The sequence below is a fragment of the Actinoplanes sp. NPDC000266 genome (assembly GCF_042899005.1).
Classification (GTDB): domain Bacteria; phylum Actinomycetota; class Actinomycetes; order Mycobacteriales; family Micromonosporaceae; genus Actinoplanes.
Genome location: NZ_JBIAZI010000001.1, coordinates 1,375,910 through 1,490,006, shown reverse-complemented (window position 1 = coordinate 1,490,006; position 114,097 = coordinate 1,375,910). Strand labels below are relative to the sequence as shown.

Sequence of the window (114,097 nt, the reverse complement as noted above, 5' to 3'; positions counted from 1 at the left end):
CCGGTCAGGCTCATGCGGAGACCTCGGCGGGTGCGGGAGCCGTCCGGCGCAGTCTCGGCAGGCGCGGCTCGGGCAGGAAGGCCTCGGCCCGCATGGCCGCGACCGCGATGCGCGGCAGGTCACGGGCCGTCGGGAAGCACAGGTAGCGCGGCACCCAGGACGGCAGATACTTGGCGTTGGAACGGTAGAGCGACTCGATCTGCCACAGCTTCGAGGCCGCGCGCAGCAGCCGGGCCCACAGGCGCAGCACCGGCCCGGCGCCGAGTTCCTCGGCCCTCGCGAAAACGGAGCGCAGCACCGCGAAGTTGAGCGACACCCGGCGTACGCCCAAGGAATTCGACGTTTCCAGCACCGAGGCGACCATGAACTCGGTCAGGCCGTTCTCGGCGGTGCGGTCGCCGCGCATCAGGTCGAGCGACAGGCCGTCGGCGCCCCACGGCACGAACTGCAAGAGCCCCCGCAGCCTGCTGTTCCCGTCGTGGCAGAGCACCAGCAGGTTGTCGCCGTCGCACGGATCGCCGAGGCGGGACAGGGCCATCGAGAAGCCGCGCTCGACCGGGCCGTCACGGAAGGCATCGGCGGCACGGATCGCGCCGGCCAGCTCGCTCTCGGAGAGGTCGCGCTGACGCACGACCCGGCACGTGTAACCGGCGCGCTGCACCCGGTTGACCGCCTGCCGCACACCGCGCATGGGCCGGCCGTTCAGCGAAAAGGTGGTGGTGTCGACAATCGCCTCGTCGCCCAGCTCGACGACATCGAGACCCGCCTTCTTGTACGCCTTTCCGGCCGCGTTCCCGCATCCGAGGACGGCCGGGGTCCAGCCGTGCTGCTGGGCGTCGGCCAGCCAGGCGCCGATCGCCTCGGGCCAGGCCGACTCGGGCCCGATCGGGTCGCCGGCGGCCAGGCTGACGCCGTTGACGACCCGGTACGCGATGACGGCGGCCTGGTTCTCCGACCACATCAGGGACTTGTCGTCGCGGGTCGCGAAGTAGCTGAGCGAGTCGGCCTTGCCGTACCGCTGAAGAAGCTCGCGCAGGCGCACCTCGCCCTCGTCCGTCCGTTCGGGCCGGCGGGAGCCGGGCCGCAGCAGCAGCACCAGGGCGACACCGACGGCCAGGAGGCCGCAGGCCCCGGTCGTGTAGGCGACGATGTCGCCGCCGAACCGGTGGCGGAACTCGAGCGGGCCGTGGACGCCGATGAGGCCCAGCGCCGCCTGCTCGGCCCACTGGGAGACGCCCGGGGTGCCGACGAGGTGGTTGACCCGGACCGCGATCTCGATGAAGCCGAGAACGAAACCGGCGGCGGCGAAACCGGCGAGGGCCTGGAGGGCACGCCAGCGGTTGGGCCGGTCGGCCAGGGCGGTGAACCGGTCCTGCGTGGCCAGCAGCATCACGAAGAGGATGGCGCTGACCCCGGCCGCGTAGTAGTCGAGGCCCTTGAGCAGATGCAGGGCGACCGCGAGCCCGGACAGGCCGACGGCGACCTGCCACGCGCGGCGCTTGCCACGGCGAAGACCGGCACCGAGGTAGATGAGCAGCAGACCCACGACGACGGTGGCCGCCCGGGCGGAGAAGACGCCGAAGGCGGGAACGAACTCCATCAGCAGCGAGTGATGGCCGCGCCGGTGCGGAGCGATGGTGGAGAGGACATCGAGAAGGCCGGTCACCTGGACCAGCCGGGCGATCGTCCGCCTGGAGAGCGGTGGACTCGCCAACCGGGTCTGCTTCATAGGGCCATCCTCTGTGCGGAGGCTGTGTGATGCCCGTGAAGTGGGCTGTGTGCTGCCTCAAGCGTGGCGACCAGCACAAACTCGTTTTGCCAAGTCACGGGCCGCACGGGCAGCGGTGACCGCCCGTACGGACATCGGCAAACCCCGCGGGCGCCGATCCGGTGTGAGTTACGACGCAGGGAAGTCGGTGGACCGGCTGACGTGCGCCCACTTCTCGGCCTCGGCGTTACGGGCCGCGCCGGCCTCGATGGCGGAGGCCACGGCCGCGGAACCGAGGGGCAGGCGGCGCGGCGGCTCCTCCTCGTCGACGATGCGGACGATCGCCGCGCCGGCCCGGTCGGGGTCGCCCGGCTGCTTGCCGTCGGACTGCTCGCGCAGCTCGTGGAAACGGCCCACGGACGCCTCATAGTCGGGGCCGACCTCGTGCCGGACCATCGAGGCGCCCTGCCAGTCGGTGCGGAAGGCGCCCGGCTCGACGATGACCACCTTGACGCCGAACGGGGCGGTCTCGGCCGCCAGCACCTCGGAGAAGCCCTCGACGGCGTACTTGGCGGTCTGGTAGGCGCCCATGCCCGGCGTGCCGCCGACCCGGCCGCCGATCGAGGACACCTGGACGAAGGTGCCGCCGCGCTGGGCCCGCATGACCGGCAGGGCGGCGCGGGTGACGTTCACGACGCCGAACAGGTTCGCCTCGATCTGGTCGCGGAAGTCGGCCGGGTCCATCTCCTCGATGGGGGCGCTGTTGGCGTACCCGGCGTTGTTGACCACGACGTCGAGGCGGCCGAACGCCTCCAGGGTGGCCGCGACGGCCGCCTCGGCGGCGGCCGGATCGGTGACGTCGAGCGCGACGGCCCGTACGGAATCAGGAAATTTGGCCACCAGATCGTCGAGCTGCTCCGGGCGGCGGGCGGTCGCCACCACCGAGGCGCCGTCGGCGGCGGCCGCCTCCGCGATCGACCGGCCCAGACCGCGCGAACTGCCGGTGACCAGCCAGACCTTGGGCTCAGACATGTCTCTCACCTCTCGTGTTGTTTCTTCAACAATTGCCGCCGAAAGGTGCGGGCGCGCCCGTATCTCCTACCGGTCATGCACCCCGGTGAGCGCGGTCACGCCGCGACGGTGAATCCCGAGGGCCGCCGGCCGTGGTTCAGGTAATGGCTCACCTCGTGGATTCTCTGATCGCCGTGGTCCTGTTCGCGCTGCTGCTGCCTCTGCTGGCCCTTCCGTGGATCCATCGGCAATACAGGCGCTACGGCCGGCTCACGGGATGGTCGGCGGTCCTCGCGGCGTCGGAGGTGCTCTATCTCTGCGGGCTGCTGGCCTTCACCCTCTTTCCGCTGCCGGACGAGACGGCCGCCTACTGCGCGAGCCGGACCACGGCCGACTTCCTCAACCTGAACCCGCTCGACGATCTGGTGGCGACCCGGGCCGGCGTCGCGCAGCTTCTGCTCAACGTGGCGCTGTTCGTGCCGTTCGGGTTCCTGGCCCGCTATCGCTTCCGGCGGTCGCTGCTCGTGGCCGGGCTCGCCGGCCTGGCCACCTCGCTGCTCATCGAGATCACGCAGGGCACGGCCGCGTTCGGGCTGTTCGCCTGCCCCTACCGGGTGGCCGACACCGGCGATCTCATCACCAACACCGGCGGCGCGGTGCTGGGCTGGCTGATCGCGGCCCTGGCCGGACGGCTCCTGCCCGATCCGCACCCGGCGCCCTCGCCCGACGTCGCGCAGCCGGGACTGCTGCGGCGAGGGCTGGCGGTCGGGGCCGACCTGCTGATCGGGTTCCTCGCGACCGCCACCGTGCTGGCCGTGCTGACGCTGACCGGCGCCGCCGATCCCGGGCCGGCGTGGGTGACGACGGTGGCGCTGATCTCGTACGCCGTCACGACCCTCCTGGTGCCGCTGCGGCGCCGGGACCACGCCACGCTGGGCCAGGCCACCCTCTTCCTGGCCCCGGACTCCGCGCGTGCGGTGTGGCCGCGCTTTCTCCTGTGGTGGCTGCCGGTGGCGCTCCTGCAGGCCGGCGGCCGCTTTCCGGTGGTTCTGTGGGCGATGCTGGTCATCGGCGTGCTGGCCCGGCTGCGCCGGGACCGGCGCAGCGTCCTCGAACTGGTGTCCCGGACCACGACCACGACCCGCAAGGTCAGGCGGTGACAGACCATACGCAGCAACAGGCACGGCGGCACGACCATAGAGATCAATCCCAGGTCGCACTGGTTGGGAGGATCGCAAGCGAAGCAGACGTGTTGGCTCAGCCGACGCTGACACATCAAATGATCGACTACAAGAGTGACGCCCTCATCTAGACATCCGGATCTGTCGATGACATTTTACCGAAGTAATCGTTTTGCATGCCCTTTGAAGGCGCCCGCCGATAAAGCGTCAGTGGCACGCTTCAGCCGACTGCGGAGATCGCCCCGGTCGCCATTCTGGTGTCGCTGATAATTTCGTGACGTCACTGCCGATACGTGTATTGCCGCAAATGGGCGCCGCCGGCCGGAGTCATGCGATCTCTTCATTCTCAGATGGCCCGGCCGGTGCCCACGCGCGGTGCGTGAGGATCCGCCCGGGTCGGTGGGCTCGGCCCGGGCGGTGACTTTCGCTTGATCCTCCGGCCGGTCCGGCGTCACCGCCTCAACCCGCTCCACCACCTCAGCCCGAACCGTCGATCCGGGCCGCGTTGCCGTCCCGGCCGCAACGGCCGACTCGGCCCGCGCATCCGCCTCGGCATGGACAGTCGGCTCGACCCACGCTGCCCGCTCGGCCCGGACTGCCCACTCAGCGTCGGCGGCCGACTCGACCCGGACTGCCTGCTCAGCCTCGATAGCCGATTCGTCCGGGGCTGCCTGCTCAGCTGGGGTGGCCGGTTCGGCCCGCACTACCGTGTCGGCCTCGGCCGGCCTCTCTGTACAACTGACCGGCACACCGTCGGGGACGAAAGCGGCCACCGCATGCTCAACGGGCCGACACGGGCGCCGCACCCAGCTGACCTCGTCATCCCAGATTAACGGCGGTATCCGCTCGGTCGAATCATGCAGACCCAACTCACCGCACAACCGCGAACACCCATGCAACCGGCACAGCTTCAACGCGTGGCGTCGTTGAAGACCCCATTTCCGCCGCTCGTCCTGACCACGCCGGAACTCCACCATCTCCGGCGAATGACTCGGCACGCCCGACCAATCCCGCATAGAAGCAATAACCGACCTGGAAAAGAACCCCAGCTGCGCCATGAACCATTATCCAGCACCCCGAAGATCGACAGCAACGAAACGATCACGCCAATCAAAATAGAGCGTTTCCAGCCACCGAGAAGCGCATTCTCATGCCGCTGAGTTTGCGCAGGACCGAAGTCAGCCGGCTCGATTTTGTATGCTCCGATTCCGGGACCATCAGAAGGTCGGCCGTGACGGGCGACACTCGGGGGCAGGCCAGGGGTTTTCCCTGGGTCGCCCGACGCCGGGGCGCGCCAGTCTCGGGAGCATGACCTCTGCACAGCTTCTCGAGAACAAAGTCGCGCTCATCACGGGGGCCGGGCGCGGCATCGGAGCGGCCGCCGGGCGGCTGTTCGCGCGGGAAGGGGCGCGCGTCGTGCTGGCCGCCCGCAGCGAACACGAGATCGCCACCGTCGCGCACAGCATCCGCGACGACGGGGGTGTCGCCGACTGGGTGGTCCTCGATCTGGCGGACGCGGACAGCGTGCGTACGGCCGTGAACCGTGTCGTTGAATTGCATGGGCGCCTGGATGTGGCCTTCAACAACGGCGCGGTGCCGGGACCGCACGGCTTCGTCGACCAGGTGCCGGACGAGGAGCTGGACCAGATCTACGCCGTGAACTTCAAGGGGCAGTGGGTCGCCATGGCGGCCGAGGCGGAGGCCATCCGGTCGACCGCCGGTCAAGGGGCGATCGTCAACACCTCCAGCCTGGGCAGCCGCCGGGCGAATCTCGACCACCCGGCGTACGGCGCGCTGAAGCGGGCCCTCAACAGCCTCACCGACTCGGCCGCGGTCACCTGGGGACCGGAGAACATCCGGGTCAACGCGATCGCGCCCGGCCCTACCCGCACCGAGATGATCGACGGCTACGTGACCAGCACGCCGGGCGCGCTCGAGCAGATGCAGGGCCAGGTCGCGCTCGGCCGGCTGGCCGCGCCGAGCGAGATCGCCGAGGCGGCGGCCTGGCTGCTGAGCGACCGCGCCTCGTACGTCACCGGTGCCCTGCTCGCGGTGGACGGCGGCGCCGGCGCCCAATAGAGCTCGGTCAGACGGCGAACAGGCTTGTGCGCGTGAACTCGACGGCGCCGAGGCGCTCGTAGAAACGCCGCGCCGAGTCGTTCCCGCTGATCACCGAGACCGTGCCGAAGCGCACGCCGCGCCGCCGCCAGTGCGCCCGGACCTCCCCGACCAGCGCCGTGCCGAGGCCGAGGCCGCGCGCTCGCTCGGCCACGGCCAGCGTTTCGAGGCGGCCGACGCGTTCGCCGAGGTCCCAGGCGCTGACCGACGGGGTGACGCGGGCGGCGGCATAGCCCTCGACCGCGCCCTCCCGGCCCGCGACGATCAGGAGCCAGCCTGCTTCGGCCGACCACGCCTCGTATTGCCGGCGCCGGCCCTGCCAGCTGGCCTCCACCCCGATGGGGCCGGCGCGTTCGCTGATCGCCGCGCCGGCCTCGTAGTGGTGCCGAGCCAGGGCTTTCCACAGTTCGGCGACTTCGTCGAGGCCCGCCGCCGCACGCACGATTGTCACGTCCCAAGTATTCACGGTGGCATCATCGGCTGATGACCGTGACGGGGCGGGTGGCCGATCGCGTTCTCGCGCTGGATCCGGGGCATCCGGTGCGGGTGGGGATCGACGGGCATTCGGCGGCCGGCAAGACGACCTTCGCCGACGAGCTGGCCACCGTCCTGCGCGGGCGGACCGGGCGGCCCGTGCTCCGGGTCATGCTCGACCGGTTCAAAAGACACGTCGATCTGCGTACGGGATATCCGGCCGGCTCGCCGGAGAGCTACTACCACGAGATGTTCGACGTGGAGGCCATCCGGGATCTCCTGCTGGCGCCGCTCGGGCCGGGCGGGGACCGGCGCTTCCGGACGGAGATCATGGACTTCCGGGGCCGTACGCCGGTCGACTCCGGAGTGCGGGTGGCCCCGGAGGACGCGATCCTGGTGGCGGATGGCGCCTTCCTGCAGAGATCGGCGCTGGCGCCGCACTGGGACCTTCGCGTCTACCTGCACGTCGATGTGGCCGACGTGATGCGCCGGGGGCCGGCCCGGGACGTGGCGTGGATGGACTCGATGGAGGCGGCGGTCGAGCGCTACCGGACCTATTACGTGCCGGGTGAGCAGCTCTATCTGGACGAGGTGCGGCCGGCCGAGCAGGCGGACATCGTCATCGACAACCGGGATTTCGCGGCGCGCTCGGTTCTCAGGGAGTCGCCCGCAGCGCCCGGAGGTAGCGACGACGATAGACCCGCTGGGCCACCAACAGGGCCGGGAACGCCCTCCCCCACCAACCGTCCGCGGGGCGGGTCAGCGATCGGAGAGTGAGCCACACCCGGCCGTCCGGCGTGCGGTGGGCGATGAACGCCTCCTCGCCGCTGACGGGATGGCCTTGCTGGGTGCCGTAGGCGAAGCCGCACCGTTCGGGGCGCTCGATGACGGCGACCACCCGCACCGGCTCACGCACGCGCAACGGGCCCACGCGGGCCAGCAGCTCGTAGTCGGCGCCGGACCGGGCCCGGACGTCGCCGCCGTCGGCCGGGGTGACGGTGAAACCGCTGCGGCGCTTGACCTGCCACGTCATCACGCCCTCGGACACCTCGTGCCAGCGGTCGGCGCCGCCGCCGAGGCCGACGGTCCGCTCGTAGGCGCGGTATCCGGGCGGGTGGGACGGCCAGTCGTCCGCGGTGGGACGGGTGCCACCGACGACGTCGTAGTTGAGCTGTGGCACCCGGCCATTCTGACAGCCGTGGGTCAGGAAGGGTGGAGTTCGACGACGACGCGGTAGGCGGCCGGCTCCGAGGTTATGTGCAGGGTGGGGTCGTCGAAGAGGCGCTTCAGGGCGGCTCGCCACTCGGGGTTGGCGGTGGCCCGGTCGAGGGCGGTTCCGGAGCTCCACTCGGCGATGTGGACGAAGCGGGTCTCGGGGGCGCCGGTGAGCGGGCGGTGCAGGCGGGAGCGGACGAAGCCGGGTTGAGCGGCCATGATGCGGGCGTTCTCCTGGTACGCGTCGGTGAAATGGCCGGCCTCGGCCGCCGGCACGGTGTAGGTCTTGATCACGGTGACGGGCGCGTCGAGGCCGGTGTTCGAGTCCAGGGCTTGGTTCATGACCGACAGACCGGGCGCATTCCCGGAATGTGACGGCTACTGCTGCATGGTGGTCTCGGTCGGAGAGACGGAAGGGCCGGGCCTGAGGGCGTACGCCAGGACGCCTGTCAGCAGCAGCAAGGTGGCCGTCGTGGCGGCGGTGCGGTCGGAAGGGTCCTGGACCAGCCAGAAGAGCGCCCGGTGCCAGGCGGCGCCGTCGGGGACGCCGAACAGGATCTGCACGGCGGTCCAGCCGATCGGCGGCGCCCAGGCCAGGCGGGTGCCGAGCAGGGCCACCGACAGGCCCATCAGGCCGGTGAGGCCGGCAGTGTCGCGGGCCAGCTGCCCGAAGGGGCCGAAAGTGGTGCTGGTGACGCCGAACAGGGCCAGGGCAGCCGTGACAAGGGCGCCGCACGCCAGCAGGTGCACGGCCCGGCGGGGTGGCCAGCGCAGGGCGGCGGTGGACTCCAGACTGTCGTCGTGGCCGGCCAAGGTGGGGATCACCGGGGCGAGAGCCAGGGCGACGGTGAGGACGGTCAGCCCGCGACCGACCTCGTGGTCGCGGGAGAAGGCGGCCCAGGCCGCCCAGACGACCAGCACCGCGCCGACTGACGCGGCCAGGGCCGCCGGGAGGCGCCGCGAGCGGAGGTAGAGGGGCAGCCAGCCGGTCATGGCCGGTCCTTTCCGGTCAGCAGCGGCAGCAGGCCGGTGCGGCAGGCGGCGGCCGCGTCACGCAGGGCGGTGACCCGCTGGGTCTGCTCGGGCGCGGGAAGGGCTTTCAGCTGCCGTACGGCGTCGCGAACCTGGTCGTGGAAGGCGGCGCCCTCCCACGAGGGGCCGGGGAGGTCGTCGGCGCCCAGCAGCCAGGCTCCGGCCGCGGCCTCGGCGACGCTGTCGGGCTCATCGCCGGCCAGGCAGCCGCGGTTGGCCGTGCCGGCGCCGCGCACGATGCTGTCGACCAGGTCGGTGTCGGGATCGAGGGTGAAGACCACGGCGCCGGCCGGGGCCGGAAGGCCGGCCGGTTCGGGTTCGCCGGGCACGGAGACGGTGGCGGCGCGCCACTCGACGGCCTGGGTCGGTGCCCCGGGCAGCTTGGCCAGCAGGGTCAGGGCCCGGCGCACCTGTGGGGTGACGTCGGCCAGTTCGCGGGAGTGGACGGCGGTCAGGCAGACCCGGGGCGTGCCGTCGGCGCAGACGAGGCGCTGGGCGTCGTGGTCGATGGTGTACCGGCCGGCCAGGCCCGTGTGGGGAATGAAGGCGGCGCCGGCGATCGCGGCGGTGAGGACTCCGGCCGCGGCGCCCCGCGAGCTCCAGGAGCGGGCGGCGGCAAGCAGAAACCCGGCCGCGGCCAGTCCCGCGCCGAGGACGAGGTGCCCGAGGAGGGCCCGGCCGTTGACGATTTCCCAGTCGTACGTCGGTGGCTGCACCGACAGCTCGAGGTTCATGACGCGGCCGGCCTCGCCGCCGGTCGTGACGAACGAGAGGCCGAGTTGCACGATCAGGCCGCCCGCGGCCAGCGCCGGCGGCAGCATCGGGGAGGGCCAGGCGCGGCCGGCCGCGTAGCCGAGCCAGGCGCCGCCGATCAGGATGGCCGAGTCGGTCAGCGGGACCAGGAAGGAGGACAGGATGGTGTACGCGCCGTGTCCGGCCACCAGCGCGCCGGCGGCCACGAAGACGAGCAGGTGCGCGACGGCCAGGGCGACCCCCACCGAGGCGATCGGCGGGACGATGCGCTGCCACTTCGGCCGCGGCGTGCTGGCCAGGACCTCGTCGGCGCGGGTACGGCGTTCGCGGCGGCCCAGCATCGCGCCGGCGGCCAGCGCGATGGGCAGCAGGATGAACAGGCCCACGGCCTGGTCGTAGGCGAGCCGCGTCCACTGCGTCTGCCAGTTGCCCGTGTCGGTGGCCAGGGCGGCCGCGGTGATCGCGACGATCAGGACGGCCCCGGCGAAGCCGCTTCCCCGCCGCAACTCGACGCCGAGCATGCGGATCATGAGGCGCTCCGGTGGCGGTTCAGCAGGGTGGTGTAACCGCGCTCGGCCGGGCTGTCGCCGACGCCGCCGGCCTCGTCGCCGAGACGGGTCAGGTCGGCCGGCAATCCCTGGAAGACCAGGCGGCCCTTGTCGATGAGCACAAGGTCGGTGCAGGCCGCGACGACGTCCTCGACCAGGTGGGTGGAGACGACGACGCAGCTGCCGGCGCCGAGGTCGCGCAGCAGGGTGCGGAACTCGACGCGCTGCTCGGGGTCGAGTCCGACGGTCGGCTCGTCGAGCAGCAGCAGGTCCGGGTCGTTGACGATGGCCTGGGCGATGCCGGCCCGGCGCAACATGCCGCCGGAGAGCGACTTGAGCTTGGAATCGGCCCGGTCGGCCAGCCCCACCCGCTCGATGGCGCGCTGCACCGAAGCGGCGACCGCCGACGACGGCATCTCGCGCAGCCAGGCCATGTACTCGACGTATTCACGCACGGTGAACTTCGGGTAGAAGCCGAAATGCTGGGGCAGATAGCCCAGGCGGCGGCGCAGGGCCCGCAGGCGGCGCCCGTCGGCGGCGTCGGCGCCGAGCAGCGCGAGCTTGCCCGCGGACGGCTTGACGACCGTCGACAGGGCCCGCATCAGGGTGGTCTTGCCGGCGCCGTTCGGGCCGAGCAGGCCATGGACGCCGGCGCCGAGGCGCAGATCGAGGCCGTCGACGGCCAGATGCCGGCCGGCCTTGAGCCGCAGTCCCTCGCTCTCGACGTCGAAGGCGTGCATGCGGGGCGCCATCTCGGCGCCGGTCACCGCTCGAATCATCGGTTCTTCCCTCAGTTCCAGTTGTCGGCGCGGCGGTGGTCACCGGCGCGCAGAGCGGCGAGAGCGAACAAAACCACCGCGGCCAGGGCCCAGGCGGGCCAGGCGGCCGGCTCGATCAGGACGGGCGGCCGGGCCGTGACGACGGCGGGCGCGGCCACCACGGCCAGCCAGGCCGAGGCGAGCAGGGCGGCGGCCCGGGGAATGCCGATCCGCCCGCCCAGCAACAGGTTGGCGGCGGTGAAGGTCAGGCACGGCAGCAGCCACAGGGCCGGCGACTCCCCCAGGAACCATCCGGTGACGGCCAGCGCGGGGATGACGGCGGCGAGGACCGCGATCGTACGGCGGAGGAGCAGCTCCGGCCCGCCCCGTGGCGTTCCGGCGATCAGCTCCCAGGCCGGGTCCGTACGGCGCGACCACGCCACCGCCAGCCCGCTCAGCGGGGCCACCGGGGCCAGCAGCAGCACCAGCGACGGCCGGTCCGGGAAGGTCCGGTCGAGCAGGAAGGCCGCGACGACCGCGGTGAGGGTCAGCATGGCCCACGGCACGAGGCCCCAGGCCGCCCATCGCTGGGCCCGGCGCCGCCACGAGCTGACGGGTACCGGCTGCGGGCCGTGCCGCGTCTCGGGGGCGAGCTGGAGGCGTACCCCGTCGAGCATCTGGGTGACGGAGAGCGGGACCGCACCGGCCAGGCTCTCCCGGCAGTCGGCGCAGCTCTCCAGATGGGCCTCGATCGCCCACACGGTGGCGTCGTCGAGCCCCGGATCGCCGGCGGCGTAAGCCGTCAGGGACGCCCGCGTTGCATGAGTGGTCACGACAATGCCTCCCGCATCGCGCTGCGGGCGCGCCGCGCCCGGCTCTTGACCGTGCCTTCGGGCAGCCCCAGCAGGACCGAGGTCTCACGGACGGTGAGCCCGTCGAGAACCATGGCCCGCAACACATCGCGCAGTTCGGGGGCGAGTTGCGAGAGGGCAGCGCCGACCTCGTCGCCGACCGTGGCGGCCAGGGCCTCGTCCTCGGCCGCGGGCGCGCTGCGGACGGGAAGCTCCTCGGAAGGCTCTTCGAGGTTGCGGGCCCGGCTGCGGAAGGCGTCGACGAGGCGACGGGCGGCGATCGTCCAGATCCAGCCGGCCGCGCTCCCCTCGGCCGTCCCGCCTCCGGCGAAGGAACCGGCCGCGCGCCACACCGCCACGTAGGTGTCCTGGAGCACCTCGGCCACGAGGTTGTCGTCGGCGCAGCGGCGGCGGAGACGAACGGCAAGCCATGGAGACGTACGCCGGTAGAGCTCCTCGAAGGCAGCTCGGTCGGCACGCGCGACGCGGCGCAGCAACTGCTCCTCGTCCAGCCTGGTCACTTTCACACCCAGTCAGACGAGGAGCAGTCGCGCCGCGGATCACGAGCGAGAGTGGCGCTCGTCACATGTTGCTGGTGAGGAAAGCAGCGATCTCGTCGACGGCCGGGGTGACGTACTCGGGCTTGTCGTAGAGGTCGACGTGGCTGGCGCCCTCGACCCAGAAGACGCGCTTGGGGCCGGTGTGGCGCTGGAAGGCCTCGATGCCCATCCAGGCGGTGACGGCGCGGCGGCCGATGACCGAGAGCAGGGGGCGGTCGCCGATCAGCGGGACCGCGGCCCAGGCGTCGAACAGGGCCAGGTGGTCGATGCTCTCCCACGGCAGGGCCTTGGTCGAGCGGGGGTGCTGGCCGCGCGGGGTGCAGTAATACTCGACGCCCTCGAAACCGTGCTCGCCGCCCAGTTCGCGGCCCTGCTCAGGGGTCGGCGGGAAGAGCGGGAACGTCGGCGTGCCCTCACCGCGGGCCACGGCGGTGCGGGCGGCCGCGGCGGCGTCCAGCATTCCCTGGAAGACGGCCGGGTCCTGGTCGCCGTCGGCGCCGAAGCGGAACTGGCGGGCGACGTCGACGCCGCTGACCGTGGCGATCGCCTTGATGCGGTGGTCGCTCGCGGCGGCGTTGAGGACGTAGCCGCCGGAGGCGCAGATGCCGACCACCCCGATGCGCTCGGCGTCGACCTCGGGGCGGGTGGTCAGATAGCTCACGGCCGCCTTGTGGTCCTCGATGCGGTGGGCCGGGTCCTCCAGGCCGCGCGGCAGGCCCTCGGACTCGCCCTGATAGGCGGCGTCGAAGGCGAGGGCCACGTAGCCGCGCTCGGCGAGCTCGCGGGCGTAGAGGCCGGCGGCCTGCTCCTTGACGCCGGTGCCGGGGTGGCCGACGACAACCGCGGGGAGGCCGGCGCCCTCGGGAATGTAGAGGTGGCCGGCGATCTGGAGACCCTGGCTGTCGAACTTGACGTCGATTTTTTGCATGGCGAAGCCGCCCTTTCTGGGTTGTGGTGCTGAGTACGGGGTTTTGCCTCAGGTCTGCGGGACGGTGGTCCAGGAGGCGAGGATGCGCAGGGCGTCGTGGGACGGGGTGCCCGGCTCGGCGGTGACGATCATCAACTCCTGACCGCTGCCGTCCGGGCTGGCCCAGACGTCGCAGTCGAGGGTCAGGTCGCCCACGACCGGGTGGTGGTAACGCTTGGTGCCGTAACTGGCGCCGTTGACGCGGTGCTCGGCCCACCACGTACGGAATTCGGGGTCGCGGACGGCGAGGTCGCCGACCAGCCGGGCCAGCTCCGGGTCGTCGGGGTCGGCCGCGGCCCGGGTGCGCAACGCGGCGACGGCGTCCCGGGCGTCGTGGTGCCAGTCCGCGTGCAGGGCCCGCATGGCGGGATCGGTGAAGAGCAAGCGGACGTAGTTCCGGTTCTTCTCGGGCACGGCGGCGAAGTCGGTGAACAGGGCCGAGGCGGCGCTGTTCCAGGCGAGCACGTCCATCCGCTTGCCCAGCACGATCGCCGGTGACTCGCCGAGCTGGTCGAGCAGCCGCCGCATGGCCGGGCGCAGCTTCTGCCCGGACCGGCGGCGCCGCGGGCGTGCGTCCGTCTTGCCCGCCACCTCGTACAGATAAGCCTCCTGGTCCTCGCCGAGCCGCAGCGCCCGGGCCAGCGTCGCCAGCACCGAGGCCGACGCCGCCACCCGGCCCTGCTCGAGGCGCGTGTAGTAGTCGACGCTGATCGCCGCCAGCGCCGCCACCTCCTCACGCCGCAGCCCCTTCACCCGGCGGCGGTCGTCGTACTCGGGCAGGCCCACCGCGCGCGGCGTCAGCTCGGTGCGCCGCGCCTTGAGGAAGTCGCCCAGTTCGGTGGAGGTCATGACCCAATACTGCGCGCCCCATGAGGGCCCCGGCAGGGCAGAATCCTTCCCCCTTCCAGACAAGCTCCGGCTGAACAAAACGTCTCGTCCCGCGTTGAGTTCTTTGCTCGTGTTGACCGATACATGCGGGAGAGGCCATGGCGAACGGCGGAGAGCTCGATCAGGATCGGGTGAACGAGTTTCTGGGACGGGTGGTCACCGACAACGCGGCGGCGTTCGCCGGGCTGTCGGTGTCGCTCGGAGCACGGCTGGGGCTGTACGAGGCCATGGCCGGCAGCGGGCCGGTCACCCCGGCTCAGCTGGCCGAGAAGGCCGGCATTGTCGAGCGGTACGCCGCCGAGTGGCTCTACGGGCAGGTGGCGGGCGCGTACGTGCTGTACGACGCCGCCGCCGGCACCTATGAGCTGCCCGACGAGCACGCGGCGGTGCTGGCCGATCCCGCCTCGCCGGTCAACGTCACCGGCGGCTTCACCATGCTGCAATCGCTCTACAAGACCGAGGACGCCATGGTCGAGGCGTTCCGCACCGGCGACGGGCCTGGCTGGCGGGAGCACTCGGCCGACCTGTTCTCCGGTGTGGCCGACTTCTTCCGGCCCGGCTACGACGCCTTCCTCGTTCAGGAATGGCTGCCCGCCCTGGACGGCGTGACCGGCAAGCTCGCCGGGGGCGCGCTGGTCGCCGACGTCGGCTGCGGGTTCGGATATTCCACTCTGCTCATGGCCGAGGCGTACCCCCGATCGCGCTTTCGCGGTTTCGACTTCCACGAGCCGTCCATCGAGGCCGCCCGGCGGATGGCGGCCGAGCGGGGGCTCTCCGGCCGGGTGAGCTTCGAGGTGGCCACCGCCGCCGAGTTCCCCGGCACCGGATACGACCTGGTCACCTTCTTCGACTGCCTGCACGATCTGGGCGACCCGGCGGCGGCGCTGCGGCACACCGAGCGGGCCCTGGCCGCCGACGGCAGCCTGCTCATCGTCGAGCCCAACACCTCGAGCAACCCGGCCGACAGCGTCAATCCGGTCGGCCGGTCCTTCGGCTCGACCTCCGTCGTGCTCTGCCTGCCGGCCGCGCTCGCCCAGAAGGGACCGTACGCCCTCGGCAACCACGCGGGTGAGGAAACCATGCGCGCCATCGCGGCCGAGTCCGGGCTGCGCACCTGGCGCACCGTCGTCGAGACCGTCACCAACCGCGTCCACGACGTCCGGCGCTGAAGCGACCGGGGTGGGCACCAGGTGACCCAGGTCGCCCACCACTGGTGGACAGCGCCGCCCACCAGTGGCAGGGCCAGGGGTCGTCACGGGCTCGCCCGGGTCGCCATCCCCGGAAGACTTCGTGCCGAGACAGATCACGAAGGGAACTCCCATGACCGAGACTTCCGGACCCACCCGGCGGACCGTGCTGCAGACCGGTGTCGCCGCCGGCATCGCCGTCGCCGCCACCGCCACCGGCGCGCTCGGCTCCTCGCCGGCCGGCGCCGCCGCGGCCACCACGAGCACCGCCGCCGGCGCGAACAAGATCCGGCCGTTCCGGGTCTCGTTCTCCAACAGCGAGCTCCTCGAGCTGCGCCACCGGGTCGGCTCGACCCGCTGGCCCAGCCGCGAGCTCGTCAAGGACCGTGAGCAGGGCGTGCAGCTGGCCGCGGCCCAGGCTCTGGCCAAGTACTGGAAGACCAGGTACAACTGGCGCCGGTTCGAGGCCAAGATCAACAAGCTGCCGCAGTTCACGACCGAGATCGACGGCGTCGACGTGCACTTCATCCACGTACGCTCGCCCCACAAGGACGCGCTGCCGCTGCTCGCCACGCACGGCTGGCCCGGCTCCATCGTCGAGTTCATCGACGCGGCCGGACCACTCACCAACCCGACCGCGCACGGCGGCAAGGCGTCGGACGCCTTCCACCTGGTCATCCCGTCGATCCCGGGCTACGGCTTCTCCAGCCAGCCGAAGGTGACCGGCTGGGACCAGAACCGCATCGCCAAGGCGTGGGCCGAGCTCATGACGCGCCTCGGCTACACCCGGTACGTGGCGCAGGGCGGCGACGCCGGAGCCGCGGTCACCGACGCCCTGGCCCGCCAGGCCCCGGCCGGTCTGGCCGGCGTCCACTTCAACCTGCTGCTGGCCGCGCTCGGCGGCGCCCCGGTGCCGGCCACCACGGCCGAGGAGCAGGCGGCCAAGGCCGCGCTCACCGTCTTCCAGACGACCGGCAGCGCCTATCTGACCGAGCAGTCGTTCCGGCCGGAGACCATCGGATACGCGCTGTCCGACTCGCCGGCCGCCCTCGCGGCCTGGATGCTCGACCACGACACCGACAGCTACAACAAGATCTCCAAGACGTTCCTGGGCGCCTCGCCGTCGGGCAACCTCACCCGCGACCACGTGCTGGACAACATCAGCCTGTACTGGCTGACCGGCACCGGCGTCTCGTCGGCCCGTCTCTACTGGGAGAGCGCCCACCCGCAGGGCGCCACCACGCCGGGCGCCATCAAGGTGCCGGTCGGCTTCAGCGCCTTCCCGGGCGAGATCTTCCAGGCGCCGCGCAGCTGGGTCGAGGCCTTCTACCCGACGCTGAACTACTACAACAAGCCCGCCAAGGGTGGTCACTTCGCCGCCTGGGAGGAGCCCCTGCTGTTCACGAACGAGGTGCGCGCCGCGTTCCGCGGTCTCCGCAAGTAAGCAGCCACACCGATGGGGCCGGCGCGACCAAGCGCCGGCCCCGTTCGGCGTGCTACAGGAACGACACCCCGGTCAGCTCCTCACTGAGGGTCCACAGTCGCCGGGCCTGGGCCGGATCGACCGCGTACGGCATGACGCCGCTGATGTCGTTGAAGGCGCCCAGATCCTGCACGTCGCCGCCCTCGCCGGTCGCGGCCGGCTCGGCGATGTCGCAGTTCTCGCAGTACACACCGCCCAGCCCGGCCAGTTGAGGGCTGGTGGCGCACCAGACCGGCGTGGCCGCGCCCTGCGCCGGGGTCTTGAGCTGCTTGGCCGGGTCGAGGATCGGGCTGCCATCCGGGTTCACCATGCCCGCCGCCGCGAGCTCCTCGGTGGTCAGATAGCGCTTGAGCCCGGTCGCGACGATGCTGCCCGGGTGAGCGGCGAACGCGCGTACACCGAAATCCTGGCCTCTCCGGTCGAGTTCGACGGCGAACAAGGACATCGCGGTCTTCGACTGCCCGTAGCCCAGCCACGGGTCGTACGACCGGCTCTGGAAGTTGGGGTCGTCGAAGTCGACAGCCGAATGCCGGTGCCCGAGCGAGGTCAGGGTGACGACCCGCGCTCCCCCGGCCGCGCGCAGAGCCGGCCAGAGCCGGGCCGCCAGCTGAAAGTGCCCGAGATAGTTGACGGAGAACTGGAGTTCGTTGCCGCGGGAGTCGCGGCCGAGCGGCGCGGCCATGATGCCGGCCGACTCGACCAGGATGTGCACGGCCGGGCCGATCCCCTCGGCCGCGGCGTCGATCGACGCCGGGTCGCTGAGGTCGAGGGTGACGAACTCGGCCGGGATCCCGGCCAGAGCATCGCGGGCGCCGGCGGTGTCGCGGTCGAGAACCACGATGCGCGCGCCGGCCTTTCCGAGCGCCAGCGCGGTCTGAAGCCCCAACCCGGAGTTGGCGCCGGTCACGACGGCCGTCCGGCCGGCCAGGTCGATGCCGGCCAGGACGTCCGTCGTGGTCGATCCGGCGCCGAAGCCCGAGTGGAGTGGGTGTTGCGGGGTTGCCATGGTGGTCCTTTCACCGGGGTACGTCCCGTCCGATGCTTCCGCTCCGGACGGGCCGTTCGCCCCAGTGGCACACCCTGGTCGCCTACTGGACGCCGCGGACGCGATGCCCGACGGCGACGGACTCGCCGGAGACGCCACCGGCGGCGGCCGAGCACAGGAACGTGACCACCGCGGCCACCTGCGCGGGGGTCGACTCGCCGGGGCTGCCGGGCGCTATCGCCGTCGACGGTGCGCCGGTGACGACGACACCGGGGTTGACGACGTTGACGGTGACGCCCGAGCCGGCGTACTCGTCGGCCAGCACCTTGGAGACGGTGATGACCGCCTGGTTGCGGACGGCGCCGGTGACCGAGAGGGTCACGTGTGCGCCCTGGCCGCTGATGTTGACGACCCGGCCGAAGCCGCGGTCCCGCATGCCGGGCAGGACCGCGTTCATGACGCGCAGATACCCCATGGCCTTGGCCTCGAACTCGGCCACAACCTGGCCGGGATCGCGGTCACGGGCCATGTTCAGGGTCTGTGCGCGCGGGGCGGCGGCGTTGACGAGGATGTCGATGTCGCCGATCTGCTCGACCGCGGCCCGGACCGAGCCCTCGTCGAGGGTGTCCAGGGTGCGGAAGCTGAGGCCCCGGGCCGCTTCGCTCAAACGCGACCGGTCCCGCGCGCCGAGCACCACGCGGGCCCCCTCCGACCGCAGGGCGGTGGCCACAGCCCGGCCCAGGAGGCCGCTGCCGCCGACGACGAAGGCGGTGCGGCCGGCGATTCCCAGTTCCACGCGTGACCTCCCTCAGCGGATCGTGTGGTTCATCCGGAACATGGTGTCCGGGTCGTAGCGGCGCTTGACCGCGCGCAGGCGGTCGTAAAGCTCGCGCCCGTACGCCTCGGACAGCTCCTGCGGGTCGAGCGCCTCCTCGGTCGAAAGGAAGTTGAGCATCCGGCGGTGCTTCGGGTCGGCCCACGGCCGCATCGCGGTGACCAGCCGCCGCAGGCGGCGGTGACCCTCGTCCAGGTCGTCGCCGCCGACGGCGAAGGCGAACAGCTGGAACGCCAGACCGCGGCTGGGCACCGAGTCGGGGGTGGCCGGCGGCCGGTCCATCGCGCCGCCGAGCGCGCGCACCTCGACGCTCGTCAACGGGATCGCGGTGCCGGGACCGGTCAGCTCGGCCAGCTTGTTCAGGGCCGCGTCGGGCAGGCCGCTCAGCCCGAGGCTGCGGTCCAGGTACGGCATCGCGTCGACCGGGTCGTTGTGCAGCGTCGCCGCCGTCTTGTACGGCACCTCGGCCACCGTGTCGATCAGCGCGGGCGTGGCCGCCCGCATCGGCGCCAGCAGCGCCTCGCCGGCCTCAGCCGCGCCCAGATAGGCGAAGCGGACGCTCAGCACATGGGCGCCACGCAGCGGCGGGGGCAGCTCCTCGACCGGAGGCAGCCGCTGGACGGCGACCGATGTCGTTGCCTGCTCGGGCAGCGTCGCCGCCCAGTCCCGCCACGCGCGCAGCACGTCGGCGGTCGCGCTGCCCGGGAAGTAGATGCTGCCGGCGAACACCGTGGCCACCGGGAACAGCTCGATCTCCATGGCGGTGACGACACCGAAGTTGCCCTTGCCGCCGCGCAGCGCCGCGAACAGCTCGTCGTCGCCGCTCACGGTGCGCAGCACCCCGTCCGCGGTGACGATGTCGAACGAGTTCACGTGGTCCGAGGCGTACCCGTGGGACCGGGCCAGGATCGGTCCCTGCCCACCACCGAGCACATAGCCGATCGCGCCGACCGTGACGGAGGATCCGGCCATCGGGGCCAGGCCTTCCTTGGCGGCCGCGTCGATGACCTCCTGCCAGCGCGCGCCGCCGGTCACCCGCGCGGTCCGCCGCTCGGCGTCGACCGTGACCCCGGCCATCCGGTCCAGGGTGACGAGCACGGCGCCGTCGGCCGTGTAGGGCTGCATGTGCCCACCGCCACGAACCGCGACCGCCAGCTTGTTGGCCGCGGCGTAGCGGACCGCCGCCTGCACATCGGCGACGTCGGCGGCCCCGACCACGACGGCCGGCCGCAACGGGGTCAGCAGGTTCTGAGTACGACATTCGGCGTCGTATCCGGGCTCACCCGGGCGCAGCACCGGCCCGGTCAGTTGCTGAAGTTCCGTCATGACCATGCCGACGCGGCGGATCCGCCCAAGTTCACGGGGAGTGGCGAGCGGTACTTCAGGACAGGCCGCCGGTACCTGAGAACGATGCGGTGGCCCTCCGGCCGGAGCGATCTTTACGGCATGGTGATCCTTCTCAGTGACCCGCGCGTGCTGGCTGTGCCGCTGCGGGACACCGGAACCCCGCTGGTGCGGCTCGGCGGCGAGTTCGGCCCGGCGCGGGCCTGGGTGCGCGCCGATCTCGGCGAACGGCTCGGCTGGGCTCAGGCCGCGCTGCCGCCCGGCGTCCGGCTGCGTGTCGTGGAGGGCCATCGCGACATCGAAAAACAACGGCAGATCATCGAGACGTACGCCCGTGAGGTGCGCGCCGCCCGTCCGGCCATCGACGAGGCCGGGCTGCACCATCTGGTGAGCCGCTTCGTGGCGCCGGTCGAGGTCGCCCCGCATGTGGCCGGCGCCGCGGTCGACCTGACGCTGACCGGTCCCGACGGCGACCTTGACATGGGCACCCCGATCGACGCGACACCGGAGCAGTCGGGCGGCGCCTGCTACTTCGCGGCCGACGGGATCAGCCCGCAGGCCCGGGCCAACCGGATGCTGCTGTCCCGGGTGCTCGGCGGGGCCGGCCTGGTGAACTATCCGACCGAGTGGTGGCACTGGAGTTACGGCGACCGCTACTGGGCGCTGATGACCGGGGCGCCGGCCGCTCTGCACGGCCCGGTTCCGGCCGGGATCCCGGCGTGAAAGTAGCCGTGGCGGGGGCTCAGGTCGTGGTGGATCTGGCGACGGTCGCGGGCAACACCCGCACGCTGGCCGCCCGCACCCGGGGCGAGCTGATGGCGGTGGTGAAGGCCGACGGCTTCGGGCACGGGGCCGCCGGTGTGGCGCGGGCCGCCCTCGGGGCGGGCGCGACCTGGCTGGGTGTCACCGGGCTCGGCGAGGCCCTCGGCCTGCGCGCGGCCGGATTGACCGCACCGATCCTGAGCTGGCTCAATCCGCTGGGGGCGGACTTCGGCCTGGCCGTACGCCATCAGGTCGACCTCGCCGTGCCGAGCGTGGCCCATCTGGCCGCGATGCCGCCCGGCGCCCGTGTGCACCTCCAGCTGGACACCGGGATGGCCCGTGACGGCGCCGCGCCCGCTGAGTGGGCCGCCCTGTTCCGTTCCGCGCGCGAGGCCGAGCAATGCGGCCGCGTCACGGTCACCGGCCTCATGAGCCACCTCGCCGGCCCCGGCACAGCGGTCGCCACCCAGCGTTTCCGGGACGCCATCACGGCCGCCTTCACGGCCGGCCTGCGCCCCCGGCTGTGCCACCTGGCCGCCACCGCCGCCACCCTGACCCGCCCCGAGACCCACTTCGACCTGGTCCGCGCCGGCGCCGGTCTGGTCGGCATCGATCCGAGCGGCGGCCGGGCCCTGCGCGGCGCCATGACGCTGACCGCGCCGGTCGTCGAGGTGCGCCGGGTCGCGGCGGGCACGCCGGTCGGCTACGACCACACCTGGCGGGCCGCCCGCGACACCCATCTCGCTCTGCTGCCCGTGGGCTACGCCGACGGGCTTCCGCGCGGGGCCGGGCCCCGCGCCGAGGTGCTCCTCGGCGGCCGTCGCTGCCGCGTCGCCGGCCGGATATCCATGGACCAGACCGTCGTCGAGACCGGCCCCGAGGTCCGGCCCGGCGACAGCGCGACCGTCTTCGGGCCGGGCGACGACGGCGAGCCGTCGGTCGCCGACTGGGCCGCCTGGGCCGGCACGCTCCCACACGAAATCGTCACCGGGCTCGGCGCCCGCCCACACCGTCACGTCATCGGGGGTTACTGACATGTCCCGCATCCGCGCCGCTGTCATCGGCGGCGGCCGCAACGGCGAACACCAGGTGTCGCTCGCCTCGGCCGCGGCGGTCGCCGCCGCACTCGACCCCGGGCGCTACGAGGTCGTCCGCCTGACGATCGCCCCCGATGGAACCTGGCACGGCGACGACCCGATCGGCCTGCCCGCGGCCATCGCCGTGCTCCAAGGCTGTGACGTGGCGCTGCCGATCGTGCACGGCCCGCGCGGCGAGGACGGCACCCTGGCCGCGCTGCTGGAGCTGGCCGGTGTCCCGTACATCGGCTCCGGGGTCCGCCCGGGAGCGCTCGCGATGGACAAATGGGTGACCAAACTGATCGCCGCGGAGCTCGGCATCGCGACCGCGCCGGGCCGGCTGCTCACCGCCCGCACCGCCGCCGGCTGCGCCTGGAACGGGCCGGTCGTGGTCAAGCCGGTGGCCGCCGGGTCGAGCCTCGGCGTCACGCTCGTGCGCGAGGAGGCTGCCCTCGCCGGCGCCCTGGCCGAGGCGCTGCGGCACGACGACCGGGTGCTGGTGGAGGAGGTCGTCGCGGGCCGGGAGGTCGACATCGCCGTGTTGGGCGGCTTCGTCACGCCCGCCCTCGAGGTGGTCGCCGACGGCTTCTTCGACTACGAGGCGAAATACGGTGGGAGCACGGTCTTCCGGGTTCCGGCCCCGATCGATCCCGCCGCCGCCAAGGCGCTGGAGGACGCCGCCGTCGCCCTCTACGACGCGCTCGGCTGCGGCGGTGTGGCCCGTGTCGACTTCTTCCTCACCGAGGCCGGTCCGGTGCTCAACGAGGTGAACACGATGCCCGGCTTCACCGCGCGGTCGCAGGTTCCGCGGATGTTCGCGGCCGCCGGATGGGATTACCCGGAGCTGCTCGACCGCCTGATCCACGACGCTCTCGCCTAACGTGGAGGACGTGCGGGATCGGGCGTGGTGGTGGCCGGACATCGGCGCGGCGACGGTCGTGCTGTTCCTCGGCGCGCTCGAATACACGTCGAACGACTGGCTCTCCTACTTCGGCCCCACCCGCAAGCTCCTGTTCTGGCTGGTGATCCTCGGCACCGCCCTGGCCGCCGGGCTGGTGCGCCGGGCGCCCGCCGTCGCGCTCGGGCTCGTCTGGGCGATCCCGTTGTGCCAGGCCGCGACCCAGAGCCCGTACGTCGTCACCCAGATCGCCGTCCTCTTCGTGGCCTTCGGCACGGCCCGCTGGGGCGGAACGGTGACGTTGCGGGCCAGCGCCTTGTCGATCCCGGCCGCCGCGGTCGCCGCTGTGCTCCTCGTCGAGGCCGGCGCGGTCAGAATCAACTTCCCCATTCCCTCGTACGGCCTGATCTCCGCGACCGTGGATCAGCTCGGCATCGGCTGGCGGATCGGCGTCGCGGTCGTCATGGCCGCCCTGATCGGCGTCCCGTGGCTGGCCGGGCTGGCGCTGCGCATCTCCGACCAGGCCCACCTCGACCTGGCCGAGGCGGCCCGGCAGCGGGCGAAAGCCGAGGAGACGGCCCGGATCCGGGACGCGCAGACCCGGCTCGCCCGCGACGTGCACGACGTGGTCGGGCACTCCCTCGCCGTGATCCTCACCCAGGCCGAGGCGGGGCAATATCTCCCGGACGACGATCCGGCCGCGCTCAAGTCGCTGCTGGGCGGGATCGCCACGTCGGCGCGGTCGTCGCTGCGCGATGTGCAGGAGGTGCTGTCGACGACCCGCGACACCACCGACGACATGGACCGGCTCATCGGCAATCTGCGCGACGGCGGCCGGGAGGTGGTCACCGGCGAGGACGGCACACCCCGGCCCCTCGACCAGGAGCAGCGGGTGACGGCCTACCGGGTGTTGCAGGAGATGCTCACGAACGCGATCCGGCACGGCCGGCACGACGGCGCGGTCGTCGTCCAGCGTTCCTGGAACCCCGACGGCCTGGTCATCGAGGTCCGCAACGCCACCGCCCCCGACTCCTCGCCCGGCTCCGGTTCCGGGCTGGACGGCATGCGCGACCGGCTCGCCGCCGTCGGCGGCTCACTGGAGACGGGCCGCCGCGAGGACGTTTTCGTTGCCACGGCACGGATCCCGGTCCCGCTCCGGTGAGCGACGAGATCGAGGTGCTCGTCGCCGACGACCAGGAGCTGTTCCGGGCCGGCGTGGTGGTCATCCTCAACGCGCAGCCCGGGATCCGGGTGGTCGGCGAAGCCGGTGACGGCCGTGACGCCGTACGGCTGACCGAGGAACTGCGGCCGGACGTGGTGCTGATGGACCTGCGGATGCCGGGCCTGGACGGCGTCGAGGCGACCCGGCTCATCTACGAGAAGCCCAGGACCGATCCCGTACGGGTCCTGGTGCTGACCACTTTCAACCTGGACGACCGCGCGGCCACGGCCATCCGCTACGGCGCCAGCGGTTTCCTGCTCAAGGACACCACGCCGGCCCAGCTGGCCGACGCCATCCGCAGCGTTCACGCGGGAAACGCCGTCCTGGCCCCCGGCGACCTCTCGGCCCTGCTGGAGGGCCGGTTCCCGGCCCGCTCCCCCGTCCCCGACGCCTACCTCGCGCTGACCGACAAGGAACGGGCCGTCTTCCGCGCCGTGGCCCGGGGCCTGTCCAACGCCGAGATCGCCGCCGAGATCTTCGCCGGCGAGTCCACCGTCAAGACCCACGTCGGCGCCATCCTGCGCAAGCTGGGCCTGCGCGACCGCGTCCAGATCGTCGTCTTCGCCCACGAACACGGCCTGCTCGGCTGACACCGCCCACCCGGGTGACCCTGGCCTCCCGGGGCCGAAGGCCAGGGTCGGACCCGGGCGCGAGCGCGGCGGCGAACGCCGAGAGTCAGTGGCATGTCTCCTCTGTTCCGCATTTATCTGATCCGCGGCCTCATCGCCATCGCCTGGTCGATCGCCTTCGCCACGGTCCAGCACGATCTGACCGCCGTCTCGGTCGCGTTGTTGGTCCTCTACCCGGTGATCGACGTGGTCGCGTCACTGGCCGACGTCCGCGAGAGCAGCGGCACCCCGGGCCGGCGGCTCCAGGTGTTCAACACGAGCCTGAGCGCGCTCACCGCCGCCGGCCTCGGGCTGGCGGCGATCAGCGGGATCGGCGCCGTCCTGTTCGTCTTCGGGCTGTGGGCCGTCGTGGCCGGCGCCGCGCAGGTCGTCGTCGCCCTCAGCCGCCGCCGCGTGCTGGGCTGGCAGTGGCCGTCGCTGCTGGCCGGCTCGTTCTCGGTGATCGCCGGCGCGACCTATCTGCCGGTGGCCCTGGGCGACGCGCCGACGCTCGACATGCTGGTCCTCTACACCGCGGCCGGCGGCACGTTCTTCGTCCTCCAGTCGCTCCTGCTGGCCTGGCGCGGGCGCCGCCGCCCGGTGGCGCCCCTCACAATTCGCCGGCCACTTTGACGAACAGCGTGGTTCTCCCGTCGTGAGTCATGGGCGGCTCGTCCGCCGAGACGTGCGAAAGGGACTGACATGACGGCGAAAGAGCTGGACTTCGAGACCGGCGTCTTCGACAAGGAGTACATCTCCCTCGCGGGCACGCGGGAGGGCATCGTCCGCGGTGGCCGGCATCTGTTCGACCGCCTGCCCCGCGCGTTCGAGGGTCTCAACCAGATCGCGGTGATCGGCTGGGGACCTCAGGGATCGGCGCAGGCGCAGAACCTCCGGGACTCCCTCGGCGGCCACCTCAAGGTCGTGGTCGGCCTGCGGGCGGGCTCGTCCTCGTTCGCAGCGGCCCGCGCGGCCGGCTTCTCCGAGACGGACGGGACGCTGGGCGAGATGTTCGAGGTGATCGCCGCCTCGGACATGGTCCTGCTGCTCATCTCGGACGCCGCGCTGGCCGACCTGCACGAGCGGATCTTCGCGGCACTGCGGCCCGGGGCCACCATCGGCCTGTCGCACGGGTTCCTCCTGGCCTACCTGGAGCAGCAGGGCGGCCGGTTCCCGGCGAACGCCGACGTGATCGCGGTCTGCCCCAAGGGGATGGGCGCCTCCGTGCGAGCGCTGTACCTGCAGGGCGCGGAGACCAATGGGGCCGGCATCAACGCCAGCTTCGCCGTCGAGCAGGACGCCAGCGGGCGGGCGACCGACCGGGCCCTGGGCTGGTCGGTCGGCCTCGGCGCCCCCTACACGTTCCAGACCACGCTGCGCTCGGAGTATCTGTCCGACCTGACCGGCGAGCGGGCCATCCTGCTCGGCGGTGTGCACGGCATCGTGGAGAGCCTCTACCGCCGGTTCCGCGATCACGGCTTGACCGAGACCGAGGCGTACCGTCACTCGGTCGACTGCGTCACCGGCCCGATCTCGCGGATCGTCTCCAAGGACGGGCTCATCGGCCTCTACCGGCGTCTCGACGACGCGGATCGCGCGGAGTTCGCCCGGGCGTACGCGGCGGCCTACCCGGTCGGATCCGAGATCACGCACGAGATCTACGACGAGGTGGCCTCGGGCAACGAGGTCCGCAGCGTCATCCTCGCGGGCCGGCGGCTCGCCCGCTTCCCGATGGGCCGGATCGACCAGGCCGGCATGTGGCGCGCGGGCGAGGTCGCGCGGCGCGACCGCGACGACGACGCGCTGCCGCTGGACGCGTTCACCGCCGGCGTCTTCTGCGGCGTCATGATGGCGCAGGTCGACGCCTTCATCGAGAGGGGCCACCCGTACTCGGAGATCGCCAACGAATCGGTCATCGAGGCCACCGACTCGCTCAACCCCTACATGCACGCACGCGGCGTCTCCTACATGGTGGACAACTGCTCGACCACGGCCCGCCTCGGCTCGCGCAAATGGGCGCCGCGCTTCGACTATCTGCTGACCCAGACGGCCTATCCCGCCGTCGACCACGGAACGAGTGACCTCGACCTCTCCCTGATCAAGGCGTTCGAGGAGCACCCGATCCACGAGGTTCTGCGGATCTGCGGCGAGATGCGGCCCTCGGTCGACATCTTCGTCCAGTGAGGGCCGGGAACGAGGCCCGCCTGGCCCGGCTGCTGGCCGGCAGCTATCTCAAGCTGACCGGCCGGCCCCTCGCGCCGGAGGACCTGGCGGGCGAGGATCTGGCCCGGTGGTTGTACGAGGCGCCCTTCGGGTTGCTCGTACACGACACCTCGCCGGATCCGTTGTTCGTCTACGCCAACCGCAAGGCCCAGGAGATCTTCGGCTACACCCGGGACGAGTTCACCGGACTTCCGTCGCGCCTGTCCGCGGGCGTTCAGGACCGCGAGTCACGCCGCCTGTTCATGGACGCGGTGCGGCGCGACGGGGTGGTCGACGGCTACCGCGGCCCCCGGGTCCGCAAGGACGGCCGGCAGTTCTGGCTCGAGGACGCGACCGTCTGGAACGTCCTCGACACGGACTCGTCCGTCGTCGGCCAGGCCGCCCTGATCCGGCGCTGGAGCGACCCCGGACAGTGACCTCACCCGTCCGACGGTGAGCGGCTGGACGACAGGACCGCCGCGGTACGCAGGGTGGTGGCGGCGGCCGGGTCGTCGGCCGCCACCGGTGGTTTGGCGCCGGTGGCGCGCAGGGAGACGAGGCGGGAGAGCAGGTCGAACCAGAACGGGGCGCCCAGCATCAGCAGCAGGGCGGTGACCAGCCATCCGGCGATGTGGGAGCTGGTCCAGGCCAGGCTGCTCCACTCGGTGCCGTGGTCCCAGCCGAACGGCAGGCCGATTCCGGCGAGGTCCTGCACGGTCTGGACGTTGGTGTCGACCAGGCCGTCGGCCGACGGCGCCTTCACCGCGGCCTGCTCGGCGGCGTTCAGGGCGGCCTCGCGCACGGCCGGCTGCCGCCACAGGGTCTGTGCCGTATGGAAGGCCGACACATTGCCGGCGACGGCGATGCCGAGGCCGACCACGAAGAGCACCGCGGTCACCCAGCGCTTGTAGGCGCCGCTGAGCCGGCCCATCGTCTCGTCGTACCAGCTCTCCACGGCCGCCTTGGCGTCGAGGCCGAGCTCGCGACCATCGGCCTTGACCCCGGCCAGCCAGGAGTTCAGGGGCTCGCGATCGGTCATCTCATCGACCGCGTTGGCGAACGAGCGGGCCGACAGATAGGCCGGCCCCAGCTCGGTGCGGAACCAGTGCCGGCCCCGGCCGGCCGCGACGTTCGCCGACTGGTAGACCGCCGTTCCCCGGAACATGTCGAGGGCGCGCCGGGCGGCCGCGTCGAACGACGGGCTGCCGCTGAGCATCTGCCCGATGGTCTCCTCGAGGTCCTTGGCCCTCTTGCGCAGCAACCGTGAGACGCCCTCCACAATGGCCGACGCGAGCGAGGCCAGCACGAAGAAGACCAGTGCCAGCCCGATCGCCGTCTCCAGCGCCTGGGACCCGAACATGGGCCGGAGCCTAGCCGAAGGTGAAGCTGTACGTCTCCACGCCCGCGTCGAGGAACGTGATCTCCACCGTGTGGTCGGTGATCGGGTCGGGCTGGCGCAGCAGTTGATAGAGGCGGCGGTCGCCGATGGTGCCGTAGCCGTCGGCGTCGACGTCCTGGCCCGCGGCGGCGGCCGGCGGCTCGCCGTCGATGAGGATCTGGAAGCGTGCGGGGGTGGTCGCGCCCGTGACGATGTTCAGGTCGCGGGCGTGGAAGCGGTACAGCAGGCGCGCACCGGCCGCGTTGGCCACGGTCGCCTGCTCGTTCATCGTCCAGTCGCCCTCCAGGGACCACTCGTTGAGGCCGAGCGTGTCCGGAAGCGTGTACTGGTGCGGCTTCCCGAGGACCAGGCCGTCGGGTGAGGCGAAGCGCTCGGTGCGGTCGTACCCGGTGTAGTTCTCCTGCGATTCCAGGGTCGACCAGTCGGCCGCCTCCTCGACCGGGCGCGGCTCGACCACGACCAGGTCGTGGCCGGGGTCGGCGCCGGCCTCGTGGAGCAGGCGCTGGATCGCTTTCTCCGTACGCTCGTACTCGCCCTCGCCGAAGTGGTGGTACCGCAGGTTCCCCTCGGCGTCGGCCAGGTACAGCGCCGGCCAGTAGTGGTTGTCGAAGGCTCGCCACACCCCGTACTCGTTGTCGATCGCCACCGGGTACTCGATCGTGTCGGCGCGCATCTCCCGGCGTACTTCCTCGAGGTTGTGCTCGAACCGGAACTCGGGCGTGTGCACACCGAGGACGACGAGACCCCGCGAGGCGTACTTCTCGTGCCAGGCCCGCACGTACGGAAGCTGCCGCAGCCAGTTGACGCAGGTGAAGGTCCAGAAGTTGACGAGAACGACCTTGCCCCGCAGCTCTTCCGGCCGCAGCGGCTCGGTGTTGAGCCAGCCGGTCGCCCCGTCGAGCAGCGGCAGGCGGCCTTCCTTCGGCAGATGGTGTGCCCCTGAGAACATGACTTCCCCCTTCGTGGTCTCTTCACCCTTGCGCGCTGGTACCCCGTCGCGCACCCGGGAGTTGCCCTGGTCCGTGTACCGGTCGCCCGCCGTGATCGGGAGCCGCGACGCGCGGCGTCCCTGAACAGGTACGTGGCGAGACAGCGCCCGAGTCCGTAGACAGGTGGATCGGCACCCTCGGGGAGGAAAAGGCAGTGATGTCCGAGCAGCACGATTCCGGTCAGCGGCGCAGCGCGCACGGCGGCTTCGTCGGCGCTTTCGTCCGTTCGGTCCGCAACGGTCCGCAACGCTCATCGGTCGGTCAGGTCGCGGCGGCAGCATTGATCATCGTCGTGCTGGCGGGCGTGGTGGTCGGCGCCAGCGTCCTGATGCGCCCCAAGGCCGCCGCCGAGACCCCCGTCGCCGCGACGACCTCCGTCCCGTCGAAGTCAACGGCCGTTTCCGGTACGCCGGTGAAGCCGGCCCCGGCGCAGGCGGGAGCACCGGGGGCGAAGGGCGCGCCGGGCGCGCCCGGCCCGCAGGGCGCACCCGGGCCGAACGGGATCACCGTGGCCGACCAGGCAGCCGCCCCGGCAACCGGCGCCACGACCCAGGCCACCACCGCACCCCGCCCGGCCTCGACGACCGGCCCGGCCGCCACCGCGGCAGCAGCACCCCCGGCGACCCAGGCCGCCGCCGCGCCGGCCACCGAGGCGAAGAAGGCCACCACCTACAGCGGCGTGGCCGGCCGCGGCTGCTCCAGCGCCGGCAGCGTCTACACCGAGCACGGCTGGTACACCTCCGGCAACGCCGGCTGGTGGACGCTGGCCAACGGCAGCTACACCGGCAACGGCTGCAACGGCCAGTTCACCGACATGCCGATGTCCGGCAGCGCGTCGAGCGACGACGCCGGCCAGGCCATCGTCTGGGGCTTCAGCGTCGGCGGCACCGCGCAGTCGTGCACGCTCTCGCTCTTTGTGCCGACCAGCGCCAGCGCCCGGGACGTGGCCGCCACGGCCGCCCACTTCGCCGTGGTGCACGGCAACACCATCGGCAACACGACGTACGTCAACCCGTCCGGCGACCACACGGTCAGCCAGCGCGACCACCACTCGAGCTGGGTCGGCCTGGGCACCTACCCGGTCCACAACGGCATGATCGGCGTGAAGCTGACGAACCGCGGGAACCCTTCCGGCTATCCCGTGACCTACCCGCACCTGGCCGGCGGCGCGGTGCGGGCGCAGTGCGTGGCCGAGTGACACCTCAGCCGAGGCCGTCCATCATGCGCCGGACCATCCCGTTCATGGCGTCGGTGCGCGCGCCGAGCAGCGCCGCTGTCCGGTCTTCGCAGTCGCGCACGGCGGCGAGGACCTGATCGGCCAGGCGCGCGGCGTCCCGGGGCTCCAGCGCCCGCGGCTCGATGGTGAGGCCCACCAGCCGGCCCGAGCGCATCGTGGCTCGCACGGCCCCGTCCGGCGAGCCACCGTGCACCTCGGTCGCCTCGAACTCGGTGTGAGCCTGCTGCATGCCCTTGGTGACCTGGGCGAGCTGTTCGGTGAGGTGGTTGAAATCGGGCATGGAGGGACTGGTCATCTCTCCGTTGTAGCCGCGGTGCCGGACGGATCACAGCTCCCGGTTCGGGGACGTGCCGAACCCGTCGCCGTCGCGCCCGTTGTGCCAGAGGTGAACAGCTCCGTACGCACGCTGGCGGTCGTCTCGGGCAACGCCATCATCCGGGGCGGCCTGGCCCGGGTTCTGGCCGCCGCACCCGGCATCGTCGTCAAGCACGAGGTGGACGGGATCACCGCCGCCGTGCTACGCGCCGATCCGGCCGATCTGATCGTCGCCGACCTGCACGAGCAGCGCGGGTCCCGGATGGGCCCGCGCTTCTGGACCCTGCTGCCGCCGGAGAGCCGGACGCTCGTGCTGGTGCGCCCCGAGGACCCACCGGGTCTGCTGGCCGCCCTGCAGGGCGGCATCCGCGGCCTGCTCACCAGGGACACCCCGGCCGACGAGGTGATGGCCGCGCTGGAGACCGTTCGCAACGGCGGTGTGTACGTCTGCGACCAACTCGTCGAACCGCTGCTCGCGCAGACCTCGTCGGAACGCGGGGCCCGCGAGCCGCGGCTGGCCAACCGTGAGATCGAGACCCTGCGCTGGGTGGCCGAGGGCCTGACGCACGAGCAGATCAGCCGCCGGATGGGACTGACCGAGGCCACCGTGAGCACGTATGTCAAGCGGATCCGGACCAAGCTGAACGCGGGCAACAAGGCCGAGCTCACCCGCCGGGCCATCGAACTGGGCTACGTGACCGCGCATTGATGGGGACGCCGGTAAGGGAACTGGTCCGGACACCGCCGTTCGCGATTGGCTCGAAGGCCCGTCCGGACAAAGGAGTGAACGATGACGATGCCGGGCTTTCAGCTCACCCCGGAACTGATCAAGAAAGCGTCGCTCGACAGCTACGCCACGGCCGACTCGGTCTGGCAGCACCTCGCCGAGCTCCGCAACTACGTGCTCGAGCTCGAGCAGACCTGGCAGGGCGTCGCCCAGAACACGTTCCAGCAACTCATGACCGACTTCGACATCTACGCCCGGATGATGAACGACGCGCTGCGCGACATCGGCCAGGGCCTGGACGGCAACTACGTCAACTACCTCGACACCGAGCAGCAGAACATCGCCAACCTGAAGCCGGTGTCCGGTCAGCTCATGCCGGGGCAGACCGGCTTCGACCTTCCCCCGTCGCGCTTCTGAAAGGGACACCCATGTCGATCGAGTCCAGTCATCTGCGTGTGCCCGTCGAGCTGGAGGACGCCGGCACCCGGCTGAACGCCAAGGCCCAGCAGATCGAGGACGAGCTGACCCGGCTGCGCAACGAGCTCCAGCCCATCCTGGACAGTTGGCAGGGGCAGACCCGCGAGTACTACGAGGGTCTGCAGAACGAGTGGAACATCGCCGCCGAGGGCCTGCTCGGCCAGGAGGGTGTGCTCGGGCAGATCGCCCAGGCCATGCGCATCACCTGGCAGAACTACACCGACTGCGAGTGGGCGAATGTCCAGACCTGGAAACACTGAGCCGGCCACCCGCACCCTGGTGACCGTGGTCGGCGCGCGGAGCCGCGCCGACCTCGCGGTGCCCTCGCAGGCGCCGATCGCCGAGTACAGCGACCGGCTGGCCGGGCTGCTGGGCGAGGATACGAGCGCCGCGCTGCCGCCGGCCTGGTCGCTCGCCCCGGCCGGGGCCGCTCCCCTCCCGATCGAATCGTCGCTGGCCGAGGCCGGCGTCGCCGACGGGACCGTGCTGTACCTGCGCGACGTGCTCGCCGGGGAGGGCGACGAGCCGGTCGTGCGCGGCGTCTGGGAGGTCGTCGAGGAGGTCGGCGACGCCGGGCTCGGTCCGCGTTGGGACGCCCGGGCCCGCGCCCGGGCGGCGGTGCTGCTGGGTGCGGTCTGGCTGCTGGCCACGCTGTCATATCTGGGTTTCAATGCTCACGGCCGGTCGGCGGCGGGCGCGGTGCTCGCGGTGGCCGGCATCGGTTTCGCGGTGACGGCCCGGATCGTGGGCGCGCATCCGCGGGTCCTGCCCGATCCGCTGCGGACGGCGCTGGGCTGCGCCGCCGTGCCCGCGATGACGGTGGTGGCGCTGCTGACGCTGGGCCCGGGCCTGCTGTACGCCGAGATCGGAGCGGTGGTCGGCCTGCTCATCGCCCTGTCGGCGGTGCCTGGTGTGCTGCTGGCCGCGGTGACGCTCGTGGCGGCGATCGCCGGGGTGATGACCACGGTGGTCCTCGCGCTGGGCGCCTCCACCACGGCGGCCGCGGCCACCGCGGTCGTGGCGGGCGTGCTGTTCGCCGGGGTCGCACCCCGGACGGCCGGAGCCCTCACCGCGGCGACCTGGCTACGCTTGTCGTCGCCGTCGATGGAGCCGTCGGCCGACCCGGACGAACTGGCCCGCCGGGTGACGCGGGCCCAGCACACGTTGGTGCTGCTGATGGCGATCGCCTCGGCCATCGTTGCCGTAGGCCTGATCGTCGTCACGCGCGATCCGGCGCCGTTCCCTCTGGCCCTGGCCGGTGTGGCCGTCGTGGCGCTGCTGGTGCGGGCGGGCACGTTCTCATTCGCCACCGAGGCGATCGGGCCGGTGCTGGCCGCGCTCGCCGGGGCGTTCGGGTTGTTCACAGCGCTGGGCCACTGGCCGGTCACCGAGCCACTGCGGCTGCCGCTGGCCGCGCTGGCCGGCGTGGCGGCGGTCGGCGTGGCCGTGCCGGTCCTGTTGTGGCGCTCGCCCGCCGCGGCGGCCGGGGCGCCGAAATGGCGGCCGCTGCTGACGGTGTGCCAACTCGCCCTGCCTCCGCTGCTGCTCGGCGTCTACGGCGTCTTCGGCCTGCTGTGGGGCCTCGGCCGCAACTTCTGATCCGATCCGCTCCTCCAAGAGGCCGCGCTCTGTACGGAGCGCGGCCTCTTCCGCTTACTGGTAGCCGCAGTTGACGAGCATCTCCTGCGCCAGCGCGAAACCAGCCGACAACTGCGGCTCCTGCCGCGCGAGGCGCGCCCAGCGCTCGATCCAGGCGACCCGCTGCCGCGGCGTCAGGGTCGAGATCGCCTGGGCGATATCGGCCCCGGCCCGCTCAGCCTGACCGGCGAAGACCCAGCTCTCGGCCACCACCAGCGGCTTCTCCGGCGCCGAGGGCACGATGTCGGTGTTGAGACGGGCCGCCACCGGGCCGAGCAGCTCGCGCAGCGCGCCCTCGAGGACCGGCGCCGTCCGGACCAGCTCGATCGCGGCATCCCGCAGCGGCTCGACGGCCAGAGCCCGCTGATCTTCGGGACCGAACAAGGCCCGCCTCAGTTCCCCGGGTGCCCGGCCCTGGAGATAGTGGGTGACGTAGGCCAGGTCGTCGGAGCCGTGTGCCGCCCGCGCGGCCCGTGCCGCGTTGAGAGTCATCTCGTCGGCGTTGACGTGGCCGTTCCAGCGGGACGGATGACTCACGAAAGGACGCCCGTAGGACCGCAGCTCGAGCGCCACCGTCGCCGGGAGCGGGTTGCCCCCTTCGACCCGGTAATTGAGCAGCGCACCGGAATCCGCCTCGCCGATGCCGAACGCTCCAGGCCGGATCCGTGGCCCCTCCGGCGACGGAGCCAGCACCTCATCGAACAGCTCCTTGACCGTGCCGATGAGCACCTTGGTGTGCTCGTCGCGCAACTCGATCTTCTGCAGATCGGCCGGCGACAGCCCGGCCACGAGCTCCTCATCGGCCGAGTCGAGGTTGTCGCCGAACGCCTCGCGCACCCGGTGCGGATACATCGACAGCGTCTGCCGGACGGCGGGGGACAACTCCTGCCCGAGTGTCCACAAGGGGTGGCGCGCCGCCACCACCATGAACCACTTCATGAACCGGCGGCGGGTCAGTGTGTGATTCAGGGCGCCCGCGGCCTGGATGAAGGCCAGGGCCATCACGCCCACGAGGGCCGCGATCTCCGGGTCGGCCACCAGCAGACGGACATCGGCGGCGCTGACCTGCCGGCTGGTGACCCGCTCCACGTGCATGGACGCCACCTCCCAGCCGAACTCGACCGCTTGCGCGAGGTACTCGAACTTCGCACCCTCGGTCCGGGTGTTGGCCATGATGTGTGCCAGGAAGCCGGGCAGGCCGGCCAACGGAACGTCCTCGGTGAACTGCGCGAAGAACGGCGCCTCCGTGCGGACGTCCGGCAGGTGGGTCACCCTCAAATTCCGGTGCTCCGCCGGCACGCGGTACTCGGGTCCCGGGAACAAGTCGGCCAGAGTGGTGGAGGATGCCTCGCGATAGGTACGCACCCTGACCGCCAGACGCAGCCGCTGCAGGACGTCGTCGCGCCACACCCGCACCCGCTCCGGATCGGCCGCGATCTCGCCGGCGAGCACCTTGACCGGCCGGGTCACCACTTCCGGGATCGAGACCTTCACCCAGCCACTGGCGCGGTCGCCGGAACCGCCGGCACTGGCCCGGGCTTCGACGCTGCCGTAGAAGACACCCTGCTCGTCGAAGTAGAGAACCTTGTTGTCCGCGACCACCCGCACCGAGCGATCGGCCGACTCCACCAGCAGCGTCTTCTCCGGCAGGCGTTGACCGAACTCGCCGATCACCACATTGTGGACCTCGACCTCCTCGGCGTGCGCGCCCACGGCCGCGGGCAGGTCGGCCACGTCCACCGGCCGCCCGACCGGGGGCACGTCGACCGGGCCGACCGGAACGAAGAAGACGCGGTACGGATCGCTGGGGAGCCGGGCCGCCTCGCCGCTCTGGCCGTCGATGAAGACCACGCCGTCGTCCTCGCGGACGGCGTTGAAGACGTGTCCCTGCTCGCCGTCCGGCCGTGACACGACGACGAAGCCGTGCGCACCCGGTCCGGCGGCGGTCAGCGCCCCGGCGATCTCGTCGTAGCTCTCGACCTCGGCCAGGGACCGGGCCGGCCCCGTCCAGCCGCCGTTGGCGTACGTCACCACGTCGGCCAGCGGCAGGCTCGCGTCGACCGGCGGCGCGATGAACACCTGCTCCGGCTCGACGACTGCCATGTGGGTGGCGATGGCGGTCAGCACACAGTTGACGAGCCAGCCGTCCTCGGTGCGGGAGCCCTCGTTGTTGGTGCGGCGCAGCCAGCCGAAGCGCCTCTGGAAGGCCTCGGAGCGGTCACCCTCCGGGTTCCAATGGGCCAGGCCGTCGCCGCCCGCGGGCCCTCTTTCGCCGAGGCGGCTCGGCAGGACCGGGGCGATCCAGACGTACGCGGCGCGGCGGCCGAACTCACCGGTGATCCCGGGCGCCCCGCTCCGAGCGCCGTCGCCGCGGTTGTGGGTGCGTACAGGAAGGTCCGGAAGATGGCGCCGGATCTCCTGGGCGATCGCCCCGGCGCGGGTCCCGCCGGTCTGCCTGGCCCGGGCCGCGCCGCCCAGGATGCTCCCGGTTCCCCCCGCCTCGATGGCGATCTCCAGCGGAACCAGCGCGGTCCGCCGGGTCGCCCGAACGCTGTGGGCGAAGCGGGCGATCGCCTCGCGATCGGCGGCGGACAGCTCCTGGGAACGCTGGGCGAAGTCAAGCTGCAGGACGTCCGGAAGCACCGGCCAGTCTTGGACGGCGCCGCCCGTCCCGAGGGCGGTGAGCTCCCGGACCAGGTCGGCGTGGGCGGCGCTCAGGCCGGGACGAGTCACGCCGGACGCCACCCGCGCGATCATCCCGACCACATGCTGATAGCGGTCGCGGCCGAGATGACCGGTCCGCAGGCGGTCGCCGAGCACCCGCATCGTGGTTTCCACGCCGGGCAGGGACATCAGCACCGGCAGATCGGCCGGCGGGCTCACGGGCTGCCCGGCGTGCGAATGGACGGCGCCGGCGACCTCCCGCCACAACGCGCGGGTGAATTGCCGTGACTCCGTATCGCCCAGCTCGAGCTGCCGATCACCCCGGAAGTACCGAAGTTCCACGAGCCTTCGCCGTACGCCGTGGAAGTCGTCGGCGTCGGGCAGATGCGACCGGTTGTAGAACGGGTCGAACCGGAGCGACGCGCCGGGCCGCAGGCCGGTCGCGAGGTACTCCCGCACCGTGCCGTAGACGCCGATCTCGGCGTCCAGCCAGTGATCGACCTCTTCCGCCGCCGGGTTGACCTGCGCCCGCCGCACGAGGAAGTCGGGCATCCTCTCGCGGAAGACCGACAGGAGCTGCTCCTGAATCAGTTCCGCGTCACGCTCCAGGAACTGCTGAACCCGAGGTGGCAGATCCTCCCGCAGGATCGACAGCGACACGCGCAGGAGCGCGGCCACCCGGTTCTTCGCCACCTGCGGATCGGGCAGCGCCATCTCCAGCATCGTGCCGACGACGTGGGTGTAGAGCACGGTGGCGTAGCCGGCCAGCGCCTCGGCCGCCGGGTCGGCCGCAGCCGCGAGGTCGGCCGACGACCGCGGCACGCCGGTGAACCGGGCGACCAGGTCCCCGGCGAAACGCAGGCCGTCGTCGATGGCCTCGCGCTGATGCCGCACGGGCGTACGCGCCGGGTCGGCCAGCCAGCTGTGCAGCGCCCACAACCGGTCGACCGGCACGCCCGTCGTGTACTGCAGATAGCGGCCGCGCGAACCGCCGCGGCCCTGGACGGCGCCGATCCGGGTGTTCGACACCTGCTCCGGCCTCCAGGGGTACCGGAAGCCCTGCGACGCCGGAAAGACCTGACCGAGCGGAACACTGACGCCGTCGGGCACGGCCCGCAGGCGCTGCCACACGTGATCGAGGTCGGCGAAGAAGGTGCTCTCCGGCGGGTAGTCTCCGCTCTCGCCGGGCGTGGCCGCCAACGGGCGGCTCACGATCTCCAGGATCTTCGGACGGGCCTCCCAGGCTCCCGCCACCCGCGTCTTGTGGTACCGCCCGTCGGGTGTCTGCCACATACGCCCGGTGTCGAACTTCATCTCGAGCGATCCGAACGTGATGACGGCCGGCTTCTCGGTCGGATATTGGTGTTCCTCGAAGTCGAGGAAGAAGTCGTACTCCTCCGACTCGAGCCCGACCGCACCGACCATCACCTCCCCGGCGGCGACGGGCTCACCGTCGATGACCGTCACCGGCACGTCGCCCACGGGCACGAACCGGAGCCGCCCGGCGCCGGGCGCGACGGTGGCCTGAAGCCCGGTCTGCCCGTCGAGGAAGACGACGCCGTCCACGTCGTTCACGGCGACGAAGGCGTGTGTGACCGACCCACCGGCGCCGACGGTGACGATGCCGCGCGCTCCGACGCCGGCACGGGTCAAAGACTCGACGATCGCGTCGAAGCTGGGGACGCGGTAGAGGTGGTCGGTGTCGGCGTAGGTGAGGATCTCCTGCTCGGTCGCGCCGTCGTGGTCACCGGCCTGGTGCGCGACCCCGTCGACCAGGGACATGTCGGTGGCCACGACCGTAAGGAAGCAGTTCACCAGGGCCGGGTCGGCGGTGCCGCGCGGGTTGACGTCGGTCAGCCACGGATACCGGCCGGCCACCTCGGCCGGCGACCGCCGCGGCGCCAGACCGATGTCGGCCTGCCCGTCCGGCGTGCTGTCGGCCGGCCCCGCCGGCTTGGGCTGGGCCGTCGGCTGGGGCTGGGCCGCCGGCTGGGACTGGGCCGCCGGCTGGGACTGGGCCGCCGGCTGGGAAGCGCGCGGTTTCGGCCGGCTTCCCAAGGGCCGGGCCGTCCGGGCCGGCGCCGGCGGGGCGGCCGGCTCGTCCCGCGTTGCCGGTGCGGCCGGCGCGGTGGGCACAGCGGGAAGCGAGCGGGCGGGCCGGGGCGCACGGGGGCCGAAGTCGGCCGGACGGAGCTGCGGTCCACTCCTCACCTGGCTGTCCTGCGCAGCGGTCCGGCCGCTCGACGCGGTCGAGGCGGGTGCGGTCGGCGCCGTCGGAGGGGTGGTGGCCTGGGCGGGCAGGGGAAGCTGGGCCACGCGGCCGCCGGCGTTGACGAGGAACACGCGTTCGGGGAACGGGCTGTCCTCCAGCGTGAACTCGGTGAACTGGCCGTGCGGGCCGGCTTCGGTGTCGACGCGCACGTAGCCGCCGTCCGGGCGGCGCTCGACCAGGACGATCCGGGGCAGCTCGCCCGCCACGTCGTAGCGGACCGCCGTCACCGCGCCGGGCCGCAGGAGGCGGAGCGCGTCCACGCCGGCCCCGGTGAACTCGCCGCCCAGACGCTCGTTGATGCCGTCTCCCGGGCCCGCGCCGAGAGACACGAGCATCTGCTCGGCACGCACGTGACGGTCGGCCGGATGCGCGTGCTCCGAATAGGCCGGAAGACCGGTGACCGCGGCTCGCGTCTCCGCCGACACCGGCACGTCGCCGGAGCCGAGCGGATGCGTGTCGCGCGGCCGGAGCCAGCTCTCCAACCGGGTTATCGCGTGGTGGCCCGGCCGGACCAGTGGCGCCGCATGCCCTTCGGGGTCGAACGCCGGCTGCAGCTCGTGACGTAGCCGAGCCAGTTCGCCCAGCGCGGCGTCGATGCGCTCCCGGCCGCGGCCGGTAGGTGCGCTCGCCGCGGCATGCGCCCCGGCCAGCATGACCGCCGCCGACTCCCAGCTCAGCAGGGGGTCCTCGCCGGGCATGCCGAGCCGGGCGCCGAGCTCGCGCACGGTCTGGAACAGCTCGTCGACCGGATTGCCGGCCGGAGCATCCCGCCACCATTGCCCGGCCTCCCGGACGATCGGCACCGGCGGCCGCCCGGCGTCCTCGCGGCGGCTCTCGAGGCGCCCGAGGTGGGTCAGCATCCAGCCGAGGAAGTCGTCGACAGTTTCACGCTCGAACAGGATCGGCCCGGCCGGTCCGCTCGGACCGGCCCCCTCGGTCTCGGTGGCCGGCGGCTCGGGCAGGTTGACCAGCCCGGGCAGACCACTGAGCTCGGACAGCACCGAGGCCGTGTCGTCCGCGTCGGACGGCCGGCCGCGGAAGGTGAACGAGTCCCCGTCCCGGGTCAGCGGGATCTCCGGCGTGATCAGGTGGACCTCTTCGCGGCCGGACCACGTCACGTCGTACGGACCCTCGAAAACCATCGTCGCGAAGCCCGGCCGCACCGGCTGCAGCTCGACCGATTCGTGCACCCGCACCGGGAAAGGCCGTTCGGCATAGCCCACCGGCACAACCGCGTAGTGCGTCCCCCAGGCCATCCGCGTCGACCCGTTGCGCCGGGCCGTCTCGCGCAGCCGTTCCCCCTCGGCTCGCGCCGCCACCTCTTCCGGTGGCCCGGCCGCCGGCGCCGACGGCCGCCCGTCGCCGAGATGACGACCGATTGCCCGTACGTAGTCAAGCTGGATCGCCTCGGCCGGATGCACCATCGACAGCCGGCGCACACGCCGCCGCACCCGCCGAACCAGTTCCCGGGCCGCGTCCACGACCGCTTCGTCGCCGCCAGTGTCCGCGCGGTGCGCCCCGACGAGGATCCGGGCCGCGTCGTTCCACGACAGCACCAGCGCGTCGGGTTGTTGCCGTTCCACGCTGAACGCCCAGGCGAACAGCGAGTCCATCGCCATTCCGACCGGCGACGTGGTGGTCTGCCACCAGGACAACGCCTGCGACAGCTCCTGCCGCGCGGCCATCGCCCCGAAGAACCCCATCCGTTCCCGGAGCCCGTGCCGCATCCGCTGGGCGATGTCGTTGCGGGTCGAGGGCAGGGGCCGGACGTCGCGGCCCGGCACCGCGGCGACGTTGCCGGGCGACGGCGCTCCGGGCCAGACAGCCTCCTCCATCCGCAGCGGCACGGTGTTCGCCTCATCGACCACCGCACTCGTCGCGGGTGGCCGTGCCGTCACGCCGGCGGCCGGCGGGCGCGCCCCGACCGCATCTCGCGGCGGGGCCGGGCGCACGGCCGGCGGGATCGGCGCGGCCGCTTCCCTACTGCTCGACGCCGGTCCCCGGAACGGCCGCTGGACGAGCCCGATCACGGCCGACAGCCGGAACCGGGACCTGCGGCCCCGCCCGAGCGGCGTTCCCGCCGCCTCCTCCCAGGGCGTGACGTCGACCCGATTCGGCGCGGTCGTGCCCGGCCGGTTGGGCTCCACCGTCTCCCACGGAGCGACGTCGGCCCGGTCAGGCGCGGCTCGGGTCGGGGCCGGCGTGGTCGTGTCCACGCTCTCCCACGGTGCCACAGCGGCCCGGCTCGGAGGTACCGGCGCGGGACGGGCCGGGCGCGGGCCCGTGGCCAGGGTCAGGGCCCGGAGGTCGTCGGGCAGGTCGGCGGCTTCGGCGCGGGCGGCCTCCAGAGCGCCGGTGAGGTGCGCCTCGGCCGCGCGCCGCGTCTGGTCCCGGTGAGACGGGACGCCGAGCCGGAGGTAGCCGGTCAGGACACGGTCGAGCGTTTCCGGCAGCGGACGCCCGGCCTCCACGGCGGCGGCCAGGCCCGCGGCGAGGGCGGCCACCGGCGGTGCGGTGTACAGCGGGCCCGGATCGCGGTGCGGGTGAAGGTCGAGCCGTTCGGCGTCGGGGCGGCGGGCGTTGGCGGTCTCGATGGCGTCGGCCACGGCGTTCAGGCCGTCGGCCTGCCAGTCGGGTGCGTTCTCGTCCCGGGCCAGATGCCTGAGGGTGCCGTGCAGGCCGGCGAGGCGGTCCTGGGGAGAGCGGTGCAGGCCGTCCGTCTCGGGCGAGACCGCGTACCGCAGAAGGTCGGCGAGCCGCTGGTCCAGAGCCGGCCGGGGAGCGCCCGGCCCGTAACCGATCGCCGAGAGAAGGTCGCGGACGACGGGTTCGTTCAGCGTCTCGGACAGCCAGCGCGGGTCTCCGGCGGCCGGCACGACGGGAGGCGCCGCGACCGGCATCTGGCCGAGCGGGCGGGACGCGCCCCGCACCACCCAGATGGTCGGCGGGAACACCGTGCGCGGTGGCGCCGCGAGGCCGTAGCCCTCCATCCCGAACTCGGTCAGCGCGCCGGTGAGCCCGATCCGCACGTACCGGCCATCGGGGTGTCGCTCCACGAGAACGATCTGCATGTCGTCCCGGCTGCCGATACCCACGGCCGTGACCGCGCCCGGCTCGAGCCGCCCGAGCACGCTCGACGGCATCGACCGGAACTGGTCGCCGCCCAGCAGACGCGCGACGGCGAAACGGTCGCCCAGGTCGGCCGGGACGTCCGCACCGCCCAGCCGTGCCAGCACTTCCCGCGCCTGTCCCGCGCCGTCGGCGCTCGGAGTGGCGCCGTCCAGCGCGGCCCGGATCCGCCATGAGACCCACGGCGTGCCCGCCGTCGGCAACGTCGCCCCGGCGGCGCGCGGCGCCCCGCCCAGCAGCCCTGGCGGTCGAGCGATCGAAGCCGCCGGCGCCAGCGGGACGACCGGCGCCGGTTCAGCCGCGGGCGGCGCCTCTGCCGTCGGAGCGGCAGGCGGAACTGGCTCGGGTACGGCGGGGACCCGGCCCACGACCAGGTGGCCGGTCCAGGGTGCGAAGCTCAGCTTCTGGCCGGCGTCGCCGGGACGGGTGGAGATGAGGAGCTCGCCGTTGTCGTCGCGCGACACCCGGACGTCGCCCTGAGGGCGGTACTCGTCGAGCCGGACCCGGCCGTTGCCTTCGACGCGCACGGTCCAGACCGGGTCCGTGCCGGTGCGCGGCTGCAGGATCGAGTCCTGGGCCGCCGGGGGGATCACCAAACCGGGCGACCCGCCGTCCGGAGTCGCATCGGGGGTCACGTGCGGGACGACCGACCATTGACCTGTCGCGTTGTCCCGCACCACGACCCCGGTCAGCGCCGGATCGGCCGGCGGGTCGCCGTCCGGGCGGAACTGCGGTTCGATCCGCGTGACGTGCTCGACGCTGATCGGGGTTCCGGCGTAGCCGCCGTCGTGCCAGAACGAGCCTTCCAGCTCGAAGTGCGCCGTGGATCCCTCGACCCGGTCCGGCCGTCCGTCGTACGTGACCAACTCGATCACGTCGTCGACCCGGCGCAACACCTGGAGTTGTTGCGGCGTAGCGGTTCCAGGCCCGGGCGCGCTCTCCGTCGTCGTGTGTGAACCGGCGGGCGCCGGCCGCGCCGCTGGACCGCCGCCCAGACCGGCGGCCGCCAGGCTGCCCTCGGCCGGGCGGCCCACGATCAGGTGCTCCGAGCCCGGATCGAAGCTCAGCGTCTGGCCGGCGGCGTCCGGCCCGGTCGACATGACCAGGTCGCCGCTGTCGTCACGCCACACCCGCGTCTCGCCCTGCGGCCGGTACTCGCCGAGCTGGACGTGACCGGATCCGTCGACCCGGACCGTCCACACCGGGTCGTTGGCGGGCCGCGGCTGCAGGATCGCGCCCTGCGGTGCCGGCGCGATGGCCGAGATCCCACCGGATTCCGTGGGTGGACCGGCTTCCGGTGACACGTGCGGAACGACCGACCATTGCCCGGTCGCGTTGTCCCGCACCACCATCCCGGTCGTCTCCGGAGCGGCGAGCGGATCCCCGTCGGACCGGAACGCCGGGTCGATCCGGGTCACCGGCTCGACGCTGATCGGCGTCCCGGCGTAACCCCCGTCGTGCCAGTGCGAGCCGTCGAGCTCGAAGTAGGTGCCGTCGCCCTCGACGTGGTCCGGCCGCCCCTCGTAGGTGACGAGCTCGACCACGTTGTCGTCGCCACGCCGCAGAACCTGGAACCGCTGCGCCGGCGGCGAAGCCGCAGCCGGCGGAGCAGTCTCGGTGACCACCGGCGGGACGGTTTCGGTGACGGCCGGCGTCTCGGGCGGGCGAACCGCTCCCTCGCCGGCCGGCGGCGGGTCGGCGAGATGCGAAGCCCCGGCCGGCGGCGGGTCGGCTAGATGCGTACCCCCGGCCGGCGGCGACTCGGTGAAGGTCAGTGTCCTGGTCGCGGTCTGCGTCTGGGAGCCGCTTCCCGGCGTACGCGTGGAAAAGCCGCCGCCACCACGACTGGCGGAACCGTCGGAGGGGTTCGCCGGCCCGCCGCCGGACGGGGACTCGGGCGGAGTCTCGCGATAGTCGAGGTGCCCGGAGCGGGGATCGTAGGAGAGTTCGCCGGGGCTGATCCGGCTCGGCACGTCCGGCCGCAGAACCCCGTCGGGCCCGATCGTCAGCCGCGGATTCTCTCCGCTGCCGGACACGTGGAACGTCGAGGCCTCGGCACCCTCCCGGCTGACCTTCACCACCGGCAGCGGCTCTGCTTCGGCCCGGACGGGCTTGAGGCCGTCGGTTCCCGGCTCGAAATACGTCGTGCCGGACGGCGCCGAGCTCGTCTGCGGCGAAGTGGGCCCGTCCCCCTCGCGGACGGGGGTCCACCGGCCGGTGCCGGGGTCACGGACGAGCAGCCCTTTGCCGCTGCCGGCCGGTTGACCGTCGAGCCGGTGCCCGTCGCCCGGGCCGGAGACCCTCTCCACCTTGGGCGAGCCGAGGAGGTTGTCGTGCTTCCAGCCGGTGCCGCCCTCGACCTCGTGGAAGGTGTAGCCGTCGGTCTTGCCGTCCGCGGCGCGGACCGGCGGACGGTCATAGGTCAGCAGGTCGACGTTTCCGTGCCCGTCCTTGCGCAGTACCTGGTAGATGCCGTCCGCCTTCGGGCCGGGCCTGGCCGGCACCGGTTCGGGGCGCGGCGGGACGGCCTGTACGTCGAATCGCCCAGCGCTCCAGTCGTACGTCAGCACCCGCTTGTCCTGACCGCTCACGGCGACCTTCTCGCCGTGCTTCCACCCGTGCGAGCCGCCCTCGAACCCGTCCGCCGGTTGCACCTTGACGATCTTCTCGCCGGGCCGCAGCTCGGTCGGCTTCGCCGCGCCCGTCTCCGGGTCGATCTCGTGGTACTGGTGGGTGTCGACCGCCTCGGTGGCCTTCGGTTTCCAGTACGGCACGTTGGTCGAGGTGCCGAGTTTGTTGCCCGGTCCGATGTCGACGGGCCGCTCAGTGGTGACGAGCTCGCGCCCGCCGGTCTTCGGGTCGGTGCGGAAGATCTGCCGGCCCGGATCGGTTTCCCGCACGTTCGGCTCGGGGTGGAGTTGTGTGCCCGGCTCAGCGCCCAGCCGGTGACCCTGACCGGGGAAGAGGGGGTCGTCGCCCTGGCTCTTCGCGATTTCGTCGAGCCGTTCCTTGCGCTCGCCCTTCCACGGCACGTCCGGGGCCTTGTCGGACGGGCCGGGCGCCGCGGGGCGGTCCGGGGGCGGGACTGCCTGCTTCTTGGCGATCTCGTCGAGCCGCGCCTTGCGGTCGGCCCGCCACTTCTCGTCCGGCGCCAGGTCCGCGTGGTCCTTGCTCCCCAGCTTGTGACCGGCGTCGGGCACCGGTCCCTGGTCGCGGATGGCTTGCGCCTTGGCAATCTCGTCGAGCCGCTCCTTGCGGTCGGCCTTCCACTTCTCCTGCGGCACCGGGTCGCCTTGGTCGCGGCCGCCCAGCCGGTGTGCGGTCTCGGGCCGGGGCGTGTTGTCGTGCAACGACTGCGTCTTGCCGATCTCGTCGAGCCGATCCTTGCGCACCACCCGCCAATCGCCGTTCTTGGGCGCCTCACCCCCGGCCGGCGGACGATTCGCGCCGGGGTGGGCGGCCGGCGGCGGGGAAACCACCGCGTCGGGTCCCACTGGGCGCGGTCCCTCGCCACCGGTCGGGGCCGGAGTCGGTGCCGGAGTCTGTGCCGTCGTCACGGGGTGGTCCGGCAACGGTCCCCCGCCGCCCATCCCCGAGCTGTCCGGGGTGACCGGCCGCGTCTCGTTCGGCGTGACCGGCGCCGGTGTCTCCGAGCCGCCCACATGTGTGGTCGCGGGCGCCGGGTCGGGCGTAGGTGCGGGCGCGGGCGCCTCGGCCGGCGTCCCCGGCCGGGTGCTCCCCGGGGTGACCGTCGTGGGCGTCGACGGCGTGACCGGCCCCTCCAGGTCGTGCAGGGTCGACCCACTCAGGTTCGTCTTGGGGGACGGCAACGGTCCCGGCGCCCCGGTTCCGGCGCCCTTGATGGTCACCGGGTTCAGATCCGGCGCGCCGCCCGCCCCCGAGGGCTTGGGCAGCGACGGTTTGAGACCGCCCAGCCCGAACGACTCCCCCGGCTTCTTGAGTCCCTTGAGGCCGAATCCGAGGCCGAACGCGGCTCCCACCCCGGCCGCCAGCCCCAGCGACTTCGGGGTCTCCTTGATCTCGTAGCCGGTGATATCCCCCGCGATCTTGTTGAACGCGACCTCGGAGATCACCCCGGCCAGGGCGCCGTCGGCCAGCAGGCCGCCGAACGTCACCGCCCGCGTCGTCCAGATGCCCGCCCGCAGCAGTTGCGCCACCCACACCAGCAGCCGGGTCACCAGCGTCAGCCACGCGCCCACGAAGGCCAGCGCCGGCACGAAGCTCAGGAAGGCGAACAGGAACATGAAGATGCCCATGAAGAAGTTCTTCACGGCTTCGGCCTTGGCCTTGGCCCGCTGTTCCTCGAGCTTGGCCGCATACCAGTTGATGGTCTCGCCGACGTTCCACAGCATCCGGCAGGCGCTCAGGACCGTCTGTCCGCTCGGGTCCTGCGCCGGGTCGGTCAGAATCTTCTTGAGCAACTCGGCGGCCTTGTCCGCCCGCGCCCGTCCCTCGCCTTCCCAGCTTCCCGCGTACGCGGCGTCGGCCAGCGCCATCACGTACTCGTACACCTGGTCGCCGAGCTGAATCCATTGCGCCGCATAGGCGTACATGCCCTCGAAGTCCGGCGGCACCCCGTCCGGCAGCTTGTCGGGGATGGTCGTGCCGCCGCCGTCGTGATTCGGCTGCGGGTTCGGCGCCGACGGATCCGGATTGTCGTGCGGCGTGGTGTCCGGCTCGTTGTTGGTGGGATCGATCGCCATGTCAGACCTCCGCCACCTGCATCAGAACCGGCGTCTTCCCTCGCCGCACCAGCACACCCCGGCCGGAGGGCAGAGTTCCCGGTCGTACGCCTCCGAGAAGCGCCCCCTCGCGGGCCTCGCCCGACATCAGAAGCCCGTCCGTGCCCATCTCCGCCACCTTCCCGGCCAACGTTCCCGACACGAGCGCCCGCGCGGCGCCCGAACTGCGATGCGCCGCGACGACGTGGAACCCGATGTCCCGCGCGTGCATCAGGTACGGCAGGAGCGGGGCCAGCACGTCGTTGGCGACCATGTCGAGGTCGTCCACCACGAGATACAGCTCGGGCCCGCTCCACCACGAGCGCGCCTGCAGCTCGGCCGGGGTCACCGTGCTCGGCGCCCGCCGTTCTTCGAGCCGTTCGGCGAGTTGGGCCGCGTAGGCCGCTGCGGCCACCGGATCCCCGGCGTACGCGCCGACGTAGCCCTCCGGGACGGCGCCGAGCAGGCTGCGCCGGTAGTCGACCACCATGAACCGGGCCTCGTCGTCCGTGGCGACCGCCATGACCGAGTGCATCCAGGCCCGCAGCAGCGACGACTTGCCGGAGCCGCTGTCCCCGAACGCCAGGAAGTGCTGCCCCGGCGGGAAGACCGGCGCCAGGTCGGCCTCGTCGAGCCCGACCGCACCGGCCGGCAGCGAGTCCAGCGCGACGTGCGACGGCAGCATCCGGACGGCCGGTGCGGCCGGCCCGTCCCAGGCCGTGGCCAGGTCGGCCACGACGTCCTCGACCGCCTGCGCCGTCTGGAAGAACACGCCGGGCGCCAGCACGCCCCGGCCCGGTGGCGCGCCGAGGAGCTGCCGCGAGAACGCCCGGCCGACCTCGGACTCGTACGGGTCGTTGAGTCGCAACTCGACCCTCCCGCCGATGCTGTCCCGCAGGTTGGCCCGGATCTCCACCCAGCGATTGGCGGACAGCACCAGGTGCACGCCCACGCCCAGGCCGCGGGCGGCCAGCTCGACCACGGTCCCCTCGAGGTCGGGCAGGTCCGACCGCACGGCCGACCAGTTGTCGATGACGAGGAACAGGTCCGCCGCGCGGGTCCCCGCGGGCAGGCCGGCCTGGCGGAACGCCGCCACCGAGTCGATTCCGTTGTCGCGGAACAGCTGCTCCCGCTCCACCACGAGCCGCAGCGCCTCCGCGACCAGCCGCCGCGCACGATCCGGCTCCAGCCGTGACGCCACACCGGTGACGTGCGGCGCTTTCGCCAGCGACAGCAACGATCCGCCGCCGTAGTCCACGATGGACATCTGGACCTCGTCCGGGGTGCCGGTCAGCATCATGGACAGGATCAGGGTGCGCAGCAGCACACTCTTGCCCGACTGCGGTGCACCGACCACGGCGACGTTGCCGTCCTTGCCCGACAGGTCGGCGACCATCGGGTCCTGCCGCTGCTCCGTCGGCAGATCGAGCCGTCCGAGCGGGACCATCAGGCCGCCCGCCGCCGGCCACTCCGCCGCGTGGAGGCCTCGTTCCCTGTCCCGCGAGAGCGGCCCGAGCAGGCTTCCCAGCGGGACCGAGTCGCCCAGCGGTGGCAGCCACACCTGATGCACGGCCCCGCCGGTCTCGCGCAGCCGCTCGACGGCGACCTGCAGCTCGGTGCGCCCGTCGAGGTCGATCGCCCGCTGGGGTTCCGCCTCGGCCGCGGCGACCGCCGACCTCAGGGTGAAGTGCACGAGGCTCACCGGCGGCTGGGCGCCGGGTTCCGCCTGCGAGTTCCCGCTGTACGCCCCGGAGACGTGCGCGACGCGGAAACGGTTGTAGATGCTCTCGTCCACCTTGAGGTAGGCCGAGCCGGGCACCGGTGGCAGGTGGTACGCGTCAGGCGTGCCGATGACCGCGCGGCTCTCAGCGGCCGAGAACGTTCGCAGGCAGAGCCGGTAGGACAGGTGTGATTGCAGGCCGCGCAACCGGCTCTCCTCCAGCCGCTGGGTGGCCAGCAGCAGATGCATGCCGAGGGAGCGGCCGACCCGGCCGATCTGCACGAACAGGTCGATGAAGTCGGGCCGCACCGACAGAAGCTCGCCGAACTCGTCCACCATGACGAGCAGGTACGGCAACGGCTCCAGCGGCTTGCCCTCGAGGTCGACGCCGCCCGCGGCCTGCCGGATCTGATATTCGCGGACCGAGTCGACGTTGCCGGCCTCGCGCAGCATGCGCTGCCGGCGCTGCTGCTCACCTTGCAGCGCGGCCCGCACCCGGTCGACCATCGCGAGGTCGTCGGCCAAGTTGGTGATCAGCCCGGAGACGTGCGGGAGCGCGGTCACCCCAGCGAAGGTGGCGCCGCCCTTGAAGTCGATGAGCACGAGGCTCAGATGCTCGGGCGCGTGTTTGGCGGCGAGGCCGGTCACGAGCGTACGCAGCAATTCGCTTTTGCCGGAGCCCGTCGCGCCGACGACCAAACCGTGCGGGCCCATGCCGTGCTGGGCCGACTCCTTGAGGTCGAGCAGCACCGGATCGCCGTTTCCGTCGAGGCCGAGCGGGACCCGCAGCATCTCGGGATCGGAAGGCTGGACGCGGTCGCGGCGAGGGTCGAGTCGGCCGATGTCGGGCACGCCCAGCATCTCCGGCAGCGTGGTGATGCGGCTCAGCACCGGTTCGCGCTCCTCACTGAGCCGCAGCGGGGCGAGCCGCCGCGCGATGGCCTCGCACAGTTCGCGGGTGCTCAGGTCGGGCCGGGCCGCTTCGATGGAGGCGTACCGCTCGGAAGGTGAGCCGCTGAGCCGCAGGGAACCGCCGGGACCGACAGTTGCGCGGGCGTCGACCCGGGTGGGTTCGGCCGCCTGCGTCGCGGCCAGGCAGACGACGGTGATGCCGAGCTCGGGCCCGGCGTCCGTCCACAATGATTCAAGGATGGGCGTACGCGTCCAGGGCAGCCCGGGCCGGTAGCCGTCGAGGACCAGCACGAGCCGGCGCATGGCCGGGGCCGGGCCGTAGGCGCGGCGGTTGCGAACCTCCTCGCGGCCCCGGTCGCGTTCGCGTTCCAGGAAGTCGGCGAGCAGGCCGAAGTCCGCGGCCACCAGCGACGACACCCCGGCCGCGGCGGCGGCTCCGGGCTCATGCGTGTGCGGCAGCCACTTCGCCCACTCCCAGCCGTCGGCGCCGCCGGTGTGCACGGCGATGATGACGTCCTCCGGCGCGTGCAGAGCGGCCACCTGCACGACCAGCGTGCGGGCCAGCGCGCGGGTGTCGTGCTCGTCGCCGACCAGGCTCACCACGCCGCACCGGGCAAGGTCGACCCAGGCCGGCTGCCCGCCGACGGTGCGATGGTCGGCGACCACGGCCTCGGCCTCGGCCAGCAGGCTCTGGTCGTACTCGGCCATGGGATCCATCCGGCCGCCGAGCTCGACACCGCCGCCGAGCGGGCCGCGGCCCTCGCCGAGACGTACGCGCAGGAAGTCGCCGTCGGAGGGACGGCGCTCCCACGTCCGGCGCCCGGCCGACACCAGGGCCAGCAGGCGGCGCGGGCTCGGCTGATGGACCGTCGAGTGGTGCCGGCTCACCGCGGCCGTCTCGCGGGCTTTCAGGCGTACGCCATGAAGAACGTCCAGGTAACGCTCGTGCCGGCGGCGCTGGTCGGCGTCCGCGTTGTGCCGGGTCTGCCAGCGCACGCCCAGCGTGGCCACGACCGAGAGCACGACGAAACCGACGCCCAGCATGATGAGCAGCGGGCGCCCGTACGAGATGAGGTAACCGGCCATCGCGACCGTGGACAGCAACGGCAGCACCATCGTGAGCCACGAGCTGGAGGCGGCTGCGCGGGTCAGGGGCGGCGGCGCGGGCACGGTGATGCGCCCGTCGGGGGTGTCGGGGCGGTCCGGCCGCGCGGGCCGGTGGAACGACTTCCGGGTCACGCTCAGACCTCGCTGATCGGGACGCTCTGCTCACCGTCGCCGCCGCCGGGCGTGTCACCCGGTGGCCGGCCGGCCAGCATGTCCTCGAGTTTGCTGATGTACGACTGCCACAGGTCGACGACCGACGACTCGGTGGTGCTCAGGTTGAGCGCGGCGCCCTGGATGCCGCCGGCGATGCGGCTGACGACGCCCTGCCCCGGGTTCTTCTTGGTGCCGAACAGCGACGTGACCGCCGCCTTCCAGCGGGTGTTGACGTCCTGGGCCGCCTTCTGGCTGTCACCGGCCCAGTTGAGCTCGACCGCGTCGAGGGCGTCGATGATGGCGCTGAGCGCGTCGGCGAGCTCGTCGACGTGGCCGGGGATCGTGGTCTTGCCGACGGTCCACAGATCGACCAGATGCATGAGGATGTCGGCGCTGGGATCGGTGTAGGTGTCGCCGGTGAGGTTCGGGCCCGGCATCAGCCCGCCGCCATCCGGTCGCGCAGCCCGGCGACCTTGCCGTCGCTGATCATCCCGGAGCGGAGGGTCGCCGTCGCCGTCGCCGTCGGTTCCGGTGCCGCCGTCTTGGTGGGGCCGCTCTCGTTGGCGTCGCTGTGCTGCAGGTTCCTGGTGTTCTGCAGCTCCACCTCGCGGTAGTTCTCGAACGACTGCCGCATCCGCGACAGGATCTCGCCGAGCAGCTCCTCCAGCGTCGCCGCGTCGGCGTCGAACTCCCGGGTCAGCTCGCCGAACGTCTGCGCCGCCGGCGACTTCCAGTCCTGCTCGGCGTCGCGGAAACCGGCCCGGATCCCGTCCAGCGCCGCCTCGACCCGGCGCCGCTGCGCCTCGACGACATTGATGGAACTGCCGAAGACATCCATCATGACCCTGAACTTCTCCGGCGACACGTTTCCCGCCACGGCCGTGCACCTCCCCGGCGACCTTTGAACCCGGGAAACTCTAGGTACGCCCCGGCGTGCCCGATCAGTCCCGTTCCGGGGACCCCGGCCCGGGGACTCGGCGACTACCCCGTCCGGAGGCGACACTGGCCGCGTGCCGATGTATCACTCGAAGTACGACACGAATCCTCTGCAGGACCCGGGCAACGGCGACAACGGCGGCCAGGGCCAGGACATCGACCTGTCCAAGCACCTCCAGGTGAACTGGCAGTCCCCGCAGCCGCTGCACACCTCCCCACCGCCCTCGGGTTCCTCCTCGCCGTCCTCGGGCTCGGCCGACTCGCCGCCGAAGAACGCCGACAATCAGCCCAACCAGCTCACGCCGAACATCCCCACCCCCGGCGACATGGAGCAGTGGAAGCTGGAGAACTTCGGTCCCGAGTGGGACCTGGTCCACGTACGGCCCGACGACCTGCTCGTGCACGAGCAGCACATCCTCGACGCGGCCCGGGGCCTGGCCGCCGCCTTCAACGCGCTGGCCGACACCTCCGAGGCCAGCCTGGAGGCGCCGTTCTGGGGTCTCGGCGAGGGCTACCTGTCGACCGCGAACCACGCCGGCCGCTCGGCCGACGGCTGGGAGCCGTACACCCAGTACTCCGACTCGGCCGTGGCCACCCGCGACTTCGTCCGCGCCCTGCGCGGCATGCAACGCGCTGCCCTGCAGCACGCCGCCGACTGCGTCACGGTCAGCGGCGGCTTCATCGAGCTGCTGAACGCCACCGCCGACGCGTACGCCCAGTCCGACCAGCACTCGGTCTTCCCCGACAAGTCGTCCCTCCCTCAGGACAACGGCTGACGCCCGCGGACGACGGCGGCCGGAGGGTCAGCACGTTCGCCATTGCCACCAGGAGGATTCCGGCCCACTGGTGGAGGACCAGGTCCTGGCCGAGCAGGGTCAGGCCGGCCAGCGCGGCCATCACCGGGTGCACGCTCATGAAGACGCCGAACAGGCGGGGCGGGACGAAGCGGAGCACGATCAGGTCGGCCGCGTAGGGCACGACGGAACTGAGAAGGCCGGCCGTCACGGCGTACGGCAAGCCCTCGAAGTTGATTGTCAGAAGGACCGGAAGGTAGGCCAGGGCGGAGACCGAGGTCGCGACCGCGGGGGCCTGAAGGCCGGTCAGGCGGCGCCCGGCGAGGCGGTTGAGCAGGATGTACGCGGCCCAGCAGGCGGCCGCCAGCAGGCCGAGCCCGACGCCGGTGAAGTCGCTGGCCGGTCCCGGGAGCACGAGGACGTAGACGCCGACGCCGGCGACGGCCGCGCACAGCAGATCGCGGCGGGTGCGTGAGCCGGCGAGGGCGACCGCGAGCGGGCCGAGGAACTCCAGGGTCACGGCCAGACCGAGCCCGATCCGGTCGATCGCGGTGTAGAGGCTGAGGTTCATGGTGGCGAAGACCAGGCCCAGCAGCAGTACGGGCCACCACTGCCCCCAGGTGAAGCGGCGCACGTCGGGGCGGGCGACCGGAAGCAGGACGGCCGCGGCGACGATCTGGCGCACGGCGACCACCCCGGCCGGTCCCATTGTGGGAAACGCGTGCGCACCGACGGCCGCCCCGGCCTGATTGCTGGCGGCGCTGGTGAGCATGGTGGCGATGCCCGCTGTGGTTCTGGCGTTCATGCTCGCCAGCTTCGGCGTCGCGGGGCGCGGTTGAGAAATGCGTTCGGGCGCAGGTCTATACGCTGAGCGCATGAATCTGCGGCAACTGGAGGCGCTGGTGGCGGTGGCCGACGCGGGCACGTTCACCGACGCCGCGGCCGAGCTCGGCCTGTCGCAGGCCTCGGTGTCGCGGGCCGTCGCGGCGCTGGAGGCGTCGCTCGGGGCCCGCCTGCTGCACCGCACGACCCGCCAGGTGTCGCTGACCGCGACCGGCGCCCGGGTGCTGCCGATCGCCCGGCGGGTGCTGTCGGAGGTCGCCCATCTCACCCTGACTGCCACCCGGTCTTTTTCCGAGCTTCGGGTGGGGTACGCCTGGGCGGCGCTGGGCAAGCACACGAGGAGGCTCCAGAAGGCCTGGCCCCATCCGGGCGTGCCACTGGTCTTCGTCCAGTCCGGCACGGTGACCGCGGGTCTGGCCGAAGGGCTGGCCGACGTGGCGGTGCTGCGCCGCCCGCTGGACGACGACCGCTTCGAGACCGCGCTGGTCGGCACGGAGTCGCGTTACGCGGCGGTGGCCACTGACAACGCGCTGGCCCGCCGCCGTACGGTGCGGATCAGCGACCTGGCCCGCTACACCGTGGCCCTGGACAGCCGCACCGGCACGACGACGGCCTCGCTGTGGCCGGCCGGGTCGGGGCCGGCCTCGACCCGGGAGACGCACGGGGTCGACGAGTGGCTGACGCTGATCGCGGCCGGGCAGGCGGTCGGGGTCACGTCGGAGGCGACGGCCAACCAGAACCCGAGGCCGGGCGTCGCCTATCGGGCGGTCCGCGACGCGCCGCGCATCCCGGTGTGGCTGGCCTGGTGGCGCGACGATCCGCCGTACGGCCTGACCGAGCTAATCGCCCTGGCGCGCGGCGCCTATCAGCCCGCCGACCAGGGCCCGCAGGCCTTCGGGATAGACGTCGCGGGCCACTAGCGCGGGCCAGCGCTCGCCGATGGCGGCCAGCGTGGGGACGCGCTCCGGGTCGAAGTTGGTGAACGTGATGTCCCAGTCGCCGACGTCGCGCCGGGCCGAGCGGGCGCGGACCAGGATCTCGCCGACGGTGTAGTACCAGATGTTGCGGAAGACGTCGACGGCCTGCTCGCGGGTCAGTCCGGAGTCGACGGCGCCGTCCAGGATCACCTCGACGAGGCGCAACGCCGGGGCGCCGAGCCGCCCGACGAAGCCGTCGACGGTGAGCACCTCGGCCGCCCACGGCCACTCGGCCAGGCCGTCGTGCAGCGCGCGGGCGGCGACGACGATCCGCTCCCGCGGGTCGTCGGGGAGATCGGGCGGGGCGGTCTGCTCGGCGTACTCGTTCAGCAGCAGAAGGAGCAGGGCCTCCTTGTCGCGGACGTGGTGGTAGAGCGTGGTCGGGCCGATGCCGAGCTCACCGGCCAGGCGGCGGATCGTCAGCTTCTCCCAGCCGTCGTCGTCGATCAGGCGGCGGGCGGTGGTGAGGATCTGCGCGCGGGAGGTCACCGGCGGGCGTCCAGTTCTTGGCACGCTCCCCATCTTGCTGCCTTTTTAGTAGAGGGCTAGTTTCGGAACATGTTCCGAAAGTCGCTCACCCTCACGGCCGTGGCCGTGGTGCAGTTCATGGTGTCGCTTGATCTCTCGGTTGTGAACGTCGGCCTTCCGGCGATCCGTGACGGCCTCGGCTTCAGCGCCACCGGGCTCACCTGGGTCATCCACGCCTACGCGCTCGCCTTCGGCGGGCTCCTCCTGCTCGGCGGCAAGGCCGCCGACCGCTTCGGCCGCCGCCGCGTCCTGATGCTCGGCCTTATCCTGTTCGCGGTCGCCTCCCTGGCCGGCGGCTTCGCCCAGTCGCCGGGCCAGCTCGTCGCCGCCCGCTTCGCCCAGGGCATCGGCGCCGCCGCCCTGGCTCCCGCCTCCTTGGCCATGCTCACGGCCACTTTTCCCACCGGCCGGCCACGCGTGCGGGCCTTCGGGGTCTGGGCCGCCACCAACGCCGCGGGCGGTGCCCTGGGCGTCCTCATCGGCGGCGTGCTCACCCAGTGGGCGGGCTGGCGCTGGGTCATGTTCGTCAGCGTCCCCATGGCCCTGATCGCCCTGGCTCTGACCTGGCGCGGCGTCGCCCCCGACCGACCGGTCGCCCCACGCGGGCGCCCCGATGTGGCCGGCGCGGTACTGGCCACCACCGGTATGACCGTGCTGGTCTACGCGATCGTCCGCCAGTCGTGGCTCTGGGCCGCACCGGCCCTGCTCCTGCTGGCCACGTTCGTCCTGGTCGAACGCCGGACCACCCGCGACCCCCTGATCCGCCTCGGCCTGCTGGCGAACCGCTCGGTGGCCGGCGCCAACGCGTACAACCTGCTGGTCGGCGCGGCGATGGCGGCCGCGTTCTACTTCGCGTCGCTCTACCTGCAGGGTGTCCTGGGCATCGGCCCGGCCCTGACCGGCGTGATGTTCCTGCCGTTCGCGCTGGGCGTGGTCGCCGGCTCGGTTCTGGCCGTCCGGATGGGCTACCGCTTCCCGCCCCGCGTCCTGCTCATCGCCGGCGCCCTGCTCACGGCGGCCGGCTTCGCCTGGTTCTCCCAGATCAGCCCGCACGGCACGTTCACCACCGACATCCTCGGCCCGTCCCTGCTGGCCAGCGTGGGTTTCGGTCTGTGCCTGGCCCCGATCGTCTCCCTGGCCACGGCCGGCGTGGCCCCGCACGAGGCGGGCATGGCCTCAGGCTTGCTGAGCAGCTCCCGCCAGATCGGCGCCTCCCTGGGCCTGGCCGTCCTGGGCACGGCCGCCGCCCACCGCACGGGCGTCATCGCCACCCCGGCCTCCCTGACCGACGGCTACGCCCTCGGCCTGGCCCTGTGCGCCGCCCTCCTGCTCACGGCGGCGCTCATCGCCCTGGCCGTCCTCCCGCGCCTCGTCGCGCCGTCACCCACACCACAGGCGGCGGGTCACACACAAGGATGAGTTCCCCAGGGAGGTCACTCGCGGGCTGTCGCGTTCCTGCTTTTCGCTGATTCACCGCGGCCGCTGCAATGAACGTTCACCCACGTGGGAGGTTGATTCCGTGACACCCCGATTCCGGCTCACCGGCGTCCTCACCGCCTTGTGCATCGCGTTGAGCGTGGCCGTGGCGGCGCCGGCCAGCGCCGCTACGGTCACCTACGGCCAGGACGTCGCCAGCCACCAGGGCAACGTGAACTGGCAGGCGCAGTGGAACGCAGGCTCCCGGTTCGCCTACGTCAAAGCCACCGAGGGCAGCTCGTACGTGAACCCCTACTTCGCGCAGCAGTACAACGGCTCGTACAACGTCGGCATGATCCGCGGGGCGTACCACTTCGCTCTTCCGAACCGGTCGAGCGGCTCGGCGCAGGCCGACTTCTTCGCCGGGCGCGGCGGCGGCTGGTCAGCCGACGGCCGGACGCTGCCCGGTGCGCTCGACATCGAGTACAACCCGTACGCCGGCTCGAACACCTGCTACGGGCTGAACGCCACCGACATGCGCAACTGGATCGCCGCGTTCCTCAACCGCTACCACGCCCGCACCGGCCGGTGGGCGGCCATCTACACCACGACGGACTGGTGGCAGCGATGCACCGGCAACTATGCGGGCTTCTGGGCGAACTCGCCGCTGTGGCTGGCCCGCTACGCGGGCTCTCCCGGCGTCCTGCCGGCCGGGGCGCCCACATGGTCCTTCTGGCAGTACTCGAGCCGGGGCCCCTTCGCCGGCGACTCGAACCAATGGCACGGCACTCTCAGCCGGCTTCGCGTCCTGGCCTGCAACGGTGGCTGCTGAGTTCGGTGCCGGTCGCGGCGAAAGGCCGTGGGGCCTTGCGGCCCCACGGCTCTGCGGGTCACGGCTGTGCGGGTTACGGCTCAGCGGGTTACGGCTCTGCGGGTTACGGCTGTGCTAGTGACGGCTCTGCGGGTGACGGCTCTGCGGGTGAAGGTCAGGCCTGCGCGCGCCAGCTGGTCGGGATGCCGGGCACGCCGACGGCGTGCCGCTGCCGGCCGGCCGCGTCGACCACGTAGATCTGCGGGTCCCTCAGCTCCGTGTAGGTCTGTCCGGTGTCCGGGTCGGTGAGCGTGTGCACCTGGCTCTCGCTGTAGGCCAGCCACTTGCCGTCGGCCGACCAGACGACGTTGCCTTCGGCCACGTCCGGCGTGTCGGTGAGCCGCTTCTTCGCTCCGGTGGCGACGTCGACCAGCCACAGGTCGTCGCCGGACGAGACCGCCAGCTTGCCGTTGCGCGGGTTCCAGTCCACGGTGTCGGCCGTCGACAGGTCGCTCACCTGACGGTGGGCGGAACCGTCCGCCTTCCACACGGACACGCCGGGGGCGACCCTGCTCGCGGTGGCGATCCGCTTGCCCTGCGGACCCCACGAGAAGGCCAGGTTCGTGCCTCCGTCGCCGCCGGTGATCGGCGTGAGGGCGCCGCCGAGATCACGCTTGTAGATGTCACCGCAGGCTTCGAACCCGATGCCGGCGCCGTCCGGCGACCAGCGGGGACGCCCGGGACCGCACGGCGCCTGGGAGAAGGACTGAGCTCCGGTGCCGTCCGCGGCAGCCGTGTAGACGGTGTCGAAGAAATCGTCCGGACCGCGGGTGACGAACGCGATGCGCTGGCCGTCCGGGGAGTAGTCGGGCGACGAATACCACGAGACGTTGAGGTTGAGGTCGGTGAGCGCGGTGCCGTCAGGCGCAACGCTCTGCACCGGACCACTTCCGCGCGGTGAGTCCACCGTCCGGATGAAGAGGAGACGACCTTCGGGCTGGGCTGCGGGTGCGGCGCTGGCAACGGCCGGCATGGCGGCGAGGAATGCCGTGATCGCCCCCGCGACGATCAAGATTCGATTCCTTTGCATGTCCAAGATCCTGGCATTCCATTGTGTACGCGCGCTACCCCGCTCCCGGGCCGGCCGCGGACGGCGGCACCTTGCGTACGGTGTGACCATGAGAATCGCCGTTTTGGACGACTATCAGCGGGTGGCGCGGGAGTACGGGCCGTTCGACACGCTGGGGGCCGACGTCGAGGTGCTTCACGAGCACCTCGCCGGTGAGGACGAGGTGGCCGGCGCCCTGCGCGGGGCGGACGTCGTCGTGGCCATGCGGGAGCGCACGCCCTTTCCGGCGTCGCTGTTCGCCAAGCTGCCTGACCTGCGGCTGCTGGTCACCACGGGCATGGCCAACGCCGCCATCGATCTTTCGGCGGCGGCTGAGCGTGGGGTCACGGTCACCGGCACTCAGATGTACGGGTCCACGAAGAGCTCCAACACCACGGAGCTGACGTGGGCGCTCATCCTGGCCGTCCGGCGGCACGTCGTAGTCGAGGACAGGGCCCTGCGGGACGGGCGCTGGCAGACCACCGTCGGCACCGATCTGGCCGGCAGCACCCTCGGCGTGCTCGGGCTCGGGCGTCTGGGCCGGCAGATCGCGCGGATCGGGCAGGCCTTCGACATGCGGGTGATCGCCTGGAGCCAGAACCTCACGGCCGAACGGGCCGAGGAAGCCGGCGTAACTTATGTCGGTAAAGACCAACTTTTCGCCGAGAGCGACGTGCTGACGGTTCACCTCAAGCTCAGCGACCGCACGAAGGGCCTGGTCGGCGCCGCCGAGCTGGCCGCCATGAAGCCGACCTCGATCCTGGTCAACACGTCGCGGGGGCCGATCGTCGACCAGGGCGCGCTGGTGGCCGCCCTCACCGCCCGGACGATCGCCGGGGCCGGGCTGGACGTCTACGACGAGGAGCCGTTGCCGCTGGGCAACCCTCTCCGGGGCGCGCCGAACACCGTCCTGCTGCCGCATCTGGGCTACGTGACCGAGGCCGGCCTGCGAACCATGTACGAGCAGGTGGTCGAGGACATCGCCGCGTGGCGCGACGGTCAGCCCGTGCGGGTGCTCTCTTGATTTGATCACTGGTTGGGGGCTATGAACGTGGCGATGACGGAGATGACGGTGGCCGACACGAATGGCATTCTTCGCCAGTCGTGGGTTCATCCCGAGCGCACCAGCCGCGGTCTCGGCTGGGAGCAGCTGTACGTCTCCACCCAGCGCGAACAGCCCTACCAGGCCTGTTTCGGCGGCGCCGGCAGCCACCTGGTCATCCTGCACCTGAACGGGCCGGTCACCGTGCGGCGCGGGCACCTCGGGCTGACCCGCGAGCGTACGGTGCCGCCGGGCGGCCTCTTCGTCCATCCGGCCGGCAAGGAACTGACCGTCGAGCTGGGCGGTCAACTCGACACCGTGCACGCCTATCTGACCGACGACATGCTCCGCGAGGCGCACGACGGCGACCCGGTCGAGCTGGCCGAGGAGCTGGGCAGCCTCGATCCGCTCGTCGAGCAGCTGCTGCTGACCCTCGACGGCGTGCTGCGGGGCTGGGAGCCGTCGGCGCGCACCTACGTCGACCATCTGGGCCGGGCGCTTGCCGCGCAATTGGCCCGGCGTCACAGCGTACGGCCGAAGACCGCGACCGGAACGCCGCGACCAGCCCGCGCCGGTCTGTCCGACCGTCAGGTCGGCGCCGTGCGAGACCTGATCGAGGCGAGGCTCGGCGAGCCGCTCCCCCTGCCCGACATGGCGGCCGCCGCGGGCCTGAGCGTGAGCCAGTTCGCCCGGCAGTTCAAGGCGCGCACCGGCCTGTCACCGCACCAGTTCCTCATCCAGCGCCGGCTGGACGCCGCCTGCTCCCTGCTGCGCCGCACGGCCATGCCGATCGCCGAGATCGCGCAGCGCTGCGGCTTCTCCCACCAGGAACATCTGACGAGGGTGCTGCGCGCGCACCTCGGCACCACACCGGCCGCCCTGCGCCGCGCCTGAAATGTGCAGCGGAATTGTGCAGGAACCGGTGACCGTGCCGGGCTGACACTGGGCGGGTGGAGTCGTTCGCATACGACGCGCACGCGTCGAGGGTGATTTTCGGGGCGGGAACGCTCAGCCGGCTGCCGGACGAGGTGGCGCGGGCCGGTGGGTCGCGGCCGCTGCTGCTCAGCACTCCGGGGCGGGCGGCCCTCGCCGGCATCGAGCGCCGCTTCGACGGGGTGGCCATGCACACGCCGGTCGAGGTGACCGAACGCGCGCTGGAAGTGGTGCGCGAGTCGGGGGCCGACTGCCTGGTCGCGCTCGGCGGCGGGTCGAGCACGGGCCTCGGCAAGGCGCTCGTGGCGCGGACCGGGCTACCGCTGATCGCGGTTCCCACCACGTACGCCGGGTCGGAGATGACGCCGATCCTCGGCGAGACCGAGGGCGGGGTGAAGACCACCCGCCGCGATCCGGCGTTGCAGCCCACAACGGTGATCTACGACGTGGAGCTGACCCGGACGCTGCCCGTAGGGCTCTCGGTGACCAGCGGGCTCAACGCCATGGCGCACGCCGTCGAGGCGCTCTATTCGCCGCAGGCCAACCCGGCCATCGACAGTTTCGCCCTGGACGCCATCGGCCGGATCGCGCGGGCGCTGCCACGCATCGCCGAGCAGCCGGACGACCTCGACGCCCGCTCGGACGCCCTCGCCGGGGCCTGGCTGGCCGGGATCTGCCTGGGCGCGGTCGGGATGGGGCTGCACCACAAGCTCTGCCATGTGCTGGGCGGCTCTTTCGACCTGCCGCACGCCGAGACCCACGCCGTCGTGCTGCCGCACGTGATGGCCTACAACGCCGAGGCCGCGCCCGGCGTCATGCGCCGCGTCGCCGCCGCGCTGGGCGTAGCCGACGCGGCGGCCGGGGTCTTCGATCTGGCCGTGCGCCTCGGAGCGCCCACCACGCTGGCCGAGCTCGGCCTTCCGGAGGCCGCGCTCGGCACGGTCGCCGAGGAGGCCACCCGGACGCCGTATCCGAACCCCCGAACCCTGACCACGGAAGGGATCCGCGGTCTCCTGGCCGCGGCCTGGCACGGCGACCGGCCCGCGCCGGCCGCGGCCAGCCTGAGCCGGCTCACCTCCGAGGTGGTCGCCAGCTTCGCCGGGGCGCCCGACAAGCGGCTCGCGGCGCTGCTCGGTGACCTCGTCACCCGGCTGCACGGCTTCGTGGCCGACAACGACCTCACCGAGGACGAGTGGACGGCCGCCATCGGCTTCCTCACCGAGACCGGGCAGCTCTGCTCGCCCACCCGGCAGGAGTTCGTGCTGCTCAGCGACACTCTCGGCATCTCCAGCGCGGTCGACCTGCTGAGCAACTCCCGCTCCCCCGACACCACGCCGTCGGCCGTGCTCGGCCCCTTCTACGTCGAGGGCCCGCCCGTCAAGGAGCACGGCGCCGACCTCGCCGAAGGGCTGCCGGGCACGCCCCTGCGGGCCGACATCGCGATCACCGGCCTCGACGGCCGTCCCGTGGCGGGCGCGATCGTCGACGTCTGGCAGTCCAATCAGGACGGCTTCTACGACGTGCAGCTGCCCGGCCTGGAAGGCCCGGTCCTGCGGGCCCGGCTGCGCAGCGGCAACGACGGCCGGCTGTGGTTCCGGTCGATCCTGCCGTCGGAATATCCGATCCCCGACGACGGCCCGGTCGGGCGGATGCTGCGCGCCACCGGCCGGCATCCCTACCGGGCCCCGCATCTGCACTTCATGATCAGCGCGCCCGGGTTCCGCCGGCTCGTCACCCAGCTCTTCGTCGCCGGCGGGCCGTATCTCGACTCCGACGCGGTCTTCGGCGTCAAGGACGACCTGATCGTCGACTTCCCGGGCGACGAGGACGGCACCCGCCGCGTCGCTTTCACCTTCCGATTGGGGCCCGATCATGCTGGAAACTGACGTTCTCATCGTCGGCAGCGGCCCGGCCGGCGGCGCCGCCGCGCTGCTGCTGAGCACCTACGGCGTCCGCAACATGGTCGTCACCAAATATTCGAGCCTCTCCGACACCCCCCGCGCGCACATCACCAACCAGCGGACCATGGAGGTGCTGCGCGACGCCGGTGTCGAGGACCAGGTGATCGCCCAGGCCACCCCGCAGCACCTGATGGGCGACACCACGTTCTGCACCAGCCTGGCCGGCGAGGAGCTGGGCCGGCTGCACACCTGGTACACGCACCCGTCGCGGCTGGCCGACCACCTGCTCGCCTCGCCGTCGAGCATCTGCGACATGCCGCAGCACCTGATGGAGCCGGTGCTCGCGTCCAACGCCATCGCGCGGGGCACGGCGTTCCGATTCCAGACCGAATACCTCTCCCTGGAGCAGGACGCGGACGGCGTCACCGCGACCGTGCGCGACCGGCTGCGCGGCGACGAATACCAGATCCGCGCGAAATATCTGATCGGCGCCGACGGCGGCCGCAGCAAGGTGGCCGAGGACATCGGGCTGCCCATGGTGGGCCGGATGGGCGTGGCCGGCAGCATCAACATCGTCTTCGAGGCCGACCTCACCCATCTGACGAAATACCGGCCCAGCACCCTCTACTGGGTGCTGCAGACCGGTTCCGACGTCGGCGGCATCGGCATGGGCCTGGTCCGCTGCGTGCGCCCCTGGCACGAATGGCTCATCGTCTGGGGCTACGACATCGACGGCGAGCCGCCGGACCTCACCGAGGAGTACGCCCGGCGCATCGCCCACCACCTCATCGGTGACGACACCGTGCCGGTCACCATCAAGTCGTCCTCGGCGTGGACGGTCAATCACCTGTACGCCGAGACGTACCACCGGGGGCGCGTCTTCTGCATGGGTGACGCCGTGCACCGGCATCCACCGTCGAATGGTCTCGGCTCCAACACGTCGATCCAGGACGCGTACAACCTGGCCTGGAAGGTGAAATCGGTCCTCGACGGCGCGGCCGGCCCGGCCCTGCTCGACACCTATTCGGCCGAGCGGGCCCCGGTCGGCAAGCAGATCGTCGACCGGGCCAACCGCAGCATCGGCGAGACCGGCCGCGTCTTCGAGGCGCTCGGCCTGCTCTCCACCGACGACCCGTCCCAGCTGCGCGCGAACATGGACGCCCGCAAGCTGCCCACGCCGGAGGCCGAGAAGCAGCGGCGCGCGCTCCGCGAGGCCATCGAGTTCAAGAACTACGAGTTCAACACCCACGGCGTCGAGCTCGACCAGAGGTACGTCTCGGAGGCCGTCATCCCCGACGGCACACCGTTTCCCGCGAATCCCCGTGACGAGGAGCTGTACCACCACGCGACGACCTGGCCCGGCGCGAAGGTCCCGCACGCCTGGGTGACTCGCGGCGACACCCGTCTGTCCACACTGGATCTGGGAGGTGGAGGCCGCTTCACGTTGCTGACCGGAATCGGCGGTGAGGCCTGGGTTTCGGCGGCCCGCACCCACGACGTGGACGCCGTCACCATCGGCCCCGGCGCCGACTACGAGGACCCGTACGGCGATTGGGCCCGCCTGCGCGAGGTCGGCGACAGCGGCTGCGTGCTGCTGCGCCCCGACAACTACGTCTGCTTCCGCAGCGACGGCGCGGCCGAAGACCCCTCGGCCCGCCTGCGCGAGGTCCTCGACAGGGTGCTGGGACGGCCCTAGAGCAGGCCGCGCTCGCGGGCGGTCAGGACGGCCTCGCGGCGGCGGCCGACGCCGAGCTTGCGGTAGATGGCGCGCAGGTGCACCTTGACCGTGTTCACCGAGATGTTCAGGCTGTCGGCGATCTCGTTGACGGTCAGCATGGTCGGCAGGAAATGCAGCACCTCGATCTCGCGGTGGCTGAGGGCCTCGGCCAGCGGCGGCACCGCGGGATCGGCGCGGCCCGGGCCGGCCTCGACGGCGAGGCGGCTGCGCTGCCTCAGGGCCGCCACCGACCGGCCCGGGAAGCGGTGGAACGGCCAGGTGATCCGGTCGCGGGCGGCCAGCTCGCCGGCGTGGCCGATCGCCTTCAGGGCCTCGGCCTCCTCCCCCCGTTCCTCGGCGACCAGGGCGATCCCGATCCACGCGATGACGGCCGTGAGCGGGTCACGGCCGCCGGTGGCCCGGTGGAAGAGCTCACCGGCCCGGTCGATGTCGCCGGTGGCCAGCAGGGCGCGGCCCAGTGAGGCCCGCTCCGCGGCGAGAAGCTTCTGCTCGCCGACCGCGCCGTACCGGGCCACGATCGCGCCCGGGTCGCCGAGCTCGAGGTCGACCTCCGACTCGGTGAGGTTCAGCCACCGGCGCAGCAGCGGGGCGTCCAGCTGCTCCGGCCAGTCGTGGCGGGTCTGCCGGATCGTGTCGCGGGCCGCCTCGGGCTGGCCGCGGATCAGCAGTAGGTGGGTCCGGGCCACGCCGGTCATCGTGACCAGGGCCGCCTCGTGCGGATAGGGCTCCCAGTGCAGCGCCTGCCGCAGGGCCTCCTCGGCGTTGGCCACGTCGTTGCGCTCCACCGAGACGAACGCCTCGACCAGGAAGGCCAGGGTGGCCTGCGGGGTCGTCTCCAGGCGGTGCTCCACGGCGAGCCGGCGGGATTCACCGGCGTACTGCCAAGCGTCGTTCCTGGAGCCGTTGACCAGCGCCAATGCACCAAGGTGGCCGAGCATGTTGATTTCGACCAGTTGGACGCCGTTGGCGCGGGCGGCGCTCAGGCCGGCCCAGAGGTAGCGTTCGGCGGCGTCCGCCCGGCCGGCCCAGAACAGACCGATGCCTTTGTTGGCGATCGCGATGGCCCGGTATTGATGGGCCGAGGGCATCTCCTCCAGCCGCACGGTCGCGAGCCGGCGCAGGATCCGCGTGGTCTGCGCCACGAGCTTCGGCATCTCGCCCCGGACCCGGCTGACCACCGTCGCCTCCAGCAGCCGGACCGCGGTCTCGGCCATCAGCCGGTCCGGTCCCGAGCGGCCGTCCAGCAAACGCTCGACCCGGGCCAGTTGCTCCGGCACGGCCGCGTAGTCGCCCTCGGCGAACAGGCGCAGCGCCCCGCAGACGGCGAGCTCGGCGTCCTGGTTGAAGACCGGCCACGGCACCTGCGCGAGGATCGCGAAGAGCCGGCTGCGGTCGGCCGACACGATCAGCGGCGCCGCGGCCCCGACGACGAGCCGGCCCAGCTCGGTCCAGTCCCCGGCGGCGAGCGCGTGGGCCAGGGCCTCCTGCGGTTCGTGTACGGCGTACCACCGCATCGCCTCGGAATGAAGCTCCCGGAGCTGACCCGGATCGTCCTGCCGCAGGCGGCGCAGCAGCGTCGCCCGCAGCTGGGGGTGCAGGTGGAACCGCTCAGGATCGTCCGGATCGGCCGTCACGAAGGCGTCGGCGCGGGCCAGCCCGTCCAGGATCAGCCCGGCCCGCGGCTCGCCGGACAGCTCGGCCGCCAGCCCGGCGGGCACCGAGTCCAGGACGCTGACGCGCTGCAACAGCCGGCGGGTGCACTCGGACAGCCCGAGCAGCACCTCACCGTCCAGATAGTCACCGGCCGCGGCGTCGTCCAGGCGCAGCCCGGCCGCCCAGCCCTCGGTGTGGGCCAGCAGGCTGCCGGCCGCCTCGGCCAGCTCGGCCGCCTCGGCCTCGGTGAACGCGAGCGCCCCGGCGCCGATCACGGTCAGCTCCCCGGCGGCCTGCCAGCGGTGCGTGGGAAGGGCCGGTTCGCCGCGCCCGGCCAGCACCAAGCGCACGCCGGGCGCCCATTCGCGCAGCACGGCGTCCAGCGCGGCCAGGGCCTGATCGTCGACGAGCCGTTGATGGTCGTCGAGCACCAGCACGGCCGGTCCGGACCGCGCCGAGCCGAGCACGGCGGTCAGCTCGGACCGGAGGACATCGGCATCGTTGTGCCTGTCCATCAGGGACAGCCAAAGGACCGGCTCGGGACGGCCGCGGGCCCAGCCGGCGATCAGCACGGTCTTGCCCCAGCCGGCGCCGGCCCGGACCAGCGTCACCGCTCCGCGGACACCGGCGTCCAACTCGGCGTGAAGACGACCCCGCCGGACAAGGACGCGAGGCAACGCCGGCACCGCATGGTCGGACATGTGATGACGTCACCCCCCAGCTGATCATCACCTGTTCCCGCAGGTGAGAGCCAGTTGACCACGCTGGGCACCGAAACGGCAACGGATTGCTCGGTGATCTTCAGCGCCGCTTCTCATCACCGGCGGGTGATGGTGGCCGCCGGGGCGGTCCCGAAAGCTTGCCGGCATGGACATCCCCGCGCGCTTCCTCACCCCGGACGACGTCGGCTCACCGGCCGGCCCGCTCCACTTCCGGGACGGGGTCATCGCGAAGACCACCCGACCTAGCTGCGGGCGGCCGGCGCCTACCTGGCCGCATACCGGCAGGTGACGGTCCGATGCCTGGTCAACGGGTTGCGCGACGCCGGCACGCCCGGGCCGGATCGCGGGCTCGGCGGCCGTTACCTGCTCTGCCCGGACGGCTACACCGGCCCGGTTCCCGAAGGCGGATATATCGTCTATCCGGTCCGTACCCGGAATGTCATCATGCTGTGCCGCGCGTTCATCGACGACGGCGACCCGACGGCCTGCGCATCGGGCCGCACCAGCCCGGCGGGTACGGCTCCAGCCTGTCCCGGTTCGTGATCGGCCAGGGCCCGATGGCGTGCGACGAGATCGTCCAGGACGAGCGGCCCGGCGTGTTCTCGCCCGAGGTGCTACTTCCTGATGGCCCGCTTCTACTCGCCTCTGCCGCCGTTCTTCGACAAGACCTGGAAGCTGGGCGAGCTACTGCCGGTTCGTCCGTAGGGACGCCACCGCCTCGTCGATCGTCGGGAACTGCGTCGCCTCCCGGGCGGCCGAAGGGGACGTCCGCAGCACGTCGCGGACCTGGCCGACGCTCTTGGCCAGCAGCAGGCGGATGTTCCGGCGGTCCAGTTCGTCGCGCAGCGTGGCCAGCATGGCGGCGCCGGTGATGTCGACGCTCGGGATGGTCTCGGCGTCCAGCACGACCGCCTCGGTGTGCTCGTCGAGCATGCCGAGGATCGATTCGCGGACATGGTCGGCGTTGGCGAAGAACACCGACGACTCGACGCGGACCACGACCACGTCCTCGGGAACCGGGGTGCCGGGGTAGCGCTCGTGGTCGGCCCAGGCCCCGTCCGCGCCGCCGCGGTGGACCAGCCGGGCCACGTGCGGGCGCGAGGAGCGGTAGAGCAGCAGGATCAGCGACACCACGATCCCGATGAACAGGCCGGGCAGGGTGTCGAAGATCAGTACCCCGAGCAGGGCGGCCACCGCGGCCAGGAAGTCGGCGCGGGTGGCGTGCCGGTAGATGCGGTTCAGCGGGCCGGTCGACACCCGGTAGAGGCGGCGCAGCGAGGCCACGTCGACCAGTTCGATCACCGCCGCGATGACCACCGCGGCCAGCACCGCCTCCGGCAGCTTCTCGAACAGGCCGGTCAGGAAGAGCAGCGTGATGACCGTGAGCACGGCGACCGTGATCCCGGACAGCTGGGAGCGGGCGCCCGCTCCCCCGTTCACGGCGGTCTTGGACAGGCTCCCGTTGACCACCATGCCGCCGAACAGGCCCGATCCGACGTCGGCGGCGCCGTTGCCGAGCAGCTCGGCGTTCGGGTCGACGTCGTAGCCCTGTTTGGCGGCGTACGTCTTGGCCGCACCCAGACCCTCCGCGAAACCGATCAGCAGCACCCCGACGGCCGGTCCGGCCAGCTCCAGATAGCCGTCCAGGCCGATGTCCGGCACGGCGAAGCTGGGCAGGCCGGAGTCGATGGCCCCGACGATGTCGACGCCGCGGGAGTCCAGGCCGAACAGCGCGACCGCGCCGATGCCGGCCAGCACCACGGCCAGCGAGGCCGGCACGATCGGCAGGAACCGTTTCAGCAGCAGGATCGCGGCCAGCGCGCCCGCGCCCAGGGCCAGGGTCAGCGGCGCCACGTCGCCGAGCTCGCCGAGGATGCCGAAGAGCTTCTCGAAGAAGCTGCCGGACGGCTTCTCGACGCCGATCAGGGCCGGCACCTGGCCGATGATGATGGTCAGGGCCAGGCCCACGATGAAGCCCTTGAGTACCGGCTCGGAGATGAACGAGGCCAGGAAGCCCATCCGGAGCAGGCCGGCCAGCAGACAGAGCGCGCCGACCACGATGGCCAGCGCCGAGGTGGTGGCCGCGAAGTCGGCGCTGCCCTGATCGGCGACGTCGGCCACCACGCTGGCCGACAGGGCCGCCGTGCCGCTCATCGTGGCCACCACGAGATGCCGCGACGAGCCCAGAAGCGGATAGAGCAGCAGGCTCGGCACCGCCGCGTAGAGGCCGACCACCGGTGACACCCCGGCGATCGTGGCGTAGGCCAGCGACTCGGGCACCAGGACGGCCCAGACGGTCAGGCCGGCGACCAGGTCGCCGCGCAGCCACGAGCGGCGATAACCGGCGAACGACCCGAACAGGCGCGGCATCAGCGCAGCGGCTCGATGTCGCCGGGGCGCCAGGTCCTGTCGAACCAGGCCTCCAGCGGCCCGTACAGGCGCGGCATCGCGAAGAACGACTTGCCGGGCACGGTCCGCACCCAGGTCGTCTCGCCGGCCGGCGGCGGCTCCGGGCCGAAGGACAGCTCAGCGCCGCCGGTGTCACGGCCCATCACGTGGTTGCTGTCCATCGCCGTGTAGGCGTAGGCCGAACCCGTGCCGGCCCGGGCCGCGCCCATGGCCGGGGTGATGACCGTGGCGAAGTAGTGGAACTGGGCCCGCGCGTCGAGCAGGCGGGCGTGGTTACGCAGGAACTCGTAGCTTCCGCCGAGGAACGCGTTGAGCCAGGTGCCGCCCGGATAGAGGTACGCCCGCGGGTCGCGCGGCCGGTAGACCAGCGCCCGGGCGGCCGCCGCGGCCAGCGCCGCGGCCTGAGCGAGAAGGCGGCGCATCCGCTCGTCCGGCGCGAACGGCTCGCCCTTGACCAGCCCGATGGCCGTGCACTGGCCGGCCCGCTTGGTTTCGGGCGGATCGCCGGCCTGGGCCAGCGGATGGACCCGGGTGCTCCGGATGTCCGGTACGCCGCCCAGAGCCCGTACGACCAGCCGGTTGGTGTAGGTCGGGGTGCGCAGCACGTGGTGGTCGGCCACGTAGCGGAACCAGAAATCGTCGATGACGCAGAGCGAGTTCGGCGGGTTGGGGGTGAGAAAGAGACGGCCGGAATTGGCGACGGCGATGGACGCCCGCACCTGCGGGGAGATTCCGGAAGTCATGCCATCAGGCTCGCGCCGCCGTCGCCAAGACGGATCACTCGCCGAGGGTGAGGACAGTCAGCGCGTCGCCCAGCAGTTTCACGCCGATCAGCAGGCACAGCACCGACATGATGACGGCGTTGTGCAGGCCGAGCCACTCCTTGAGCCGGGCCAGCAGGTCGGCCGACCGCTTACCCATGACCAGATAGATCCCGACCGGGGCGGCCACACCCAGACTGCCGACGATCGCAAAAATCGTGTACGCCACGGCCTGCTGCCCGCCGGGAATGCCGGTCTGCGCGATGGCGGCCGCCCCGGCCACCGCCAGCAGCAGGTTCTTCGGGTTGGCCCCGGACAGCAGCGCGGCCAGGCCCAGCGACTTACCGGCGCCGAACTCGTCGATCGCGTCCATCCACTTCGGCATCGAGCCGGCCTCGCCGTGCCGCGGCCGCCCCCGGAACTGCCGGACCGCGACCGCCAGCAGCAGCAGGCCGAGGACCAGCTTCAGCCAGCCGACCCAGGCCGCCGGCTCACCGTCACCGGCCGACGCCGAGGGCCCGGCCAGGACCAGCACGAGAGCGCCGACCAGGCCGAGCCCGAGCAGCCAGCCGAGCACGAACGAGGGCCCGTTGACCTTCGCCCGCGGCGTCGTCAGCATGAGGATCACCGCGATGATCGGCACCGGGCTCAGAGCCACACCCACGGCGGTGGGCAGACTTTGCCCGATCGCTTCACCCATGGGGTGCAGCGTCACCCCGATCCCCGGCCGATCACCTCACCCCGACCGCATGAAGACTCACGTCGCGGTCAACGGGGTGGCGATGTCCTCCAGACTCCTGCGTTCGGCCTTGACGCCCAGGAAAGCCTCGACGACGCCGCCGGCGATCATCACGGCGGCGCCGATGACGAAGGCCAGGACCGTGTCGCCCACCTTCCCGGTGCCGACCAGGTTCGAGAAGAGCAGCGGGCCGGTTATGCCGCCGGCCGCGGTGCCGATCGCGTAGAAGAAGGCGATGGCCATGGCTCGCGTCTCCATCGGGAAGATCTCACTGACGGTGAGGTACGCCGAGGAAGCGCCGGCCGACGCGAAGAAGAGCACCACACGCCAGCAGGCCGTCATCGTGACCGCGTTCAGCACGCCCGCGCTGAACAGCCAGGCGGTGCCGAGAAGCAGGACGCCCGAGAGGACGTACGTGCCGGTGATCATGATTTTGCGGCCGACCGAGTCGAAGAGCGGGGCCAGCAGCAGCGGGCCGAGCAGGTTGCCGACGGCTATGACGGCGAAGTAGTAGCCGGTGCTGCCGGACGGCACTTCGAAGAACGTCTGCAGGATCTGGGCGTAGCCGAAGGTGATCGCGTTGTAGAGGAACGCCTGGCCGATGAACAGGGCCAGACCCAGGCCGGCCCGTTTCGGATACCGGGTGATCAGGGTCTTGGCGATGGTGCCGAAGCCGATCGTCCGGCGGGTGTGGATCTCGATCGACTGGGAGACCGGGTCGAGTTTGACGTGGTCCTCGCGTTCCACGGTCTTCTCGACGTCGGAGACCAGGGCCTCGGCCTCCTCGCCGCGGCCGTGGATGAACAGCCATCGTGGGCTTTCGGGCACGTGGCGGCGTACGAGCAAAATCACCAGGCCCAGGACGACGCCCAGGCCGAACGCCACCCGCCAGCCCCACCCGACCGGCAGTTGGGTGAGGATCGGGACGGTGAGCAGGGCGCCGAACGCGGCCCCGGCCCAGTAGGTGCCGTTGATGATCAGGTCGATCCGGCCCCGGTAGCGAGCGGGGATGAGCTCGTCGATCGCGGAGTTGATGGCCGCGTACTCGCCGCCGATGCCGGCGCCGGTGACGAAGCGGAACAGGAAGAACCACCACGGGTCGAACGACAGGGCGGTCATCGCGGTGCCGAACAGGTAGACGGCCAGGGTGACCATGAACAGCTTCTTGCGGCCGAACCGGTCGGTCAGCCAGCCGAAGAACAGCGCGCCGCAACAGGCGCCGAGTACGTAGATGGCCGCGCCGAAGCCGGTGACCTGACTCTGGGTGATGTCGAGGCCGCTGCCGGACTCGGACAGCCGGCCCGAAAGGTTGCCGACGATCGTGACTTCGAGGCCGTTTAGACCTCCCGGGGGTGGACCAGGGTTTCCACGGGTTCGGCGCGGTGCCCGGGTAGGCCATGCTGGCCGTACCAACCTGAGGAGAGAACCGTGAGCAACAGTGACGTGGCGGCCCTGGCCGACCTGCTGCACGAGACCGCCGAGCACCATGGCGCCTTCGAAGCGGTGGCTCCGCCGCACGACTGGTGGGACTGGTACGCCGCCTATCTGAACGCCCGCCAGAACGGCAGCACCTCCGACGAGGCCGTGGCCGCCGGCAACAAGTACATGGCCGAGGTCAAGAACATCGTCATCCCCTCCTGAGCATGGCTGGGGGGCGAACCGTCCCCCAGCCGTACAGGAAAGAGTCTTCACAGATCCATCGAGGCGCGTCTATGGTCGGAGGATGCGCATCATCGCCGCCGCCCTGCTCGCGCTCGCTCTGCCGCTGACCTCCGCGCAGGCGCCCGCCGAGACCCCGGCCATCGCCCTGAGCAGTGTCATTCCGGCGCCGCAGCAGGTACGCCAGCACGGCGCGGCGTTCCGGATCACCGATCGCACGGTCATCGAGGCGCCGCGTAATGCCCGAGATGTCGCTCTTCGTTTGGCCGAGGCACTGCGCCCCGCCACCGGCTTCCGCCTGCCCATCGTCGACCGGGCAGGATCAAACAAGATTTCCCTTCGTACGGACAAAAGCCCCGGATATCGCCTGACCGTCGAAAAAGACGCGATCACCATCAGCGCTCGCGAGAACGCCGGCCTGTTCTCCGGCGTACAGACGTTGAGGCAGCTCCTGCCCGCCGCCATCGACGCACCCACACCTCGAAAGGCCAAGTGGGTCGTGGCCGGAGGCGAGATCGCCGACCAGCCCCGGTTCGCCTATCGCGGGGCGATGCTCGACCTGGCCCGGCACTTCCACACCCCGGCCGAGGTCAAGCGCTACATCGACGACATCAGCCGCTTCAAAATCAACTACCTGCACCTGCACCTGTCCGACGATCAGGGCTGGCGCATCCAGATCGACTCCTGGCCGCGCCTGACGTCGGTCGGCGGCGCCCCCGGCACCGGCGTCGACGGCGTGGGCGGCGGATTTCTCACCAAGGCCGACTACCGGGACCTCGTGAAGTACGCGGCCGACCGCTACGTGACGATCGTCCCCGAGATCGACATGCCGGGCCACGTCAACGCGGCCCAGGTCGCCTACCCCTCACTGACCTGCGACGGCGTCGCGCCCCCGCCGCGCACCGACACCGCGGTCGGCTACAGCTCCCTGTGCATCGGCAAGGAGCTCACGTACCGCTTCGTCGAGGACGTCATCCGCGAACTGGCCGCCCTGACCCCCGGCCCGTACCTGCACATCGGCGGCGACGAGGCGCACGCCACCCCCACGGCCGACTACATCGCCTTCCAGCAGCGGGTGCTTCCCCTGGTCGCGAAGTACGGCAAAACCCCGTACGGCTGGAACGAGATCGACCAGGCACCCGCCGCAACCGGCGCCGTCCTTCAGTACTGGAACCTGGAGCCGGCCTTCACGCCGGTGCACGCCTCCAAGGTGGTCCTGTCCCCCGCCAACCGCGCCTATCTGGACATGAAGTACGACCCCACGACCCGCCTGGGCCTGAGCTGGGCCGCCTACATCGAGGTCGACGACGCGTACGGCTGGGACCCGCTCTCCTACACGCCCGAGCGGAACATCCTGGGCGTGGAGGCACCGCTCTGGTCCGAGACGTTGCGCAGCATCGAGGACATCGAGTTCATGGCGTTCCCGCGCCTGCCCGCCATCGCCGAGCTCGGCTGGTCCTCCACCCACGACTGGGAGTCGTTCCGCGACCGCCTGGCTTCATACGGCCCGCGCTGGACTCTTCAGGGAGTCGACTTCTACCGCTCCCCGCAGATCGACTGGTGAGGAGCAGCTGGTCTCAGAAGCGGTCGAACTTTGCTTCCAGGTCGGCCGGGGAGGTGCTGGCGCCGCTCATCGCGGGGGCCGGGGCGTCCCACGACTGGTAGGCGCGGGGCTCGGAATGGCCGGTGAAAGCAGGGCGGGGCGACGACGTCCCGCCGGTGTGGAAGAAGTCCATCAAGGCGGTCAGCTGGGCCGTCTGGGCCGACATCTCCTGGGCCGTGGCCGCCAGTTCCTCGCTGGAGGACGCGGTCTGCTCGGTGACCTTGCCGATCTGGCTCATCGCGATGTTGATCTGGCGTACGCCGGTGGACTGCTCGCCGCTGGCCGCGGCGATCTCCTGCACCAGGTCGGACGTGCGGATGATGTTCGGGATCATCGTGGAGAGCAGGTCGCCGGCTCGCTCGGCCGTCTGCACGCTGCCCGCCGCCAGCTGGCTGATCTCCTGGGCCGCGACCTGGCTGCGCTCGGCCAGCTTGCCGACCTCGCTGGCCACCACCGCGAAGCCCTTGCCGTGCTCGCCGGCCCGGGCCGCCTCGATCGTCGCGTTCAGGGCCAGCATGTTGGTCTGGAAGGCGATGTCGTCGATGATGCCGATCTTGCTGGTGATCTCCTTCATGGCCGCCACGGTGCGCTGCACGGCCTCGCCGCCCTCCTGGGCCTCGGCCGCCGTCGTGGTGGCGATGCCCTCCGTGGCGGCCGCGTTCTCGCTGTTCTGAGCGATGCCGGCGGTCATCTGCTCGATGCTGGCCGTGGTCTCCTCGACGCTGGCCGCCTGCTGGGTGGCCGCCTGGGACAGGCTCTGCGAGGCGCCGCTGATCTGCAGGGAGGCGCTGTTGAGCTGGTTGGCCGACTCGACGACCGTGCTGACCGTGTCGCCGAGGCGGCCGAGCGCGCTGTTCAGCGCCGTGCCCATCCGGCCCACCTCGTCGCGGCCGGACACCGCCACCCGCTGGTCGAGACGGCCCTGGGACATCGCGGTGAGCACGGTGACCGTCTCCTTGAGCGGATTGGCCACGGCCCGGGTGATCATCTGCACCACGGTGAAGGTGAGGATGAGCGCCAGGAGGCTCAGAATGATCAGCACCAGCCGCGCCGTGGAATAGGCCGACGCGGAATCATCGAGCGATTTCTTGGCGGCGGTGTCGTCCTTGGTGATGAGATTGCCGACCGAGGTCTCGATGCTCTCCGAGATCGGATTCACCTGCGCGCTGATGACGGAGTTGAATTCCGCGATGCGGTTGGCGGTGGCGAGCGGTTTGAGCTTCTCCTCGGCGATCTTCTTGTACGAGGCCCAGTTGGTGGCGAACGACTCCGCGTCGGCGTCGCCCTGCGCCGATCCGGAGAATTCGCCCCACACCTCGTCGAGGGCCGCGATAGAGCCGTCGAAGTTGTCGACGGCCGTGTCGGTCGCCACGGCCCCGCTGGCCATCGCCACATTGCGCAGCTTGAGGCGTACGTCGGTGTAGTCGGTGGAGATCTCGCCGAGCAGCCGCACGTCGTGCAGGTTGCTGTTGTAGAGATGCGCCAGCCGGTCCTGGGTCCGGCTGAGCTGATAGATGCCGACGGCGCCGATGACGATCAGCAGAACGCAGACCACCCCGGCCAGTCCCCGCAGTTTCCAGGCGATCGGAAGGTCACGAAATCCGCCGCGGGAACGGTGTGTCAGCTCGGCCATGGAACCGATCGTAACGAGGGAAGTGTCCCCGGATCCGGCGAAAATGCATTCGGCATCGAGGGCCGATACCGGACAACCAGCGGCTTTCGAGCCTAAGTCGTTGTTCCTCCACGCGGCCCCGAAAGGATCTGATCGAATCGGGGACATGAACACGGTTACCGAGGCCGGGCGGTACCTGACGTTCACGCTGAACGGCGAGGCGTACGCGCTCGACATCTTCCACGTGACGGAGATCCTCGAGTACCGCGCGCTGACCGTGGTGCCGATGATGCCCGAGTTCATCCGCGGCGTGATCAACCTGCGCGGGCGGGCGGTGCCGGTGATCGACCTGGCCATCCGTTTCGGGCGCGGGCGCACCGACGTGGGCCGCCGCACCAGCATCATCATCGTGCACGTGGACGATCCGTCGCTGGCCGAGATGGCGGAGTTCGACTCGGACGAGAAAGGGCTGGCCGGAGGGCAGGACATCGGCGTGCTGGTCGACTCGGCCAGCAAGGTGGTGACGCTGTCGCCCGACGACCTGGAGCCGGCGCCCTCGTTCGGCGCGGGCATCCGGGCCGACTACATCAGCGCCATGGCCCGCCGCGACGACGACTTCCTCATCCTGCTCGACATCAGCCACGTGCTGTCCATCAGCGACATGGTCCGCCTCAGCGAGGCGGTCCAGCGGCATCCGACGGAAGAGTCGTGACGGCCCCGATCGCGTACGCGCGGACGATCAGCAAGGCGGACTTCGACTACATCACCGGCCTGCTGTACGACCACAGCGGCATCCGCCTCGCACCAGGCAAGGAGGCGCTGGTCTCGAGCCGGCTCGACAAGCGGATCCGCGCGCTCGGGCTGCCCGGCTACTCCGATTACGTGCGCCGGCTGCGGGAGCGTTTCGACCCGGGCGAACTGCGCCACCTGATCGACCTGCTCACCACCAACGAGACGTTCTTCTTCCGCGAACCCCAGCATTTCGACTATCTGCGCCGGGTGGTGATCCCGGAGCGGCAGACCGGCCGGGCGTTCCGGTTCTGGAGCGCCGCCAGCTCCTCCGGCGAGGAGGCGTACACCGCCGCCATGGTCCTCGGCGACACCCTGCCGCCGCATTCGTTCGAGATCGTCGGCACCGACATCTCGAGCCGGATCGTGGAGAGCGCCCAGGCCGCCCTCTATCCCATCGCGGCCGCCGAGAAGATCCCCAGGCCGCTGCTGCGCCGGTTCTGCCTCAAGGGCCGCGACGAGTACACCGGCCTCATGACCGTCACCAAGGACCTGCGGTCGCGGGTGCAGTTCCACTGCCGCAACCTCAACCACGACTTCCGCGAGCTCGGCAAGTTCGACATCATCTTCCTGCGCAACGTGATGATCTACTTCGACATGGACACCAAGCGCGCGCTGATCCCCCGCCTGGTGGAGCAGCTCGTGCCGGGCGGGCATCTGATCATCGGCAGCTCGGAGTCGCTCAACGCGATCCCGTCGAAGCTGCGCATGGTCGAGCCGTCGATCTACCGGTTGGACGAGACCCGTGCCTGAGGTCTTCCTGCACCCCGGCGACTACCACTTCGGTGGGGCGGACACCCGCGTGCACACCGTCCTGGGCTCCTGCGTCTCGATCACGCTGTGGCATCCGGGCCTGCGCGTCGGCGGCATGTGCCATTACATGCTCCCGATCCGGCGTCAGGGCGACGGGCCACCGGACGCCCGCTACGCCGACGGCGCGATCTGCCGGTTCCTGCGGGACGTACGCCGTCAGCACACCACCCCGCAGCAGTACGAGGTGAAGATGTTCGGCGGCGGCGAGCAGTTCCCGCATCTGCGCGTGCCGGCCCCGCTCGACGTCGCCGGCAACAACGTCCGTACGGGCGTCTCGCTCCTGGAGAAGTACGGCTTCAAACTCAGCGTCCGCGAGTTCGGCGGTACGGGCGCACGCCGTCTCATCTTCGACATCGCCACCGGGGCCGTGTGGATGCGGGCCCTGGAACCGATCCCGCAGGACGGGCACCCGGCATGACGATCGGGGTGCTCATCGTGGACGACTCGGCGGTCGTCCGCCAGGTGCTGTCGGCGCGCCTGCGCGAGAACCCCGGGATCGAGGTCGTCGGCGCCTGCCCCGACCCCATCTTCGCCATGGAGCAGATGAACAAGACCTGGCCGGACGTGGTCGTGCTCGATCTGGAGATGCCCCGGATGGACGGTCTCACCTTCCTTCGCAAGATCATGGAGGTACGCCCGACGCCGGTGGTCATCTGCTCGACGCTGACCCAGCGCAGCACGCAGATCTCGATGGAGGCGCTCGCCGCCGGCGCCGTCTCGGTGATCGCCAAGCCGGAGTCCGGTCTCAAGAAGTTCATGCAGGACGACGCCGGCGACATCGTGGCCGCCGTGCGGGCCGCGGCCGCCGCCGGCGCCCGCCGCCGCACCCGGAGCGCGCCGGCCCGTACCCCCGCCATGGCCGGCGGCGGCGCCGCCGCCGCGCCCCGCCTCCGATCGCGGGCCGCCGTCGACGAGCGGATCGTCGCCATCGGCACGTCCACCGGCGGCACCCAGGCCCTGGAGAAGGTGCTGCCCGCCCTCTCCCCCGGCGGACCCGGCGTGGTCGTCGTGCAGCACATGCCCGAGAAGTTCACCGCCGCCTTCGCCGCCCGGCTCGACACCATGTGCCGCGTGCGGGTCCGCGAGGCCACCGACGGCGAGCCCGTGCTGCCGGGGCACGTGCTGGTCGCGCCCGGCGGGCGGCATCTCGAGGTGCTGCGGATGGACACCCGTTTCCGCGTCCGCGTCTTCGACGGTCCGCCGGTCAACCGGCACCGCCCGTCGGTGGACGTGCTGTTCCGCTCGGTGGCCAAGGCGGCCGGGCCCGAGGCCCTCGGCGTGATCATGACGGGGATGGGCGACGACGGCGCGCGCGGGCTGCTCGAGATGAAGAAGGCCGGCGCGTTCACCGTGGCCCAGGACGAGGCGACCTGCGTCGTCTACGGCATGCCCCGGGAGGCCGTCGAGCTCGGCGCCGTCGACCGCGAGACACCGCTCCAACAGATCGCGGAGGTGATCCACCACCATGGCTGAGCTGCTCATCGGCGCGATTGCGCTGGCCGCCGGGTTCGGCGCCGGATATCTGGTGCGCGGCCGCCGGCCCACCGGGCCGGTCGCGTCCGCGGCGGCGCCGCCCGAGGCGTACACCGAAAAGGTCGTCGGCTTCGCCGGCGCCGTGGCCCCGGTCTGGTCGGCGCAGATCGACTCGTCGCGGTCGCAGATGGAGACCGCCATCAGTCAGCTCACCGAGACCTTCGCCGGCATCGTCGAGAACCTCGACTCGGTGCTGGCCTCCTCGGCCGGCGCGCTCGACCAGGGGCAGCACGGCTCGTTCGACCGCAGCCGCGACCGCCTCGGCGACGTGGTCGGCACCCTGGACGAGGCGCTGAGCGCCAAACACGAGTCGCTCAACGAGCTGCACTCGCTGCTCGGGCTCAACGAGGAGCTGCGCAGCATGTCGGGCGAGGTCACCCGGATCGCCGCCCAGACCAACCTGCTCGCCCTCAACGCGGCCATCGAGGCCCAGCGGGCGGGCGCGGTCGGCGCCTCCTTCGGTGTGGTCGCCATGGAGGTGCGCCAGCTGGCCGACCGGTCGCAGAACACCAGCGCCCGCATGGTCGAGAAGGTGGACCGGGTGGCCGAGGCGATCAACTCGGTGCTGGCCGCGGCCGAGACCAGCGCCGAACGCGAGGGCAACGCCGTGGCGCACGCCAACGGCGAGGTCCAGGCCGTCCTGGACGACCTGATGGGCGCGCTGACCAGCATGCAGAGCTCGTCGCAGGAGCTGGAGCAGGCCGCCATCGGCATCCGCGGCGAGATCAGCGACTCGCTGGTCAGCCTGCAGTTCCAGGACCGGGTCGGCCAGATGCTGGAACACCTGCGCGACAACATCAACCGCTTCCCCGAGGTGGCGGCGACGCTCGACGCCCGCAGGCTGCTCGACGAGCTCTCGTCCAAATACACGATGGCCGAGGAGCACCACGCGCACAGCTCGCAGAAGGCCTCCAAGGTCAGCGAATCCGAAATCACCTTCTTCTAGGAGACGGCCATGGCCAAGACCATTCTCATCGTGGACGACTCCGCGTCGGTGCGGCAGGTCGTCAGCATCGCTCTCAAGGGCGCCGGGTACGAGGTGATCACCGCCAACGACGGCAAGGACGCGCTGAGCAAGATGAGCGGCGGCCAGCGCCTGCACCTGATCATCTCGGACGTCAACATGCCCAACATGGACGGCATCACCTTCGTGGCCGAGGCCAAGAAGCTGCCCGCCTACAAGTTCACGCCGATCATCATGCTGACCACCGAGTCGCAGGACGACAAGAAGAAGCAGGCCCAGGCGGCCGGGGCGAAGGCGTGGGTGACCAAGCCGTTCCAGCCCGAGCAGATGCTCAGCGCGGTGGCCAAGCTGGTGGCGCCGTGACCGCACGCCGGCTCACGGTCGACGACGAGCTGACCATCATGACCGCCGCCGAGCACAAGGAGCGCCTTATGGCCGCCCTGGCCGACGGCGAGGGCCTCCGCATCGACCTGTCCCCGGTCGGCGACATCGACACGGCCGGGCTGCAACTGCTGCTGCTGGCCCGCCGCGAGGGCGAACGGCTGCACGTGCCGGTGGAGTTCGTCGACCCGAGCCCGGCCGTGACCGACGTGCTCGCCCTGACCCGCCTGGAGCTGTGATGTCGCTCGACGACGACATGCGCGAAGCGCTCGACATGTTCGTGACCGAGGCCCGCGACCTCGTGCAGGGCCTCGAGGAGGGCCTGCTGGAGCTGGAGGACCAGCCCGGCGGGGGCGAGACGGTGAACGCCATCTTCCGGGCCGCGCACACGCTGAAGGGCTCGTCCGGGCTGTTCGGCATGCGCCACCTGGTCGAGTTCACCCACGTCGTCGAGACCGTGCTCGGCTCGGTGCGCGACGGCACCCTGGACGTGTCGCCGGGCCTGGTCAGCGCCCTCCTGCCGTGCACCGACCACATCTCGTCCCAGATCGAGAATCTGGCCGCGGGGCAGATGGAACCGGACAGCTCCCAGGCCGCGGAGGGCATGCGGTTGCTGGAGGGCCTGAACCCGTACCTCCAGGACGGAATGACCACGACGGCGAGCGAGGGAGTCGCGGAGCAGGCCGAGCCCGCGCAGCGGGAGAGGGCCTGGCAGCTGACGCTGAACTTCGGGCCGGACTGCCTGCGCAACGGCATGGACCCGTTGTCGTTCCTGCGTTATCTCTCGTCGCTGGGCGAGGTGACCGACGTCGCGACCGATGTCGGCGACCTGCCCGACGCGGCCGGGATGGACGCGGAGTCCTGCTATCTGAACTTCGCCGTCACCCTCGTCACGGCCGCGCCGAAGAGCGAGATCGAGACGGTCTTCGACTTCGTCCGCGAGGACAGCGACATCCGGGTCGTGCCGGCCGACAGCGAGCTCGACACGTACGTGCGGGCGATCCGCGCCATGCCGGAGAACGACCGGATCGGCGACGTGCTCATCACCAGCGGCGCCGTCACCGAGATGGAGATGGAGGAGGCGCTGCGGCTGCAGCAGGAGCGGGCCGTACGCCAGGGGACGCAGCCCGAGCCGATCGGCGAGCTCCTGGTCGAGATGGGCATCGTCCAGCGCGACATCGTCGACGCGGCGCTCGCCCGCCAGCGCCGGACCACCGAGACCCGTTCGCACGACACCCGCACCATCCGGGTCGACGCCGGCCGCCTCGACAAGCTCATCGACCTGGTCGGCGAGCTGGTCATCGCCCAGTCGAGCACGGGCATCACGGGCGCCGTGAGCGAGGCCCAGGCCGAGGTGATGCGGCTGGTCGACGAGGTGCGGCACAGCGCGCTGTCGCTGCGGATGGTGCCGATCGGCACGACTCTGCGCCGCTTCGAGCGCGTGGTCCGCGACGTCTCGATGGAGCTGAACAAGGAGGTGTCGCTGGTCATCACGGGCGCCGACACCGAGATGGACAAGGCGCTGGTGGAACGGATCAGCGACCCGCTGCTGCACCTGGTGCGCAACTCCCTCGACCACGGCGTGGAGCCGCCGGCCGAGCGCCGCAAATACGGCAAGAACCAGCAGGGCACGCTACGCCTGAACGCCTATCACGACGCCGGCAACATCGTCATCGAGGTGGCCGACGACGGCCGGGGCCTCGACCGCGACCGCATCCTGGCCAAGGCGGTCGAGCGGGGCCTGGTCGCGGCGGGAACCCCGCTGACCGACCCCGAGGTGTTCAACCTCATCTTCGAACCCGGCTTCTCGACGGCCGAGACCGTCTCCAACCTGTCCGGCCGGGGCGTCGGCATGGACGTGGTCAAGCGCAACGTGACATCGCTGCGCGGCACCATCGAGATGGAGTCGACCCGCGGCGTGGGCACGACCATCCGCATCCGCCTGCCGCTGACCCTGGCCATCATCGACGGTTTCCTGGTCGGGGTGGGCACGTCGTCGTTCATCGTCCCGCTCGACCGCGTCACCGAATGCGTGGAGCTGCCACCGGGCCCGATCGGCCGCGACGTGATGAACCTGCGCGGCGAGGTGCTCCCGTTCATCCGCCTCAAGCAGCTGTTCAACATCCCCGGCCCACCGGCCCGCCGCCAGAACGTGGTCATCGTCGAGCAGTCGGGCCAGCGGACCGGCCTGGTCGTGGACAGCCTGCTGGGCGAACTGCAGACGGTCATCAAGCCACTGGGCATCCTGTTCAGCCGGGTGAAGTGCATCAGCGGCTCCACCATCCTGGGCAACGGCGAGATCGCCCTGATCCTGGACGTGGGGCCGCTGATCGCCGACCACTCCGATCGCGAGCAGACCCGCCAGGCGGCTTAGAGGGTCAGCCAGGCGCTCAGTCCGATGAGGATTACGTTGAAGGTCAGCATGGTGTCGCGGTAGAAGTACATGACCGTGAAATGCCGATCGTCGAGGAACCGGCGCCACCTCCCGGCGCCTCTCGGCGATCCCTCCCGATATGCCGTCACCCTTCCTTGCACGGCGAGAACGAGCAGAAGGCCGAACATCACGAGCGCGAGCAGGCCTATGACGGCGGCGATCCACGTGATCGCGGTATCCCCGGCCACCAACGCCGTCAGCGCTCCGGTCAAGATCAACGACAGCAGAGCCGACAGCGAAGCGACGACATTCCCTACGGTGCGCATCGAACGCGTCACGACATCGACGCGCGTTTTCCCCAGGTTGCCGGGCGCCTCGAAGAAGCCGCGCATACCGAGCGCGTCACCGGACTCCCGGTCCGGATCCGGCCGGCGCTCCCCGCGGATCTCGATCATGAGATGTTTCGACCAGATCCCGTCGAACCACGTGCCGGCGACCGCGGCCAGGACAGCCTGGACGGCGGAGACGAAGGCCAGGACCAGGGCGGTGCCTGCACCGGTCACGACACTCCTGGACGGCAGTGGCAATCAAGCGACTCGACCGGTGCCGGCACACCGTTGGCCAGCGGCTGGCTGGCGCTGACAGTCCATGTGGCCGTCGTATGGACTTCCGCGGTGAAAGGGGCCGGCTGCCGGGCGAGATTGATGACCTTGACGCCGGCGCCCGCGCTGCCCCTTTTCCGGACCGACCCGAGCTGGTGGGTCCACGGCCCACCACCAGGGCCGAGCGCCAGTGCGTTATCACTCGGCGGCGGCAGCGTGACGGTCACGGTCACGTCGAAGAGGTCGAGGCCGCGGTGGTTGTCGAGAACAACACGGTGCGTGCTGTTGACGTTGGAGGCGATCGGGTCGGGCGTGCATTCGGCGAAGAGCTGCACGTACAGATAACTGTCGTGACAGTGGCTCATGGCCGCCTCCGCCAGAGCGCGGCCCCGGCCCGGGTGATCACTTCGGGAACGACGGCCGGGGCGACGTCGGCCAGGAACAGCTGGTTGTCCGGCAGCACGTTGACGATCCATCGGTCGATCCTCAGCGTGAGGCCGGTCAGCCCGTCCGGGCCCGTCATCCCCGCCCAGATCGGAGACTCGTAGGGCCCGGCGAGGTCGACGAGGTGCGCGCCGAGATCATCCCGGTAGCGGATCGCAAGAACGGTGAATTCATGCGGAAGCCGGGTGTTCGGATCGGCTACCACCTTGTCGACCAACCACGAGCTTTCCCGCGATTCCGCGCGGGTCCAATCACCGGCCAGGCTGTGATTCGCCGACGGGACCGGGCCGGCCACGCCGACCACGGTCCCGCCGAGCGCATCGGCGAGGTGCGGATCGTCCAGGACGTAGGCGGCGACGGTGAAATCCGCGCGCGGCGACGTCCAGGCGCCCTCGGACGATTCGTTCTCGATGGAAGCGCGGCTCACCTGCATATATCCCGCATCGACGCGCGACCATCGCCCGTCCCCCGTGCCTGAGAGGGGCGGCTTTCCTGGAGCCACCACGTCTTCCGGGTACGCGCCCGCCAACACGTACCACACACTGTGAACGTGCATAAACGGATCGTATGCAGAGCTACCCTCTTAGCGCCGTCGGGCCGCTGACAGCAGCGACGGGCTCACCCAGCCGTTCTCGGCCGGGTTGATGGTCACGCCGGGCGGGACGATGGCGTCGACGCGGTCGAGCACGTCGTCGGTGAGCACGACGTCGGCCGCGGCCAGCTGTGACTCCAGGTGGTCCATCGTTCGTGGGCCGATGATCGGGGCGGTGATCGCCGGGTGCCGCAGCACGAACGCGATGGCCAGCTGGATCAGTGTGAGCCCGGCCTCGTCGGCCAGCTGCGACAGCTTCTCGACGGCGTCGAGCTTGCGCTGGTTCTCGGGCAGTGACAGGTCGAAGCGGTTGGCCAGCCGCTGCCGGGCCGGCGACGCCGGGCCGTCCTGCGAGTCCTTGGTGTAGCGCCCGGACAGCCATCCCCCGGCCAGCGGGCTGTAGGGGATGACACCCATGCCGTAGCGCTGCGCGACCGGCAGCACCTCGTTCTCGATATTGCGGACCAGGATGTTGTACGGGGGCTGCTCGGTCACGAAACGTTCGCGCCCCCGCCGCTCGGCCACCCACTGCGCCTCCACGATGGTCGACGGCGGGAACGTGGAATGACCGATGTAGCGGACCTTGCCGTCCCGTACGAGATCGGTCAGCGCGCCCAGCGTCTCGTCCAGGTCGACCGCCGGGTCCCAGCGGTGGATCTGGTAGAGGTCGATCCAGTCGGTGCCGAGCCGCCGCAGCGAGTCCTCGACCTCCCGCACGATCCAGCGCCGCGAGTTGCCCCGGTGGTTGGGGTCGTCGCCCATCGGCATGTGCGCCTTGGTGGCCAGGACGATGTCGTCCCGGCGGCCCTTGAGCGCCTGGCCGACGATGACCTCGGACTCACCGGCCGAGTAGACGTCGGCCGTGTCCACGAAGTTGATGCCGGCGTCGAGCGCGCGGTGAATGACCTTGATGCTCTCGTCGTGGTCCTTGGTGCCCCAGTCACCGAACATCATGGTGCCGAGACAAAGCTTGCTGACCTGTACGCCCGTACGGCCAAGCGGTCGTAGTTCCATGCTCTTCTCCCTGATTACCGTGGTAGCAGCCGCAGAGTCGGCGTGTCGGCCCCGGTCACGCTGCCGACGATCGCCGGCCCGTACCGGTCGTACTTGTCGTGATAGGCCTGGTCGATGCCGTCCTGGCCGCCGGCTTCGGCGAACGTCACGTCGCGCTCCACCCCGCCGGCCCTGATCCGCCCGGCGCCCGCGGCCTTGGCCCGCCGGAACCAGCCGTTGGCGGCGCCGTAAGCGCTGCGGACAAAGATGTCATCGCCCGACCGGACCACCCAGATCGTCACGTACGGCCGCAGACTGCCGTCCGCGCGCACCGAACTGACCTGAAGCTCCTCGGCCTGGCCGATCCGTCGCAGTTCCTCGTCGTTCCATGTCACACATCGATCAAACCCGGGAATGGCGGCGCGAGGGAGTCACTGATGGAACCCCCCTCGCGATGAGCCCGATGACAACCACCAAGGCCACCGCGAGCAGTACGCTGCTGCCGGTCAGGGCCGCCTCGACCCGCCCGGCCAGGGCGCCGCCGCCCGCCACCGTGGTCAGGACCGCCAGCCCGAGCGCGCTGCCGACCTGGTGGAACGTGTTGACCAGCCCGGAGGCGGCCCCGGCGTCGGCCGGACCGGCGCCGGCCAGCCCGGCCGAGGTCATCGGGGCGAACGCCAGCCCCTGACCGGCCCCGATCAGCACCATGGGCAGCGCCACCGCCGTGAGGTAGTCGCTGCCGGCACCGACCCGGCTCAGCCACACCATGCCGGCCAGCGTGACCGCCACGCCCACGATCAGCGCCGGGATCGGCGTGAACCGGTTGACCAGCGTCGCGACCCCGAAGTTGACGGCCGACATGGGCAGGAAGGCGAGGCCGGCCTGCAAGGCGGTGAAGCCGAGTACGCCCTGAAGGTACTGCGCCGTGTAGAAGAAGAACCCGATCATCGCGCCGAGGTAGAGCATCCGCACCAGATAGGCGCCGGTCCGGCGCCGGTCGGCGAACAATCGCAGCGGCATGATCGGCTGCTCGGCCCGGGCCTCGTTGGTCACCAGCACGACCAGCAGCACGACGCCCACCGCCGCCGCCGGCAGTGACGACTCGATGATGCCGAACACCAGCGCGGTCATGCCCAGCGTCGCCGACAGCGCCCCGACCAGGTCGAAGCGTCCCCGGTGACGCTCGGTCTCGCCGATGAACCGCCGGGCCGCGACCACCATGGCGACGCCGATCGGCACGTTGAGGAAGAAACCGGCCCGCCACGACACCAGATCGGCCAGCACCCCGCCGACGACCAGCCCGGCACTGGCTCCGATCCCGGCGACCGCGCTGTAGGCGGCCACCGCCCTGGCCCGCTCGCGTCCCTCGGCAAAGCTTGCGGTGAGCAGCGACAGCGACGACGGCGCCAGGATCGCCGCGCCGACCCCTTGGAAGGCCCGGGCCGCGATCAGCCACCAGTCGTACCGGGCGAGCCCGACCAGCAGCGAAGCCGACGCGAACAGCACCAGCCCGATGATGAACATCCGCCGGCGCCCGGCGAGGTCGCCCGACCTCGCGCCGAGCAGCAGCAGCCCGCCGAAGACCAGCGTGTACGCGTCCTGCACCCAGGTCAGGCCGGTCGGTGAGAGGTCCATCGCCGCCTCGATCCGCGGCAATCCCGTGAAGATGATCGAGTTGTCCAGGATGACCATGAAGTAGCTGAGGCAGATGATCACCAGGATCATCGTGGTGGGGCGGCGCGTGTTGTTCACGTCTCCAGGCAACCGTCCCGCGTCGCCGGCGGGCAGTGACGGCTCTTCCGGGTACTGTCAGACACCCTCAGCAGCCCGGCCGCGGCCACCGCGGTGATGACGCCGCTGGTCAGGAAGACCCCGCTGTAGCCGAGCGGGGTGACGGCGCCCAGGCCGATGAGCGGGCCGGCCGCGACGGCGCCGAGCCGGCGCGTGTTGGCGTACAGGCCGGCGGCCAGGCCCGGACGGGGAACGAGGTCCTGGAACAGGGTCAGCCCGACGCCGGCCACGACGGCGAAGAACCAGGCGTTGAGGATCTGCGCTCCGAGCAGGACCACCGGTCCGCGCGGCACCTGGCCGGCGTCGTCAGCCTCTTCCGCGGCGGCGTCCCGGACCGGGGAACGCAGGGCCAGCGCCAGCGTCAGCACCCCGCAGGCCAGCATCGGGCGAACGTAGTCGCGGCGGCGGTCGGCGTACGCCGGCAGCAGCAACGACGCGACGAAACCGCCCGCGTTGTAGACGGCCAGGGCCCAGCCGACCTCGCCCGCGCCCGCGTCGAAGACCACGACCAGCAGCAACGCCAGCGCCGGGTTCAGGAACGCGAACTGAAATCCCCACAGCAAGGCCGGCACACCGACACGCTAGGTGCGCGCGGGGCGCCGAGGGAGGTAGCGCCAGAACCTCCCAGTGGCACGCCGGGCGACGTAGCGTCGGGGCATGGACCACCGCAGTGAGATCAAGGACTTCCTCACCACGCGCCGCGCCCGCATCACGCCTGAGCAGGCCGGGCTGCCGTCCTACGGGACCAGCCGCCGGGTGCCGGGCCTGCGCCGCGAGGAGGCCGCGATGCTCGCCGGGGTCAGCGTCGACTACTACACGCGGCTGGAGCGGGGAAACCTCTCCGGCGTGTCCGAGAGCGTCCTCGAGTCGCTCGCGCGGGCCTTCCGCCTGGACGACGCCGAGCGTGACCACCTCTACGATCTGGCCCGGCAGGCCAACAAGAGCGCCCGCCCGGCCCGGCGCCGCACCACCCAGCAGCTTCGCCCCGGGGTTCAGCAGCTCCTCGATGCCATGACCGGGGCTCCGGCGTACGTCCGTAACGGCCGCCTGGACATCCTGGGCGCCAACGACCTGGCGCGGGCCGTCTTCTCGCCGGTCTTCGAGGGCCCGCCCAACCTGGCCCGTTTCATCTACCTCGATCCGGCCGCGCAGGACTTCTACCGTGACTGGGAGCAGCTGGCCGAGGACGTGGTGGCTCTGCTGCGCGGCGAGGCGGGCCGGAACCCGTACGACAAAGGCCTGACCGACCTCATCGGCGAGCTCTCCACCCGCAGCGACCAGTTCCGCACCTGGTGGGCCGCCCACGACGTCCGCCAGCACCGCACGGGCGTCAAACGGCTGCGCCATCCGCTGGTGGGCGACCTCGACCTGTCGTACGAGTCGATGCAGTTGACCGCCGACCAGGGCCTGCAGCTGAACGCCTACAGCGCCGAGCCGCACTCCCCGCACCAGGACGCCCTCAACCTGATCGCCAGCTGGTCCGCGACCACAGCAGCAGAACGCCCTCCACGATGAGCGTGAGGACGGTCAGCGCCGCCGCCACCCCGAGCCCCAGCAGGGAGGTCGCTCCGATCCAGGCCGCGATCCCCGGCTCGGAGCCGAACCCGTCGGCCCACTGCTGAACGCCCCCGCTGCTGTCCCCTCCGAAGGCGTCGACCAGGCCGAGGATCAGCCCGGCCACGCAGACCAGCCCGGCCAGCGGACAGAAGTAGAGGCGGAACAGGCGGGTGCTGAACCGCCACGACAACGCCCAGAGCGTCATGATCAGGACCGGCAGGGTCCAGGCGAGCAGGTCCATGAGTCCGTTCCCGTCTCCAGGTGTGCGGCGCCGAGGGTAGTGGGTAAGTGAAAGTGATGGGAGAACCCGTTGGCACGCTGACACCGCTGAGTGAGAGCGACCAGGCCGTGGCCGACCCCGCCCAGGACGTTCGGGGCCGCAAGGTCGTCGACAGTGACGGGGAGCAGGTCGGCACGGTGTCCGATCTGCTCGTGGACACCGGGGCGGGCGCGGTCCGTTTCCTGTGCGTCGAGCACGGCGGGGTGCTGGGTTTCGGCGCGTCGTCGTCGTTCGTCCCGGTGGAGGCGGTGCGCCGGGTCACCGAGGAGGCCGTCGAGGTGTCCTCGGACCGCGACCGGATCGCCGGCGCCCCGAGATACGACCCCGACCTGGTCGACCAGCAGGACTACTACGAGCAGTTGTACGGCCATTACGGCTACCCGCCGTTCTGGGCGCCCGGCTACATGTACCCGGGTTTCCCACTGGGCCGATAGACGTTTCTACCCTTTGAGGCCCGTGTGGGCCAGGCCCTCGATGAACTGTCGTTGGGCGATCACGAACACGATCAGCACCGGTATCGCGGTCATCGACGCCGCCGACAATTGGACGTTCCAGAGCTGGCCCTGATACGGGTCGGTGAACTGGGTCAGCGCCTGCGGCAACGTGAACATCGACTTGCTGGACAGGTAGACGATCGGCTCCAGGTAGAGATTCCAGCTCGTCAGGAACGTGAAGATGGCGACCGCTCCCAGCGCCGGTTTCGCCAGCGGCAGCGCTATCTTGCGGAAGATGGCGGGGCGGCCCAGGCCGTCCATGCGGGCCGCCTCCTCCAATTCGTTCGGCAGGGTGATGAAGAACTGCCTCATGATGAACGTCGCCAGGACGCTGGGCGCCCCGAAGGTGGGCACCAGGATCAGCGGCCAATGCGTGTCGACCAGGCCGAGCGAGTTGAACACGCGGAACAGCGGGACGATCGTCACCTCGCTGGGGATCAGCAGGCCGGTCAGCACGATCAGGAACAGCGCGTTCTGGCCGCGGAAACGGATGCGGGCGAAGGCGTACCCGGCCATCGAAGCGACCACCAGCGTGCCCAGGGTGACCAGGATCGCGATGTAGGCGCTGTTGAAGTACTGCCGCGCGAACGGCTGCATCGTGAACACGTCGTGCCAGGCCGCGAACGACGCGCCGGACGGCCACAGGCCGCGGCCGAAGATCTCCGAGTTCGGCTTCAGCGAGCTCGTCACCATCCACCACGTCGGGAAGACGAACGGCACGCACAGGAGCAGCAGAAGACCGTACAGAAAGGTCCTGGTCTTAAGACTCATGGAAGACCCACCTCTTGCGGAGCTGCCATTGGAGAACGGTCAGCGCGAGGACGATCAGGAACAGCAGAACCGAGAGGGTGGCGCCGTAGCCGAAGGTGTGGAATTGGAAGGCCTGCTGGTAGAGGTAGTAGACGAGCACCGTGGTCGACGTGCCCGGGCCGCCCTCGGTGAGCACCGCGACCTGCGCGAACACCTGCAGCGAGCCGACCACCGTGATGATCGAGGTGAGCAGGATGGTCGGGCTGATCAGCGGCAGGGTGATGCGCCGGAAAATGGTCCAGCGGCCGGCGCCGTCGGTGCGCGCCGCCTCGTACAAGTCCTGCGGAACGCCTTGCAGGGCGGCCAGGAAAAGCACCATGTTGAGCCCGACGTTCTTGAGCACCTGCACGACGATGACCGCGGCCATCGCCGTGCCGCCCGAGCGCAGCCAGTTGGGCCCGTCGATGCCGACGGCGTTCAGGAACGAGTTGACGCCGCCGTTGTCCTGCAGCATGAACCGCCACACGATCGTCCACGCGACCAGCGACACCACCACCGGCGAGAAGAAGATGACCCGGAAGACGGTCGTTCCCCGCAACTTCTGATTCAGCAGCACGGCCAACAGCAGCGCCACACTCAGATTGACGACCACGAGGCCGGCCGAGAAGAACAGCGTGGCCCGCAGCACCGACGGCACATTCGGGTCGTCCAGAAGCTGCTGGTAATTGCCGGCGCCGGTGAAGGTGAACGTGTTCGCCAGCACGTTCCACTCGTGCAGGCTGTACCAGAAGACCAGCACCAGGGGCACGATCACGAAGGCGATCGTGCCCACCAGCTGTGGGGCGATGAAAAGGTACGCGGTGAGCTTGTCCCGCCGGCGCAGCGACCAGAACGGTGCTGTCATTTCGCCAGCATCGGCTGGATCGCGGCGCACACGCCCTTCAGCACGGCCGGCACATCGGCGTCCGGCTTCCAGAGCGGATCGAGCGCCGATCGTACGGCCTGACTGATTTTGGCGTTGTCGGCGTGATTCGGCTTGACCACGCCGCCGGAGATGCCGTCGATGACCACGTCCTGCAATTGCTGCTTGCTCAGCAGCGGGTTCGATTTGGCCAGGGTGTCGGCGGTGAGTTGCGGGGTGCGCGGCGGCGGGAAGAACTGGGCGAGCTTGGCCGAGTTGGCGTCGTTGGTGAAGAACTTCAGGAAGTCCTTGGCCGCGTCCACGTGCTTGCCCTGTTTGAGCGCGCCCACGCCGCCCTGGCCGATGACCGAGTACGTGCCCTGGGGACCGGCCGGCAACGGCACGAGATCCCACTTGAACTTGGCGTCCTTGAGCAGCGAGGCCCGCGAGATCTGGGTGATGGTCATGGCCGACTCGCCGGCGAAGAAGTCGGCCGCGACGCCCGGGCCCGGAATGGCCTTCTTGTCGAAGATGGCCTGGTGGATGAAGGTCATCGCGTCGGTCATCGGCGGCTGGTCGAAGCCGCAGGTCTTGCCGTCCTCGCTCCAGGCCGAGGCGCCCCAGCCGTTGAAGATCGGCGCCAGGTTCGTCCAGTCCTTGTAGTCGAAATCGCGCGGGACCAAGCCCTGCGTCTTGGTGGCGGAGGCGGTCGCCGCGGCCACCGCGATCGCGGTGTCCCACGTCCATTCGGCGCCGGCCGGCAGCTTCTGGCCGGCCTTCTTCAGCAGGTCGGTGTTGACGAAGACGCCGAACGGCGAGGTGGAGAACGGGTACGCGATGAGTTTGCCGTCCTGCTTCCACAGGGCGGTGGCGCTCGGCGCGAGCTCGGACGGGTTCTCGATCGCGTCGTCCAGCGGGGCCAGCGCGCCCGAGGAGACGAAGTCGGGAGCCGCGCCCTCCAGGATCCAGGCCAGGTCGGGCGCGTTGCCGCCGGCGATCTGGGTGGTGACCGTCGTGGTGTACGACTCGACGGGCAGCGCGTCGAACGACACGGTGACGTCCGGGTGGGACTGCGTGTATTCGGCCGCGATCTCGGTGAACAGTTTGACGTGGGCCTCGTTGGCCGACCACGTCGTCATCCGCAACGTGACCGGGCCGCCGGATCCGGAGTCGCCGCCACCGCAGGCCGCGGTCGCGCCGAGCAGGGCTATCGCGGCGATGGCCGCCCTCATCCTCATGGGGGTGTCCTCTCAGTAGCCGCTGACGTCGGGCCAGCGCAGCTCGACGCCGTCGGAGACAAGTCGTTCCTGGAATCCGGCCAACAGGGCCGGGGTGTGCCGGACCGCGCGCGGCGTGCACCCGCGGTCGAGGCAGTACGCGGCGAGCGCGCCCGCCACCTCGCCGGCGTTCCACTCGACCGGGTGCAGCCGGTGTGAGCCGTTGGTGATGTGTGTGGTGCCGATGTTCTTGCCGCCGGGCAGCAGGTTCTCGACCCGCTGCGGGAGGAGCGCTCCGAGCGGGATCTCGAACGGGCAGGACGCCACGTCGATGTAGTTGTCGCCGCCGGTCGACGGGTGCAGGTCGATGCGGTACATGCCGATCCCGATGGAGTCGGCGTGCGACACGGCGCCCTGTCCGCCGCGCACGGCGAGTGACAGGTCCTGCTCGACGATGGTGTATTCGGCGCGGATCCGGCGGCCTTCGCGGATGTACGGTGCCATCGCGAGCCCGTCGGCGCCGCCGGTCACGTCGCCGCGCAGCCGCAGACCGGGGAACCCGGTTCCGCCGTCCGCCCGTGGGGCCTCGGTCTGAAGCCAATACAGCACGGAGTACGACAACTCGCGCGCGCTGGCGAGGTGCTTCTCCGCGTCCGGGGCGTCCACGATGGGCGCCTCGAAGTAGTCGATCATCGGCCAGTTGACCAGGCAGATGTCGCTGTCGTAGGCACCCTCGGCGAAGTTGCGCCGCGCGGCGATGCGCCGGAACGTCCACAGGTTGCCGTCGCCCGGGTTCACCCGTTGGTCGGCCCGCACGAGCCACGGGTCGTCACCCGGGTTGGGGGTGAAGCCGCGGGTCGACAGTTCGAGGGTGCGCGGGTTCGGCGTCTGCCAGGACAGCATCCTGGCGCCCCAGAACGACGGCTGGTAGTCGCGCCAGAACTCGTACGCCTCCGGGCGGTCGATGGTGTGGTCGCCGTCCACGTGGTCGATGGCGAAGCAGACCGAGAAGGCCTGCATGTTCCGCGGATCGGCGACCGAAGGCGCGCTGGGCTCGCCGGTCTCGGCCTGCGACTCGAAGCCGGTGACGTATTCGGTGCCGGTCAGCGGCAACAGCTCGCCGGTCTCGGTCGCGTCCACGATGTACGGCCCGGTCAGCACCACGTCCTCGTCCTGGGCCCGCACGGTCACCGAGGTCACGCGATCGCCGCCGGTCTCCGCCGCCACCGGCACGGCCGGCTGCAGGACCTTCAAGAGACCGGAGCTCCGGTACGGGGCCAGCATGCCCTCGAGCACAGCGACGGCCACCCGCGGCTCGTGGCAGAGCCGGCTCACGTGCCCGGCGCCCGGATTGAGCCAGCGCTCGCCCCGCGCCCTTGGGGTCAGCGGATAGTGCTCGCGGTAGTAGGCCCGGATGCCGTCGCGCAGCGCCCGGTAGCTCGCGGTCACCCCGAACTGCTCGACCCAGCTGTGCTCGTCCGGCGGCACGGCCTGGCTGGTGAGCTGGCCGCCCAGCCACGCGTACTCCTCGGTCAGCACCACCGACCGCCCGGCGCGCAGCGCGGCCAGCGCGGCCGCGACCCCGCCGAGGCCGCCACCGATGACGACGACGTCCGCGTTCAGCTCACGCACGGGCCACCGCCAGGGTCGCGCCGGCCACCGGCTCGCACGGCAGGATCCGCTGGTTCGCGCCGTCCGTACGGCCCTCCACGAGGCCGGACAGCACCTCGACGGCCTGCCAGCCCATCTCCCGCCGGGGGATGCGGAAGCCGGTGAAGTCGATGTCCGTCGCGGCCGGGCGGGTCGGGTCGCCCAGCGCCACGAACGACAGGTCCCCCGGCACGCTCAGGCCGCGCTCGGCGGCCCGCTGGGCCAGCGCGACCCCGTCGGCGAATTCCTCCACGAACACACAGGTCCTCTCGTCGCTGATGATGCGGTCCAGATCGGCCGCGGGCAGGTGACGGCCGTCGGCGCCGGTCTCGGCCACGGCCTCGGTGAAGCCGCGCATGCGGTCGGCGTGCGACTCGGGGCCGGTGGACCCCTCGCCCACGTACACCAGTCGCCGATGGCCGAGGGCCACGGCGTCGCGCACCTGCCGCGCGGTCGCGCCCGGATAGTCGGCGCCCACGTACGGCACCGGGCCGCCGGCGTCGTCGCGGCGGCCGACGCTGACGAACGGCAGCCCCTCGGCCAGCAGCCGGGCCAGCTCGGCCGGGTCGAGCCACTGGCCGAGCAGGATGCAGCCGTCGGCCAGCCGCAGCCGGTTGTCGTTCTGGAATATGCGCCGGCGGCCGTCGACCACGGCCGCGCTGGTGAACAGCAGCAGGTCGCAGCCGAGCCGTTCGGCGCACTCCTCGATGCCGACCAGGAACGGGTGGTAGAAGTCGCCCATCCCGGCCGGGAACACCGGCTCGTAGGTGAAGACGCCCAGGATGCGGTTGTGCCGGTCGGCCAGGCGCCGCGCGATCGGGTCGGCCACGTATCCGGTGGTGCGGATGGCCTGGAGCACCCGCTCCCGGGTCTCCGGCGCGATGCGGACCCCGGTGTCCTCGCGCCCGTTCAGCACGATCGACACCGTGGCCTGGCTGACGCCGGTCATCCGGGCGATGTCCTGCTGGGTCACACGTCTGGCCACCGTTGAAGCCCCTCTTGCAGCAGTGATACGCATTAGTTACGGGCGGATCACATCGTGGGGCGTCGCTTCGACGTGGGTCAAGATGATAATAGGTATAATCATCGAAGTTATTCGTATTATCATCTTGACCGGCTCTCGTAACACTGCCGAAACTTCGACGCATGGTCGACCGTCGAACCCTGCTCGCCGCCACGCCCCTCGTGGCCGCCGCGCCGCTCCTCGGCGCCTCCCCCGCCCACGCCGCCCCGACGCTTCCTCCACACGAGCCGTACTTCCACGAGTTCCCGCCCGCGGAACAGCGTTTCGCGCCCTATCTGGCCACGCTGCCGGCCCTGGTAAACGACATCGACGACACCGGGCATTTCGGTGGCGGCTGGTGGCGTACGCCGAGCGGGCCCACGAACGCACGGGTGCAGGAACACGTGTTCACGCTGAGCTGGTTCCTCGCGAACGGCCGGCCGTGGAACCCGTACCACCGCAATCGGGTTTTGCTTGATGCCCTGGACGTCACGCTCGGGCACTATCTCCGTCTCCAGCACGACGACGGGTCGTTCCCGGAGTACAGCGCCACCGAGCACGGCTTGGCCCCGACCGGCTTCGGCATCGGTTATCTGGCGAAGACGCTGCGCCAGATGCGCCGGGCCGGAGTGCTCCCGGGACGCCGTTCGGCCGTGGAGGCCGCGCTGCGCAAGGCGATGCGCTGGCTGCTCGACCCGGCCAACAGCATCTGGGAGACACCGGTGCACTACGCGAACCAGGTCATGGCCGGGCTGGCCGGCTCGGCGAACGCGCTGACCCTGATCAACGATCCGGCGCTGCGACGGCGCCTGAGCGACCGCGTGCTCTACCTGGCACGGCACGGGCAGAGCCCGGCCGGGTTCTTCTACGAGCCGACCGGCATGGACGTGAACTACAACTTCGAGGTGATGCTGCCCGAACTGGCCGACTACTACCGGGTGACCGGCAGCCCGGTGGCGGCGGCGATGGCGGCGAGGTTCGCCGACTGGTTCGGCCACCTGATGCTGCGGGAGCCGGACGGCAGCGGCTGGCTGACGTACTACGCGGTGTCGGCCCGCACCGCCGCCTCCGACTACGACGACGTCATCGACGACCGGGACCGGCAGACGCTCGGGTCGTCGTTCATCCGCCCGGTGCCGTCGCTGGCCGCGTTCTACATATCGCGCGAGGACAAGGCCCGGCTCCGCGCCGAGTGGACGGCGAGGCCCGGCACGGTACCGGCGCTGGCCAAGCAGGACACGTCGCCGCGCATCATCACCCACGCCCTGTACGCCGAGCAGCTCCCGTCGGCGGCGGCGAAGCGGGCCGCGATCGCCCGCCTGCCGTACCTGCGTACGCGGCGCTTCTGGGAGCTGCGCCGCGATCCGGTGGTGGGGCAGGACTATCTGTTCGTCCGCAGGCCGGGCTACTACGCGGGCGCGTTCTTCGGGAAGCGCCCGTCGACAACGGTGAAGGGCGGACCCGGCTTCTTCTGGCATCCGGCGGCGGGCACAGTGATCCACGCGCAGCAGACCACAACGGGTTGCTGGGCGACGGTCCCGGCGGGCGGAACCCCGGACGCGGCCGGCGACCTGATCGCCACATACGGCCAGGACAGGGTCGACTACAGCACCCCGGACGCCAGGGTGAGAACAACATTGAGGTTCACCGACAGAGCATTGCGGCGTACGGTCAACGCGAGCACCGAGGCCACGGAGCAGATCCCGCTGGTGTTGCGGCCGACCGACACGGTGGCGTTCACGGACGGAACGGCCGCCCTGTACAACCGGACGGTGAGCACCACAGCGGACGGCCTGGTGCTGCGCCGAGCGGGCGCCACAATCACGATCCGATGGGGCACAGCCCGCCAGGTCACGTTGTCGACGTCGACCCGCACCTACTTGGCCGACGGCACACGCCGCGTCCACGTGCTGCGCATCCCCCACGAGGGCGCGATCGACGTGACGGTCGCCGTGTCCTGATCGTCAGAATCTCACCATGCGGATCGACGGCACGCTCTTCTCGCGCCGGGCCGAGCCGTCGGCGGCGAAGCCGTGTTTGCGGTAGAAGGCCTGCGCACGCGGATTGGGGTCGGCCACCCAGAGGGCGGCCGGCCGCGCCGGGTCGATGACGGCGTCCAGCAGTGCCCGGCCGGCGCCCGTCCCGTGGTGGGCGGCCAGCACGTAGAGAACGTACAACTGCTGTTCCCAGGCGGCGTCGGGGTCGAGCGGCGGCCCCGACATGGCGATGCCGATCAGGTGGCCGTCACATTCGGCGACGGCCACGCGATTGGCCCGGAAGCGTTCGCCGGTCAGCGCGGCGGCCCAGAACGCTTCCCGGGCCGCCGTCAGATCCGGATCGTCGAGGGCCGCGTCCGGTATGAGCCCGCGATAGGTCTCCTGCCAGGAGCGGACGTTGACACGCGCCATCCGGCCCGCGTCCCCGACCCGGGCGGGACGAACCGTCGGCGAAGCGCCCACCATGACATCGTAGAAGTGCAGTCACGTGTCACGGCGTGCCGTTCGCCAACGCCCCCACGGCTCACGTGGTGTGGCACTCCTCCATAAGAGGGCGAGTGACTATGTGCGAATCGGCCATGGGGCCGGGGTGAGCGGGGTGGGTAGGTTCGAACCCATGACGACGACTGGGGTGGTCGGGCTCGACCTTCAGGGGCGTACCGCGATGGTCACCGGTGGCGGCAGCGGGATCGGGCGGGCTTGCGCTCTTCGTCTCGCGGCCGCCGGGGCGTACGTCATGGTCGTCGATCTTGATCGTGTGGCCGCGGAGAAGGTGGCGGCCGAGATCGGCGGTGAGCCCGTAGCCGTCGATCTGGGCGATACGGGCGCGGTCGACGGGTTGCGGGCGGACGTGGACGTGCTGGTCAACAACGCGGGCCTGCAGCATGTGGCGCCGCTGCCCGAGTTCCCGCCGGAGCGGTTCGCGTACCTGCAGACCGTGATGGTCGAGGCGCCGTTCCGGCTGGTGAGGCGGGTGCTGCCGCACATGTACGGCCGGGGTTGGGGCCGCGTCGTCAACATCTCGTCGGTGCACGGGTTGATCGCGTCGCCGTTCAAGGCCGCGTACGTGACGGCGAAGCACGCCCTGGAGGGCCTGTCGAAGACGGTCGCGCTGGAGGGCGCCACCCACGGTGTCACGTCGAATTGTGTGAGCCCGGCCTTCGTACGCACCCCGCTCGTCGACAAGCAGATCGCCGACCAGGCGAAACAGCACGGCATCTCGGAGGACGAGGTGATCGGCCAGGTGATGCTGGACCGGGCGGCGATCAAGAGGCTGGTCGAGCCGGAGGAGGTCGCGGAGACGGTGGCGTTCCTCTGCACCCCCGCCGCCGACATGATCACGGGCGCCTCGATCCCGCTCGACGGCGGCTGGACCGCACACTGAGCATGCTGGACTTCTTCGACTTGCTGGCCCGCGAGGCCGCTCCCGCCGAGTTCGAGCAGCCCATCATCGCGGCGAGGACGGCCGGCGCCTCCCCGTCCGAACTCGCCGACTTGGAGCAGGCAAAACTCAAAGCTCTTCGGGTACGGGCGATGCTCGAGCGCCGCCGCCGTCGCGAGGAGGAGCTTTCGGCCCTGTACGACACGGCCAGCGACCTGGCCGGCCTACGGGATGTGGACGCGGTCCTGCGAGCGATCGTCCACCGGGCACGAACGCTCCTGAACGCCGACGTCTCGTACATGACCCTGAACGACACAAGCCGCGGCGACACGTACATGCGCATCACCGACGGCTCGGTCGCCGCGAGCTTCCAGAGCTTGCGGTTGGCCCCCGGCGCCGGCCTGGGCGGTTTGGTGGCCTTGAGGGGCACTCCGTACGTGACGGCGAACTACGCGAGCGACGCCCGCTTCGAACACACCTCCGACATCGACAAGGGCGTAGGTGACGAGGGCCTGGTAGCCATCCTGGGCGTACCCCTGAAATCAGGCGCCGAGGTCATAGGCGTCCTGTTCGCCGCGAACCGAACGGAGCGCCCGTTCGCCCGCGAGGAGGTGGCCCTGCTGGTCTCGCTGGCCGCCCACGCCGCGATAGCCATCGACGCCGCCCGCCTGCTGACGGAAACCCGCACCGCCTTGGCCCACCTGTCGACAGCCAACGAGGCGGTGGAGCGAGCCGCAGCCGCCCACGACCGCCTGACAACGTTGGTCCTCCGGGGCGGCGGCGTAGAGGACGTGGCCCACGACTTGGTGGACGTCCTCGACGGCACCCTCCTGGTCTTGGACACCACCGGCCGCCGCTTGGCCGCCGCCCCGCCGACCTTGACATCACCGGACCCGGACTTGGTCACCGAGGCCGTCGCCGCTTCCCGCGCCGAGGGCCGAAGCGTGCAGCGCGGCCCTCTGTACGTAGCGGCCGTGGTCGCGGGCACCGACGACCTGGGAGCGCTGGTCTTCCAACCAGCACACCCGTTGTCCGAGGCCGACCAGCGAACCTTGGAGCGGGCCGCACAGATCACGGCCCTGCTGCTCCTGTTCCGCCGAACGGTCGCCGAGGCCGAGGCCCAGGTACGCGACGAACTACTGGACGACCTCATCAGCCACCCATCCCGAGACCCGGCGGCCCTGCATTCCCGAGCCGCCCGCCTGGGCGTGAACCTGGACGCTCCCCACGTAGTCGTCGTAGCCGACGGCACCCAGATCACCTCTTGGTCCCGCACGTTCGCCGCCACCCGCGGGGGCCTGGCCATGACTCGCGAGGGCCGGACAACTTTGCTGCTCCCCGGCACAGACCCAGGCCAAGCCGCACGAACGGTAGCCAAGGAAGCCCACCGCGAACTAGGCCGCCCCGTAACCGCCGGCGCCGCCGGCCCAGTCGCCGCCCGCGCCGCCAGCCCTGGCACCACCGGCGCCCCCGGCCCAGTCGCCGCCCGCGCCGCCAGCGGTGGCACCACCAGCGCCGCCCGCCCGGTCACCACCAGCGCCGCCCGCCCGGTTGCGGCCGGCGCCGCCCGCCCGGTTACGGCCGGCGCCGCCGAACCCGCGACTGCTGGCTCCGCCAGCTCTCGCGCGGAGCCTGTCACCGTCGCGTCGGCTCACCGTGAAGCCGAGCGCTGCGCCCGCGCGCTCGCCGCGCTCGGCCGCACCGGCGCGGGCGCGAGCGCCGCCGAACTCGGCTACGTCGGCCTGCTCCTCGGCGACGGTCAAGGGCAGGACGTCCTCGGCTTCGTGGCGAGCACGCTAGGCCCGGTAATCGACTACGACGACAAGCGCGGTACAGCCCTGATGCAGACCCTGGAGGCCTACTTCGCCGCCGGCGGCAGCCTCGCCCGCGCGGCCGAGGAGCTGCACGTCCACGTGAACACCGTCAGTCAGCGACTCGACCGCGTCACGCAGCTGCTCGGCGCCGGTTGGCAGGACCCGGATCGCTCCCTCGACTTGCGTCTGGCCCTGCGCCTGCACCGGCTGAGCATGTAGGACGGCAACACAGCAGCCCCGAAGGCTATGGGCGCCACAGCCATGGGATCCCGACCACTCCCCGGCATATCGTCACCTGACGATGTGGCCCCGATCACAGTCAGGAGTGGCCCTCATGCCGACTCTCACCGCCCCTCGAACGCCCCTGGTGAAGGTGGTCTTCGCCAGCCTGGTCGGCACCGCCGTCGAGTGGTACGACTTCTTCCTGTACGGCTCCGCCGCCGCCCTGGTCTTCGGCACGCTGTTCTTCCCGTCCTCCGATCCGGCCACCGCGACCCTGCTCGCGTTCGGCACGTACGCGCTCGGTTTCGTCGCCCGCCCGCTCGGCGGCATCGTCTTCGGCCACTTCGGCGACCGGGTGGGCCGCAAGAAGATGCTGGTCGTCTCGCTGATGACGATGGGCCTCGCGACCATCGCGATCGGCTTGCTACCGACGTACGCCACCATCGGCGTGGCCGCTCCGATCCTGCTGCTCGTATGTCGCCTCGCGCAGGGCTTCGCGGTCGGCGGCGAGTGGGGCGGCGCGGTGCTGATGGCCGCCGAGCACGGTGACGACAAGCGCCGCGGTCTGTGGACGTCGTGGCCGCAGGCCGGCGTGGCCCTCGGCAACCTGCTGGCCACGGGTGTGCTCTGGGTGCTCGCCGCGGTGCAGTCCGACGAGGCGTTCAACGCTTGGGGCTGGCGCATTCCGTTCCTCCTCAGTGCCGTGCTGGTTCTGGTCGGTCTCTGGGTGCGGTTGTCCGTCGAGGAGTCACCGCTGTTCCAGTCGGCTCGCGAGCGCCTCACCGAGCGGCATCAGCCGCTGCTCGAGGTGGTGCGCCGCTACCCGCGCGAGGTCCTGGTCGCGATGGGCATGCGCCTGGCCGAGAACATCTCCTACTACCTGTTCACGGTCATCTCCATCACCTTCCTCACGACGTACGCCGGCGAGAAGTCGGACCGGGACATGATCCTGCAAGCCCTCCTGATCGGCTCGGTCGTGCAGTTCGTGGTGATCCCCGTGGTCGGCGCGTTCTCCGACCGGATAGGCCGGCGCCCGCTCTACCTCGTTGGCGCCGTCGGCGTCGCGGTGTGGTCGTTCTTCTTCTTCGACCTCGTCGGTAGTCGCTCCGAGGGCCTGATCACGCTCGCGGTGGTCGTCGGGCTGGTTCTGCACGCCCTCATGTACGCCCCGCAGGCCGCGTTCTTCTCGGAGCTCTTCGGCACATCGGTCCGCTACACGGGCGCCTCGGTCGGCTACCAGCTCGCCTCGATCTTCGCCGGCGCGCTGGCCCCGATCATCGCCGTCCGCCTGCTCGGCAGCACCGACAACCCGAACACCACCGCCGTGGCCATCTACATGACGATCGCCTCCGTCCTCACCGTCATCTCCGTCCTGGTCACTCGCGAGACCGCCCGTTCCTCACTGAGCCACGACCGCGTCGCCCCCTCCCCCGCTGACTCTCCGAGCAATGCCCCCGCCGTCAAGTAGGACTCAGCCAGGCATTTCGAGGGCCGCGACAATCTCGCCGACGCGGGTGGTCGCGGCCCGCGTCATTCGTCCAGCACCCCAGCCGCCGGCCTCCCATCGCGATGTCGAGAGGCAACCACCAGCCCCGACTCATAGGCGGCGATGACCAATTGGGCTCGGTCACGCGCGTGCAGCTTGGCCAGTAGCCGGGTGATGTGCGTCTTCACCGTGGCCGCGCCGAGCCGAAGACGGTCCGCGATCTCGGCGTTGGACATGCCACCCGCGATCAGCAGCAGCACCTCACGCTCCCGATCGGTGACATGGTCCAGCCCGGCAACCGGCTGGTCGGGCTCGGCCACAGGGCTGCCGGCCGCGTACCGCGCGATCAGGCTGCGCGTGACCGCCGAAGCGGGCAGCGCGTCCCCCGCCGCAACGGCGCGGATCGCGGCGATCAGATCGTTCGGCGCCACATCTTTGAGCAGAAAGCCGCTGGCCCCCGCACGTAGCGCCGTGAAGACGTACACATCGAAGTCGAACGTCGTCAGAATCAGCACTCGTGTGCGCGGCGTCCGCGGATCGCCGCTGATCATCCGGGTCGCCTGAATGCCGTCGACCTCCGGCATCCGAATGTCCATGAGCACGACGTCGGGTTGCTCCCGCCGAGCCAGTTCAACCGCTTCCGCTCCGTTGCCGGCCTCCCCCACTACCTCGAGCCCGGGCGTCAGCTCGATCAGCAACCGAAAGCTCGCTCGCAGGAGCTCCTGGTCGTCCGCGATCAACACCCGCACAGTCGCGGCCGCGTCACCGTCGAATTCCTCGGCGTTCACCGTGGACCTCCGTACGGAAGAGTGGCGACCACCTCGAAGCCGCCGGCCTTACGCGGGCCCGCGGTGAAGCTGCCGCCATACGCGGCGACCCGCTCGCGCATACCAGCGAGCCCCATGCCGTCCTCGGCCGGAGCGGGCCGCCGGATGCCGTCATCGGCGATCTCTATCCGGAGCTGACCGTCGGATGCGGCAACGTCCACGCGGCACTTCGCCGGAGCCGCGTGCTTCACGACATTCGTGAGCGACTCCTGCACGATCCGATAAGCAGCAAGCACCACACCTTCCGGCGCGTCCTCGCCGCCGCGCACGGCCAAACTGACCACCACCCCGGCCGAAGCCGCCCGATCGGCCAAATGAGAAAGGTCGGCGAGCGCCGGTGGCGCGGCGAACTCCGGTTCGGTCCGCAGTTCACCGACCGATCGGCGTAGTTCCTCGAGGGCCTGCTTGCTGGTCGCCTCGATCACCGCCAGCGCCGCCGGCAACTCCTCGGGACGCTGCTGGGCCACGTGGTTGGCAATGGACGCCTTGACCGCGATGAGGCTCAGGCTGTGACCGATGATGTCGTGCATCTCCCGGGCGATGCGCAGCCGCTCGTCGAAAACCGCCCGCTCGGTCGCCCGGACGACGGCCAGCTCCGCCTGGCGGCGGCGCTGGCGCAGTGCCCAGCCGAGTGCCCAGCTCGCCGCGCAGATCAGTGCCGCGAACACGGTCCCGGCCAGACCCGGCCCGTCCGCCGAGATGTCGGCCGCCACCGTTCCGATCAGCAAAATCCCGGTCGACACCGACGCGGTCATGATGCTCCGGCGACCGCCGACATAGAGGCCGACGGCGAAAAGCATGACGGCCAGAGCGAACAGTGGACCGGTGGAAGCGAAGTCGGGCACGATGCCGAACGCCAGCGCGCCGCCCGCGGTCACGCCCACGACGAGCGTGCCGCCGACCGTCCAGCGCTGATTGACCAGCAGCGGCACGCTGAGCAGGGTCGCGGTCAGAAAGGTCAGCCAGGGCGGCTCGTGGTAGCTGCCGTCCTCGGCGGCCGCGTACAAGCAGGTCAGCCAGACGGCTGCTGCGAGCGCGACATCCATCAATCGGCGAAGAATCACGCGACCGACATTATCGACCGCGGACGCCGGCCGCGTCAGACCACGGGTTGACAGACCTCGGTCTGACGACAACGCCACCCAGGTGCCCGATCGTCGTCGCATGACAGTCTTCCTGCGCGAGCTACGCAAGACTTATGAGGCCACGGCGGGGACCGTGACGGCGCTCGACGGCGTGACGATCGGGTTCGAGAGATCCACCTTTACCGCGATCATGGGTCCGTCCGGCTCGGGCAAGTCCACTCTGCTGCATTGCGCCGCCGGTCTGGAGCAGTCCACGTCGGGCACGGTCACCATCGACGGCACGGTGCTGGGCGAGCTCGGCGGCAACGCGCTCACCCGGTTCCGGCGCGACCGCATCGGGTTCGTGTTCCAGGACTTCAACCTCGTCTCCTCGCTGACCGCCGCGCAGAACGTCGCGCTGCCGGTGCGGCTGGCGGGCCGCCGGGCCGATGCCGCCGCGGTGATGGCGGCGCTGGACGGGGTCGGCCTGGCCGACCGGGCGACGCACCGCCCCAGCGAGCTGTCGGGCGGCCAGCAGCAGCGGGTCGCGATCGCCCGGGCGTTGTTCGCCAAGCCGGCCGTCGTGTTCGCCGACGAGCCGACCGGCGCCCTCGACAAGGCGACCTCCCATCAGATCCTGACTTTGATGAGACGCATGGTCGACGAGCACGAGCGCACGATCGTGCTCGTCACCCACGACCCGGTGGCCGCCGCGGTCGCCGACCGGGTCCTGCTTCTGGTCGACGGCCAGGTCACCGATGAGCTGGCCGGAGCCGACGCGGCCGCCGTGGCTGACCGGATGACGGCCATGGAGCGGTCGTGGTGACCCGCGCTCCGGCCCGCCGGGACCGGTCAGGCGGTTCCTCAGCCGGCCTGGGCGGCGATCGGAGAGGCACGTTCCTCGCGGTTCTGCTGGGCACGACCATCGTCACCACCTTCCTGCTTCTGCTGACGTCAGGTCAGCCCCGGGTTCCCGATCGACTGGCCGACTTCGCCGTGGTGGTCACCAGCCCGCCGGCCGACAACCGGCCCGACGAGTTCGCCGAGCCGGTCCCCTGGTCCGCGACGGCCGCGCAGTCCCTCGTGGAGCAGCTCCGCTCGGTGCCCGGTGTCGACAAGGTGGCCGTCGACCGCCGCTTCTACGCCCAGCCGGTGCTCGACGGTCAGCCGGTCGCCGACAGCACGGCGGGACACGCATGGCTCGGCGAGAGCCCGCCGCACCCGGGCGAGGTGTTCGTCGACAAATCACTCGGCGTTGCGGTCGGCGGCCCGCTCACCGTGCTGACCGCCACAGGGCCGCAGATGTGGCGGGTCAGTGGCCATACCGGCTGGCGCGGCGTCTACTTCTCCGAACAGGACGCGGCGCGGCTGGGTCCCGGCGTACGGGCCATCGGAGTGTCCGGCACCGCCTCAGCTGACGCCGTGCGCGCCGCGGTCGGCGCCACGGGCGTCGTGTCGACCGGCGACGCGCGGGGCATCGCCGAGCCGCGCTCCGACGCCCGCACCCGCTGGATCGGCATGCAGATCCTCACCGCGACCACCGCGCTGGCCGGGTTCGCCTGCGTCTTTCTCATAGCGTCGACCTCGGCGTACGCGGTCGATCAGCGCCGCCGCGAGATCGGCCTGCTCCGCGCGGTCGGCGCGACCCCGCGCCAGGTCCGTTCGATGCTGCATCGATCGGCGCTGCTGCTGGGCGCCCGCGCCGCACCCTTCGGCGTTGTGCTCGGTGGTCTCGCCGCGATCGTCCTGAGCGGGTTCCTGGTCGGCGCCGGGCTCGAACCGCACGGGTACACCGTGCGCTGGCAACCGTGGGTGCTTGTGGCGGGGTTCGCCGCCGGCCCCTTGATCTCGCTGATGGGCGCGGCCTTGGCCGCGCGGCGGGCGGCCAAGATCAGCCCGATCGAGGCGCTGCGGGTCGCGGCGGCGGAGCCCCGGGCCATGGGCCGGAGCCGTTGGGTCACCGGCCTGCTTGCGGCCGCCGGCGCGGTGGGGGCGGGAATCGCTGCCGCGAGCGCCGCCGACATGCGGGACGTGGGCACGTACGCCCTGCTCGGCGCCATGGCTCTGGTCGCGGCGGCAGCGCTGCTCGCGCCGGCGGTCATCCCTGCGCTGATCCGCCTCCTGCTCGGCCCGTGGACCGGCATCACGGCCGTGCTCGCCAGGGAGAGCGCTCGCGCGGCCGTACGCCGGACCGCTTCCACCGCCGCGCCCGTCTTGTTCACCGTGGCGTTCGCCGTCTTCGTGACGGGTACCGCCCAGACCTCGACCGCCGCCTGGGAGACCCGCCGCGCCAACAATGTGGCCACCGAGTCGGTGCTCGTCCCGGACGGCACCCCCGGCCTGCCGGACAGCACCGCGGACCGAGCCCCGCTCGACACAACGGTCTACCTCCAGCACAAGGCAGTGTCGGTGAGCGGGGCCGATACGGTCGCCGAGGGCACCGCGCTGGTCTCCGCGGAGGCTGCCGGTCGCTACGGGTCTTCCGTGTCGCTCACATTCGCCGACGGCGAGCGCGCGACGCTGCGCGTGGCTGGAACGGCGCCGCCGGGTCCGCTCGCCGCCGACCTCGTCCTGGGCCGGGACACCGTACGAAAGCACGATCCCTCGGCGCTGGCGCCCGGCGCCTATCCGGTGCCGGCGGGGCCGGTCCCGGTCGGCGCCAAGGCGGCAAGCCCGGGTGAGCTCGCCCGTCAAGCCGACGCCGAGGACGACCGGCTCGTCCGCGTGTTCACCATGCTGCTGCTCGCCGTCTCGGCCGGCGCCGGCGCCCTCGCGGTGGCCAACACGTTGCTGATGACGGCCCGCCGCCGTGGACCGGACCACCGGGTGCTCCGGCTCGCCGGTGCCTCACGCGGTCAGGTGCTCGGTGCCGTCACCCTGGAGACGACCTTGGTCGTCGCCATCGGCTCGCTCCTCGGCGGTGCCGCCGGCCTGCTCGCGATAGCCGGGTCGGCCCGTTCGCTGGGCGCTCAGATCGGCGGCCACGTTCCCATCTCGATCTCCTGGCCGGCGGTCTCCGCCTCCATCGCCTGCTGTCTGGCTCTTGCCTTGGCCGCCGCGCTGTGGAGACCGGCGACCTCTACCCGGAATGGCCGACGGTGAATGCGGCAGCGTCAAGCCGTGGCGGGGAGGTCGGGCAAAGCCTGAGGGACGGCCTCAGGCGTCGAGCCAGAGCGAAACGGCCAAGCCCAGCGCGGCCAGAGCGATCGTCACCCGCAGGGGGCGCTCAGGCAGGCGGCGGACCAGGACGGGGCCGAGGCGGCTACCGACCAGGCAGCCGGCGGCGAGCAGCGCGGCCGCGGTCCAGTGAACCGGCGCGATCAGTGCGTAGAGGACGGCGGCGACGAGATTGGAGGCGCCCAGGACGATGCTTTTGACGGCGTTCGTGACGGGGAGCGGTTCGGCCACGGCCAGTGACATCGCGGCCAGGAGGAGGACGCCGGCGGCGGCGCCGAAATATCCGCCGTAAATGGCGATGAAGAAGATGCTGAAACCCAGCGGCGGGCGGAAGCCAGGCTTCGCGTACCAGACCCGCAGTGGGTCGCGGAGCAACAGCGTGATGCCGCCGAGGGCGACGAGAAAGGGGACGATGCGCTCGAATGCCGAGGCTGGGGTGCTGAGCAGGAGCACCGCGCCGACGGCGCCGCCGACCGCGGCTACCGCGCACTGCCGGAGCAGACGACCGCCCTGGCCGCGCAGTTCGTGCCGGGAGCCGGCAGCGGAGCCTGCGGCGCTCGACAGCAGGGCCACGGTGTTGGTCACGTTCGCCGCTACGGGCGGAATGCCGACGCCGAGCAGCACCGGGTAGCTGACGAGCGAGGCCAGCCCCGCCATCGACCCGGTCAGGCCCGACCCGACACCGCCGGCCACCAACAACGCAGCATGATCAACATCCACGTGGAGCAACAGTATCGCGCTGTGAGGTCGCCCCGGCAGCAGCGCGGCCAACGCCACACGGGCCGGCTCCGGCATGGGCCGCCCTGGTCAGGCAGGGCGGCCACGCACCGTGGCCAGGCGGACTGCCACGCGCCGCCGTGCTCAGGCAGGGCGGCCACGCGCCGCCGTAGCCAGGCAGGGCTGCCACGCGCCGCCGTAGCCAGGCAGGGCTGCCACGCGCCGCCGTAGCCAGGCAGGGCTGCCACGCGCAGCCGTAGCCAGGCAGGGCGGCTGCGGCGGGAGCTGGGCAGGCCCTCAAGGGTGGCGGGGTCAGGAGCGGATGTCGGGTGGGGTGGTGGTGTCAAGATCGGCGAGTACTGCTCGGTGGTCGCTGCCGGGGGCTCGCAGGACCCATGAGCGGCGGGTGGTCATGCCCTGTTGGAGGAGGTGGTCGGGGCGTACGACCGGGAAGTTGTCGGGCCAGGTGAAGCCGAAACCGGCGCCCGCGTCCTGTTGGGTGTCTCGCAACGGGGACAGGGTGGCGAAGCGGCGGTCGGTGGTTGCTGTGTTGAGGTCGCCGGCCAGGACCAGGCGAGGGCTGGGGTCGGCGTGTACGGCGGTGGCCAAGGCCTCGAGGGTGCGGTCTCGGTTCGCGGTCATGTCGGCGCGGGCCGAGGCCAGGTGGGCGGCGTAGACGCGTACCGGGCCGTTCGGGGTGGTCACCGTGGTGGCCAGGGCCCGGGTCCAGCCGATGCGGATGTCGACGGGGGTGGTGTTGGAGAGCGGTAGGCGACTGAAGACCGCCACGGTGCCGGCGGCGGCTCGGTGGGGGTAGGCGGCTTTCAGGGCTGTGGTGACTGCCCTGCGGTCGGCGGTGGTGATCTCCTCCAGGACGATCACGTCGGGAGTGGCCTTCAGGAGGGGCGCCAGCGCTGTCGCCGGGGCGGCGGTGCCCAGGTTGAGGGAGGCTACTCGCAAGTCGTGTGGGCCTGTGGTCGCCCTGTCTGGCAGGGATGGGGCGAATATCGCTGCCCAGATCAGGGCCGGGATCGCGGTCGTGGCTACCGCCCAGCGCTGCCGGGTGATGGCCGCCGCGGCGATCAGCAGCGCGATCGGCGCGGCTGACCATGGCAGGGCGCTGTCCACCAGTGTGCCCGTCGCGCCGGGGACCGCCTCGTGGGCCACCAGCTGAGCGGTGAGGGTCAGGGCCAGGCCGGCCGCTACGAGGGCGAAACCTCGCCGTGCTCGGCCCGCCCCGCGCGGGTGGGCGGCGCCGGCGGCGGTCATCGGTCCACCCTGCGCAGGGAGGCGGCCCTGGCGACGGTCATCGGCCCACCCTGCGCAGGGAGGCGGCCCTGGCGGCGGTCATCGGCCCACCCTGCGCAGGTAGGCGGCCCTGGCGGCGGTCATCGGCTCACCATAGCGACGATCATGGCGTTGCCGGACGGTCTGGCGGCTCAACCGCCACGTGCTTCATCACACGGAGTTGGCGATTGTCAGGGCTACCAGGGCTGGTACACAGAGCAGGGAGGACAAGAAGACCGCGTCTCGGGCCAGCGGGACGGCGGCGGTGAAGGACTGGGCGTACAGGAAGACGTTCTGGGCTGTTGGCAGTGCGGCCAGCACCGTCACGGCGTACGTCTCCGGTGGGGACAGGCGCAGGGCCAAGGCCAGCAGGTAGGCGAACAGCGGCATCAGCGCTGCCTTGAGGGCCACGGCGGCGATCGTCGGCATACGGTCGGGGCCGGGGGCCAGCACCCGGGCGCCGGACAGTGACATGCCGAAGGCGATCAGCACCACCGGGACGGCGGCCTGGCCTATGGCGGCTATCGGGTCCGTCACCACCGACGGTAAGCGCACCCCGGTCACCGCCACCACCACGCCCAGAACCACCGCCACGCTCAGTGGGCTGCGCAACGGTGCCGTCAGTGACCTCCGCCAGGACGCGTCGCCCGCCGTCACCAACTGGAGCAGGGTCAGCGCCACCGGCGTGACGATCAGCAGCTGGAACATGATGACCGGGACGACCAGGGCGGCGTCGTTCAGGACGTACGCCGCGACGGGAATGCCTATGTAGCCGGCGTTCGTATATCCGGCGGCCAGCGCGCCCACTATGCGCGTCCCGGGGTCGCGGTGCCTTGTGACCAGCGCGTGCGCGCCGAAGCAGACGACGGCCGCCAGCGCCGAGACCAGCAGCGGCTCCGAGAACAGGATCCGCGGGTTCGACGCCGACGCGCTGGTGAAGAGCAGGCACGGGGACAGGACCGTGTACGCCAGGCGGCCCGCGACGGCGACCGTCGAAGACGGTAGACCGCCCCACCGGCCGGCCACCCAGCCGACCAGAACGATCACGGCGATGACCGCCAGACCGGAGAGCGCCGAGATCACGGGTCGACCGTAAGCGGGAAATTGCAAACACTGCAAACGCTTGCCGTGGGCATCGACCACTTTCTATTCTCGGCATCAGCAGCAAGGTAAGCGCTTTCCTGCATACGAATCCTGCTCGGCGTGGGAGACGGCATCGGTTCGTAGCAGCGCCCGAAAAGGTATGCGAGGAGGAGCGACATGCGAGTACGAACAGCTACGGCCCTGGTCGCCGGGGCCGCCAGCGCCCTGATCGCCGGGGTTCTGGTGGCGCCACAGGCGGAAGCGGCGGCGGTCGGCACGGCGACGGGCTACGCCAGTGTCAACGGCGGCACCACCGGGGGCAACGGCGGCGCCACCGTCCGGGCCACCACCGGCACCCAGATCCACCAGGCATTGTGCAGTCGCGCGAGCAGCAGCACGCCGATCACGATCGAGGTGCAGGGCACCGTCAACCACGGCAACACGACCAAGGTCTCCGGCGACAGCTGCAACACCGCGGCCGACAAGATCGAGCTGAAGGAGATCAGCAACGTCACGATCATCGGGGTGGGCAGCGGGGCCGTCTTCGATCAGCTCGGCATCCACATCCGGGACTCGAGCAACATCATCATCCAGAACGTGACCGTACGGAACGTCAAGAAGTCGGGCTCGCCCACCTCGAACGGCGGCGACGCCATCGGCATGGAGAGCACCGTCCGCAACGTCTGGGTCGATCACGTCACGCTCGAGGCCAGCGGCGGCGAGTCCGAGGGCTTCGACGGCCTGTTCGACATGAAGGACGACACGGAGTACGTCACCCTGTCGTACAGCATCCTGCGCAACTCGGGCCGGGGCGGGCTCATCGGGTCGAGCGAGAGCGACACTGGCAACAGCTTCATCACGTTCCACCACAACCGATACGAGAACATCGATTCCCGTACGCCTCTGCTGCGCGGCGGCGTCGCCCACATCTTCAACAACTACTACTTCAGCCTGAACGAATCCGGCATCAACAGCCGGGCCGGCGCCAAGGCCAAGGTGGAGAACAACTACTTCGAGGACTCGAAGGACGTGCTCGGCACCTTCTACACCGACGCCGCCGGATATTGGCAGGTCGCCGGCAACGTCCTCGACAACGTGACCTGGTCGAGCCCGGGCAGCGACACCAACCCGGCCGGGCCGAACCTGACCTCCACGACCACCGTCTCCGTCCCGTACAGCTACCGCCTGGACAGCGCCTCCTGCGTGCCCGCCCTCGTCCGGCAGATCGCGGGCGCCAACACCGGCATTCGTACGTCGACCGGCACCTGCTCCACCACGAACCCGACGACCCCGCCCGCCACCACGCCGCCCGCGACGACACCGCCGGCCACCACGCCGCCCGCGACGACCCCGCCCGCCACGACGCCCCCGCCGAGCGGCACCAACCTCAGCATCGGCGCCGGCTCCGACGGCTCCAGCAAGGCGAGCGGCACCAGCTACGGCGACGTCCGTGACGGCAGCCTGACCACGTACTGGTCGCCCAGCGGCACGACCGGCTCCATCTCGATCAAGTGGGGCTCGGCCACCACCGTCTCGCGGGTGGTCATCCGCGAGCACTCCGGGGCCACCGGCGCCATCGGCGCCTGGCGGGTCCTCAACGGCGACACCGGCGCCGTCCTCAAGACCGGCTCCGGCGCCGGCACGATCACCTTCACGGCCACCTCGCTGAAGAAGGTCACCTTCGAGATCACCGGCGCCAGCGCGGCACCGCGGGTCGCCGAGTTCGAGACGTACGCCTCGTAAGCAAGGAGAGGGGCCGAAAGGCCCCTCTCATCCGAAGCGAGACGTTGCCACCAGATTTCGGCCGCGATACGTTGTGACGACTATCGATATTTGCGCGAGGGAGTCCCCCACCATGCCCCTCAGTCGTCGCACAGTCCTAGCCGCCGGCGCGGGCGCCGCAGCCGGCCTCACGATTCCCGCCGCCACCGCCCAGGCCGGAACGAAAACGGTCAAATTCACCCTCAACGCCGTCACCCTCGACGGCGGCGAGCAAATCGTCAGCCTCACCCTGGACACCCGCCGGCTAGGCCCGATCTCCCGGAGCAGCCTGACCCCGGCCACGTTCAGCGTGCACGTCAAGGCCACCAGCCCGATCCCGGTCACCCCCGACCCGGGCTACGACCTCGACCGCGTGGTGACCGCGGCCCGCCTCGACCGGAACGGCAACATCGTCCTGGACCTGAGCTACGCGGAGGGACAGCCCGGCGGCGGCACGCTCGGCTACATCTTCAGCAAGGGCCGCAACGTCCAGCTGAACCTGACGTACACGATCACGCAGAACGCCCCGTTCGTCGTGCGCAGGCGACTGGTCACCATCGACAAGTTCACGCAGGGACGACTGTCCAACCCCGAGGTCGACGCGTACAGCTATCACCAGTCCGCGTCCGGGATGAAATACCGTCTCTTCGAGCCCCGAGCACGAGGAAAACGCCCCCTGGTCGTCTGGCTGCACGGCGGCGGCGAGGGCGCCTCATTGCCCGACAACTACTACGACAACGAGACCACCCTGCGCGCCAACCGCGGCGCCCTCGGCTTCTCCACCCCCGAGGCCCAGAAGATCTTCAATGGCGCGTACGTCGTGGCGCCGCAGAGCTTCTCCGCGTGGATGCAGGACGGACCGCGTTTCGCCCCGCTCATCCGCGAGATCGTCGACGAGGTGGCCCGCCGCCACGATGTCGACCGCGACCGCGTGCACGTCGTCGGCTGCAGCAACGGCGGCTACATGAGCATGAAGATGACCACCGTCTACCCCGATGTCTTCGCCTCGTCGGTGCCCATCTGCGGTGTCGTCGCCGGCAATCCGCCGCTGATCCCCGACGCCGAGCTCGCCGCCATCACCACCCCGACCTGGCTGGTCACCTCGCTCGACGACAACACCGTGGATCCGGTGGCCAACACCGTGCACGCGCACGACCTCATCCCGCGGTCACGGGTCACCCTCTACGACAACGTGATCTGGAACGGGCATCAGTTCCCCGGTCACTGGTCATGGATCTACGTGGCCCGCAACGATCCGAGCATCAACGGCCTGCACATCTGGCAGTGGATGTCCCGGCAGTACCGCCGCGACTAGGGCGGCACACTCCTCGTCGGTGGCCGGACGGCCGTACATCTGCTCCCACATCACGATGCCGGAGTAGGCGAGATGCGCCGCCATCTCGCCCGCTCCGGCCCGGACGGCCGCCGCGCGGAACGGCGCGAAGCTGCGCGCGACGATGTCGCCGAGCTCGGCCACCCTCAACCGGACCGCCTCGGCCAGCACCCGCCCCTCGGGTCCCACCGAGGTGTCCCGCACCCTGCGGACCAGGGAAAGAAGATCGTCGTCGGCGAACGCCGCGAGCAACGGCTCGACCACCGCGGCCAGCAGGTCGGCCTTGGTCGGCCAGCGCCGGTAGATCGTCGTGCGGTTGACCTCGGCGGCCCGGGCCACCCCGTCGATCGTCATGCCCGCGAAGCCGTGCGCCGCCATCTCGGAGACGACGGCCGCCCGCACCCGCTCGACGACCTGCGCGCTCCGCGTCCCGCCGCGTACGCCAGCGGTCCGTCGGTCCACCCCGCCCCCTTATGGCATCACCGTGTTGCCTTAAGTTAGCATCGTCGGCCATGAGCCTCGACGGCGTCTACTACGTCATCTCCTGGATCCTGCTGCGCTGGCAGGATCTCTGGAGCGCCGTCGGCGTGCCCGACGGCCTGGTGCTGGGCACCAACTGGACCTGGGTCCTGGCCATCGTCTTCCTCGTGGTCACCCTGCGGGCCGTGCTGTTCCCCGTCTTCGTCAAGCAGATCAAGTCACAGCGGGCGATCCAGGCGCTGGCTCCGAAGATCAAGGAGCTCCAGGAGCAGCACAAGGACGAGCCGCAGAAGCTCCAGGCCGCGATGATGGAGCTCTACCGCGCCGAGAAGGCCAACCCGTTGATGGGCTGTCTTCCGATGCTCGTGCAGATCCCCGTCTTCCTGGGCCTCTTCCACGTGCTGCGCCGGCTGACGCCGGACAATCTCGGGACCACGCGGTACGGCTGGACGGCCGACCAGTTCTACGACGCCAGCCACGCCGCGCTGTTCACCGCGCCGCTGTCGTCCCACTTCAACGGCGGCGGCACCACGGTCAAGCTGGTCGCCGGCATCCTCGTCGTGACCATGATGCTGACGACGTACCTGACCAGCCGCCAGATGATCCTCAAGACCGGCTGGGCCGAGGATCCACAGCAGAAGATGATTCAAAGGCTCATGTTGTACGGCATCCCGGCCTCGCTGCTCGTCTCCGGTGTGCTGTTCCCGATCGGCGTGGTCATCTACTGGGTCACCAACAACCTGTTCACGCTGGCCCAGCAGCAGTGGGTGCTCCGCAAGTTCCCGCCGCTGGTCACCAAGCCGGCCGCTCCCGCACCGGCCGAGCAGTGACGAGCCACCTCGACCTGGAGTTCACTCCGGGCCTGCGCCTCGACCTGCACCTCCCGGAGGGCGCCGAGCTCCCGCCGGTCGTCCTCTACCTGCACGGCGGCGCCTGGCGCGTCGGCTCCCGCCAGGACAACCCGGACCGGCAGAGATCCCTCACCCGGCACGGCTTCGCCGTGGCGTCGGTCGACTACCGGCTCAGCGGCGAGGCGAAATATCCCGCGCAGCTGCACGACGTGACGGCCGCCGTCACCTGGATCAAGGACAACGGCCGCCAGTACGGGGCCGACGGCAACCGCATCGCCGTCTGGGGCGCCTCGGCCGGCGCGCACCTGGCCGCCACCGTCGCCCTGACCTCCACCGTCCCCCGCGCCGCCGTCCTGTGGTTCCCCACCACCGACCTGGTGCGGGCCGCCCCGCGCGGTCCGGTCGAGCCGCGGTACATGCCCAGCCCCGAGGGTGACCTACTGGGCCTGAAGAGCCCTCTGGACGATGTCGAGGCGGCCCGGGCCGCGAGCCCGCGCTGGCTCGTCCACCCGGACGCCCCACCGTTCCTGATCATGCACGGCGACCGCGACCGCCTGGTCCCGTCCACTCAGTCCACGGTCCTGCACGACGCCCTGGTCGACGCCGGCGCCGACTCGACACTGGTCCTGCTCGGCGGCGCCGCCCACGAGGACCCGGCTTTCGACACACCGGCCACCGTCGGCATGGTCGCCGGCTTCCTCACGGCCGCGCTCAGCTCAGACTGATCCGATGCGCGGGTTCATCCCAGAGGGAGTCCTGCGGGAACAGCACCGCCTCGGCCTTCGTCCCGGTGGGCACGGTCCACACCCGGATCACCCGGGCCGTCATGCCCGGGTTGTAGGGTCCCACCGGGAAGTCCTCGGCCCGCTGCAGGTTGGCCGCGACGGTCTCGTCGAGCCCCGAGAAGGCGTACTCCCCGCCGTCGGTCACCAGATGCCCGAACTCCTCGGTGCCGGAGGCGGGCGTACGCCCCACGTTCTTCAAAGTCGCGTCCATGCGGCAGAACTCCCAGCCCTCGTTCGCCCGCGCGTCGATATGCTCCGGCGGCACGTCATCGCTGGACCAGTCCCCGCTCACATAGTCCGGATTATCCGCCGCATCCGGAAAAATCGTGATGCCACATTTCACTCCGGCCACCGTTACCGCCCAGTCCACCG

99 protein-coding genes and 2 pseudogenes (2 of these 101 cut by a window edge) are annotated in these 114,097 nt (G+C 71.2%); 48 read left to right on the top strand and 53 right to left on the bottom strand.

Features of this window, described 5'->3' with window-relative positions; translation table 11 throughout:
• From ACFY36_RS06180 to ACFY36_RS06170, 3 genes are all read right to left on the bottom strand, one after another.
• Positions 1-14, bottom strand: the start of a protein-coding gene (locus tag ACFY36_RS06180) for a hypothetical protein (RefSeq protein WP_499744804.1). It extends 676 nt beyond the left edge of the window; 14 of the gene's 690 nt are visible here — the first part of the coding sequence; the start codon lies at positions 12-14; its stop codon lies off the left edge, out of view.
• Positions 11-1,729, bottom strand: coding sequence for a phosphatidylglycerol lysyltransferase domain-containing protein (locus ACFY36_RS06175; protein ID WP_499744803.1), 1,719 nt, complete (start codon positions 1,727-1,729; stop codon positions 11-13). Before ACFY36_RS06175 ends, ACFY36_RS06180 begins: the two co-directional genes overlap by 4 nt.
• Positions 1,730-1,897: 168 nt before the next feature.
• Entirely contained in the window at positions 1,898-2,740 is an 843-nt protein-coding gene (locus ACFY36_RS06170) for an oxidoreductase (protein WP_499744802.1), read from the bottom strand.
• Between the two features lie 155 nt (positions 2,741-2,895).
• Here ACFY36_RS06170 and ACFY36_RS06165 point away from each other — a divergent pair, with 155 nt between their 5' ends.
• Together ACFY36_RS06165 and ACFY36_RS06160 are read left to right on the top strand one after the other, a co-directional pair.
• Entirely contained in the window at positions 2,896-3,879 is a 984-nt protein-coding gene (locus ACFY36_RS06165; RefSeq protein WP_499744801.1) for a VanZ family protein, read from the top strand.
• A gap of 1,329 nt (positions 3,880-5,208) precedes the next feature.
• The gene (locus ACFY36_RS06160) at positions 5,209-5,979 is read left to right on the top strand and encodes an SDR family NAD(P)-dependent oxidoreductase (protein ID WP_498698286.1); all 771 of its coding nucleotides are present in this window, start codon (positions 5,209-5,211) and stop codon (positions 5,977-5,979) included.
• Between the two features lie 7 nt (positions 5,980-5,986).
• On the opposite strand, the gene ACFY36_RS06155 is transcribed toward ACFY36_RS06160, so the two are convergent.
• The 10 genes and pseudogenes from ACFY36_RS06155 to ACFY36_RS06110 all read right to left on the bottom strand — a co-directional run bounded on the left by ACFY36_RS06155 (position 5,987) and on the right by ACFY36_RS06110 (position 14,025).
• Entirely contained in the window at positions 5,987-6,469 is a 483-nt protein-coding gene (locus ACFY36_RS06155) for a GNAT family N-acetyltransferase (RefSeq protein ID WP_499744800.1), read from the bottom strand.
• Positions 6,470-7,147: 678 nt separating this feature from the next.
• A complete protein-coding gene (locus tag ACFY36_RS06150) occupies positions 7,148-7,672 on the bottom strand; it encodes a DUF1990 domain-containing protein (RefSeq protein ID WP_499744799.1) in 525 nt (174 codons plus the stop codon).
• Positions 7,673-7,695: 23 nt separating this feature from the next.
• Positions 7,696-8,049, bottom strand: coding sequence for an antibiotic biosynthesis monooxygenase family protein (locus ACFY36_RS06145; protein ID WP_499744798.1), 354 nt, complete (start codon positions 8,047-8,049; stop codon positions 7,696-7,698).
• Positions 8,050-8,085: 36 nt separating this feature from the next.
• Positions 8,086-8,700 (bottom strand): hypothetical protein, encoded by a 615-nt coding sequence (locus ACFY36_RS06140; RefSeq protein WP_499744797.1) that lies wholly within the window; start codon positions 8,698-8,700, stop codon positions 8,086-8,088.
• Complete coding sequence (locus ACFY36_RS06135) at positions 8,697-10,022, bottom strand: hypothetical protein (RefSeq protein WP_499744796.1); 1,326 nt, start codon at positions 10,020-10,022, stop codon at positions 8,697-8,699. The genes ACFY36_RS06140 and ACFY36_RS06135 overlap by 4 nt, the downstream gene beginning before the upstream one ends.
• Positions 10,019-10,819: an ATP-binding cassette domain-containing protein gene (locus ACFY36_RS06130; protein WP_499744795.1), complete on the bottom strand. Its 801-nt coding sequence runs from the start codon at positions 10,817-10,819 to the stop codon at positions 10,019-10,021. The genes ACFY36_RS06135 and ACFY36_RS06130 overlap by 4 nt, the downstream gene beginning before the upstream one ends.
• Before the next feature lie 11 nt (positions 10,820-10,830).
• Positions 10,831-11,631, bottom strand: coding sequence for a zf-HC2 domain-containing protein (locus ACFY36_RS06125; RefSeq protein ID WP_499744794.1), 801 nt, complete (start codon positions 11,629-11,631; stop codon positions 10,831-10,833).
• Positions 11,628-12,170, bottom strand: coding sequence for an RNA polymerase sigma factor (locus ACFY36_RS06120; protein WP_498698275.1), 543 nt, complete (start codon positions 12,168-12,170; stop codon positions 11,628-11,630). Before ACFY36_RS06120 ends, ACFY36_RS06125 begins: the two co-directional genes overlap by 4 nt.
• 61 nt (positions 12,171-12,231) lie before the next feature.
• A pseudogene (locus ACFY36_RS06115) lies at positions 12,232-13,140 on the bottom strand (alpha/beta hydrolase); the annotation flags it as partial.
• Between the two features lie 45 nt (positions 13,141-13,185).
• Positions 13,186-14,025, bottom strand: coding sequence for a helix-turn-helix domain-containing protein (locus ACFY36_RS06110; protein ID WP_499744793.1), 840 nt, complete (start codon positions 14,023-14,025; stop codon positions 13,186-13,188).
• Positions 14,026-14,162: 137 nt separating this feature from the next.
• Here ACFY36_RS06110 and ACFY36_RS06105 point away from each other — a divergent pair, with 137 nt between their 5' ends.
• Both ACFY36_RS06105 and ACFY36_RS06100 read left to right on the top strand, forming a co-directional pair.
• The gene (locus ACFY36_RS06105) at positions 14,163-15,233 is read left to right on the top strand and encodes a class I SAM-dependent methyltransferase (RefSeq protein WP_499744792.1); all 1,071 of its coding nucleotides are present in this window, start codon (positions 14,163-14,165) and stop codon (positions 15,231-15,233) included.
• Positions 15,234-15,384: 151 nt separating this feature from the next.
• Entirely contained in the window at positions 15,385-16,695 is a 1,311-nt protein-coding gene (locus tag ACFY36_RS06100) for an epoxide hydrolase family protein (protein WP_499744791.1), read from the top strand.
• A gap of 52 nt (positions 16,696-16,747) precedes the next feature.
• Here the strand turns inward: ACFY36_RS06100 and ACFY36_RS06095 are convergent, their stop codons facing one another.
• The 3 genes from ACFY36_RS06095 to ACFY36_RS06085 form a co-directional block, all read right to left on the bottom strand.
• The gene (locus ACFY36_RS06095) at positions 16,748-17,740 is read right to left on the bottom strand and encodes an SDR family NAD(P)-dependent oxidoreductase (protein WP_499744790.1); all 993 of its coding nucleotides are present in this window, start codon (positions 17,738-17,740) and stop codon (positions 16,748-16,750) included.
• An 82-nt stretch (positions 17,741-17,822) separates the two neighbouring features.
• Positions 17,823-18,515: an SDR family NAD(P)-dependent oxidoreductase gene (locus ACFY36_RS06090; protein WP_499744789.1), complete on the bottom strand. Its 693-nt coding sequence runs from the start codon at positions 18,513-18,515 to the stop codon at positions 17,823-17,825.
• 12 nt (positions 18,516-18,527) lie between these two features.
• Entirely contained in the window at positions 18,528-19,880 is a 1,353-nt protein-coding gene (locus ACFY36_RS06085; RefSeq protein ID WP_499744788.1) for an FAD-binding oxidoreductase, read from the bottom strand.
• 120 nt (positions 19,881-20,000) lie between these two features.
• Between ACFY36_RS06085 and ACFY36_RS06080 the strand changes: the two genes are divergently transcribed.
• The 8 genes from ACFY36_RS06080 to ACFY36_RS06045 all read left to right on the top strand — a co-directional run bounded on the left by ACFY36_RS06080 (position 20,001) and on the right by ACFY36_RS06045 (position 27,103).
• Positions 20,001-20,621 (top strand): M15 family metallopeptidase, encoded by a 621-nt coding sequence (locus ACFY36_RS06080; protein WP_499744787.1) that lies wholly within the window; start codon positions 20,001-20,003, stop codon positions 20,619-20,621.
• A complete protein-coding gene (gene alr, locus ACFY36_RS06075) occupies positions 20,618-21,694 on the top strand; it encodes an alanine racemase (protein WP_499744786.1) in 1,077 nt (358 codons plus the stop codon). Before ACFY36_RS06080 ends, alr begins: the two co-directional genes overlap by 4 nt.
• Before the next feature lies 1 nt (position 21,695).
• On the top strand, positions 21,696-22,616 hold the full coding sequence (locus tag ACFY36_RS06070) for a D-alanine--D-alanine ligase family protein (protein WP_499744785.1): 921 nt from the start codon (positions 21,696-21,698) through the stop codon (positions 22,614-22,616).
• 10 nt (positions 22,617-22,626) lie between these two features.
• Entirely contained in the window at positions 22,627-23,796 is a 1,170-nt protein-coding gene (locus ACFY36_RS06065) for a sensor histidine kinase (protein WP_499744784.1), read from the top strand.
• Positions 23,793-24,446 carry a response regulator gene (locus ACFY36_RS06060; RefSeq protein WP_499744783.1) on the top strand — a complete coding sequence of 218 codons (654 nt, stop codon included), beginning with the start codon at positions 23,793-23,795 and terminating at the stop codon, positions 24,444-24,446. Before ACFY36_RS06065 ends, ACFY36_RS06060 begins: the two co-directional genes overlap by 4 nt.
• Positions 24,447-24,539: 93 nt before the next feature.
• A complete protein-coding gene (locus ACFY36_RS06055) occupies positions 24,540-25,097 on the top strand; it encodes a hypothetical protein (protein ID WP_499744782.1) in 558 nt (185 codons plus the stop codon).
• 69 nt (positions 25,098-25,166) lie between these two features.
• Complete coding sequence (locus tag ACFY36_RS06050; protein ID WP_499744781.1) at positions 25,167-26,648, top strand: hypothetical protein; 1,482 nt, start codon at positions 25,167-25,169, stop codon at positions 26,646-26,648.
• On the top strand, positions 26,645-27,103 hold the full coding sequence (locus ACFY36_RS06045; protein WP_499744780.1) for an MEKHLA domain-containing protein: 459 nt from the start codon (positions 26,645-26,647) through the stop codon (positions 27,101-27,103). Before ACFY36_RS06050 ends, ACFY36_RS06045 begins: the two co-directional genes overlap by 4 nt.
• A gap of 2 nt (positions 27,104-27,105) precedes the next feature.
• Here ACFY36_RS06045 and ACFY36_RS06040 read toward each other — a convergent pair whose 3' ends face one another.
• The gene (locus ACFY36_RS06040) at positions 27,106-28,026 is read right to left on the bottom strand and encodes a hypothetical protein (RefSeq protein ID WP_499744779.1); all 921 of its coding nucleotides are present in this window, start codon (positions 28,024-28,026) and stop codon (positions 27,106-27,108) included.
• Between the two features lie 10 nt (positions 28,027-28,036).
• The gene (locus ACFY36_RS06035) at positions 28,037-29,014 is read right to left on the bottom strand and encodes a redoxin domain-containing protein (protein ID WP_499744778.1); all 978 of its coding nucleotides are present in this window, start codon (positions 29,012-29,014) and stop codon (positions 28,037-28,039) included.
• A gap of 197 nt (positions 29,015-29,211) precedes the next feature.
• Here ACFY36_RS06035 and ACFY36_RS06030 point away from each other — a divergent pair, with 197 nt between their 5' ends.
• A complete protein-coding gene (locus ACFY36_RS06030; RefSeq protein WP_499744777.1) occupies positions 29,212-30,252 on the top strand; it encodes a hypothetical protein in 1,041 nt (346 codons plus the stop codon).
• Between the two features lie 4 nt (positions 30,253-30,256).
• Here the strand turns inward: ACFY36_RS06030 and ACFY36_RS06025 are convergent, their stop codons facing one another.
• Complete coding sequence (locus tag ACFY36_RS06025; protein WP_499744776.1) at positions 30,257-30,586, bottom strand: YbaB/EbfC family nucleoid-associated protein; 330 nt, start codon at positions 30,584-30,586, stop codon at positions 30,257-30,259.
• 90 nt (positions 30,587-30,676) lie between these two features.
• Between ACFY36_RS06025 and ACFY36_RS06020 the strand changes: the two genes are divergently transcribed.
• The 4 genes from ACFY36_RS06020 (at position 30,677) to eccD (ending at position 33,409) form a co-directional block, all read left to right on the top strand.
• A complete protein-coding gene (locus tag ACFY36_RS06020; RefSeq protein ID WP_499744775.1) occupies positions 30,677-31,315 on the top strand; it encodes a response regulator transcription factor in 639 nt (212 codons plus the stop codon).
• 81 nt (positions 31,316-31,396) lie between these two features.
• Positions 31,397-31,750, top strand: a complete 354-nt coding sequence (locus ACFY36_RS06015; RefSeq protein ID WP_499744774.1) for a WXG100 family type VII secretion target — start codon at positions 31,397-31,399, stop codon at positions 31,748-31,750.
• Positions 31,751-31,761: 11 nt separating this feature from the next.
• Positions 31,762-32,070 carry a WXG100 family type VII secretion target gene (locus tag ACFY36_RS06010; protein WP_499744773.1) on the top strand — a complete coding sequence of 103 codons (309 nt, stop codon included), beginning with the start codon at positions 31,762-31,764 and terminating at the stop codon, positions 32,068-32,070.
• Positions 32,048-33,409: a type VII secretion integral membrane protein EccD gene (gene eccD / locus ACFY36_RS06005; RefSeq protein WP_499744772.1), complete on the top strand. Its 1,362-nt coding sequence runs from the start codon at positions 32,048-32,050 to the stop codon at positions 33,407-33,409. Before ACFY36_RS06010 ends, eccD begins: the two co-directional genes overlap by 23 nt.
• A 54-nt stretch (positions 33,410-33,463) precedes the next feature.
• Here the strand turns inward: eccD and ACFY36_RS06000 are convergent, their stop codons facing one another.
• Genes ACFY36_RS06000 through ACFY36_RS05985 form a run of 4 tightly spaced genes read right to left on the bottom strand, consistent with a single transcriptional unit; the run spans position 33,464 to position 51,024 of the window.
• Positions 33,464-46,237 carry a toxin glutamine deamidase domain-containing protein gene (locus tag ACFY36_RS06000; protein ID WP_499744771.1) on the bottom strand — a complete coding sequence of 4,258 codons (12,774 nt, stop codon included), beginning with the start codon at positions 46,235-46,237 and terminating at the stop codon, positions 33,464-33,466.
• Position 46,238: 1 nt separating this feature from the next.
• Complete coding sequence (gene eccCa / locus ACFY36_RS05995) at positions 46,239-50,126, bottom strand: type VII secretion protein EccCa (RefSeq protein WP_499744770.1); 3,888 nt, start codon at positions 50,124-50,126, stop codon at positions 46,239-46,241.
• A 2-nt stretch (positions 50,127-50,128) separates the two neighbouring features.
• A complete protein-coding gene (locus ACFY36_RS05990; protein WP_499744769.1) occupies positions 50,129-50,584 on the bottom strand; it encodes a WXG100 family type VII secretion target in 456 nt (151 codons plus the stop codon).
• Positions 50,584-51,024 (bottom strand): WXG100 family type VII secretion target, encoded by a 441-nt coding sequence (locus ACFY36_RS05985; RefSeq protein WP_499744768.1) that lies wholly within the window; start codon positions 51,022-51,024, stop codon positions 50,584-50,586. The genes ACFY36_RS05990 and ACFY36_RS05985 overlap by 1 nt, the downstream gene beginning before the upstream one ends.
• Before the next feature lie 133 nt (positions 51,025-51,157).
• Between ACFY36_RS05985 and ACFY36_RS05980 the strand changes: the two genes are divergently transcribed.
• Positions 51,158-51,859 carry a hypothetical protein gene (locus ACFY36_RS05980; protein WP_499744767.1) on the top strand — a complete coding sequence of 234 codons (702 nt, stop codon included), beginning with the start codon at positions 51,158-51,160 and terminating at the stop codon, positions 51,857-51,859.
• On the opposite strand, the gene ACFY36_RS05975 is transcribed toward ACFY36_RS05980, so the two are convergent.
• Entirely contained in the window at positions 51,762-52,682 is a 921-nt protein-coding gene (locus ACFY36_RS05975) for an EamA family transporter (RefSeq protein ID WP_499744766.1), read from the bottom strand. The two genes, ACFY36_RS05980 and ACFY36_RS05975, sit on opposite strands and share 98 nt — an antisense overlap.
• 70 nt (positions 52,683-52,752) lie before the next feature.
• On the opposite strand from ACFY36_RS05975, the gene ACFY36_RS05970 reads away from it, so the two are divergent.
• Positions 52,753-53,640: a LysR family transcriptional regulator gene (locus ACFY36_RS05970; protein ID WP_499744765.1), complete on the top strand. Its 888-nt coding sequence runs from the start codon at positions 52,753-52,755 to the stop codon at positions 53,638-53,640.
• Here ACFY36_RS05970 and ACFY36_RS05965 read toward each other — a convergent pair.
• The gene (locus ACFY36_RS05965) at positions 53,560-54,210 is read right to left on the bottom strand and encodes a TetR/AcrR family transcriptional regulator (RefSeq protein WP_499744764.1); all 651 of its coding nucleotides are present in this window, start codon (positions 54,208-54,210) and stop codon (positions 53,560-53,562) included. The genes ACFY36_RS05970 and ACFY36_RS05965 overlap by 81 nt on opposite strands.
• A gap of 45 nt (positions 54,211-54,255) precedes the next feature.
• On the opposite strand from ACFY36_RS05965, the gene ACFY36_RS05960 reads away from it, so the two are divergent.
• Both ACFY36_RS05960 and ACFY36_RS05955 read left to right on the top strand, forming a co-directional pair.
• On the top strand, positions 54,256-55,644 hold the full coding sequence (locus ACFY36_RS05960; protein ID WP_499744763.1) for an MFS transporter: 1,389 nt from the start codon (positions 54,256-54,258) through the stop codon (positions 55,642-55,644).
• Between the two features lie 100 nt (positions 55,645-55,744).
• Positions 55,745-56,473, top strand: coding sequence for a lysozyme (locus tag ACFY36_RS05955; protein ID WP_499744762.1), 729 nt, complete (start codon positions 55,745-55,747; stop codon positions 56,471-56,473).
• Positions 56,474-56,627: 154 nt separating this feature from the next.
• Here ACFY36_RS05955 and ACFY36_RS05950 read toward each other — a convergent pair whose 3' ends face one another.
• Positions 56,628-57,392 carry a hypothetical protein gene (locus tag ACFY36_RS05950; RefSeq protein ID WP_499744761.1) on the bottom strand — a complete coding sequence of 255 codons (765 nt, stop codon included), beginning with the start codon at positions 57,390-57,392 and terminating at the stop codon, positions 56,628-56,630.
• Between the two features lie 238 nt (positions 57,393-57,630).
• On the opposite strand from ACFY36_RS05950, the gene ACFY36_RS05945 reads away from it, so the two are divergent.
• The 4 genes from ACFY36_RS05945 to ACFY36_RS05930 are packed head-to-tail and all read left to right on the top strand — an operon-like array spanning position 57,631 to position 63,132.
• Positions 57,631-58,584, top strand: a complete 954-nt coding sequence (locus tag ACFY36_RS05945) for a D-2-hydroxyacid dehydrogenase family protein (protein ID WP_499744760.1) — start codon at positions 57,631-57,633, stop codon at positions 58,582-58,584.
• Positions 58,585-58,617: 33 nt separating this feature from the next.
• Positions 58,618-59,496, top strand: a complete 879-nt coding sequence (locus ACFY36_RS05940) for a helix-turn-helix domain-containing protein (RefSeq protein ID WP_499744759.1) — start codon at positions 58,618-58,620, stop codon at positions 59,494-59,496.
• A gap of 56 nt (positions 59,497-59,552) precedes the next feature.
• The gene (locus ACFY36_RS05935; protein WP_499744758.1) at positions 59,553-61,421 is read left to right on the top strand and encodes a maleylacetate reductase and hydroxyquinol 1,2-dioxygenase domain-containing protein; all 1,869 of its coding nucleotides are present in this window, start codon (positions 59,553-59,555) and stop codon (positions 61,419-61,421) included.
• Positions 61,408-63,132 carry an FAD-dependent oxidoreductase gene (locus tag ACFY36_RS05930; RefSeq protein WP_499744757.1) on the top strand — a complete coding sequence of 575 codons (1,725 nt, stop codon included), beginning with the start codon at positions 61,408-61,410 and terminating at the stop codon, positions 63,130-63,132. Before ACFY36_RS05935 ends, ACFY36_RS05930 begins: the two co-directional genes overlap by 14 nt.
• Here the strand turns inward: ACFY36_RS05930 and ACFY36_RS05925 are convergent.
• Positions 63,129-65,528 (bottom strand): winged helix-turn-helix domain-containing protein, encoded by a 2,400-nt coding sequence (locus ACFY36_RS05925; RefSeq protein WP_499744756.1) that lies wholly within the window; start codon positions 65,526-65,528, stop codon positions 63,129-63,131. The two genes, ACFY36_RS05930 and ACFY36_RS05925, sit on opposite strands and share 4 nt — an antisense overlap.
• A 306-nt stretch (positions 65,529-65,834) precedes the next feature.
• On the opposite strand from ACFY36_RS05925, the gene ACFY36_RS05920 reads away from it, so the two are divergent.
• Entirely contained in the window at positions 65,835-66,092 is a 258-nt protein-coding gene (locus ACFY36_RS05920) for a DUF1254 domain-containing protein (protein ID WP_499744755.1), read from the top strand.
• A gap of 141 nt (positions 66,093-66,233) precedes the next feature.
• Here ACFY36_RS05920 and ACFY36_RS05915 read toward each other — a convergent pair whose 3' ends face one another.
• Genes ACFY36_RS05915 through ACFY36_RS05900 form a run of 4 tightly spaced genes read right to left on the bottom strand, consistent with a single transcriptional unit; the run spans position 66,234 to position 70,871 of the window.
• The gene (locus ACFY36_RS05915) at positions 66,234-67,919 is read right to left on the bottom strand and encodes a SulP family inorganic anion transporter (protein ID WP_499744754.1); all 1,686 of its coding nucleotides are present in this window, start codon (positions 67,917-67,919) and stop codon (positions 66,234-66,236) included.
• The gene (locus tag ACFY36_RS05910) at positions 67,919-68,701 is read right to left on the bottom strand and encodes a DUF1254 domain-containing protein (protein WP_499744753.1); all 783 of its coding nucleotides are present in this window, start codon (positions 68,699-68,701) and stop codon (positions 67,919-67,921) included. Before ACFY36_RS05910 ends, ACFY36_RS05915 begins: the two co-directional genes overlap by 1 nt.
• A gap of 34 nt (positions 68,702-68,735) precedes the next feature.
• Positions 68,736-69,419: a GAP family protein gene (locus ACFY36_RS05905; RefSeq protein WP_499744752.1), complete on the bottom strand. Its 684-nt coding sequence runs from the start codon at positions 69,417-69,419 to the stop codon at positions 68,736-68,738.
• A gap of 57 nt (positions 69,420-69,476) precedes the next feature.
• A complete protein-coding gene (locus tag ACFY36_RS05900) occupies positions 69,477-70,871 on the bottom strand; it encodes an MFS transporter (RefSeq protein ID WP_499744751.1) in 1,395 nt (464 codons plus the stop codon).
• A gap of 15 nt (positions 70,872-70,886) precedes the next feature.
• Between ACFY36_RS05900 and ACFY36_RS05895 the strand changes: the two genes are divergently transcribed.
• Positions 70,887-71,099 (top strand): bleomycin resistance protein, encoded by a 213-nt coding sequence (locus ACFY36_RS05895; RefSeq protein ID WP_499744750.1) that lies wholly within the window; start codon positions 70,887-70,889, stop codon positions 71,097-71,099.
• A gap of 82 nt (positions 71,100-71,181) precedes the next feature.
• The gene (locus ACFY36_RS05890; protein ID WP_499744749.1) at positions 71,182-72,681 is read left to right on the top strand and encodes a beta-N-acetylhexosaminidase; all 1,500 of its coding nucleotides are present in this window, start codon (positions 71,182-71,184) and stop codon (positions 72,679-72,681) included.
• 13 nt (positions 72,682-72,694) lie between these two features.
• Here ACFY36_RS05890 and ACFY36_RS05885 read toward each other — a convergent pair whose 3' ends face one another.
• Positions 72,695-74,353, bottom strand: a complete 1,659-nt coding sequence (locus ACFY36_RS05885) for a methyl-accepting chemotaxis protein (RefSeq protein ID WP_499744748.1) — start codon at positions 74,351-74,353, stop codon at positions 72,695-72,697.
• 145 nt (positions 74,354-74,498) lie between these two features.
• Here ACFY36_RS05885 and ACFY36_RS05880 point away from each other — a divergent pair, with 145 nt between their 5' ends.
• From ACFY36_RS05880 to ACFY36_RS05845, 8 genes are read left to right on the top strand one after another with little or no spacing between them, the layout of a single operon-like run.
• Positions 74,499-75,044 carry a chemotaxis protein CheW gene (locus ACFY36_RS05880; RefSeq protein ID WP_499744747.1) on the top strand — a complete coding sequence of 182 codons (546 nt, stop codon included), beginning with the start codon at positions 74,499-74,501 and terminating at the stop codon, positions 75,042-75,044.
• Positions 75,041-75,874 (top strand): CheR family methyltransferase, encoded by an 834-nt coding sequence (locus ACFY36_RS05875; RefSeq protein WP_499744746.1) that lies wholly within the window; start codon positions 75,041-75,043, stop codon positions 75,872-75,874. The genes ACFY36_RS05880 and ACFY36_RS05875 overlap by 4 nt, the downstream gene beginning before the upstream one ends.
• Positions 75,867-76,352, top strand: coding sequence for a hypothetical protein (locus tag ACFY36_RS05870; protein WP_499744745.1), 486 nt, complete (start codon positions 75,867-75,869; stop codon positions 76,350-76,352). The genes ACFY36_RS05875 and ACFY36_RS05870 overlap by 8 nt, the downstream gene beginning before the upstream one ends.
• Positions 76,349-77,407 (top strand): protein-glutamate methylesterase/protein-glutamine glutaminase, encoded by a 1,059-nt coding sequence (locus ACFY36_RS05865; protein WP_499744744.1) that lies wholly within the window; start codon positions 76,349-76,351, stop codon positions 77,405-77,407. The genes ACFY36_RS05870 and ACFY36_RS05865 overlap by 4 nt, the downstream gene beginning before the upstream one ends.
• Positions 77,400-78,413 carry a methyl-accepting chemotaxis protein gene (locus tag ACFY36_RS05860; RefSeq protein WP_499744743.1) on the top strand — a complete coding sequence of 338 codons (1,014 nt, stop codon included), beginning with the start codon at positions 77,400-77,402 and terminating at the stop codon, positions 78,411-78,413. Before ACFY36_RS05865 ends, ACFY36_RS05860 begins: the two co-directional genes overlap by 8 nt.
• A 9-nt stretch (positions 78,414-78,422) precedes the next feature.
• Positions 78,423-78,794 carry a response regulator gene (locus ACFY36_RS05855; RefSeq protein ID WP_499744742.1) on the top strand — a complete coding sequence of 124 codons (372 nt, stop codon included), beginning with the start codon at positions 78,423-78,425 and terminating at the stop codon, positions 78,792-78,794.
• A complete protein-coding gene (locus ACFY36_RS05850) occupies positions 78,791-79,051 on the top strand; it encodes an STAS domain-containing protein (RefSeq protein WP_499744741.1) in 261 nt (86 codons plus the stop codon). The genes ACFY36_RS05855 and ACFY36_RS05850 overlap by 4 nt, the downstream gene beginning before the upstream one ends.
• The gene (locus ACFY36_RS05845; protein ID WP_499744740.1) at positions 79,051-81,186 is read left to right on the top strand and encodes a chemotaxis protein CheA; all 2,136 of its coding nucleotides are present in this window, start codon (positions 79,051-79,053) and stop codon (positions 81,184-81,186) included. Before ACFY36_RS05850 ends, ACFY36_RS05845 begins: the two co-directional genes overlap by 1 nt.
• Here the strand turns inward: ACFY36_RS05845 and ACFY36_RS05840 are convergent.
• Genes ACFY36_RS05840 through ACFY36_RS05810 form a run of 7 tightly spaced genes read right to left on the bottom strand, consistent with a single transcriptional unit; the run spans position 81,183 to position 86,180 of the window.
• A complete protein-coding gene (locus tag ACFY36_RS05840) occupies positions 81,183-81,749 on the bottom strand; it encodes a hypothetical protein (protein WP_499744739.1) in 567 nt (188 codons plus the stop codon). The genes ACFY36_RS05845 and ACFY36_RS05840 overlap by 4 nt on opposite strands.
• The gene (locus ACFY36_RS05835) at positions 81,746-82,153 is read right to left on the bottom strand and encodes a hypothetical protein (RefSeq protein ID WP_499744738.1); all 408 of its coding nucleotides are present in this window, start codon (positions 82,151-82,153) and stop codon (positions 81,746-81,748) included. The genes ACFY36_RS05840 and ACFY36_RS05835 overlap by 4 nt, the downstream gene beginning before the upstream one ends.
• On the bottom strand, positions 82,150-82,764 hold the full coding sequence (locus ACFY36_RS05830; protein WP_499744737.1) for a hypothetical protein: 615 nt from the start codon (positions 82,762-82,764) through the stop codon (positions 82,150-82,152). The genes ACFY36_RS05835 and ACFY36_RS05830 overlap by 4 nt, the downstream gene beginning before the upstream one ends.
• A gap of 51 nt (positions 82,765-82,815) precedes the next feature.
• The gene (locus ACFY36_RS05825) at positions 82,816-83,838 is read right to left on the bottom strand and encodes an aldo/keto reductase (RefSeq protein WP_499744736.1); all 1,023 of its coding nucleotides are present in this window, start codon (positions 83,836-83,838) and stop codon (positions 82,816-82,818) included.
• Between the two features lie 14 nt (positions 83,839-83,852).
• Positions 83,853-84,212 (bottom strand): DUF2255 family protein, encoded by a 360-nt coding sequence (locus tag ACFY36_RS05820; RefSeq protein WP_499744735.1) that lies wholly within the window; start codon positions 84,210-84,212, stop codon positions 83,853-83,855.
• Positions 84,213-84,219: 7 nt separating this feature from the next.
• On the bottom strand, positions 84,220-85,569 hold the full coding sequence (locus ACFY36_RS05815; protein WP_499744734.1) for an MFS transporter: 1,350 nt from the start codon (positions 85,567-85,569) through the stop codon (positions 84,220-84,222).
• Positions 85,566-86,180 (bottom strand): MFS transporter, encoded by a 615-nt coding sequence (locus ACFY36_RS05810; protein WP_499744733.1) that lies wholly within the window; start codon positions 86,178-86,180, stop codon positions 85,566-85,568. The genes ACFY36_RS05815 and ACFY36_RS05810 overlap by 4 nt, the downstream gene beginning before the upstream one ends.
• Before the next feature lie 85 nt (positions 86,181-86,265).
• Here ACFY36_RS05810 and ACFY36_RS05805 point away from each other — a divergent pair, with 85 nt between their 5' ends.
• On the top strand, positions 86,266-87,123 hold the full coding sequence (locus ACFY36_RS05805; RefSeq protein ID WP_499744732.1) for a helix-turn-helix transcriptional regulator: 858 nt from the start codon (positions 86,266-86,268) through the stop codon (positions 87,121-87,123).
• On the opposite strand, the gene ACFY36_RS05800 is transcribed toward ACFY36_RS05805, so the two are convergent.
• Complete coding sequence (locus tag ACFY36_RS05800) at positions 87,068-87,406, bottom strand: hypothetical protein (protein WP_499744731.1); 339 nt, start codon at positions 87,404-87,406, stop codon at positions 87,068-87,070. The two genes, ACFY36_RS05805 and ACFY36_RS05800, sit on opposite strands and share 56 nt — an antisense overlap.
• 56 nt (positions 87,407-87,462) lie before the next feature.
• On the opposite strand from ACFY36_RS05800, the gene ACFY36_RS05795 reads away from it, so the two are divergent.
• Positions 87,463-87,879 carry a PRC-barrel domain-containing protein gene (locus tag ACFY36_RS05795; RefSeq protein WP_499744730.1) on the top strand — a complete coding sequence of 139 codons (417 nt, stop codon included), beginning with the start codon at positions 87,463-87,465 and terminating at the stop codon, positions 87,877-87,879.
• A 6-nt stretch (positions 87,880-87,885) separates the two neighbouring features.
• Here ACFY36_RS05795 and ACFY36_RS05790 read toward each other — a convergent pair whose 3' ends face one another.
• Genes ACFY36_RS05790 through ACFY36_RS05770 form a run of 5 tightly spaced genes read right to left on the bottom strand, consistent with a single transcriptional unit; the run spans position 87,886 to position 93,442 of the window.
• Positions 87,886-88,710, bottom strand: a complete 825-nt coding sequence (locus ACFY36_RS05790) for a carbohydrate ABC transporter permease (RefSeq protein WP_499744729.1) — start codon at positions 88,708-88,710, stop codon at positions 87,886-87,888.
• On the bottom strand, positions 88,700-89,593 hold the full coding sequence (locus ACFY36_RS05785) for a carbohydrate ABC transporter permease (RefSeq protein WP_499744728.1): 894 nt from the start codon (positions 89,591-89,593) through the stop codon (positions 88,700-88,702). The genes ACFY36_RS05790 and ACFY36_RS05785 overlap by 11 nt, the downstream gene beginning before the upstream one ends.
• On the bottom strand, positions 89,590-90,828 hold the full coding sequence (locus ACFY36_RS05780; RefSeq protein WP_499744727.1) for an ABC transporter substrate-binding protein: 1,239 nt from the start codon (positions 90,826-90,828) through the stop codon (positions 89,590-89,592). Before ACFY36_RS05780 ends, ACFY36_RS05785 begins: the two co-directional genes overlap by 4 nt.
• A gap of 12 nt (positions 90,829-90,840) precedes the next feature.
• Positions 90,841-92,439 carry an FAD-dependent oxidoreductase gene (locus ACFY36_RS05775; protein WP_499744726.1) on the bottom strand — a complete coding sequence of 533 codons (1,599 nt, stop codon included), beginning with the start codon at positions 92,437-92,439 and terminating at the stop codon, positions 90,841-90,843.
• Positions 92,432-93,442, bottom strand: a complete 1,011-nt coding sequence (locus tag ACFY36_RS05770) for a LacI family DNA-binding transcriptional regulator (RefSeq protein ID WP_499744725.1) — start codon at positions 93,440-93,442, stop codon at positions 92,432-92,434. Before ACFY36_RS05770 ends, ACFY36_RS05775 begins: the two co-directional genes overlap by 8 nt.
• Positions 93,443-93,603: 161 nt before the next feature.
• Here ACFY36_RS05770 and ACFY36_RS05765 point away from each other — a divergent pair, with 161 nt between their 5' ends.
• Positions 93,604-95,421: a hypothetical protein gene (locus ACFY36_RS05765; protein WP_499744724.1), complete on the top strand. Its 1,818-nt coding sequence runs from the start codon at positions 93,604-93,606 to the stop codon at positions 95,419-95,421.
• A gap of 3 nt (positions 95,422-95,424) precedes the next feature.
• Here the strand turns inward: ACFY36_RS05765 and ACFY36_RS05760 are convergent, their stop codons facing one another.
• Complete coding sequence (locus ACFY36_RS05760) at positions 95,425-95,868, bottom strand: GNAT family N-acetyltransferase (RefSeq protein ID WP_499744723.1); 444 nt, start codon at positions 95,866-95,868, stop codon at positions 95,425-95,427.
• Positions 95,869-96,073: 205 nt separating this feature from the next.
• On the opposite strand from ACFY36_RS05760, the gene ACFY36_RS05755 reads away from it, so the two are divergent.
• The 3 genes from ACFY36_RS05755 to ACFY36_RS05745 all read left to right on the top strand — a co-directional run bounded on the left by ACFY36_RS05755 (position 96,074) and on the right by ACFY36_RS05745 (position 100,342).
• Positions 96,074-96,841: a 3-hydroxybutyrate dehydrogenase gene (locus ACFY36_RS05755; RefSeq protein ID WP_499744722.1), complete on the top strand. Its 768-nt coding sequence runs from the start codon at positions 96,074-96,076 to the stop codon at positions 96,839-96,841.
• A 2-nt stretch (positions 96,842-96,843) separates the two neighbouring features.
• Complete coding sequence (locus tag ACFY36_RS05750; protein ID WP_499744721.1) at positions 96,844-98,871, top strand: helix-turn-helix domain-containing protein; 2,028 nt, start codon at positions 96,844-96,846, stop codon at positions 98,869-98,871.
• 115 nt (positions 98,872-98,986) lie between these two features.
• Positions 98,987-100,342, top strand: a complete 1,356-nt coding sequence (locus tag ACFY36_RS05745) for an MFS transporter (RefSeq protein ID WP_499744720.1) — start codon at positions 98,987-98,989, stop codon at positions 100,340-100,342.
• Between the two features lie 62 nt (positions 100,343-100,404).
• Here ACFY36_RS05745 and ACFY36_RS05740 read toward each other — a convergent pair whose 3' ends face one another.
• Together ACFY36_RS05740 and ACFY36_RS05735 are read right to left on the bottom strand one after the other, a co-directional pair.
• Complete coding sequence (locus ACFY36_RS05740) at positions 100,405-101,148, bottom strand: response regulator transcription factor (protein ID WP_499744719.1); 744 nt, start codon at positions 101,146-101,148, stop codon at positions 100,405-100,407.
• Positions 101,145-102,380 carry a sensor histidine kinase gene (locus tag ACFY36_RS05735; RefSeq protein WP_499744718.1) on the bottom strand — a complete coding sequence of 412 codons (1,236 nt, stop codon included), beginning with the start codon at positions 102,378-102,380 and terminating at the stop codon, positions 101,145-101,147. Before ACFY36_RS05735 ends, ACFY36_RS05740 begins: the two co-directional genes overlap by 4 nt.
• On the opposite strand from ACFY36_RS05735, the gene ACFY36_RS05730 reads away from it, so the two are divergent.
• On the top strand, positions 102,352-103,077 hold the full coding sequence (locus ACFY36_RS05730) for an ABC transporter ATP-binding protein (protein WP_499744717.1): 726 nt from the start codon (positions 102,352-102,354) through the stop codon (positions 103,075-103,077). The two genes, ACFY36_RS05735 and ACFY36_RS05730, sit on opposite strands and share 29 nt — an antisense overlap.
• The gene (locus tag ACFY36_RS05725) at positions 103,071-105,353 is read left to right on the top strand and encodes an ABC transporter permease (protein WP_499744716.1); all 2,283 of its coding nucleotides are present in this window, start codon (positions 103,071-103,073) and stop codon (positions 105,351-105,353) included. The genes ACFY36_RS05730 and ACFY36_RS05725 overlap by 7 nt, the downstream gene beginning before the upstream one ends.
• A 54-nt stretch (positions 105,354-105,407) precedes the next feature.
• Here ACFY36_RS05725 and ACFY36_RS05720 read toward each other — a convergent pair whose 3' ends face one another.
• The 3 genes from ACFY36_RS05720 to ACFY36_RS05710 form a co-directional block, all read right to left on the bottom strand.
• The gene (locus tag ACFY36_RS05720) at positions 105,408-106,199 is read right to left on the bottom strand and encodes a sulfite exporter TauE/SafE family protein (protein ID WP_499744715.1); all 792 of its coding nucleotides are present in this window, start codon (positions 106,197-106,199) and stop codon (positions 105,408-105,410) included.
• 258 nt (positions 106,200-106,457) lie between these two features.
• On the bottom strand, positions 106,458-107,414 hold the full coding sequence (locus ACFY36_RS05715; protein WP_499744714.1) for an endonuclease/exonuclease/phosphatase family protein: 957 nt from the start codon (positions 107,412-107,414) through the stop codon (positions 106,458-106,460).
• Positions 107,415-107,603: 189 nt separating this feature from the next.
• On the bottom strand, positions 107,604-108,515 hold the full coding sequence (locus tag ACFY36_RS05710; RefSeq protein ID WP_499744713.1) for an AEC family transporter: 912 nt from the start codon (positions 108,513-108,515) through the stop codon (positions 107,604-107,606).
• Positions 108,516-108,692: 177 nt separating this feature from the next.
• Here ACFY36_RS05710 and ACFY36_RS05705 point away from each other — a divergent pair, with 177 nt between their 5' ends.
• Complete coding sequence (locus tag ACFY36_RS05705; protein WP_499744712.1) at positions 108,693-110,258, top strand: pectate lyase family protein; 1,566 nt, start codon at positions 108,693-108,695, stop codon at positions 110,256-110,258.
• Positions 110,259-110,370: 112 nt separating this feature from the next.
• Positions 110,371-111,591: a prolyl oligopeptidase family serine peptidase gene (locus tag ACFY36_RS05700; RefSeq protein ID WP_499744711.1), complete on the top strand. Its 1,221-nt coding sequence runs from the start codon at positions 110,371-110,373 to the stop codon at positions 111,589-111,591.
• On the opposite strand, the gene ACFY36_RS05695 is transcribed toward ACFY36_RS05700, so the two are convergent.
• Entirely contained in the window at positions 111,505-112,071 is a 567-nt protein-coding gene (locus ACFY36_RS05695) for a helix-turn-helix domain-containing protein (protein WP_499744710.1), read from the bottom strand. The genes ACFY36_RS05700 and ACFY36_RS05695 overlap by 87 nt on opposite strands.
• Positions 112,072-112,121: 50 nt before the next feature.
• On the opposite strand from ACFY36_RS05695, the pseudogene yidC reads away from it, so the two are divergent.
• Positions 112,122-113,124, top strand: a pseudogene (gene yidC / locus ACFY36_RS05690) (membrane protein insertase YidC); the annotation flags it as partial.
• Positions 113,009-113,665 (top strand): alpha/beta hydrolase fold domain-containing protein, encoded by a 657-nt coding sequence (locus tag ACFY36_RS05685; protein WP_499744861.1) that lies wholly within the window; start codon positions 113,009-113,011, stop codon positions 113,663-113,665. The pseudogene yidC and the gene ACFY36_RS05685, both read left to right, overlap by 116 nt.
• On the opposite strand, the gene ACFY36_RS05680 is transcribed toward ACFY36_RS05685, so the two are convergent.
• A protein-coding gene (locus ACFY36_RS05680; RefSeq protein WP_499744709.1) for a hypothetical protein crosses the window boundary here: on the bottom strand, positions 113,652-114,097 show its 3' portion. Its footprint extends 277 nt past the window's final position; 446 of the gene's 723 nt are visible here — the last part of the coding sequence; its start codon lies off the right edge, out of view; it ends in the stop codon at positions 113,652-113,654. The genes ACFY36_RS05685 and ACFY36_RS05680 overlap by 14 nt on opposite strands.

Excerpts from the sequence above, each read along its gene's own strand:
- ACFY36_RS05805 (WP_499744732.1), top strand. The coding sequence starts at position 86,266 with ATGGACCACCGCAGTGAGATCAAGGACTTCCTCACCACGCGCCGCGCC.
- ACFY36_RS05880 (WP_499744747.1), top strand. The coding sequence starts at position 74,499 with ATGAACACGGTTACCGAGGCCGGGCGGTACCTGACGTTCACGCTGAAC.
- ACFY36_RS05845 (WP_499744740.1), top strand. The coding sequence starts at position 79,051 with ATGTCGCTCGACGACGACATGCGCGAAGCGCTCGACATGTTCGTGACC.
- ACFY36_RS05730 (WP_499744717.1), top strand. The coding sequence starts at position 102,352 with ATGACAGTCTTCCTGCGCGAGCTACGCAAGACTTATGAGGCCACGGCG.
- ACFY36_RS05765 (WP_499744724.1), top strand. The coding sequence starts at position 93,604 with ATGGTCGACCGTCGAACCCTGCTCGCCGCCACGCCCCTCGTGGCCGCC.
- ACFY36_RS05825 (WP_499744736.1), bottom strand. The coding sequence starts at position 83,838 with ATGGAACTACGACCGCTTGGCCGTACGGGCGTACAGGTCAGCAAGCTT.
- ACFY36_RS06175 (WP_499744803.1), bottom strand. The coding sequence starts at position 1,729 with ATGAAGCAGACCCGGTTGGCGAGTCCACCGCTCTCCAGGCGGACGATC.
- ACFY36_RS06110 (WP_499744793.1), bottom strand. The coding sequence starts at position 14,025 with ATGACCTCCACCGAACTGGGCGACTTCCTCAAGGCGCGGCGCACCGAG.
- ACFY36_RS05705 (WP_499744712.1), top strand. The coding sequence starts at position 108,693 with ATGCGAGTACGAACAGCTACGGCCCTGGTCGCCGGGGCCGCCAGCGCC.
- ACFY36_RS06015 (WP_499744774.1), top strand. The coding sequence starts at position 31,397 with ATGACGATGCCGGGCTTTCAGCTCACCCCGGAACTGATCAAGAAAGCG.
- ACFY36_RS05975 (WP_499744766.1), bottom strand. The coding sequence starts at position 52,682 with ATGAACGCCAGAACCACAGCGGGCATCGCCACCATGCTCACCAGCGCC.
- ACFY36_RS06025 (WP_499744776.1), bottom strand. The coding sequence starts at position 30,586 with ATGACCAGTCCCTCCATGCCCGATTTCAACCACCTCACCGAACAGCTC.
- ACFY36_RS05990 (WP_499744769.1), bottom strand. The coding sequence starts at position 50,584 with ATGCCGGGCCCGAACCTCACCGGCGACACCTACACCGATCCCAGCGCC.
- ACFY36_RS06070 (WP_499744785.1), top strand. The coding sequence starts at position 21,696 with ATGTCCCGCATCCGCGCCGCTGTCATCGGCGGCGGCCGCAACGGCGAA.
- ACFY36_RS05700 (WP_499744711.1), top strand. The coding sequence starts at position 110,371 with ATGCCCCTCAGTCGTCGCACAGTCCTAGCCGCCGGCGCGGGCGCCGCA.
- ACFY36_RS06035 (WP_499744778.1), bottom strand. The coding sequence starts at position 29,014 with ATGTTCTCAGGGGCACACCATCTGCCGAAGGAAGGCCGCCTGCCGCTG.
- ACFY36_RS05750 (WP_499744721.1), top strand. The coding sequence starts at position 96,844 with ATGCTGGACTTCTTCGACTTGCTGGCCCGCGAGGCCGCTCCCGCCGAG.
- ACFY36_RS05795 (WP_499744730.1), top strand. The coding sequence starts at position 87,463 with ATGGGAGAACCCGTTGGCACGCTGACACCGCTGAGTGAGAGCGACCAG.
- ACFY36_RS06170 (WP_499744802.1), bottom strand. The coding sequence starts at position 2,740 with ATGTCTGAGCCCAAGGTCTGGCTGGTCACCGGCAGTTCGCGCGGTCTG.
- ACFY36_RS05790 (WP_499744729.1), bottom strand. The coding sequence starts at position 88,710 with ATGAGTCTTAAGACCAGGACCTTTCTGTACGGTCTTCTGCTGCTCCTG.
- ACFY36_RS06145 (WP_499744798.1), bottom strand. The coding sequence starts at position 8,049 with ATGAACCAAGCCCTGGACTCGAACACCGGCCTCGACGCGCCCGTCACC.
- ACFY36_RS06095 (WP_499744790.1), bottom strand. The coding sequence starts at position 17,740 with ATGGCAACCCCGCAACACCCACTCCACTCGGGCTTCGGCGCCGGATCG.
- ACFY36_RS06040 (WP_499744779.1), bottom strand. The coding sequence starts at position 28,026 with ATGTTCGGGTCCCAGGCGCTGGAGACGGCGATCGGGCTGGCACTGGTC.
- ACFY36_RS06050 (WP_499744781.1), top strand. The coding sequence starts at position 25,167 with ATGACGGCGAAAGAGCTGGACTTCGAGACCGGCGTCTTCGACAAGGAG.
- ACFY36_RS05745 (WP_499744720.1), top strand. The coding sequence starts at position 98,987 with ATGCCGACTCTCACCGCCCCTCGAACGCCCCTGGTGAAGGTGGTCTTC.
- ACFY36_RS05865 (WP_499744744.1), top strand. The coding sequence starts at position 76,349 with ATGACGATCGGGGTGCTCATCGTGGACGACTCGGCGGTCGTCCGCCAG.
- ACFY36_RS05940 (WP_499744759.1), top strand. The coding sequence starts at position 58,618 with ATGACGGAGATGACGGTGGCCGACACGAATGGCATTCTTCGCCAGTCG.
- ACFY36_RS05930 (WP_499744757.1), top strand. The coding sequence starts at position 61,408 with ATGCTGGAAACTGACGTTCTCATCGTCGGCAGCGGCCCGGCCGGCGGC.
- ACFY36_RS06000 (WP_499744771.1), bottom strand. The coding sequence starts at position 46,237 with ATGGCGATCGATCCCACCAACAACGAGCCGGACACCACGCCGCACGAC.
- ACFY36_RS06105 (WP_499744792.1), top strand. The coding sequence starts at position 14,163 with ATGGCGAACGGCGGAGAGCTCGATCAGGATCGGGTGAACGAGTTTCTG.
- ACFY36_RS05785 (WP_499744728.1), bottom strand. The coding sequence starts at position 89,593 with ATGACAGCACCGTTCTGGTCGCTGCGCCGGCGGGACAAGCTCACCGCG.
- ACFY36_RS06085 (WP_499744788.1), bottom strand. The coding sequence starts at position 19,880 with ATGACGGAACTTCAGCAACTGACCGGGCCGGTGCTGCGCCCGGGTGAG.
- ACFY36_RS06030 (WP_499744777.1), top strand. The coding sequence starts at position 29,212 with ATGTCCGAGCAGCACGATTCCGGTCAGCGGCGCAGCGCGCACGGCGGC.
- ACFY36_RS05860 (WP_499744743.1), top strand. The coding sequence starts at position 77,400 with ATGGCTGAGCTGCTCATCGGCGCGATTGCGCTGGCCGCCGGGTTCGGC.
- ACFY36_RS06160 (WP_498698286.1), top strand. The coding sequence starts at position 5,209 with ATGACCTCTGCACAGCTTCTCGAGAACAAAGTCGCGCTCATCACGGGG.
- ACFY36_RS05715 (WP_499744714.1), bottom strand. The coding sequence starts at position 107,414 with ATGACCGCCGCCGGCGCCGCCCACCCGCGCGGGGCGGGCCGAGCACGG.
- ACFY36_RS05970 (WP_499744765.1), top strand. The coding sequence starts at position 52,753 with ATGAATCTGCGGCAACTGGAGGCGCTGGTGGCGGTGGCCGACGCGGGC.
- ACFY36_RS05760 (WP_499744723.1), bottom strand. The coding sequence starts at position 95,868 with ATGGCGCGTGTCAACGTCCGCTCCTGGCAGGAGACCTATCGCGGGCTC.
- eccD (WP_499744772.1), top strand. The coding sequence starts at position 32,048 with ATGTCCAGACCTGGAAACACTGAGCCGGCCACCCGCACCCTGGTGACC.
- ACFY36_RS05885 (WP_499744748.1), bottom strand. The coding sequence starts at position 74,353 with ATGGCCGAGCTGACACACCGTTCCCGCGGCGGATTTCGTGACCTTCCG.
- ACFY36_RS06080 (WP_499744787.1), top strand. The coding sequence starts at position 20,001 with ATGGTGATCCTTCTCAGTGACCCGCGCGTGCTGGCTGTGCCGCTGCGG.
- ACFY36_RS05890 (WP_499744749.1), top strand. The coding sequence starts at position 71,182 with ATGCGCATCATCGCCGCCGCCCTGCTCGCGCTCGCTCTGCCGCTGACC.
- ACFY36_RS05910 (WP_499744753.1), bottom strand. The coding sequence starts at position 68,701 with ATGACTTCCGGAATCTCCCCGCAGGTGCGGGCGTCCATCGCCGTCGCC.
- ACFY36_RS06140 (WP_499744797.1), bottom strand. The coding sequence starts at position 8,700 with ATGACCGGCTGGCTGCCCCTCTACCTCCGCTCGCGGCGCCTCCCGGCG.
- ACFY36_RS06130 (WP_499744795.1), bottom strand. The coding sequence starts at position 10,819 with ATGATTCGAGCGGTGACCGGCGCCGAGATGGCGCCCCGCATGCACGCC.
- ACFY36_RS06135 (WP_499744796.1), bottom strand. The coding sequence starts at position 10,022 with ATGATCCGCATGCTCGGCGTCGAGTTGCGGCGGGGAAGCGGCTTCGCC.
- ACFY36_RS06010 (WP_499744773.1), top strand. The coding sequence starts at position 31,762 with ATGTCGATCGAGTCCAGTCATCTGCGTGTGCCCGTCGAGCTGGAGGAC.
- ACFY36_RS05925 (WP_499744756.1), bottom strand. The coding sequence starts at position 65,528 with ATGTCCGACCATGCGGTGCCGGCGTTGCCTCGCGTCCTTGTCCGGCGG.
- ACFY36_RS05855 (WP_499744742.1), top strand. The coding sequence starts at position 78,423 with ATGGCCAAGACCATTCTCATCGTGGACGACTCCGCGTCGGTGCGGCAG.
- ACFY36_RS05800 (WP_499744731.1), bottom strand. The coding sequence starts at position 87,406 with ATGGACCTGCTCGCCTGGACCCTGCCGGTCCTGATCATGACGCTCTGG.
- ACFY36_RS05915 (WP_499744754.1), bottom strand. The coding sequence starts at position 67,919 with ATGCCGCGCCTGTTCGGGTCGTTCGCCGGTTATCGCCGCTCGTGGCTG.
- ACFY36_RS05945 (WP_499744760.1), top strand. The coding sequence starts at position 57,631 with ATGAGAATCGCCGTTTTGGACGACTATCAGCGGGTGGCGCGGGAGTAC.
- ACFY36_RS05780 (WP_499744727.1), bottom strand. The coding sequence starts at position 90,828 with ATGAGGATGAGGGCGGCCATCGCCGCGATAGCCCTGCTCGGCGCGACC.
- ACFY36_RS05905 (WP_499744752.1), bottom strand. The coding sequence starts at position 69,419 with ATGGGTGAAGCGATCGGGCAAAGTCTGCCCACCGCCGTGGGTGTGGCT.
- ACFY36_RS06055 (WP_499744782.1), top strand. The coding sequence starts at position 24,540 with ATGTCTCCTCTGTTCCGCATTTATCTGATCCGCGGCCTCATCGCCATC.
- ACFY36_RS06100 (WP_499744791.1), top strand. The coding sequence starts at position 15,385 with ATGACCGAGACTTCCGGACCCACCCGGCGGACCGTGCTGCAGACCGGT.
- ACFY36_RS05960 (WP_499744763.1), top strand. The coding sequence starts at position 54,256 with ATGTTCCGAAAGTCGCTCACCCTCACGGCCGTGGCCGTGGTGCAGTTC.
- ACFY36_RS05835 (WP_499744738.1), bottom strand. The coding sequence starts at position 82,153 with ATGAGCCACTGTCACGACAGTTATCTGTACGTGCAGCTCTTCGCCGAA.
- ACFY36_RS05755 (WP_499744722.1), top strand. The coding sequence starts at position 96,074 with ATGACGACGACTGGGGTGGTCGGGCTCGACCTTCAGGGGCGTACCGCG.